Raw genomic sequence first — 115,343 nt, 5'->3', positions numbered from 1 at the left:
CTTACTGTCTTGAGATTACGGATTTGGATCCGATCAAATATAATCTGCTGTTCGAGCGTTTTTTGAATCCGAATCGTGTTACCATGCCGGATATAGATGTGGATTTCTGTTTTGAACGGCGGCAGGAAGTTATCGATTACGTTGCAAGAAAATATGGCAGTGAGCGGGTTGTGCAGATTGTGACCTTTGGTACAATGGCTGCCCGTGGCGTGATCCGGGATGTGGGCCGGGTGCTCAATCTCCCGTATGCCCAGGTGGATTCTGTGGCAAAAATGATTCCTATGGAGAAGGATATGACCATTGAACTGGCGATGAAAAGGAATCCAGAGCTGAAAAAACTGTATGATTCGGATGAGGTTATTCATGAGTTGATTGACATGTCAAAGCGTTTGGAGGGGCTTCCGAGGCATACATCCACTCATGCGGCCGGCGTTGTGATCAGTCCGAAGGCGGTGGACGAATTTGTACCTCTCTGCAGAGGAGTGGATGATTGTGTAACCACTCAGTTTACGGCGACAACGCTGGAGGAACTCGGTCTTTTAAAAATGGACTTTTTGGGACTGAGGACATTGACAGTGATTCAAAATTCGGTAAATCTGATCAATCATCACCGGGAAGAACCGCTGAATATGCATACGATTGATTATGATGATCCCGGAGTTTATGAAATGCTTTCCGCCGGCAAGACGGAGGGCGTGTTCCAGCTGGAAAGTGCCGGAATGAAAAATTTCATGAAGGAACTGAAACCGTCCAGCCTGGAGGATATTATCGCGGGAATTTCCCTTTATCGGCCGGGGCCGATGGATTTTATCCCAAAATATATTAAAGGAAAGCAGAACAGAGAATCCATAGTGTACGACTGCCCGGAATTGGAAGAAATTCTGATGCCGACCTACGGCTGTATTGTTTATCAGGAGCAGGTTATGCAGATCGTTATGAAGCTGGCCGGTTATGATCTGGGGCGGAGTGATCTGGTGCGCCGTGCCATATCAAAGAAGAAAGCGGATGTTATGGCAAAGGAACGGGAATACTTTGTCTATGGCAATAAAGAGATGAATGTGCCGGGATGCATTGCCCGGGGGATTGACGAGCGGGTGGCAAATAAAATTTTTGATGATATGACGGATTTTGCCAATTATGCTTTTAATAAATCCCATGCTGCCGCCTATACGATGGTATCTTATCAGACGGCCTGGTTAAAATATTATTATCCGGTGGAATTTATGGCGGCGCTGTTGACTTCCGTTATTGATTTCCCGATAAAGGTTGCCGAATATATTATGGAATGCCGGAAGATGGGGATTCAGATCCTTCCGCCGGATATCAATGAAGGAGAGAGAGATTTCTCTGTTTCCGGAGGAAATATCCGTTATGCCCTGTCGGCCATTAAAAGTGTGGGCCGTTCAGTGATCGACAATATTGTTGCGGAAAGGGAAGCCCATGGACCGTTTGTCAGCCTGAAGGATTTTATTGAGCGGTTGTCGGGCAAAGAAGTCAATAAGCGGACGGTGGAAAACTTTATCAAATCCGGCGCGATGGACGGACTGCATGCGACGCGGCGCCAGCTTATGATGGTTTATGTTCAGATTATGGACCAGGTGAATCAGGAGCGCAAAAAGTCCATGACGGGCCAGATGAGTCTGTTTGATTTTGTATCCGAGGAGGATAAAGCGGAATTTGATGTGCGTTATCCGAATGTGGGTGAATATGATAAAGAATTGAAGCTGGCTTTTGAGAAGGAAGTGCTCGGCATTTATATCAGCGGACATCCGCTGGAGGAGTATGCCCAGTCCCTGACAAAAAATGTGACGGCGGTTTCTTCGGATTTTTATGTTGAGGAAAGAACGGAGGAAGCACGGGTAAAGGATAATGAAAGGGTGACTATCGGCGGAATGATCACCTCAAAGTCAGTAAAGTCAACGAAAAACAATCAGTTGATGGCTTATATCACCATGGAAGATTTGGTGGGCGCCGTGGAGGTCATCATTTTCCCGAGGGATTATGAGCGCTATCAGAAATATCTTTCCGTGGATCAAAAGGTTTATATTCGGGGAAGAGTTTCTGCCCTGGAGGAACAGCAGGCAAAGCTGATCTGTGAAAATATGATCCCTTTTGATGAGGTGACAAAGGAAATATGGATTAAGTTTGACAGTAAAGAAGCTTACATGCAGCGGGAACAGGAATTGTACGGGATGCTTGACGGAGAAGACGGAAATGACCGGATTGTTATTTTCTGTACCAGAGAGAGGGCTGTCAAAAGATTGGGAAATCGTTATGCGGTGCAGGGAGATTCGCGGGTTATCGGAATGCTCGGCAATGCCTTTGGCGAGGAAAATGTAAAACTTCAGCAATCTGTCTTGAAATGGTAAGCAATCTGTATTAAAATATCAAGATAAAATCATTCTCAGTTCGCAAGGATGGAGGTTATGACATGAGTGAAAAGATAAAGACGATCGGCGTACTTACAAGCGGCGGTGATGCGCCGGGAATGAATGCGGCTGTGCGCGCGGTTGTCCGTACTGCGGTGACAGAAGGATGTAAGGTAAAAGGTATCCAGAAGGGCTATGCCGGGCTCCTGGAGGAAGAGATTATAGATTTAAATGCCGGAAGTGTTTCGGATATTTTGAATAAGGGCGGAACATTTTTGTATACGGCCCGTTGTATGGAATTTATGACGAAGGAAGGGCAGATGCGGGGCGCGGAAATCTGTCGGAAACATGGCATTGACGGCATTGTGGTGATTGGCGGCGACGGTTCCTTCCGGGGGGCGCAGAAGCTGGCCAGCCTGGGGATCAATACGATCGGCGTTCCGGGAACGATCGATTTGGATATTTCCTGCACAGATTATACGATTGGTTTCGACACGGCGGTCAATACGGCCATGGAGGCTATAGATAAAGTGCGTGATACGTCTACTTCCCATGAGCGGTGCAGTATCATCGAGGTCATGGGCAGAAATGCCGGATACATTGCTTTGTGGTGCGGTATAGCGAACGGCGCGGAAGACATTCTGCTCCCGGAAAATTATAATTATGACGAGCAGATTCTGGTGGATCATATTATTAAGAGTCGTAAAATCGGCAAGACCCATCATATTATTATTAATGCAGAGGGAATCGGCCATTCCACAAGTATGGCCCGCCGTATAGAGGCGGCGACGGGAATTGAGACCCGGGCGACGATTCTCGGTCATTTGCAGCGGGGCGGCAGCCCGACGGCCAAGGACAGGGTGTACGCTTCGATCATGGGAGCCTATGCGGTAAAGGCCCTTATTTCCGGCAAATCCAATCGGGTTGTGGCCTATAAACATGGCGAATTTGTTGATTATGATATTGACGAGGCTTTGGCTATGAAGAAAGAATTGGATCCTTTCCAGCTGGAAGTATCCCGCGTCATGGCAAGATAAGTGAATAGATATCGTGGATATAGCGCAGTTCCCGATTCGGAATTGCGCTATCCTTTGATTTTCGGGAGGTTTGATTTTGAGAGAAAAGAAGAAGAGCTTTGAATTGAGAACGACTCAGGTGATCGCGCTGGGATTTGTGATTCTTATTTTAACGGGCTCTGTTTTGCTGTCACTTCCGTTTGCTTCGGCTGACGGAAGGGCGACGCCTTATATTGATGCTTTATTTACGGCAACAACATCCTCCTGCGTGACCGGGCTTGTTACGGTGGTAACCGGGCAGCATTGGAGTCTTTTCGGGCAGGCGGTTATTTTAGTTATGATTCAGTTAGGCGGCCTGGGGGTGGTTTCCTTCACCACGCTGCTGTTGATGATCGCGGGGAAGCGCATCCAGTTAAAACAGCGAATGTTGATTCAGGAGGCTTACGGTTTTGACACATTGACAGGCATGGTGCGCATGGTGCGGAAAATGATCTGGGGAACGCTGATCGTGGAAGCTGTCGGGGCGGTTTTGTATATGTTTGTTTACATACCGCGCTATGGTTTGGCGAAGGGCATCTGGGTTGCCGTATTTACTGCGGTATCCGCCTTTTGTAATGCAGGGATGGATCTGATGGGGGCAGACAGTATGATGGCCTATGTCAGCCATCCGCTGATGAATCTGGTGACTATGGCATTGATCGTTATCGGAGGTCTGGGATTTTTTGTATGGTGGGATCTGTTGGCGGCGGCCCGCAGAGTTTTCCGGCAGAAAATGAGCCTGCGTCAGTCGGTGCGGCGGATGAGTCTGCACAGCAAGCTGGTGCTTTGCGTAACGGCCGCGCTGATTTTTGGAGGCGGAGTGGTATTTTTTATCCTCGAACACAACAATCCGGCCACAATGGGGGATTTGACCTTAGGCGGAAAGATTTGGGCCAGTATTTTCCAGTCGGTGACACTCCGTACAGCGGGATTTGCGAGCATCGATCAGGGCGGGCTGCGGACAGGAAGTCTTCTGCTCGGCTGCGTTCTTATGTTTATCGGCGGTTCGCCCGGCGGTACGGCCGGCGGCGTCAAAACGGTGACAGTGACATTGTTGGCCTGCGCGGTGCTTGCCATTGTGAATGGGCATGAGGATGTGGAACTGGGACACCGCCGGGTAAAAATGGAGAATGTCATGAAAGGCATATGTGTCATTTTACTTCAGGTCTTCTTCCTGGTTATCAGTACCTTTGCCCTGTGCTGTATTGAATCGGATATTCCGTTTATTCAGATTATGTATGAGACATTTTCCGCTTTGGGCACAGTGGGGCTGACGATGGGCATTACAGAAGGACTGTCGGTGGCCGGCCGCTTGGTTCTTATTGCAAGCATGTATTTCGGACGTCTTGGACCGATCACGATGGCGATGATCATGAATGTCAATGGCAATAAGAAAAAAATTCATCGTCGTCTGCCGGACGGCAAAGTTTTTATATAGATGTTCTTGTGGGTATTTCATGAAATTGCAAATCATGGTATACTATTAATATAATGAAAGGTTAAAAATATGAAAAAGAAAGAATATGGCGTATTGGGCCTTGGAAAATTTGGCATGGCGGTGGCTATGACGCTGGCTGAAAGCGGAAATTCGGTCATTGCTGTGGATATGGATGAGGACCGGGTGGATGAAGCAGCCCAATTTGCCACCTGCGCGATGGTGGCGGATGTGACAGATCCGGATGTATTGGATAATCTTGGAATCAGTAATCTGGACTGTGTGATCGTCGGCGTTTCCACGAATATGCAGGCAAGTATTATGGCGACGATCCTGACAAAGGAAAAGGGCGTCGGTTTTATTGTCGCCAAGGCGGAAAATCAGATCCATAAACATATTCTGGAAAAAATCGGTGCGGATAAGATCGTATTTCCGGAAGCAGAGATGGGAACACGACTGGCCCGGAATCTGATGGGCGGCGAATTTGTCGATTTGGTGGAATTATCCAAAGAGTTCAGCATGGTTGAAATGCCCGTGCCGGAGATGTGGATTGGAAAGAGCCTTCGGGAGTTGGATGTCCGCGGCTCCTATGGTTTAAATATTATCGGTGTGAAACGGGAAGGCAACCTGAAAGTCAATCTGGATCCGGAGAAGCCGATGGAAAAAGAAGCTACACTGGTTATTGTTGGAAAAAACAGCGATTTCGCGAAAATTGGAGTTGAAGCCTAGATGATTACAAGCACCGCAAATCCGCGGGTTAAAAATTTAATACAGCTTCAAAAAAAAAGTAAGGTTCGAAGAGAACAGCAGTGTTTTGTCGTGGAAGGTGTAAAGATGGTGCTGGAAGCGCCTGTGGAGCGGCTGAAGGCTGTGTACATGTCGGAAAGTTTCGCAAAAGATGAAAAGCAGCGGAGGGCTGTGGAGACAAAGGCAAGATCGGCCGGATGTTTCCCCGAAATTTTCAGTGACAGAGTATTTAAGGAGGCCTCGGATACGATGACACCCCAGGGAGTCATGGCTGTTATTTCAATGAAAACCTGGGACTGGAAGAGCTTGTTCCGGGGCGAAAGGCGGCTTATCCTCATTTTAGAGTCCCTTCAGGATCCGGGGAATCTGGGGACGATACTTCGAACCGGGGAGGGCGCCGGAATCGACGGCGTGATATTAAATCATACTTCGGTAGATCCCTATATGCCGAAGGTCATCCGCTCTACCATGGGCTCGATTTACCGGGTGCCCATAGCGGTGGCGGAGAATTTGAAACCGGTGGTTTCAAGTTTGAAAGATTCAGGTGTCCGGGTATTTGCGGCCCACCTGAAAGGCAGGAAAAGTTATTATGAGCAGGATTATCTGAAAGATACCTGTTTTATGATAGGCAATGAAGCCAACGGCCTGAGTGAGCCGCTGGCGCAAATGGCAACAGATTATATTCGGATTCCGATGTCTGGACAGGTGGAATCCCTGAATGCAGGTGTTGCGGCTGCTCTTCTCATGTATGAGGCAAAACGGCAGCGAATGGCAGAAAATTAAGAGAGGAGGAGACAAAGATGTATGCAATATTTTGGCTTGGAGCTTTCGGGGTATTGCTCCTGATTGAGATATTGACCTTGGGGCTGACGACCATATGGTTTGCCGTCGGGGCATTGGCCGCATTTTTATTAACGTTGGTGCATGCCTCCCTGGCGATACAGATGATTGTATTTTTTATCGTTTCTCTGGTAATGCTGATATTTACCCGCCCGATAATGACAAAGTATCTGAATAAAAAGACAACGAAAACCAATGCGGAAAGCCTTGTCGGGCGCAGAGCCCGGGTTCTGATACCTGTAAACAACCCTGTAAACAACCTGAAATCCGAAGGACAGGTGATGGTCAACGGAATGGAATGGACGGCCCGTTCCACGAAGGATGAAGTGACCTTCCAGAAGGATGAGATGGTTCACATTGTCGGGATATCCGGCGTCAAATTAATTGTAGAGAAAGAAAACAAGGAGGATAATAACTTATGATGTGGATACTTTTGATTGTTTTGATTGCGATTGTATTACTTATTGTCGTATCCAGTATTAAAATTGTACCTCAGGCTCATGCCTATGTTATTGAGCGTCTGGGAGCTTATCAGGGAACATGGTCGGTTGGTTTTCATGTGAAGGTGCCGGTGATCGATAAAGTGGCGAAGAAGGTCATTTTAAAAGAGCAGGTTGTTGACTTTGCGCCGCAGCCGGTAATCACAAAGGATAACGTTACAATGCGTATTGATACGGTTGTATTTTATCAGATAACGGATCCGAAGTTATATTGCTATGGCGTTCAGAATCCGATCATGGCGATTGAGAATCTGACAGCAACAACACTGCGTAATATTATCGGTGAACTGGAATTGGATGAATCTCTGACATCCAGAGAAATTATCAATGCGAAAATGCGTTCCACCCTGGATGTGGCAACGGATCCATGGGGTATTAAAGTTAACCGTGTTGAGTTAAAGAATATTATTCCGCCGGCAGCGATTCAGGATGCCATGGAGAAACAGATGAAGGCAGAGCGTGAACGAAGAGAATCCATTCTTATCGCCGAAGGTGAGAAACGTTCCGCAATCCTCCGGGCAGAGGGACATAAAGAATCCGCTATTCTGGATGCGGAAGCCGATAAAGAGGCTATGATTCTCCGTGCCGAGGCAGCCAGAGAAGCAAAAATCCGTGAGGCCGAAGGTGAGGCTCAGGCGATTCTTAAAATTCAGCAGGCGAATGCCGACGGTATCCGTTTCCTGAAAGATGCCGGAGCTGACGAAGCAGTTCTTCGGATCAAGAGTCTGGAAGCTTTCGAAAGAGCGGCTGACGGCCAGGCAACGAAGATTATCATTCCTTCCGAAATTCAGGGAATGGCTGGTCTTGCAAAATCTGTTGTGGAGACCATAAAAGATAAATAAATGACTTTGGAGATGGCAAAAATGAATTTAAAGGGAAGAAATTTCTTGACATTAAAAGACTTTACGGAAGAAGAGATTATTTATCTGCTGGATCTGGCAGCGGATTTAAAGGACCGGAAGAAAAAAGGAATTCCGGTGGATGTTCTCAGAGGAAAGAATGTTGCCCTGATTTTTGAAAAAACGAGCACCCGTACCCGCTGTTCCTTTGAGGTTGCGGCCCATGATCTGGGGATGGGAACGACTTATCTGGATCCTTCGGGTTCCCAGATCGGCAAAAAAGAAAGTATTGAAGATACGGCCCGGGTTCTCGGCCGGATGTTTGAGGGTATTGAGTATCGCGGATTTGGGCAGGAGGTCGTGGAGAAACTGGCCGAATATGCCGGAGTTCCGGTTTGGAACGGTCTGACAAATGAATATCATCCGACGCAGATGCTGGCGGACTTCCTGACAGTTCGGGAACATTTGGGAGAACTGAAGGGCAAAAAGCTTGTATATATGGGCGATGCCCGTTATAATATGGCGAATTCTTACATGGTTGCCTGCGCCAAACTGGGACTTCATTTTGTGGCCTGCGCGCCGGAAAAATATTTCCCGAATATGGAACTTCGGGCAGAGTGTGAAGAATTTGCGAAGGTTTCCGGCGGAAGCATTGCCTTTATGGAAGATCCGATGGAAGCGACAAAAAATGCCGATGTCATTTGCACTGATGTGTGGGTGTCCATGGGCGAACCGGATGAAGTCTGGGAAGAGCGGATTCGAGATCTGACGCCTTACCGGGTAACAAAGGCGATTATGGAAAATGCAGGCCCACAGGCTATTTTCCTTCATTGTCTGCCGGCTTTCCACGATTTGAAGACAAAGATTGGCAAAGAGATGGGCGAACGTTTCGGCATAACCGAAATGGAAGTGACGGATGAAGTCTTTGAGTCCTCCCAGTCAAAAGTTTTTGATGAGGCAGAAAACCGTATGCACACGATCAAAGCTGTGATGGCGGCAACACTCTGTGATGAGATTTAGGAGTGGGCTTGAGTGAAAGAAGAAATTTTGCAGATGTTGAAATCACGACAGGATTTTGTGTCCGGACAGGAGTTATGTGAACAATTTCGGGTTTCCCGGACGGCTGTCTGGAAGGTCATCGGACAGCTTAAAAATGAGGGATATGAGATTGAGGCGATAAACCGAAAAGGTTATCGCCTTATCGCCAGTCCGGATATACTTACTGAGAGTGAGATATTAAGCGGTATGACTACCGGGGTGATGGGACGCCATGTATATTATTATGACTGTCTCGGTTCCACCAATGATCAGGCCCGGATGTTGGCTGAGAAGGGAGCGCCGGACGGTTCACTGGTGGTCGCGGAGACCCAGAATACAGGGAAGGGCCGGATGGGACGGACCTTCTTTTCGCCGGAGGGCTGTGGTGTCTGGATGTCTCTGATTTTAAAACCGGATATTCCGCCGGTGGATGCGTCGATGATTACGCTGATTGCCGCCATGGCTGTCCAGGAGATGATGGAAAGCTTTGGTTTGAAATCCGGCATCAAATGGCCGAATGATCTGGTGATCGACCGCCGGAAAACAACAGGTATTCTGACAGAGATGAGCGCCGGCCCGGATGTGATCAATTATATTGTTGTCGGCATCGGTATTAATGTCAATATGAAAGCGTTTCCGGAAGATTTGAAGGATACCGCCATATCGATGGCGATGGCTTCGGGGCAAACCTATCATCGGGCGGAGGTGATTCGCAGGGTGATGCAGTATTTTGAAGCCGATTACCGTCAGTTTCTGGAAGCGGGCGACCTTTCCTTTTTGAAGGATAAATACGATGCCGCTCTGATTCATTTGAATAAGGAAATCAGTGTTCATGAAATACGACGGGTATGGCGGGGTATTTCCCGTGGAATTAATGATATCGGGGAGCTGATCGTCTCCACGGATGAGGGCGATACGACGGTGCGTTCCGGGGAGGTTTCGATTCGGGGCATTTATGGGTATGCAGAATAGAGGAAGTGCTATGTGTCAGGAAAATGTGGTCTTATGCGCAGCCAGCGCCTATGAGCAGAAATTTTATTTGAACGAAGATTTTGCCGATCTGCCGGAAGGCATCAAAGAAGATTTAAAGATCATCTGTGTGCTGTTCACGGCGGAAGTGGGCGGCGTCCTCATTATGGAGTTTGGGCCGGAAGGTGATCTGCAGCTCCGGGTGGATGTGGCTGAAGAAGATATTTTATATGATGAGATTGGAAGTGGATTGAAAATCAAACAACTGCAGCAGGAGCGGGCGGAGCTGTTTGAATCATTAGAAATGTATTACCGGGTATTTTTTCTGGGAGATACAACGGGATTAGAATGAGGAGGTAAAGATATGTTATTGGCGATTGATATTGGAAATACGAATATTACGATGGGGCTTTTCCGCGGCGAGATTCTTATGGGGAACTTTCGAATGACAACTCAGATGCCGAGAACTTCGGATGAATATGGCGTTTTGATCCGCGAACTGATTCGAAATGCGGGGTTTGAACCGAAGGACATTGAGCAGGTCATCATTGCATCGGTTGTACCGGATATTATGTACTCCTTTACGAGCGGTATAAAAAAATATTTCTGTGCCGAGCCGATTATTGTCGGGCCGGGTGTGAAAACCGGTGTGCGGATCAATGCGGAAAACCCAAAGGAAGCCGGAGCCGATCTGATCGTCGATGCGGCGGCTGTCAAAGAAATTTATGGCGGACCGGCAATTGTCATCGATTACGGTTCAGCGACAACTTTTGAATTGATTCTTGAAGACGGAAGCCTGGATGCGGTTGTCATTGCTCCGGGAATTCAGATGAGCGCCGACGCACTGAGCAATCGGACGGCAAAGCTTCCGGATGTAGAGATCAAAAAGCCAAAAACGATTTTAGCAAAAGAAATTATTTCCAATATCCAGGCCGGACTTTTCTATGGAAGTATCGGTGAAGCCGAATATATTGTAAAGAAAATGAAAGAAGAATCCGGATTGCCGAATATCAAAGTAATTGCCACCGGCGGTCTCGGAGGAATTATCGCGGAGGAATGTGAAGCAATTGATGTTTACGACAGCCTTTTAACATTGAAGGGACTTCGTATTATTCATAAACGTTGTACAGGAAAATGAAAATAGGAAATGTAACACTTGAAAATAATGTAATAGCGGCACCAATGGCAGGCGTGACAGACCTGCCATTTCGCTTGCTTTTAAAGGAGCAGGGCGTAGGACTTGTGTGCAGTGAAATGGTCAGCGCCAAAGCAATTTATTATAACAATAAAAATACGGAAGCATTGATGGTGACCGATGCCCGGGAGCATCCGTTTTCTTTGCAGCTTTTCGGTTCAGAGCCGGAGCTTATGGCGGATATGGTAAAGAAAATAGAAGACCGCCCTTTTGATATCATTGATATTAACATGGGCTGTCCGGTGCCGAAGGTGGTCAATAACGGCGAGGGTTCGGCGCTGATGAAACAGCCGCTGCTGGCCGGGCGCATTATTGAAGCCATGGCTAAGGCGACGGATAAGCCGGTGACGGTGAAAATCCGCAAGGGTTTTGACGATTCCTGTGTCAATGCGGTGGAGATGGCCCATATTGCCCAGGAGAGCGGAGCGGCCATGATCACTGTCCATGGGCGGACAAGAGAACAATATTATCATGGAAAAGCGGATTGGGATATCATCCGCCGGGTCAAAGAGGCCGTTTCAATTCCGGTGATCGGAAATGGAGATATTGATTCGCCGGAGGCAGCCCGTGCTATTTTCAGTCAGACCGGCTGCGACGGTATTATGATCGGCCGGGGACTCCAGGGAAATCCGTGGCTGGTCGGCCAAATTCTTTATGGGAAACCAAAACCCACAATCGAAGAGGTTGTCGCTATGATTCTCCGTCATGCTCGGATGCAGATCGAGTTTTCGGGAGAGTATCTTGGAATCCGGCAGATGCGCAAGCATGTGGCGTGGTATACGGTTGGTTATCCCGGTTCGTCCAAACTGCGAGGCATGGTGAATCAGGTGGAAAGTATGGCGGCGTTGGAGGAGCTGCTCGGCAGATATATGGAGCGGGGACGGCAGTGAACCGTCTGAGATTGTTTGGAAAAACAGCGGGAAATGGGGAAGTGCGGATATTGACACACCCGGTTTCTTACGCTATAATACTAGGAATGTAAATATCTATATAAATATAAGGAAGGGCGTAATTAAAGTGGAAGCTAAGAAGAATATCTTAACATTTGCCGGACTTAAAGCATTAGAAGATGAATTATTTGAATTAAAGGTCGTTAAAAGACAGGAAGTTGCTCAGAAGATTAAAGAAGCCAGAGAACAGGGAGACTTATCTGAAAATGCTGAATATGATGCAGCAAAGGATGAACAGCGGGATATCGAAGCAAGAATTGAAGAGATTGAAAAAATTCTTAAAAATGTAGAAGTTGTCGATGAAGATGAAGTGGATTTGGAGAGTATCAGCATTGGCTGTCGTGTACGTCTTTATGATGTGGACATGGATGAAGAAGTGGAATACCGTATTGTTGGTTCCACAGAAGCGGACAGCCTGAATTTTAAGATTTCCAATGAATCACCGGTGGGAAGCGCTCTTCTCGGACGGAAAGTCGGCGAGACAATTGAAGTGGAAACCCAGAGCGGTCTGCTGATGTTCCGTATTCTGGAAATTCAGAGAGCAAACATTTAAGGGGGAAACAAACAGTGGCAGGAGAAAAGAATGTTCAGGCACAGGATATTAATCAGCTTCTGAAAGTGCGCAGAGATAAATTAAAAGACCTTCAGGATAATGGTAAGGACCCTTTTGTTATTACAAAATATGATGTAACCCATCACAGCCAGGAGGTCAAAGACAATTTTGAAACATTGGAAGGGCAGAAAGTGTCTCTGGCCGGCCGTGTGATGTCCAAACGAGTTATGGGAAAAGCCTCTTTCTGTCATATCCAGGATCTGCAGGGAATGATTCAGTCCTATGTAGCCCGTGACAGTATTGGCGAAGAAGAATATAAAGCATTCAAGAAGATGGATATCGGTGATATTGTCGGTTTAAAGGGAGAAGTTTTTAAAACGAAAACCGGAGAAATCTCGATTCACGCATCTGAAATAACACTGCTTTCCAAGAGTCTGCAGATTCTTCCGGAGAAATTTCACGGCCTGACAAACACAGATATCCGTTATCGTCAGCGCTATGTGGATCTGATCATGAATCCGGAAGTGAAAGATACATTTATTAAGCGTTCTCAGATCATCAAGGAAATCCGTAATTTCCTTGATGGCCGCGGCTTCATGGAGGTTGAGACTCCGATGCTTGTGTCCAATGCCGGAGGCGCTGCAGCCAGACCGTTTGAGACCCATTACAATGCGCTGGATGAAGATGTAAAACTCCGTATTTCCCTGGAGCTTTACCTTAAACGTCTGATCGTCGGCGGCTTGGAACGGGTTTATGAAATCGGCCGTGTATTCCGCAATGAGGGCGTTGATACCCGTCATAATCCGGAGTTTACCCTGATGGAATTATATCAGGCCTATACCGATTATGAAGGTATGATGGAGCTGACAGAAAGCATGTTCCGCTACCTTGCAGAAAAAGTCTGCGGCAGCGCTGTGATCAAATATAATGAAACCGTTATCGATATGTCCAAGCCTTTTGAGCGGATCACGATGATTGATGCCGTTAAAAAATATTCCGGCGTTGATTTCTCTCAGGTTGCAACCGATGAAGAAGCAAAAGCGCTGGCAGATGAACACCATATCGAATATGAAGCGCGCCATAAGAAGGGCGATATCATCAACCTTTTCTTCGAGGAATTCTGCGAGGATAAGATGATTCAGCCAACCTTCGTTATGGACCACCCGGTGGAGATTTCCCCGCTGACAAAGAAAAAACCGGAGAATCCGGAACTGGTAGAACGTTTCGAACTGTTTATTTATGGACGTGAAATGTGCAACGCCTACTCCGAGTTAAATGATCCGATTGACCAGCGGGAACGTTTTGCTGCCCAGGAAGAAGCCTTCGCGGCCGGCGATGAAGAAGCAAATCATACCGATGAAGACTTCCTCAATGCACTGGAAATCGGTATGCCGCCGACAGGTGGTATCGGCTACGGCATTGACCGTCTCGTTATGCTTCTCACCGATTCCCAGGCGATCCGTGATGTTTTGCTCTTCCCGACGATGAAGAGTTTGGATAAATAAATCCAGTGTTTATGCGGGTTTCAGGAGTTACAGTTGACACTTTGACACCAATCTGACACCAAATGGTGTAAATATTGGTGAGGGATGGAAGAATTTTATAATTTTAAGATTAAAACCTTGAGAGGGTAATGCTTCTCAGGGTTTTTTTATGCGATGTAGTCTAGTTGAATACTGGCTGGTAATTTATAATATTGAAATTGCACAACATAATTGGTGTTGCAGTGAAGATTGTCCTTGCAGCCAATATTATGATGGAATTATTGATAGAACTACACTTGACAGCTATGCCAAGGAAGACAGATTTGTTTTCGGAGTATTTTTTGTTGACGAAGCCTATGAAGGGGACAATCGTGATGAGAGCTATGTAACGACATCTTCTAAATACAAGTTGAGTTTATCCCTTGAAGAAGCAAAGAAAATATTGTTTTGGAATTATTATCACAATGAAAATGCTCCAGAAAAGGTTGCTTGTGGACCAGGTTTACATAGATATATTACCGATGTTTAGGCAGCTTGTATGCTTAGAGACATGGCAAAGCTTAAAGAAAACACTTCAGAGCAGGAGCTGGCGAGGGAGTTTCTTGAGTATTTTTGTAATATAAACAGACTTGATAGAGATGGGCTTCCTGAGTTAGATGGGGCATTAAAAAGATAGAAGGGCATAGGCTTATAGCTGTTCAAGCAAGAGGACGATATTGTGAAGAACATGCAACGAAGAAAAACGGCAAGTATACTGTAGGAAAATTACGGATATGATTGATTTTTTTTGCGGATAATCATATAATAGATAAAAGAAGTGGGAGGTGGTTATCATGTTAAAGAAATTTAGTGTTGAAAACTTCAAAGGCTTTAAGGATAAGATTACATTCGATATAGGCTTACCAAGCAATTATAGCTTTAATTCAGAAATTATTGAGAATAGTTGTGTTGCCAAAGGGATTATCTATGGCATTAACAGCTGTGGTAAATCAAATCTTGGATTGGCCATATTTGATATTATTACTCATTTGACAGAAAAGCAGAAACTTCTCCAGAGCTATGACTTCTATCTTAATATGAGTGGAAGAAAATCATTTGCAGAGTTTGAATATACTTTTGTGTTTGATGAGCACGAAGTTATTTATAAGTACAGCAAAACAGATGTGAATACTTTGAGGAGCGAGAGTTTGTCAATTGATGGCAAAGAGGTTATATTTTTTGATTTTCTAACAAGGGATGGCTTTACGCTGCTTGAAGGTTCAGATACTTTAAATGCTTCAATTAAGAATGAAAGCCCGATTTCGCGAGTGAAATATGTGAATAGCAATTCAATTCTTGAGGATAATGAGCAGAATCAGGTGTTCAAGAAATTTATTGATTTTGTTGAGCGTATGCTGTTATTCTATTCGCTGGACAGCCGAGGCTATGAAGGATTTATGAATGGCTCCGAGAGCATTGCTGAGGGAATTGTTAATAGCGGAAAAGTGCAGGATTTCCAGGAATTTTTAAAAGAAAATGATATTGAGTACGAATTGTATGGATGCGAAGTTGATGGAAGAAAAGCTATTTATTGTCACTTTGATAATATGGATGCAGACTTTTTTAAGATTGCTTCTACGGGAACAAGATCCCTTGCGCTGTTCTATTACTGGTATATCCGTATGGAAAAAGCATCATTTGTTTTTATAGATGAGTTTGATGCATTTTATCATTATGAATTATCGGAGTCAGTACAGAAGAGACTCAAAAGAATACTTGGGGTTCAGATATTTACAACCACGCATAATACGAATCTTATGAGCAATGATCTTCTCAGACCGGATTGTTACTTCCTGCTTGAGAATAATAGTATCAAAGCTATTTCGGAACTCACTGAAAAGGAACTACGACAGGCACATAATCTTCAGAAAATGTATAAAGCGGGTGCATTCAATGGCAGATGAGTGCTTTTCTAGAATTCCTTGTAGATTATTTTGGAATGAAGCTTTGGAAAACTTGCGTGAAGCATACAAAAAATCGCTTGGAAAACCAGCTGTGCAAATGAATACACAATAAGAACGGAGCGTTTGCAGAGAAGGAGGCGCACTATGGATGTTACGGTGATCAGATCAAATAGAAAAACTGTGGCTATCCAGGTAAATTCTGACCTGTCAGTAACAGTAAGAGCACCAAGGCGCGCATCTCAGAAGGATATTGAGCGAATCCTTAAGGAAAAAGAGGCTTGGATCCTAAAACATGTTGAGCAGATCAGGGAAAAGAAGGCTGCATATGATGCTATGGAAGTGGATTATCTGACGAATGAGGAGATTCATGAACTTGCGGATAGGGCGTTAAAATACATTCCTGAGAGAACTGCATATTTTGCGAAAATTATTGGTGTTGATTATGGTCGTATAACAATTCGAAATCAGAAAAGCAGATGGGGAAGCTGCAGCAGCAAAGGTAATCTGAATTTCAATTGCCTTCTGATGCTGATGCCGGTTGAAGTTATTGATTATGTTGTGGTTCACGAATTGTGCCATAGGAAAGAGATGAACCATTCTAAGGCGTTTTGGAGTGAAGTGGAGAAGGCGCTTCCGGATTATAAGAATTCAGTTAAGTGGCTGAAGGAAGAAGGAAGCAATATTATGCGGAGACAGAGATAAGAAGAGATGGATTAGTGTGAATATACAGATTTTTGGAACGAAGAAATGTAATGATACGAAAAAAAGCAGAACGCTATTTTAAAGAGCGTGGCATCAAGTATATTGCTGATGAGGATAAGCTGGAGAAGATTCTTGAGAATCCGCAGGTGATTAAGACTCCGGTTGTCCGAAATGGAAAGAAATCAACATTTGGCTATCAGCCGGATGTATGGGAGGAATGGGGGGAATTGAGTGATAAATCTAAAAAATGAACAAATAAAACATAAAAGTTGGGGGCTCGGAGATGTTGTTGAACAGACGGATACTTATATCAAAATAGAGTTTTCTGTCGGCATAAAACAATTCCAATATCCCGAAGCTTTTGAAAATTTCCTGAAGTGTTCGGACACTCAGCTCCAAGAGAAAATTCTCAGTGATCTTGCGGATAAGAAACAGCAGGAATCTGAGAAGAAAATTAAACTTCAGGAGGAACGCAGAAAGACAGTAAAAACATACGAACATGCAGCGAAGACCGTTTCCGGAAAAAAGAAAACCTATCCAAAAGAAAACATTGCCTTTAAGTGTAATTTCTGTAATGGAGGCAGCAATGAAAATGGTATACCCTTTCGGGCATCCCGCATATCAAATGCTTCGCATGGGCGCGCTTCGTCAAGCTCCGCGCGATAAGGTATAGGATATAAGTGCGCCTGCTCAGATGAACTTATAGCCTATAATATTGAAGTTGCACAACATAATTGGTGTCGCAGTGAAGATTGTCCTTGCAGTCAATACTATGATGGTATTATTGATAGAACTACACTTGACAGCTATGCTGAAGAAGACGGCTTTGTATGTTATGAAAGTCAAATGCTTAGAAATTGGACAGCGTTTGCAGGCTTTGCATTGACAAAAGAAAATAACCAAAGACCGATGAGACTCAATAAAGTTCAGATTAATAGCTTAGCCATACTTACAACAAGAGTTCCGCACGCACCGGAAAAAGACAGATTTGTTTTTGGAGTATTTCTTGTTGACGAAGCCTATGAAGGGGACAATCGTGATGAGGGTTATGTAACGACATCTTCTAAATACAAGTTGAGTTTATCCCTTGAAGAAGCAAAGAAAATATTGTTTTGGAATTATTATCACAATGAAAATGCTCCGGAAAAGGTTGTTTGGGGACAAGGCTTACATAGATACATTACCGATGTTCAGGCAGCTTGTATTCTTAGAGATATGGCAAAGCTTAAAGAAAACACTTCAGAGCAGGAGCTGGCGAGGGAGTTTCTTGAGTATTTTTGTAATATAAACAGACTTGATAGAGATGGGCTTCCTGAGTTAGATGGGGCATTCCGGCAGATGTGACACTAATAGAAAAACTGTGGCTATCCAGGTAAATTCTGACCTGTCAGTAACAGTAAGAGCGTTAAGGCGTTTTGGAGTGAAGTGGAGAAGGTGCTTTCGGATTATAAGAATTCGGTTAAGTGGCTGAAGGAAGAGCGAAGCATCCGCATTTGAAAGTCAAGGAGGAAAAAAGAAAATGAATAATCAGGAAAGACGCGACAAGGGAATGGTGTACGATTCTGGATGTGGCGAGAGTAAAAATCGGAGACAACTGTCAGATGGCGCCGAATGTAGCAATCTATGCAGCCGGACATCCGGTTCACCCGGACACGAGAAATTCAGCATATGAATACGGCATTGAGGTAACGATTGGTGATAATGTATGGATTGGCGGTAATACGGACAGCCATTCGTGAAGATTAAGAAAAGATACAGAACTGATGAACTTGTGAGTGATCACAGTTTGTCAGTTCTGTTTTTCTTTTTAGGTGGTATTTTTATCGGACAGCTAATGTTATAAAGTATATGCAACAGAGAAGAGTAAAGCAAAGGAGCGAGAGGTATGAAAGGGTACAACACAGAAAATGGTTATATGGGATATGTAGATGGCGGATATAGGCTTTTCGCCAGCGAAGCGGATTATATGGAGTGGCTGGAAGATTAATTTGAAAGATTTGGAAAGTCCGGCAATGTGACGAAAAATTTGCAAAAGAGCTGTATGATGTACGATAATTTTCCCAGCTATGTTATAATGTTTATAATTATAAAACATTATTTTGAGCGGAGGAAAAGGGATATGTCAAGGGGAACGAAGCAGAAATTTAAATTGTATCGTCTTGCACAGATTATGTTGAAAAATACGGATGAGGATCATTATATAACTATGCCGGAGATTATGTCTGCGCTGGGAGAATGTGAAATCACGGCAGATCGCAAGAGCATTTATAATGATCTGAGAGATCTTGAAACGCTGGGAATTGAGGTGGAAGGTGAGCCGGTGGGAAATCGGTATCATTATCATGTGGTAGGACGGCCGTTTGAACTGCCCGAATTGAAACTTTTGGTAGATGCCATTCAGTCATCGAAATTTATTACGGAGCGGAAAACCAATGCCCTGATCAAAAAATTAGAACAGCTTGTCAGTAAATATGAGGCATTGAAGCTTCAGCGGCAGGTATACGTTTCCGGAAGAATCAAGACAATGAATGAGAGCATTTATTATACGGTGGATGCCATTCATAATGCTATTTCTGAAAATAAGAAGATTCGATTTCAGTATTTTCAGTGGAATGTGAAAAAAGAAATGGAGCTTCGTCATAATGGAGCCTGGTATCATATCAGTCCCTGGGGGCTTTCATGGGATAACGAGAATTACTATCTTGTAGGATATGATTCTGCTGCCGGACAGATTAAACATTACCGGGTTGATAAGATGCTGCATATCCGGATGTCCGAGGAAGAAAGAGAAGGTAAAGAATACTTTAAAAAATTGGACATGGCGGATTATGCGAAAAAAAGTTTTGGGATGTTTGGCGGGGAAGAACAAAGAGTGAAACTTCTGGTGGCAAATTATCTTGCCGGAGTGATTATTGACCGGTTTGGAAAAGATGTGATGATGCTTCCGGAGGATGAGGATCATTTTACAGTAAATGTGGATGTTCATGTCAGCAATCAGTTCCTTGGATGGATATTTTCTCTGGGAGAAGGTGTGAAAATAGTGTCCCCGGATGAGGTGCTGGAACAGATGAATCGAGAGATCACCCGGTTGATCGGACAGTATATGAGACGCTGTAATTAAAATACTTTCCCCTTATTTTGTTAATGCCATATAGTATTCAACCACTTTTTCGGGAGGAATTTCCATACCGCTGCCGGCCCACCATTTAACTGCTTCTGCAAAACTGCTTACATAATGATTTAGTACAAAGTCTTTTGGAATTTCTGAAAAAGAGGGTGATTCATAATCTTCAAACAGTTGTCTTAAATAGGTTTTGAAATATTGCAGAAAGAGATCACTGCTTTCGCCTGACAGTACAATAATAATATCTTTTTTTTGTTCTTTCAGATGATAGAGCAGATGTGTCAGTTTATCAGTCAGGGTGTTGTTTTCTTTTGAAAAATCGTGGTGTTCTTCCGCGTTCAGCACATTCGAAAAGATGTGACCGAAAATCTGCCTGCATATCGCATTCAGCAGATCATCTTTTGTTTCAAAATGAGCATAGAAGGTACTGCGCCCGATATTCGCTTCGTTAATAATTTCCTGCACTGTAATGTGGTTATAACTCTTTTTTTCGAGTAATCTGCTGAATGCTTTGAAAATGGCCTCTCTTGTTTTTTGCTGCCGTCTATCCATAATTTTTCTCCGTACAGATTTGTTAAAATGTTCCATAACGTACACTTGGCCCGATTTGGTTATTGTTACATGAGATAACCGAGTGATATAATCGAACAGGATGTTTGATAACATACGAATTATATCGTATTTTGATAGTTGCGTCAAGGAGGATATTAATGGAAGAAAACATTAGGAAAGGAATAACGTTTGCCATAATTGCAGCGGCATTGTATGCTGTAAATGCCCCTTTTTCGAAGATATTGCTTGATTTTATGCCGCCTACTTTAATGGCAGGCTTTTTATATATCGGGGCGGGAGTCGGTATGGTTTTTATTGCCTGTATTCGAAAGTTACGGAAAACGGAAACGAAAGAGTTGAAATTGACAAAGTCAGAGCTGCCATATACAGTTGCTATGATACTGCTGGATATTGCAGCGCCAATCTGTTTGATGATAGGGCTGAATACTACTACAGCAGCAAATGCCGCGCTGCTTAATAATTTTGAAATCACAGCAACGGCGATCATTGCTCTTATAGTATTTAAAGAGAAAATCAGTTTAAGGCTATGGCTTGGAATATTATTTGTAACGTTATCATGTACAATTCTGTCTTTTGAAGATATATCAAGTCTTCGTTTTTCTTACGGTTCTCTGTTTGTAATTCTTGCCGCCATATGTTGGGGATTTGAAAACAATTGTACTCGGAAAATATCTTCCAAAGATCCTTTACAGATTGTCCTGCTGAAGGGTATCTTTTCCGGTATAGGCTCTATTATCATCGGCCTGTGCATCGGAGAACGCATATCAGCATTTTGGAGTATAGCCGCCGTCCTTGGCCTGGGATTCGTGGCCTATGGATTGAGTATCTATTTTTATGTGAATGCACAGCGTTTGATTGGCGCGGCACGAACAAGCGCCTATTATGCAGTTGCGCCATTTATAGCGGTGCTGTTTTCTTTGGTTATATTCAGAGAGACGCCCTCAGTTACTTATTTCATCGCTTTTATATTAATGATGGTGGGCGCCTGGCTTTCATCACAGGATAAACCGCTCACATCCTTTTGATGTAATTTATTTTCGTGAAATTTAAAATCTCATTTTAGATTTTCGTTAAAAATGTAGATTTTGATTGAGATTTTGATTGAAAGGATCTGGGAAAGAGGGTATAATAAAGTACAACACGGTAAGCAGAAAATTGGGGTTATAGAGCATGGGGACTTTGGCTTTAGGGACAGCGGGGTTTATACTATACTTTTTGTACGATATAGATAGTGTGAAAAAGATACATCCGCTGATGCGGAAATTTTTTGGAGCGGGCAGCTTGTGCGTGACTCTTGCTACCATATGGGAATTGGTACATGCACTGGAGGAAAAACAATGCCTTCCTGTGTATTGGATTGTATGGAGTCTGGGCTGTGCGCTTTTTTTAGTTCTGCTTATATATACTTTGTTTTTTGCTTTGCCTTTTGAAGAAACCTATTTGAGAGAAAGTGGTGCCCGGAAAGCATACACGGGTGGTATATACGGCTTATGCCGTCATCCGGGTGTGTTGTGGTTTGCAGGACTTTTTTTGTGCCTGTGGGGGCTTTCGGGGAATTTAGGATCCGGAAAATATTTTCTCTCTATGATTTTGTGTAATTACCTTTATATTATTTTGCAGGATTTATGGACCTTTCCAAATACATTTGTGAATTATGGAATATATAAAAAGAGCACACCGTTTTTGATTCCCAATGGAAAAAGTATCAAACAATGTTTAAAGGACATGGCAGGGAAGGAAAAGAACCCGTAATGGAGGGTGACGAAAATGAATCTGAAAGAAAAACTGAAAAAACAACAGTATAATGAAATTTGGGAGAAATACTGTGGCTTTCTGGATCTTACCATGGATGGATATATGCAGATTCAGCGTCGTTTGATGGAGGAACAGATTCGGCTGTGGAGCAACAGCGGTCTTGGACAGTCTATTTTGAAGGGAAAACATCCGGAAAATCTGGATGAGTTCCGGCAGATGGTGCCGCTGACCACCTATGATGATTATGCGGATATGCTTCTGTCTAAACGGGCGGATGTCCTGCCGGGCAATCCGATCATCTGGATTCAGACTACCTGGGAGGGAGGAAAGCATCCTATCAAGGTGGCGCCTTATACCCGGAGTATGTTGGATACTTATCGGAATAATGTGACTGCCTGTCTGATTTTATCAACCAGTACAGAAAAGGGAAAATTTGATGTGGAAAACACGGATAAGATTCTCTATGGTTTGGCGCCGCTGCCTTATGCCACGGGGCTGTTTCCTTTGGCATTGGGGGAAGAGGCGGATATTGAGTTCCTTCCGGCTGTGAAGGATGCGGTAAATATGAGTTTCAGCGAGCGGAATAAAGCGGGATTTAAGATGGCGATGAAACGGGATGTGGAGTTTTTCTTCGGCCTGGGCAGCGTGGCTTATGCGGTGAGCCAAAGTCTGTCCGCCATGGGCAGTTCCGGAAAATCTCTCGGCGCCCTTGATCTGCTGAAATTTCGTCCCCATATGATTTACCGGCTGTTGCAGGCAAAACAGCGCTGCCGTCAGGAAGAGCGGGATATGCTGCCCAGAGATTTGTTTAAATTAAAGGGCTTTATGGTGGCGGGAACGGATAATCAGTGTTATAAAGATGATTTGGAGCGGCTTTGGGGAATTCGTCCTATGGAACTGTTTGCGGGAACGGAGCCTTCTATCATCGGCACGGAAACCTGGACCAGGAATGGAATGTACTTTTTCCCGGATACGGCATTTTATGAGTTTATAACGGAAGAAGATATGCTGAAAAATTATGAGGATCCTACCTATATTCCGAGAACTTGCCTGATGGATGAGGTGGTTTTGGGAGAGAAGTATGAACTGGTATTCACAGTTCTGAAGGGCGGAGCCTTTGCCCGGTATCGGTGCGGGGATATGTATCGGTGTGTTGGGCTGGAGAATCGGGAAGATCAGACGGTGATTCCAAGATTTGAGTATATGGACCGTGTGCCTTGGATCATTGATATCGCAGGTTTTACACGGATTTCGGAAAATGGGATCCGAAGTGTGATAAAATTATCCGGCCTGCCTATCCGTGATTGGGTAGCGATAAAGGAATATAATGAAATGCACCGCCCTTATCTTCACATGTATGTGGAGGTGGAGCAGGGGGCATTAGTGAATCGGGCTATGAGCTCGGAGATTTTAAAGGAGCTTTTGAGCACCTATTTCAAATATATTGATTCGGATTACCGTGATTTAAAGAAAATTTTGGGTATGGACCCGCTGGTTGTTACCGTTTTGCGGTGCGGGAGTTTCCATGCCTACAGGCAGCAGGAGGGAAAGAAAATCCGGCATATGAGCCCAAGCCGTCATGAGATTTCCCGTTTGCTGAAAATACAGGAGATATCGTAGACCTGGGATAGAGGGAGATAGACATGGAGACTTACTGCTATATTTCAATGATTGCCTTGTTTTGTTATGCTTTTATGTTGCTGACGTTTCTTGCAGCGAAAAAGGACAAGCTGGTGAATAGTTTCTTGATTGTGCTGGTAGCCCTGATTTTTTGGACTGGCGGTTCTGTTTTCATGCGTTTAGAGCTGTGGCCCGATTATAAATTCTGGTTTCAGGTATCTCTTTGCGGAATTTTGCTGCTGCCTTATGCTTATTACCGGTTTATTAATGTTTTTTCGGGAATCCGGGAACAGTGGGTTGGAAAAATCTATATTGTGGTTATGATGGCCTGTTTTCTGGTCAATTGGAAGTATGGCTGGTTGTTGGCGCCTCCTGCCCTGGTGAAGCATGGTGGTGACATAACATTTGTATATGATATGGATTTAAAGGCGGCGGGATTCTTTTTGGTGGCAGCGGCGCTGCTGGCTCATATGTTCCGAAATCTGGTGAAGGTTTGCCGGAGCAATAAGAATATGCGCCGTCAGTATGAACCTTTGATCGTGGGGATCGTGCTTTTGTTTGCCGGAAATCTGGCTATCGCCATTCCTTTTTTTGAAGGTTTTCCTATCGATCTGCTGTGTGGTCTTCTGAATGCTCTTGCCCTGCTTTTTGCATTGATACGCAGACGGTTGTTTCGATTGCAGATGCTTGCGTCCGAGGGATTGTGCTACGGCGTGGGCCTGATGTTTTGTTTGATATTTTTTGCCAATCTTTCGCCTTATCTGCAAAGATTTGTGCAGCGCCATATTCCGCCGGCAGAGGGGCACTTTGTTATGATATTTGCGGTGCTGTTTTTGTTGGCATACCTGTTATTTACATTTGTTTGGCGGCTTTTGATGAGCAATGTTTTTATCAAGGAAGAATTGCTTCAGGCGGAGCAGCTGAAACGGTTTGGAAGGACTGTTTCCAAGACACTGCGGCTGCAGGATATTATGGAGGCGACGATTCAGGTCATTAAAGATACGATTCAGACAGAAAGTATCTATATTTGTATTCAGAACGGACCGGGTATGGCTTATCAGGGGAGGTATAGCGACCGCCCTCTGAGTGATTTATCTTTTGCTTTGGAGGAGGAAAATCCGATCGTTCAGTGGCTGAAAAAAATGACGATCCGCTGTTGTACAGGGAGTTCCGTTACAGTGTAGAATATAAATCCATGTGGGAGAGCGAGAAGCACGAGTTGGAGAAGATGGGTCTTCATTGCTGCGTGGCATTAAAAGATGACAATCAGCTTGTGGGGATTCTTCTGCTGTGTGATCATACCGGGAAGAGACAGCTGGGATACAGTGATCTCCAGATTCTTTCTTCGATTACATCGGTAGCTTCCATTGCCGTTAAAAACGCCAGAATGTATGAGCAGGCCTGCCTGGAGGCCAGAACCGATGAACTGACGGGGCTGCTGAACCGTAAGTATTTTTATGAGATTCTGAATCAGGAGTTTGAGAAGAATATAGACGGCTCTCTGGTGCTGGCTATTTTCAATGTAGATGATTTTAAACTGTACAATCAGCTGTATGGGATGAAGGAAGGAGATTATTGCCTGAAACGCATTGCGGGAATTATTCGCGGCAGTGTGGGAGAGCAGGGATATGTGGCCAGATACAGTGGAAAAGAGTTTGCTGTCCTTCTGCCGGGGTATGATGTGCTTTCGGCCCGTACCCTGATGGAGTCCATTCAGAAACAGATTTATGAGATGAACAGCCATGAGCAGAACTTTAAACTGAAGGCCATTACAGTCAGCGTGGGCATCAGTGCTGCTCCTTATGCGGCAAAGAGTGTAAAAGAACTTCTTAATAATGTGGATATGGCGGTGTACCATGTGAAGCAGAGCGGGAAGAATGGCCTTCGGGTATTTGATACGGCATTTCAGCAGAACCTGGAATTGGAAGATACAAGAAAACATGTACACATTTATAAAGAATACGAATCCACCATCTATGCTTTAACGGCAGCTATCGATGCCAAGGATCACTATACTTTCAGCCATTCCAACAACGTAGCCTATTATGCTGTGGAGTTGGCGCGGTATCTGGGGATGAATGAAGATGTGGTGGAAATTATCCGACAATCCGGTCTTTTGCATGATGTGGGAAAAATCGGTATTCGGGAAACGATTCTTAACAAAGAAGGCGCTTTGACCAGCGAGGAATATGAGATCATTAAAGGCCATGTAGAGGCCTCGATCGATATCATCCGGCATTTGCCTTCTCTGGATTATGTCATACCGGCTGTAATCGGTCATCATGAGAGATATGACGGCAAAGGATATCCGAGAAGGATTGCGGGAGAGGATATCCCGGCTACGGCCCGAATTCTGTGCATTGCGGATTCTTTTGACGCCATGACGTCCAAACGTTGTTATAAACGGGCTTTTTCAGTGGAAAAGGCAAAGAGAATTTTGCAGGAAGAGGCCGGAAAACAATTTGATCCTGCAATGGTTGAGGCTTTCGTGAAATGCCTGGAGGAAGGCCGGATTAAGCTGGTAAATGGTGAGTTCAGCGGTGAGAGCGGAAATGTATAAAAAAAGATGAAGTGATTTTTCACAGATGCCTCCGGATATGCATAGGATAATATCCGGAGGTGTTTTATTATGCGGAAAAGCAGTGCTCACCGGCGTTGACACCCGAATCTTTGTGTAGTAGAATACAATCAATGTTGAATTGGGTTTCAGATATTGATGAGAGCTGGAACAGGGGGAGGATCTGCGGGCCCTCCTTTTTTTGCATCATTACTTGATGGAGGATTGACAGAAAATGCAGAGAGAAAAGCAGGATTTGACCAGAGGGCCGCTTGGAAAACAAATATTATTTTTTAGTATTCCATTGATATTTTCAAATCTTTTACAGGTTTTATTTAATATGGCGGATGTGGCGGTTTTGGGGAAATTTGCCGGAACAGCGGCTCTTGGAGCAGTAGGCTCAACAACAACTTTGGTGACGATGTTTACAGATTTCCTTATCGGCTTATCCGGCGGGATCAATGTATTGACAGCGCGGCATTTTGGGGCAAAGGATAAGAAAAATATGGTTGAGACCGTGCATACGTCGCTGCTCCTCAGTATTATTGTTGGCTTTTTACTTTTATTTGGCGGATGGATATTTTCAAAGGGGATTCTTTTGCTGTTGCAGACAAAGCATGAGCTGCTTTCAGGCGCGGTTTTATATATTCGCATTTATTTGCTGGGAATGCCGGCTCTGGCTGTTTATAATTTTGGCAATGCGGTGTTCAGCGCAGTGGGTGAGACAAAGCGGCCTTTATATTATCTTTCTCTGGCCGGGGCGTCCAATATTGTGCTGAATCTCTTTTTTGTGATCGTGTGTCATATGGATGTGGCGGGAGTGGCCGCCGCCAGTGTGATCTCCCAGTATATTTCGGCATTTCTTATCGTAAGAGCGTTGGTAAGAAGCCGGGAAATATATGCCCTGCGTTTGAGTAATCTGCATATAAGCAGGAACAATGCATGGGCTGTTATACATATCGGTGTTCCGGCCGGACTGCAGAATGCGATTTTCCAGATGGCTAATCTTTTTATTCAGACGGGGGTCAATTCCTTCAGCGCAACTCTGGTTGCGGGCAATGCGGCGGCGATGAATGAGGATGCGATCGTATTCAGCGTAATGATGGCCTTTTATACAGCCTGCGGAAGCTTTATGGGACAGAATTATGGGGCCGGAAAAAAGGAGCGTATTCGGAAAAGTTATCTGTTCAGTTTGGCCTATGCCTTTGGCAGCGGCATGATTTTGGGCGCTTTAATGGTATTTTTCGGCCCTTCATTTCTGCGGTTATTTACCAGCGATGCGGCGGTTATCGAGGCGGGAATGTATCGTATAACGTTTATGGGCCTGTTTTTGGGGTTTTCCGCCTTTATGGATTGTACTATTGCCGCGTCGAGAGCTCTTGGGAAAAGCTTTATACCGACAGTGATTGTCCTCCTTGGCGCCTGTGTATTCCGGATCATATGGGTGTATACGATTTTTGCGTATTTTCAGACAGTGCCTTCGCTGTATTTACTGTATATTTTTTCCTGGAGCATTACGGCCTTTGCGGAAATTTTATACTTTATTCATGTGTATAAAAAACATATTTCGCCCATCGGTTCGAATGGGTGTGGTATGATATAGAGAGCGAAGATTAAGGAGAGGTAGTTTATGATCAGAAAAGCATTGCCGGCGGATATTCCGGCGGTTGCGCGGATTTATAATGAGATTCATACGGAGGAAGAAGCCGGCCGCGCATCGATTGGCTGGATAAGGAGTATTTATCCGACGCGAAAGACGGCGGAGACTGCCCTGGAAAATGGAGATTTATATGTCATGGAAGAGGAAGGGCGTATTGTGGCGGCCGGCAGATTGAACCAGAGGCAGGAGGATTCCTATGCGGAAGCGAAATGGGAATATGATGCGGCAGAGGCGGAAGTGATGGTTTTGCACACTCTGGTTGTATCTCCCCGGGAAGAGAATCGAGGGCGGGGGAAGGCCTTTGTACGATTTTATGAGGACTTTGCCCGGAAACACGGCTGTAAGTATCTGAGAATGGATACAAATGAGAAAAACAGCCGGGCTCGCCGTTTTTATAAAAATATGGGTTATAAAGAGGTTGGAATTGTTCCATGCGTGTTTAACGGTATTAAAGGTGTTCCGTTGGTGTGCCTGGAAAAGAAGCTTTAAAAGTGGAGGATAAGGATGAATCAGGAAAAAGAGCATAAACGGCGTGTGCGGTATTCAGGCACACATCCAAAGAAATACAGTGAAAAATATAAAGAGCTGCAGCCGGAAAAATACGGCGATACGATCTCGAAAGTGATTCAGAAGGGAAGCACACCGGCGGGGATGCACATTTCAATTTGTGTGAAAGAAATTTTGGATTTTCTGCAGATTCAGCCGGGACAAAAAGGACTGGATGCCACATTGGGATATGGGGGACATACGCTGGAAATGTTAAAATGCCTGAAATCTCAAGGTCATATTTATGCGCTGGATGTGGATCCGATCGAGTCGGCAAAGACAAAAGAGAGATTGGAGCGGTTAGGCTACGGCGAAGATATTTTAACGGTTCAGCTTCAGAATTTTGCCAATATCGACAAGGTGGCCGAAGAAGCCGGACTTTTTGATTTTGTGTTGGCGGATCTGGGAGTATCCTCCATGCAGATAGATAATCCTGAACGGGGATTTTCCTATAAGCATGAAGGACCTCTGGATTTGCGGATGAATCCTCAGAAGGGGACGAGCGCTGCCGAGCGTCTCAGAGAGGTTTCCCGGGAAGAACTGGAGGGAATGTTGATTGAAAATTCGGATGAACCCTATGCGGAAGAAATTTCCAAAGCAGTGATGGCGCGGATGAAACGAGGAGCGAAAATTGAGACGACAACTCAGTTAAAAAATGTGATTGAAGAAGCCCTTTCCTTCATTCCGGCGAGTGAGCGGAAGGAAGCTGTCAAAAAATCCTGCCAGAGAACTTTTCAGGCGCTGCGGATTGATGTCAACAGCGAGTTTGAGGTGCTGTATGAGTTTTTGGAAAAGCTTCCCCATGTACTTGCTCCGGGCGGCCGGACAGCCATTCTGACTTTTCATTCCGGGGAAGACCGGTTTGTGAAAAAGTCCTTCAGGCAATTAAAAAAGCAGGGTATCTACCGGGAAATTTCCGAAGAAGTGATTCGCCCATCGGCGGAAGAATGTGCGCGGAACAGCCGGGCCCGCTCCACAAAAATGCGGTGGGCGATTAAAGCATAAGTGCAGTTGTATGAAGGGAGATAAATTAATGAGTAATACAAAGGGATTATCCGATGATTTTACCCAGGGAAGTATTGCCGGAAAATTGCTGAAGTTTATGGTGCCGATTTTGGGTGCGCTCGTGCTTCAGGCTATGTACGGCGCTGTGGACCTGTTGGTGGTCGGCCGGTTTGGAACGGATGCGGGGATATCGGCGGTGGCTACGGGCACTAATATTATTAACCTTGTAACTTTTGTAATTACCAGTTTAACAATGGGCGTGACGGTGGTTATCAGCCGTTTTCTGGGCGAACGCAAGCCGGAAAGGATCGGAAAGGTCATCGGCGGTGCTGTTTGCTTTTTTGCGCTGCTGTCAGTTGTTCTGATGGCTCTTTTACTGGCTTTTGCCCCGGTATTTTCTTCATGGCTGAATGCGCCGGAGGCTGCCTTTGATCTGACGGTAACTTATGTGCGGATCTGCGGAGCAGGAATTGTATTTGTGGTGGCCTATAATGTGATCAGCGGTATTTTCCGCGGACTTGGCAATTCCAGACTGCCGTTAATCTTCGTGGCCATTGCCTGTGTGACGAATATTATCGGGGATTTGTTGTTTGTGGCTGTTTTTCATATGAATGTGGCCGGAGCGGCTTTGGCAACGATCCTGGCTCAGGCGGTGAGCGTGGTCCTTTCATGGATCATTATCCGGCGGCAGAATCTGCCCTTTATCATGTCCCGAAAGGATATTGGCTTTCACCGGGAAATATTGTTCTTTTTGCAGACCGGCGTGCCGATCGCTTTTCAGGAATTGCTGACGAATATTTCCTTTTTGATACTCTGCGCCATTATTAATGGAATCGGGCTGGAGGCGTCCTCGGGCTATGGTATTGCCCAGAAGGTTGTCGCCTTCGTGATGCTCGTACCTTCATCTCTGATGCAGTCCATGTCCGCCTTTGTCGGGCAGAATGTGGGGGCAGGCCGGGAGGACAGGGCCAGGAAAGCCATGTATACGGGAATGGCTATCGGAGCCTTTATCGGAATATTTATTTTTGCTGTTTCATTTTTCAGGGGAGACGTACCGTCCGCCCTGTTTACATCGAATCCGGAATATATAGCCAAATCGGCAGAATATCTGAGAGGATTCAGCCCGGAAGCCATATTAACCTGTGTTGTCTTTAGTTTTATTGGATTTTTCAACGGGCACGGCAGGACAATGCCGGTAATGTTTCAGGGGATTACGGCATCGTTTTTAGTCCGGGTGCCGTTATCTTATTTGTTCAGCCTGAAACCGGATGCAACGCTGGTGGATATCGGACTGGCAGTTCCGGTGGCCTCGGTCTATGGTATTTTGTTTTTTTCGGTGTGTTATCTGTTTTATCTGCGTTCTTATCGGACAAGACTGGATAAACAGGCAAAAATGTGATATCGTATAAAAAGACTAATTTAATCAAGGGTAGGAGAAGAAGAGATGGCCTGGATTAGGATTAAAGATGTTATGGCGGGGATGCACGAGGCAATCCGTGATGATAAGATGAGAAAAGAGCTGATGTTTGAATGGCTGAACATCCTTTTGGCGTTGGTATCATTTTTTATGACGGTGGTAAATGTCTTTACTAAAGAATATATACTGATGGTGAGTACATTTATTTTTTCTGTGGCATGTATTATTAATGCCGTCTTAATAAGGCGGGGAACAAGGGTAAAAAGGATCACTTATACGATTTTTGTTGTTGAAACACTTGCACTGCTGGCTTTTTTTCTGATTTCAGGTATTCCTAATGGATTCAGCGCTCTGTGGATGTGTCTGATTCCTTCTTTTTCGCTTTTAATCTTTGGAAGGAAATCCGGGACACGTTACAGTATTGTTACTTTTTTTATGCTTCTTTTTTTCTTTTGGCTTCCTTTTGGAAGAAAAATGCTGTGGTACCATTATACGGATGAGTTTATGCTCCGCTTTCCATTTCTTTTTGTCGCCTGCTATTTACTGGCCTTGTTTATTGAGGTGATTCGGGCCCAGACTCAGAAACAGCTTCTGGAGTCGGAACGGAAATACTATTATCTATACCGCCATGATGCGCTTACCGGGTTGTATAACCGTTATGGATTTAATGCCGTTGTGGATGCGGACTATAAGAATCCCGGGCCGGGAAAAGTGGGCATGATGATTCTTGATATTGATGATTTCAAACATATAAACGACCGGTATGGCCATAATAACGGCGATATTGTTCTGCGGGGAATCGCGCAGATCATACGGCGGTCCTTTTGCGAGAAAACTTATTACTGCCGTTGGGGCGGGGAGGAGTTTACCGTATATTTGCACTGCGAACATGATTATAAAGAGGCCGCGGAAAGGCTTCGCCGTTATGTGGAAGAAGCAGAGTTCAGATCCGGGGAACTGGTTATGAAAGTGACTGTCAGCGTGGGCCTTTGCATTTCAAATTCTATGGAAAATGTCAATGTGGCAATGCTGGTGAATAAAGCGGATCAGTGCCTGTATATGGCAAAGGCGAGAGGAAAAAATTGTGTGATGAGTACGGAAATTCCGTGATGGAAGGACCAAATCGGATATTTATTATAGGAACAGGTGGTTTAATTGTTGGAAAAACTGATCGTTTGTTTTATCGCCGGAATCGGAGCCGGCCTGGGGACAGGTTTTGCGGGAATGAGCGCCGCGGCGGTGATCAGTCCGATGCTGATCACTTTTTTGAAAATGGAACCTTATATGGCTGTGGGAATTGCATTGGCCAGCGACGTATTGGCCAGCGCGGTTTCTGCATATACTTATGGGAAAAACAAAAATCTGGATATAAAAAACGGGCTGGTGATGATGATCTCGGTGCTTTGTTTCACGCTGGTCGGCAGCTATGTGTCAAGCCTTGTCCCGAGTACGACCATGGGCGGGTTTTCAACGGTAATGACGTTGATCCTGGGCATTAAATTTATTGTCCGCCCGGTAATGACGACGAAGGAAGCCCGTAAAAATGTAAGCCGCAAAAAGCAAGTGATTCAGTCAATTGTGAGCGGCATTATCGTCGGATTTATCTGCGGTTTTGTCGGTGCGGGCGGCGGTATGATGATGCTGCTGATCTTAACCAGTGTTCTCGGATACGAATTAAAGACAGCTGTTGGAACCAGTGTGTTTATTATGGCCTTTACGGCCTTCACCGGCTCGGCTAGCCATTTTGCCATCGGAGGTACGCCGGATATGTTCTGCCTCATCTGCTGCATATTGAGTACACTGCTCTGGGCACGGATTGCGGCGAAATTTGCCAATAAATCATCGCCGATCGTTTTGAACCGGGTGACGGGCGTTGTGCTGGCGGTTCTGGGTGCGGCTATTCTGGTTGTAAAACATTGATAAAAATACAATTTAGTACTTGACAATTTTAAAGTATAGGTATAAAATTCTCAGAAAAGCGATGACGGAGAGAAGTACTGTAGATTATCGTTTCCAGAGAGCGGGTGATGGTGAGATACCCGTAAAGTGAATTTACAGGAATAACACTCTATCAGCTGCAAACTGAAAACCGTCAGGGGAAGGAACTTTCTCCTTTCGGATGAGTAGGGGCGCCGTGAGCTGGACGTTAAAACAGCAGGTCATGAAGGTGACTGTTATTATGACAGTAAGTCAGGTGGTACCGCGGATATATACACTGTTCGTCCTGAATAAAATTTCAGGATGGGCAGTTTTTTTATTGTTAAAATAAAAAACGCTCCACACAGTCCTTTTTTGAACACATTCCAATAATGAGCAGAACAGAAAGGAAGAGGGAAATATGTCAAACGTATATCGCAGTAAAACAATGGATCAGGTGAGTGAAAGTGATATCGGTACGGAAGTGAAACTGGCCGGATGGGTCGAAAATATCCGTGATCATGGCGGCGTATCCTTTGTGGATTTAAGGGATATGTATGGGGTTGTTCAGGTGGTATTCAGGAATACGGATTTGTTTAAAGGGATTCGTAAAGAACAGTGTCTTTCAGTGGAGGGCGTTATCGAGGAAAGGGATGAGGAAACCTATAATCCAAAGATTGCGACGGGGACAATTGAACTGGAAGTTCACAGAGTAGAAATTCTCGGAAAGGTTTACCGGGATCTGCCTTTTGAAATAGCGACATCCAAGGAGATCCGGGAAGACGTTCGACTGAGATACCGTTATCTGGATTTGAGAAATCAGAAAGTGAAAGATAATATTTTATTCCGCTCCAAAGTGATTCGTTTTTTGCGGAATAAGATGGAGGATATGGGCTTTACGGAAATTCAGACGCCGATCCTCTGCGCGTCCTCGCCGGAGGGAGCCAGGGATTATATCGTGCCGTCCCGTGTCCACAAAGGAAAATTTTATGCGCTGCCTCAGGCGCCGCAGCAGTATAAGCAGCTTTTGATGGCGGCGGGCTTTGATAAATACTATCAGATCGCACCGTGTTTTCGTGATGAGGATGCCCGGGCGGACCGTTCTCCGGGGGAATTTTACCAGTTGGATTTTGAGATGAGCTTTGCCACCCAGGAGGATGTATTTAAAGTTGGGGAAGAAGTTCTGGCGGAAACCTTTAAGACCTTTGCGCCGAAGGGTTATACGGTAACGGAAGCGCCTTTCCCGGTGTTCAGCTATAAGCAGGCGATGCTGGAATTCGGCACGGATAAGCCGGATCTCCGCAACCCGCTGCGTATCATCGATGTGACCGAGTTTTTCCAGCGGTGTACCTTTAAGCCGTTCCATAAAAGGACGGTGCGGGCCATCCGGGTACACGGTGATTTGTCCAAAGGTTTCCATGAAAAGCTTTTGAAGTTTGCTCAGGAGATCGGCATGAGCGGCCTCGGTTATCTGGAAGTCCTTGAGGATATGAGCTATAAAGGGCCGATCGATAAATTTATTCCGGAGGATATGAAGAAGGAGCTGGCTGAAATTGCCGACTTGTCTGTAGGCGATACGATTTTCTTTATCGCAGCGTCGGAAAAACTGGCCTGCAAATATGCCGGGCAGATCCGCGATGAGTTGGGGAAACGGATGAATCTGTTGGAAGAAAAGGCTTATCGCTTCTGCTATATCAATGATTTTCCGATGTATGAGGTAGATGAGGAGACGAAGGAACTTGGCTTTACCCATAATCCGTTCTCCATGCCTCAGGGCGGACTGGAAGCTCTGCAGACAAAGGATCCGCTGGACATTCTGGCATATCAGTATGATATTGTCTGCAACGGTGTGGAATTGTCTTCCGGCGCTGTGCGGAATCATGATATTGAAATCATGGTAAAGGCTTTTGAAATTGCGGGCTATGATGAAGAAGTTCTGAAAGAAAAATTCGGCGCTTTGTATAATGCTTTCCAGTTTGGGGCTCCGCCTCACGCCGGTATGGCGCCGGGAGTTGACCGTATGATCATGCTTCTCAGAAATGAAGAGAATATCCGAGAGGTCATCGCCTTCCCGATGAACAGCAGCGCCCAGGATCTGATGTGCGGCGCACCGGGAATAGTGACGGAAAAACAGCTCAGAGAGGCGCATATTAAGGTCAGGGATTAAAAAATAAAAGGAAATTTTGATGAGAACCGGAAAGGCAGAAACCGGTTCTCATTTTTTTTGAAATAAGCGGATGACACGGTGAAATAAAAGTGTTATTATGAGTCTTGAGGCCTTTGATCAGGGGCTAAATAAATGTAGGAAGATGATTTGTCGTGGAAGAAAAACAGGAAAAAAGATTTGAGATGGATATGTGCAGCGGTCCCATTATGAAAAAGATGCTGATGTTTGCCATACCGCTGGTCTGTTCCAGTGTTCTTCAGCTGTTGTTTAATGCTGCGGATATTGTGGTCGTCGGACGTTTTGCGGGGGACAATTCGCTGGCAGCGGTGGGCTCGAATACAGCGCTGATCAATTTGCTGACGAATTTGTTTATCGGCTTATCTGTCGGTGTGAATGTTCTGACCGGGTTATGCTATGGAGCAAAACAGGAGAAGGAATTAACGGAGACAGTGCATACGGCAATGCTTTTGAGTATATTCAGCGGTTTGTTTTTACTGGTGGGCGGAATTTTGAGCGCCCGGGTGCTTCTCGAATGGATGCAGGCGCCGGAGGAAGTCATCGGGCTGGCGACGCTCTATCTTCGAATTTATTTTGTTGGTATGCCGGCGGTGATGATCTATAATTTCGGCAGTGCGATTTTGAGAGCGGTGGGCGATACGCGTCGGCCATTGTTTTATCTGACGGCGGCCGGAATCATTAATGTGATCTTAAATCTCTTTTTTGTTATTATATGCCGGTTGGATGTGGCAGGGGTTGCTTTGGCTACAGTGATTTCGGAAACAGTGTCCGGCGGCCTTGTATTCTGGTGCCTTATGAAGGAAAAGGGCGGTATTCAGTTAATTCCTTCCAGGCTTCGTATTTATAAAGATAAGTTGATGAAGATTTTGCGGATCGGTCTGCCTGCCGGTTTTCAGGGAATTGTATTTTCATTGTCGAATGTGCTGATTCAGTCTTCGGTGAATCTTTTCGGGGCGACGATCGTTGCCGGAAATTCAGCGGCGGCGAATATTGAGGGCTTTGTTTATGTTTCCATGAATGCGTTCCATCAGGCAACGGTTTCTTTTACAAGCCAGAATATGGGGGCGGGGAAGCATGAGCGGATCAATCGGATCCTTCTTTGCGGCGAGATTTGTGCGTTGATCGTAGGCGTTGTTATGGGCAATGCCTGTGTTATTTTTGGAAATTCATTACTGGGAGTTTATTCTTCCAGTCCGGAGGTTATACAGGCGGGACTTGTCCGCCTGAAGGTTGTTGCTGCAACCTATGCACTCTGCGGGATGATGGATGTCATGGTTGGAAGTCTGCGGGGAATCGGTTATTCCATTATGCCGATGGTTGTTTCGACGATTGGGGCCTGCGGCCTTCGGATTTTGTGGCTGGCGACGATTTTCCAGATACCCGAATTTCACAGGGTGCAGGTGGTGTATTATTCGTACCCGGTTACATGGATTGTTACTTTGATTGCTCATGTCATTTGTTTTATATGGGCCAGAAGGCGAATCTCAAAGCGGGCTTTGCAGGCAGCAGTATAATTCTAGGAGGGATTACAGATGAAAACAGCGGTTGTGACGGACACGAACAGTGGTATCACGGCGGAAATGGGCAGAAAATTGGGTGTATTTGTCGTACCTATGCCGGTGATCATTGATGGAAAGACTTATTATGAAGGAGAAAATCTTACTCAGGAAGCTTTTTTTCAAAGTCAGATGAGCGGCGGAGATATTACAACTTCTCAGCCGTCGCCGGGAGATGTGATGGATTTATGGGAGCGTATTTTAAATGACGGGTATGATGACCTCGTGTACATTCCCATGTCCAGCGGTTTGAGTAATTCATGTGCCAGTTCCATGATATTGGCAAGAGATTACGACGGTAAGGTGCAGGTGGCCGATAATCACAGAATTTCGGTGACTCAGTACGCTTCTGTGCTGGATGCCGTCAAATTGGCAGACGAGGGAAAAAATGCCTTTGAGATAAAGAAAGCATTGGAGGCTGCCGCCTATGATGCAAGCATTTATATTGCAGTGGATACGCTTGAATTTTTGAAAAAGGGCGGACGGATCACCCCGGCTGCGGCAGCGATCGGCAGTGTGCTGAATATTAAACCGATTCTTTCAATTCAGGGGGACCGGTTGGATGCCTACGCGAAAGCCCGGGGGATGAAACGGTGTCAGGCAAAGCTGATCGAGGCGCTGAAAAATGATTTTAAAGAGCGTTTGAAAGACGCGGATATGTCAAAGGTGCGGGTCGGAACCGCCGGCTCTTTTCGGAGCGCGGCGGATGCGGAGGCATGGAGGCAGGAAGTGGCAAATGCTTTTCCGGGCTTTGATGTGATCTATGGAAATCTCGGATGCAGTATTGCGACTCACACCGGCCCGGAGGCCAGAGGCATCGGCTTCTATAAAGTACTGTAGCCCTTTCGGCAGGCGGATCATAAAAATAGCTTATTTGGCGAATGGCAGTAAAATGAGGGATAAACCATGAAGAGATATGTGGATATGGCGGATATTTCCGATGGAAAATATTACAGCTCCGGCGATATGGTCAAAGCCGGATGCAATGGCTGCGGAAGCTGCTGCCGGGGAATGGGAAAAAGCATTGTTCTTGATCCTTTGGATGTATTTCGGCTGACAAAAGGACTGGAGTGTTCCTTTGAAGCGCTTATGAATGATAAAATTGAATTAAATGTTGTGGACGGTATTATTTTGCCGAATCTGAAAATGAGAGGTCCATCGGACAGCTGTGCTTTTCTGGATGATGAAAATCGATGCCGGGTGCATGCTTACCGCCCGGGAATCTGCCGGTTGTTTCCTATGGGACGCTATTATGAAGAAAATAGCTTTAAATATTTTCTTCAGATCCATGAATGTAAAAATCTTCATCCCTCCAAGGTAAAAATCAAAAAATGGCTGGATGAGCCGGAACTGAAACGACAGGAGGCTTATATCATACGGTGGCATTATTTTCTTAAAGAGATTCAGGAGAGACTGGATGCGGAAAATGATGACAGCCTGCGTCGGCAGGTGAGCCTTTATATACTGCAGAAATTTTATATGGAAGCTTTTCCGGTTGACGGAGATTTCTATGCCCTGTTTGAGTCCAGAGTGGAAGAAGCCTTGCTTTGTTTAATGAAAATGTGAAAGGACATGATTAAATGATGAAAATTGGTATTTGCGGAACAGGGCTTATGGGAGCCACGATGGCTCAGATATTTGCGGAGAAAGGATATGAAACCTGTATTTGGGGGCGGACGGAAGCCTCTCTGGAAAGAGGAAGAAAAATTATTACTTTGGAGGCGGACGCACCTTTGCGTTTTACGACTCAGTTGGAAGACCTGAAACAGTGCGATATTATTATTGAATCTATAGTGGAAAATCTGGCGGTAAAGCAGGATTTTTTCGAGCGTTTGTCAGAGATTGTGGATTCGGAAACCATTCTTGCAACGAACACTTCCGGCCTGTCCATGAATCGGATTTGTGAACGGGTCAAGGGGAAGGAACGTTTTCTGGGGATGCACTGGTTTAATCCTTCGAATCTGATTCCTTTAATAGAAATAATCTGTAATGAAAAAACGGAACAGAGATATGTGGATGCAGTTTATGAGCTGGCGAAGGCAATTGGAAAGAAGCCGGTGATCTGCCGCCGGGATGTTCCCGGATTTATTGCCAATCGGATTCAGTTTGCTGTTTTGAGAGAGTGTATGGATATTGTGGAAAAGGGAACGGCAACGATTGAGGATGTAGATGCGGTGATGAAATATGGACTCGGATTTCGGTATGCGGCTTATGGTCCTTTCGAAGTGGCGGATTTTGGCGGCCTGGATACTTTTTATCATATTTCCGAATATCTGAATCAGGATTTATGTGATGCAAAGGAGCCGCAGAAAACGATGAGAGAATTGTATGAGCAGGGAGATTATGGTGTAAAAAGCGGTCGGGGCTTTTATGATTACAGCGCCGGAAAGGGAGAGGAAGCTGTAAAAATTCGAAACAGGAAGTTCAAAGATATGAAAGAATGTCTGGATAAATGGGAAACCTATGGGAAGGAATAGAGGAGGAACAGCTATGTTATGGATTAAAAACGGGCGATTGGTGGACCCTAAAAGTCAGACAGATAAAGTATGCGATATTTGCATTGAGCGTGACCGTATTGCGGGAATCACACCGCCGGGAGGTGCGGAACAAAAGCACCGGGAATCGGATGAAATTATTGATGCTGCCGGTATGGTAGTGGCTCCGGGGTTGATTGACGTCCATGTCCATTTCAGAGAACCGGGATTTACTTATAAAGAGGATGTGTCTACCGGGGCAGCGGCAGCGGCAGCCGGAGGTTATACGACAGTCATTTGTATGGCGAACACAAAACCCGTGGTGGACAATGAAGAGACATTAACTTATCTGCGGCAGCGGGCAGCCAAAATGCCGATTCATGTGCTGAATACAGCGGCTGTAACGAAGGGCTTCGGCGGTGCGGAACTGACGGATATGATAGGTTTAAAGGCTTTGGGCGCTGTCGGTTTTACCGATGATGGTGTTCCGATTAAAGATACGGCGGTTGTCATGGAGGCCATGAAAATGGCGAAGGCGCTGGATGTGCCGCTGAGTTTTCATGAAGAGGACCCGACTCTGATCGGCAGCTTCGGGGTGAATCAGGGGCCGGTATCTACCGCTGTCGGCGTGGAGGGCGCTCCGGCGGTCGCAGAGGATGTGCTGGTAGCCAGAGACTGTGCGCTGGCGTTAAGTACGGGGGCTTCCATCGATATTCAGCATATCAGCAGCGGAACATCGGTGGCGATCGTGCGTGCCATGAAAGCTCTCGGAAAAAATATTCATGCTGAGGCGACACCGCAGCATTTCTCCCTGACAGAGGAAGCGGTTTTGGCTAAGGGAACTCTTGTAAAAGTAAATCCGCCGATCCGTACGGAGGCGGACCGCCAGGCGATTATTCAGGGATTGATGGATGACACCATTGATTATATCGCAACAGATCATGCGCCCCACAGTGCTGAGGAAAAGGCGAAGGATATGAAATCGGCTCCGAGCGGCATGATCGGGCTGGAAACCGCATTGGCCCTGGGCATTACCAATCTGGTGAAGCCGGAGTATTTGAGCCTTTCCCATTTCCTTGAGAAGCTGACGATAAATCCGGCAGAATTATACCATCTGGATGCGGGGTATGTGGCTGTCGGCGGAAAGGCGGATATGGTTATTTTTGACGAAAATGAACAGTGGACGGTGGGGGAGCATTTTAAATCAAAGGCCTCCAACTCACCGTTTATCGGCGAAACCCTGCAGGGCAAAGTAAAATATACGATCTGCGGCGGAAAGATTGTATACAGGGATTGACAGAAAGGGACTTTATGAATTTTAACGTTGAAACGGGGATACCATTTATTACAGTGTTTATTCAGGGCTTGCTCAGCTTTTTTTCACCGTGTATTCTGCCGCTGGTGCCGTTGTACATCAGCTATCTGGCCGGCGGCATGTATCGGATGGATGAAAACGGGAGAATTTCTTATCCGAGAAAAAAAGTATTGCTCCACACCCTTTTCTTTATTTTAGGCATCGGTTTTGCCTTTATTTTGATGGGACTCGGATTTACGGCAATCGGGCGTTTTTTCAGCGGCAATAAGGTATGGTTTACCCGGATCGGCGGTCTTATTATGATCGGATTCGGTCTTTATCAGTTGGGCGTTTTTGGAAAATCTCAGTCCATGGAGCAGACTCATCGTTTGCCGTTTTCCATGGAGGGGAAAACTTTCGGGCCTTTTATGGCGCTCCTTCTCGGCTTTACCTTCAGCTTTGCGTGGACGCCTTGTGTCGGCCCCGTCCTTGCCGGTGTTTTACTTATGGCGTCGTCCGCGGCGACAGCTGTTTCCGGTTTCGCGTTAATAGGCGTTTATATGGCAGGCTTTGTCCTGCCTTTTCTTGCTGTGGGAATTTTTGCCGGGGCTGCCCTGGATTTCTTTAATCGGAGACGGCAGGTCATTCAATATACGGTGAAGATTGGCGGCGTTTTATTGATTCTCATGGGCGTGATGACGATGACAGGATGGATGAACGGAATCACCGGATATCTTTCCGGTCTGGGAGCAGACAGCCGGAATGAAGCGGCTCTCGGGGAAACGAGTCAGACGGCTTCTGAGGCGGTGAATACGTCTGAGGCGAAGAATAAAGGAGAAATCTCTGAAACGGAAGCAGAGACGGCTGCGGAAACCTCCGGTGAAACCGAAGAGAACGGGAAGCAGACGGTTGCCGCCCCGGATTTTACGCTGGTTGATCAGTTTGGAAACAGCCATACGCTGTCAGAGTATAAGGGAAAGACCGTTTTTCTGAATTTCTGGGCCACCTGGTGCGGACCGTGCCGCATGGAGATGCCTTATATTCAGAAGGTTTATGAAGAATATGGCAGCAACGGCGGCGATGTGATCATTTTGGGTGTGGCGAATCCGAAAACGGAGGAGTATCCGAATAACAGCGATGTGTCACAGGAAGAGGTTGAGCTCTTTTTATCCGAAAATGGCTATACCTATCCGGTGGTCATGGATTTGGACGGAAGCATTTTTGCCGCCTATGGCATACAGGCATTTCCAACAACCTTTATGATCGATAAAAATGGAAATGTTTATGGCTATGCGCCGGGAAGCCTCAGCGAAGATATGGTTCGGAGCATCATCCGCCAGACTGTTGATAGTGTGGAAAATAATTGATATTATAGTAAAAATATGGTATGATAGCTAACGGATAGTATTCCTCAGGAAACTATACCGTGACACTTGTTTGCAAATCCTGGATTTAAATCTTTTGAATCCGTAATGGAACTTATATCGTGAGTGAATGGGATTCCGTGGGAGCATCACCTTGGAAGGAAGGTGATAGGGATGAGAATAGGATTTGTTGGTGCAGGGAAAGTTGGCTTTACTCTGGGAAAATACATGTCGGAACGCAACGTGTGTGTATCCGGATACTATAGCAGAAGTGAAGAGTCGGCCAGACAGGCATCTCTTTTTACACATACAAAGTATTACGAGACACTTGAAGAATTGATAGAGTCTAGTGATGCTCTCTTTTTGACGGTTCCGGACGGGGCCATCGAAGGTGTATGGAATTCGACAAAACGATATTCTTTGACAGGCAAGTTTATTTGTCACTGTAGCGGTGTGATGACAAGTGCCGTATTTTCTGAGATTGACCAAATGGGAGCATTTGGTTATTCTATCCATCCTTTGTTTGCGATTCACAGTAAATCGCAATCGTATCAGGAAATTTCTCAAGCATATTTTACAATTGAAGGACCGGAGAAATATTTGGATTTCTGGAAAGATTTTTTTGAAAAACTCGGAAATCCGGTGCGGGTGATCCGGGCAGAGCAGAAGGCGCTCTATCATGGTGCCGCCGTTTTTGCCAGCAATCTGGTCACGGGCCTGTTTGAAGCGGGGGTCAATTTATTAATGGACTGCGGCTTTGACAGGGAAAGCGGGGAAGCAGCGCTTAGCCCTTTGTTTCTCCATAATTGTCAATCGGTAGCCGGTGTGGGAACGGTAGCCGCTTTGACGGGGCCGGTAGAGCGGGCGGATGAAAAGACGATTCAGAAGCACTTAAATGTGCTGCCGCCGGAAGAAAGAGAAATTTATATACGATTGTCTGAGATATTGGTGAATATTGCAAAACGGAAACATCCGGAGAGGGATTATCACAGTTTATCCCAAATATTTGAAAGGAATGGAGAAGTAAAATGAAAAACACAGTTGCAACCTTTAAAAAGGCAAAGGAAGACGGAAAGAAGCTGTCCATGCTGACAGCCTATGATTATTCGACGGCAAGTCTTTTGGATGCCGCCGGAATTAACGGAATTCTTGTGGGGGATTCCCTTGGAAATGTTATTCTCGGTTATGAAGATACCATTTCTGTCACAATGGAAGATATGATTCATCACGGGGCCGCCGTGTCCAGAGGGGCGAAAAATGCCCTTGTTGTTGTGGATATGCCGTTTATGTCTTATCAGGGTTCCGTTTATGATGCGCTGAAAAATGCGGGACGTCTGATGAAGGAAGGCCGGGCCAATGCGGTGAAACTGGAAGGCGGCAGCGAGGTGGTTCCTCAGATTCAGGCGATCGTTCAGGCCGGAATCCCGGTCATGGGACATTTGGGACTGACACCCCAGTCGATCAATGCTTTTGGCGGTTACAAGGTGCAGGGGAAGGACGAAGCGGCGGCTCAGAAGCTTTTGGATGATGCAAAAGCGATTGCGGCGGCCGGTGTCTTTGCCATTGTATTGGAGTGTGTGCCGTCTGCTCTGGCAAAAAAAGTAACTGAGGCAGTGGATGTGCCGACGATCGGCATCGGCGCGGGCGCTGATTGTGACGGACAGATTCTTGTATATCAGGATATGCTCGGAATGTTCTCTGATTTTACGCCGAAGTTTGTAAAACGTTATGCAAATATCGGGGAAGCGATGAAAGCCGCATTTAAGGGCTATATCGATGAAGTGTGCGAAGGCGCCTTCCCGGCCCCGGAGCATGGATACGGCATTTCAAATGAAGTCATTGAGAAATTATATTAGGAGGCGATCGGGATGCAGATAGAAAAGACAGTCGCCGGTGTGAAAGCGCAGGTTAAGGCGTGGAAGAAAGAGGGATTGAGCATCGGTTTGGTCCCAACCATGGGTTATCTTCATGAAGGACATAAAAGCCTGATCGATCGTGCCGTGGCGGAAAATGACCGGGTGGTCGTCAGCATTTTTGTCAATCCGATCCAGTTTGGGCCAACGGAAGATCTGGAGAGCTATCCGAGAGACTTGAATGCGGACAGCCTTCTCTGCGAAAAAGCCGGAGCGGCATTGATTTTTGCGCCGGAACCTTCCGAAATGTATGGGGAAGATTTTACAACCTTTGTCGATATGAGCGGTGTGACCGGGGAACTTTGCGGAAAAAGTCGTCCGATTCATTTTCGCGGTGTATGCACAGTCGTCAATAAACTTTTTAATATTGCCATGCCGGACAGGGCATACTTCGGACAGAAGGATGCGCAGCAGTTGGCGGTGATCCGCCGGATGGTCAGGAATCTGAATATGAATTTGGAAATTGTCGGCTGCCCGATCATCCGTGAGGCGGACGGGTTGGCGAAGAGTTCCAGAAATACTTATCTGTCGGCAGAAGAACGGCAGGCCGCCCTCGTTTTGAGCCGGGCCATTAAGACAGGACAGGCTATGGTTCAGGCCGGAGAAAAAGACGGAGAAAAGGTGCTTGCCGCAATGCGTCAGCTGATTTCCGAAGAGCCGCTGGCCCGCATTGATTATGTGGAGATGGTCAAATGGGATACCATAGAAATTCATCACAGAGTGGACTGTCCGGTGTTGGTGGCTATTGCCGTATTTATCGGAAAGACGCGATTGATTGACAACTTTATACAGGAGCAGACGATATGATAATGACAATGTTAAAAGGAAAAATTCACCGGGCAACGGTCCTTCAGGCAGAACTGGATTATGTGGGAAGCATTACGATTGATGAGGCGTTGATGGAAGCTTCGGGCATTTGTGAGTATGAACAGGTGCAGATCGTGGATATTAATAACGGACAGCGTTTTGAAACCTATGTGATCGCCGGAGAGCGCGGCAGCGGCATGATATGTCTGAACGGTGCGGCGGCCCGGATGGTGCAGGTCGGCGATAAGATTATTATCATGTGCTACGCGGGAATGACATCGGAAGAGATGGCCGGATATGCGCCAAAGGTTGTTTTTGTTGATGATGAAAACAAGGTAAAACGAATCACACATTATGAAAAGCACGGACTTTTGGCCGAAATGGATGAGGTGGAATAAATGCTGAAGGGAAAGACGGTTGTACTCGGTGTGACGGGAAGCATTGCGGCTTATAAGATTGCGGGGCTGGCCAGCCGCCTCGTCAAACAGCATGCGGATGTCCATGTCATTATGAGCAAAAATGCAACAAATTTTATCCATCCGACAACCTTTGAGTCTTTAACAGGCAACAAATGTATGGTGGATACCTTTGACAGAAATTTTCAGTTTCATATTGCCCATGTATCCCTGGCCGGCCGGGCGGATGTGATGCTTGTAGCTCCGGCGTCGGCCAATATCATTGCCAAGATGGCTTACGGTATTGGGGATGATATGCTGAGTACGACAGTACTGGCGATGACCTGTCCGGTGATTGTTTCACCGGCGATGAATGTGAATATGTTTCATAATCCGGTGGTTCAGGACAACCTGCGCCGTTTGGCTGATTACGGGAAAATCATTATTCCGCCGGAAAATGGCTATCTGGCCTGCGGTACGACGGGGGATGGCAAAATGCCTTCGGAGGATGTGCTGTTTGACTACATTGTCCGGGAGATTGGCCATGAAAAGGATTTGACAGGCAGGAAGATTCTTGTCACCGCAGGGCCGACCCGGGAACCCCTGGACCCGGTGCGTTTTCTCACCAATCATTCAACGGGAAAGATGGGGTACGCCATTGCCCGTCAGGCGATGCTTCGCGGCGCCGAGGTGACTTTGATCAGCGGACCGGCGGCGCTGACGCCCCCGCCTTTTGTGGAGGTTGTGCCGGTCATCCGGGCAGCGGATATGTTTGAGGCGGTAAAGGCACGATGGGAAAGCCAGGATATCATCATTAAAGCGGCTGCAGTGGCGGATTATACGCCGCTGCGGACGGAAGAAGATAAGATCAAGAAAAGGGGTGCGGATATGACGCTGTCCCTCGGCAGGACTCAGGATATTCTTGCATGGCTTGGAGAGCATAAAAAGGAGAACCAGGTGCTCTGCGGCTTTTCTATGGAAACCCGGGATGTGCTGGAAAATTCCAGGGCAAAGCTGGAACGGAAAAACGCGGATATGATTGCGGCGAACTGTCTGAAAGAGGATGGCGCCGGATTCGGGACAGATACAAATCATCTTACTCTGATTAGCAAAAAAAACGTTGCTGATCTGCCGATGCAGTCGAAAGAGGCGGCGGCGGATGAACTTCTCGATGCACTGAAAATTTTGTGGGACGAGAAAAATGACTGAATAAAGGAGGAAATGACACATGATCGCGGCAGTGGATATCGGAAATTCGAATATCGTCATTGGCCTGATGGATGAACAGAGAAAAGTCTGTTTTTCCGGAAGGATACGAAGTGACCGGCAAAAGACAAAAGAAGAGTTTATGATTGAATTAAAAACCCTTCTGGATATCTATCATGTGACGCTGGAGGGCGTCCAGGGAATTATCATTTCTTCGGTTGTTCCGGGGCTTACAGATGTGGTGCGCGAGGGCATGGGCCTGATGACAGGGCTGACACCTCTGGTGGTCGGCCGCGGAATCCGTACCGGCATCCGCATCGCAACGGATCAACCGGCCAGTCTCGGATCGGATTTGGTGGTGGATGCGGTGGCTGCCGTGGAGGAGTATTCAGGGAAGATCGTCATATTTGATATGGGAACGGCCACAACCTGTTCCGTGGTCGATGAGCGCCGGTCTTATCTGGGCACGCTGATCATGCCCGGGGTGAAGATTTCCCAGGATGCGCTGACAGAGAGAACCTCTCAATTACCCTACATCCGTTTTGAAAAACCGAAGCATATGATAGGAAAAAACACCATTGAAAGTATGCAGAGCGGTTTGATCTACGGCAATGCAGCGATGGTGGACGGCCTTATTGAGCGGCTGGAGGAGGAGCTTGGCGCCGGGATAACAGTGCTGGCGACAGGCGGTATCGCCGGAGTTATCGTGCCGTTTTGCCGGAAGAAAATCATTTATGACCCGGATTTACTTTTAAAAGGGCTGTGGTATATTTATCATAAAAATGCTAAAGAGAATTAAAAAAGGATGGTGCCGTAAAATCATTGAGTGAAATGGTTTTGCGGCGCCTTTTCTTTTGGAAAAAGTTATTTACACCTGTTTTTTGATGTGTTACCATGAGAATACAATATATAATGTTATAAGACGTATTAAAACGAAAGGGGAATACATATGAAAATTCAGGAAGAAGTAAAAAATGTGATCGAAAGAATTTTAAAGGAAAAAGAATCTGTCGGCGGTATTCAAAATGTGGTGTGGATTGCAGCGGGAGGTTCAAACGGCGGATTTTATCCGGCCCAGTATTTTATGGACAGGGAAAGCCGGACGCTGCGCTCTCAATCGTTTACAAGTAATGAATTTGTCTTTGCAACGCCGAAATTTGTGGGAGAGAATACGCTGGCTGTGATTTGTTCCATGCGGGGGACACCGGAAACCTGTAAAGCTGCCGGAATTGCAAAGGAACGGGGCGCGGCGACCATTGGCTTATACGTGCTTGAATCGGAGCTGACCCGGATATGTGATAATAATATCAAATATGAGAGCATTGCCCTGGATGAAAGCCGGACGGAGCGGGTCAATTCCAGTATCGGCCTCTTGATCGCGATGACGCTGACTGAGCTGTCGGAGGGCTATAAAGGTTATGCCGATGCAGTGGCCGCCTTTGATATTGCGGATGATATTTATCGGAAGGCCGTCGAGTATGCGACACCGCTGGCAAAAAAATGGGCGGAGCAGAATAAGGATGAAAAGACGATTTATGTTATGGGCAGCGGCCCGGCCTGGGGTTCGGCTTACATATTTTCAATCTGCAATATTGAGGAGATGCTTCAGATTGATTCGCCGACGGTCAATTGCTGCGAATTTTTCCATGGCCCGTTTGAAGTGCTGGACAAAAACACCTCCGTATTCCTTCTTGTGGCCGATGGACGGACTCGTCCGGCCGATGAGCGGGCGGTGACCTTTTTGAAACGGTACGGCGGAGAAAAGGTATATATACTTGATGCTAAAGAATTGGGGATCAATCGGATCCCGGATACGGTATGTGAATATTTTAATCATATACTGTTTTCACCGATTTTGAATAATGTATATATGAGACAGTTATCTTATGCCATAAAAAAGGATTATAATACACGCCGTTATATGTGGAAGGTCGAATATTAAAATGTCAAATTGACACTCCATGTATTAAATGATACAATCTAAAATATACCCATGCGAAGCATTTGATATACGGGATACCCGAAAGGGTATACCTTATCGCGCGAAGCTTGACGAAGCGCGCCCATGCGAAGCATCTGATATACGGGATGCCCGAATGGGCATACTTTATCGCGCGGAGCCTGACGAAGCGGGCCCATGCGAAGCATTTGATATACGGGATACCCGAAAGGGTATACCAAGGAGGGGGACGTGAAAAATGTCGGATTTTTTAACAAATCTCAACCAGCATTTTGATTCTTTTACCCATTCTCAAAAGCTGACGGCCAATTATTTAACGGATCATATGACGGAGTTTGCCTTTAGCACACTGGAGAATCTGGCAGAAAAAATTGATGTCAGCACGACAACAGTGATTCGTTTTTCAAGGGCGTTGGGTTATAAAGGCTTTTCTGAAATGCAGAGAGATATTCAGGCGGAATTAAAGCAGAAGGAATCCCTGCCGGGACGGCTGGCAGATATGCCGCCGATTTCAGACAATCATCTGTTGAGGGAATCTTTTGAGAATGATATAAAAAATATTCGAAAGACGCTGGAAGTACAGCGGGATGAGGATCTGAAAAAGGCTGTTGAGATTATTTCCGGTGCGAAAAATATTTATGTCCTCGGTATGCGAAGCTCTTTTGCAGTGGCCCATTATATGGCGTCTCAACTGGGAGAGATCAAGAAGCATGTGAATCTGATCCAGTCTATAGGCATGATTTATCCGGAGGAGATTGTCGGGGCCGGAGAGGGCGATGTGTGCATTGCGTACTTATTTCCAAGATATTCCAAAGTGGCGGCAACGATGATCACATGGCTGCGGGAGCACGGCGCAAAAGTCGTATTGATTACCAGTATGAATTATGGCGCGGTGAGCGGTTATGGCGATGTTATTCTGCCCTGCGCTATTTCCAGCGTCACCTATAAGAATTCTTTCGCGGCGCCGTTGTGTCTGACGAATTATATGATTGCAGCGCTGGCTAAGCAGAATTATGAGGAAGCAAAAGAGGTGCTTTCCCGCACAGAGTCTATATTGGCTCAGGGATATTATCTGGGGATATAGCAGGAAGCAGGAACGCAGCACGGGGTATGTATTGCGGGATGCCCGAAGAGGTATGTGAAGATAAGGAGCCGTGGTTAAACAATCATGGCTCCTATGATTGTAAAGAGGAGGCGATTGTTGTGAAACATTTTGTGATTACGATTAGCAGAGAGTATGGTTCCGGGGGCCGTCTGATCGGGCAGGCGCTGGCGGAACGTTTGGGAATTGATTTTTACGATAAGGAAATCATCAATATGTTGATGGAAGAGAGTGGTTTTACGCGGGAGACGGTGGAGGAATGGCAGGAGAAGAAGACTTCCAGTTTTCTTTATAATCTGTACATGTCCACTCAGGAAAGGCCTTTGTCCGATCAGATCTATCTGGCAAAGACAAGGGTTGTCAGCCAGCTGGCGGATAAGAGTTCCTGTGTGATCGTCGGCAACTGCGGCGACTATATTCTGAGAGAAAGAGATGACGTGCTCAGCTTTTTCTGCTATGCGCCTCTGGAGGAACGTATGGAGCGGGTTCGCACGGTTTACGGGGAAAACCCGGAGAATATGCCGAATTATGTGAAGAAGGTAGATAAAAAGCGGAGCGATTATTATAACCATTTCACGATGAATCGTTTCGGGGATTACCATAATTTTGATGCGTGTATGAACACAAGTATTGGTTTGGAATTAACAACAGATATTTTAGAGAACATGATTCGAGGAGTTTTTGGAGGAACGGAAGATGAATCAGGAAAATGTACAGCAGGAAAATAAAATGGGAACCATGCCGGTCAACCGGCTTTTGGTGACCATGTCGATACCGATGATCATATCCATGCTTGTGCAGGCATTGTATAATGTCGTGGATAGCGTATTTGTATCTCGGATTAATGAAAATGCTTTGACGGCCGTTTCGATGGCCTTTCCTATTCAAAATTTGATGATTGCCGTGGCTGTCGGGACCGGTGTCGGTACAAATGCCCTGTTGTCCCGAAGTCTTGGCGAGAAAAATCAGGAGATGGCGGATAAGGCGGCGAATAACAGTGTATTTTTAGCCTGTGCAAGCTACATTGTTTTTCTTATTTTCGGATTGACCTGTTCAGAGTTATTTTATAAACTTCAGACAGATATACCGGAGATCATTGCTTATGGAAAGGATTATATATCCGTTGTTTCTGTTTTGTCCTTTGGTTTGTTTTTACAGGTGGCTTTTGACCGTATGCTGCAGGCAACGGGGCGGACCTTTCATACGATGTTTACTCAGGGCGCCGGGGCCGTGATCAATATTATTCTGGATCCGATCCTTATTTTTGGATGGTTTGGCCTTCCTAAGATGGAGGTGGCCGGCGCAGCTCTGGCCACAGTTATTGGACAGATCATTGCGGCAATTATCAGCGCTGTGTTGAATATTACAAAAAATACGGATATTCATCTTGAGTTTCGGGATATGAAGCCGGACAAAGAGGTGATCGGGCACATTTATGCTGTGGGTCTGCCATCGATTATTATGAGCAGTATCGGATCGGTGATGACTTTCTGCATGAATAAGATTCTTATGTCTTTTACATCCACGGCCACGGCCGTGTTCGGCGTATACTTCAAGCTGCAAAGCTTTGTATTTATGCCGGTGTTCGGACTGAATAACGGCATGGTGCCGATCATCGCCTTTAATTACGGTGCGAAACAAAAACAGAGAATTATGAAAACGATGAAACTGGCCATGGTATACGCCTTTGGAATGATGGCTGTCGGATTACTTATTTTCCAACTCTGTCCGGCAGTTCTTTTGGAATTGTTTAATGCTTCGGATTCCATGCTTGCTATTGGAGTTCCGGCCCTTCGGACGATCAGTATCAGCTTTCTGTTCGCGGGCTTCAGTATTGTCAGCATATCCATGCTTCAGGCGTTGGGACACGGTATTTACAGTATGTTTATTTCTGTTGGACGTCAGTTGGTCGTACTGATCCCGGTGGCCTATCTGCTTGCCCAGACAGGAAATCTGCATCTTGTATGGCTGGCATTTCCGTTGGCGGAAATTATGGCGATCGTTTTGAGCATTATTTTCATGCGAAAAGTTTTAAAATCTCTGGATTTTTAAAAATATAAAGAATAACTGTAATGTTTCAGGTTAAGAGGACGGCGGAATGTAAATGAATTGGAAAAAATGGTATCGGGAATGTGGCTTATGTCCGAGAGAGTGCGGTGTCAATCGGCTGGATGGCCGCCGGGGGTTCTGCGGCCAGACGGCCGGGCTGAAAGTTGCCAGAGCCGCTCTGCATATGTGGGAGGAACCCTGCATTTCCGGGACAAGGGGCTCAGGCACCGTCTTTTTTACCGGGTGCCATCTGGGCTGCGTATTTTGTCAGAACGGACAGATTTCCAGGGGCGGCGCAGGAAAGGAAATATCCATCATCCGTCTGGCGCAGATTTTTATGGAGCTGCAGGAAAAGGGAGCCCATAATATTAATCTGGTGACTCCGACTCATTTTGTACCTCAGATTATTGAGGCTCTTCGCATCAGCCGGAAGATGGGGCTGCATCTGCCGATCGTCTATAATACGGGCGGCTTTGAAAAGGTGGATACGCTGGAGCTGCTGGATGGATGGGTGGACGTCTATCTGACGGATTTTAAGTTTATGGATGTCCATCTGTCGGGAAGGTATGCCCATGAGGAGGGGTATTCCTTTTATGCGGCCAAGGCGCTGGAAGAAATGTACCGGCAGACCGGTGCGCCGGTTTTTGATGAAAATGGCCTGATGACAAAAGGAATTATCGTTCGGCATATGGTATTGCCGGGACAGTCGATGGACTCCCGGCAGATCATTGATTTCCTTCATGAAAATTACGGAGATAATATTTATCTCAGTCTGATGAATCAGTACACGCCGTCGGGGGCTCTGGATAAATATCCGGAATTGCAGAAACGGGTAAAGCGGCAGGTTTACGAACGGCTTATTCAATATGCTATCCGAAAGGGCGTCGGAAACGCCTATATACAGGAGGGCGGCACGGCAAAAGAAAGTTTTATCCCGAATTTTGACGGTGAAGGCGTATAAAAAGAAGGAGGATGTATGGCGGAATATATCACCCATTTGGATTATTTGATTTTAATGTTTATTCAGGAGCATCTGAGGGTGGAATGGCTGACGAAACCGCTGGTATTTATCAGCCATCTTGGAAATTCCGGACTTTTCTGGATTTTCCTGTGCCTGCTTCTTCTTGTTTTTAAGCGGACCCGGAAAATGGGGCTCTGCGGATTGGCCGCCCTGCTTATCGGGGCGTTGATCACCAATGTGGCTTTGAAAAATATGGTTGCCCGGGTGCGGCCTTATGAACAGTTTTCCGATATTTTGCTGCTTTTGGAGCGGCAGAAGGATTTTTCTTTTCCGTCGGGCCATGCCTGCAGTTCCTTTGCGGCCGCCTGTGCCCTCTATTGGACATCTGAAGATAGAAGCCGGCTGATCGGTGTTTTGTCTATCCTATTGGCGGTATTGATTGCCTGGTCGAGACTCTATGTGGGCGTTCATTTCCCGACAGATGTTTTATGCGGTATATTGATCGGAATATTCAGCGCCTGGGCCGCAGGACGATTGATCTGGGCGCTTCAGAGAAGGCGCAGGGCAGTTATTGAGAACAGCAGTGTGAAAGAAGATGATGAAAATGGCTGAAAAAGGTACAGAAGAGAAAAAGGATGGCATGGAGAAATTATCTTTTCGGGGAATGGTCCGGCAGGCAACAGTCTATCTGTTTGTCATAGCCGTGAGTATTATTTTTATATTTATCCTTTTTAAATGGTCTGAGCTTCATAAGGCCTTTAACGGCTTGCTTAAAATTTTGGCGCCGGTGATCGCGGGACTGGTTATTGCTTATGTTTTGCTGCCCGTTGTCGAATTTGTGGAACGGCGGCTGCTGAAGTTGGATTGGGTGATGAAGAGCAAAAATCCGTCCCGGACAAAACGGGTTGTCCGGGGAGTTTCCGTGGGATGCGCCATGGCTTTTGCTTTGGGAATCATATTTATCCTCGGATATATGGTTCTGCCTCAGTTGGTGTCCAGTATTGCCCAGATCATTATGCGTTTTCCGACTTATACGCGGCGGGTGACGGAATGGTTTGAGGGCCTTCAGTATGAAAGTCAGTTTTCTCAGGATCTTCAGGAATTGATCAATCAGGCGATGGAATATTTACAGAAGTGGATGCAAAATGATTTTTATCCGCAGCTTCGGGCAGGAATTAATACGTTCACTTTGAGTATTATGAATGTTCTGCAGTTTTTATATAATATTATCGTTGGCGCTATTATATCGATCTATGTTATGATGAGCACCAATACTTTTACCGGGCAGGCAAAGAAGATTGCCTATGCGGTGCTGAAGCCGGATATAGCCAATTCCATGGTTGAAGTTGTACGGCATTGCAATCAGATTTTTGGCGGTTTTATTACCGGAAAACTTATCGATTCGGCAATTATCGGAGTGGTTTGTTTTATTGTGCTGAATCTGATCCAGATGCCGTATGCGATGCTGGTCAGCGTGATCGTTGGCGTGACGAATGTCATTCCTTTTTTTGGGCCTTATATCGGCGCTGTTCCGAGTCTTATTCTGATCAGTCTGACGGATTTAAAACAGGGGGCCATTTTCCTTATATTCATTATTGTTCTGCAGCAGATTGACGGAAATATTCTCGGCCCTAAGATTTTAGGAAATTCTACGGGGCTTTCGCCATTTTGGGTCGTATTCTCGATTTTGGTCGGCGGCGGCGTTTTTGGCTTTCCGGGAATGTTGCTCGGCGTGCCTGTATTTGCTGTCATTTATTATCTGATCAAAACCTTTGTTGAATATGCCCTTTATAAAAAGCGGATGCCGCTGGAAACTCAAAGCTATATTCGGGCGGACGGCTATGACATGGAGTCCGGGCAGCTGATCTACAGTGACAACGCGGCTGAGACACGAAAGGAACGCCGGGAGAAGTACGGCAGTTATAAAAATGTCAGCATTGAGCGGGATAAAAAACGGGAAGAACGGACACTGCGGGAGGATAAGAACCAGCAGAAGACGCGGGCCGAAGGCTCGGAGGGTGAAAAGGATGAGTAACTTGGCGGATGAACAAAAAACAGCTTTGAAAGCTGCTTTTCCGGGGACAATTCCGGTGATGACCGGTTACGTTTTTCTGGGAATGGCTTTCGGAATTTTATTAAATGCCAAAGGTTATGGCATCGGATGGGCTTTACTGATGAGCATTTTTATTTATGCCGGTTCCATGCAGTATGTGGCGATATCCTTACTGGCGGCGGCTTTTAATCCGATCGCGGCCTTTATTATGACACTGATGGTGAATGCCCGGCATTTATTTTATGGGTTATCCATGCTGGATAAATTTAAGAATACGGGAAAGTTAAAGCCCTATCTGATTTTTGGACTGACGGATGAGACCTTTTCCGTTCTCTGCGGAAAAGAGCCGTCGGAGGATATATCCAAACCCTGGTATATGTTCTGGGTGACTTTGCTGGATCAGATATATTGGGTGGCCGGGAGTGCTGTCGGGTCGCTTCTCGGCACTGTTATTTCTTTTAACACAAAGGGACTGGATTTCGTGCTGACGGCCCTCTTTGTCGTTATTTTTGTCGGCCAATGGCAGGAAACGGACAACCATTTGCCGGCGGTTGTTGGTGTCGCTGTGACGCTGCTCTGCCGTATAATTTTTGGAAGCAGTTCTTTTCTGATCCCGGCAATGCTTGGTATTTTGGTCTGCCTTTCGCTGGCACAGAAACAGATGCGGGGGAGGGATAGTTTATGACAGTTTTTCAGGCACTCATTACGATCGGGCTTTGCGTTGCCGGGACAATGCTGACCCGGTTTCTGCCCTTTATCCTGTTCCCGGAGAATAAGGAAACGCCCCGGTATATTCGATATCTCGGGACAGTGCTTCCCTATGCGGTGATCGGACTTTTGGTTATTTACTGTCTGAAGGATGTGAATATCTTCAGCGGCAGTCATGGGATTCCCGAGTTGATCGCGGTTGTTTTTATTGTTATTATACATAAATGGAAAAAGAATGTACTTTTGAGTATTGCGGGAGGTACATTGCTTTATATGATTCTTGTACAATACATTTTTATCGGATAATTATTCAATTTTACTTTGACAGAGTAAAAAAGTGTGCTAATATAAAAAAGGTCAGGAGTTGTGAACAATGAGAGAGATTATTATTGATGACCGGGATAGCGGGGACGCACCGGAGAGTCTTTATACACGTCGGGCCAACTATTATGAAACGGATAAGATGGGCATTATTCATCATTCCAATTATATTCGCTGGTTTGAGGAGGCAAGGCTTCACTATATGGAGGAAATGGGCTGGCCATTTACGAAGGTTGAGGCGATGGGAATCATGATTCCGGTGCTTTCTGTGGACTGTCAGTATAAATCCATGGTTCGCTATGATGACATTGTGGATATTTACACAAAAATTATTAAATTCACCGGTGTTAAGATGACGATCGCCTACCGGGTGCTTGATTCGGAAACCGGAGAACTCCGGTGTACCGGAAAGACGACCCACTGCTTTTTAAACGGGGATTATAAACCGGTGCGGCTGAAACGGGAGTACCCGGAGTTATATGAGACATTTATGAGCCATGTGGCTGTAGAATAGGAGGACAAAGCGTATGAGATTATACGAAAACGGCGCATATCTTTTGAACGGCTTGGACATCGTGGAAGATGCCGGCGACGTGCAGCAGATTCTTGCGGCAAAGACAGGAAAAGAAGTTTCAAAAGAAGAAGCGGCAAAGAATACGATTGCCTATGGGATTCTGGAAGCCCATAATACTTCCGGGAATATGGAAAAGCTGAAGATTAAATTTGACAAACTCACTTCCCATGATATTACTTTTGTGGGCATTATTCAGACAGCCAGAGCATCGGGGCTGGAAAGATTTCCGGTGCCTTATGTGCTGACAAACTGCCATAACAGCCTCTGTGCCGTTGGCGGTACGATCAATGAGGATGACCATATGTTTGGTTTATCCTGCGCGAAAAAATACGGCGGCGTCTATGTACCGCCTCATCAGGCGGTCATTCATCAGTTTGCCAGAGAGATGCTGGCTGGCGGCGGCCGCATGATCCTCGGTTCCGACAGCCATACCCGTTACGGCGCTTTGGGCACGATGGCTATGGGTGAAGGCGGGCCGGAGCTGGTAAAACAGCTTTTGAATCAAACTTATGATATTAATATGCCGGGTGTGATCGGCGTCTACTTAAAGGGTAAACCGATTCCGGGCGTTGGCCCGCAGGATGTGGCCCTGGCGATCATCGGCGCCGTATTCGACAACGGTTATGTAAAAAATAAAGTCATGGAATTTGTAGGACCGGGCGTTTCGAATCTGAGCGCGGATTTCCGTATTGGCGTGGATGTTATGACAACGGAGACAACCTGTCTGTCCTCCATCTGGCGTACAGATGATGAAATTAAAGATTTCTATGAGATTCATAAACGGCCGGAAGATTATAAAGAATTGAATCCGGGGGCAGTTGCTTATTATGACGGTATGATTGAGATCGATCTGAGTAAGATCCGTCCGATGATCGCCATGCCGTTCCATCCGAGCAACACATATACAATTGATGAATTGAATGCCAATCTGATGGACATTCTGGATGATTGTGAAAAGCGTGCCCTTGTCAGCCTTGACGGGCAGGTAAACTTTACTTTGAAGGATAAGGTACGCAATGGCCGTCTTTATGTGGAACAGGGAATTATCGCAGGCTGTGCCGGCGGCGGATTTGAAAATATCTGTGATGCGGCGGATATTCTGAAGGGCGCCAGCATTGGACCGGATGAATTTACACTGAGTGTTTATCCGGCCAGCACGCCGATTTATATGGAGCTTGTGAAAAATGGCGCAGTAGCCACATTGATGTCCACCGGCGCGATTGTTAAAACAGCCTTTTGCGGCCCTTGCTTCGGCGCGGGTGATACGCCGGCAAATAATGCGCTGAGTATCCGTCATTCCACCCGTAACTTCCCGAACCGCGAAGGCTCCAAGATTCAGAATGGACAGATCTCTTCGGTTGCTTTGATGGATGCCCGTTCAATTGCAGCGACAGCGGCAAATAAGGGCTATCTGACAGCGGCAACGGATATCGATGTGAATTATACGAAACCGAAATATTTCTTTGATGAAACCATTTATAAAAACCGTGTATTTGACAGTCATGGGGTGGCAGACCCGGATGTGGAGATCAAGCTCGGGCCAAACATTAAGGATTGGCCGGCCATGTCCGCACTTCCTCAGAATATGCTGTTGAAAGTTGTATCAGAGATCCATGATCCGGTAACGACAACGGATGAGTTGATTCCGTCCGGCGAAACCTCGTCCTTCCGTTCAAATCCGCTTGGACTGGCCGAGTTCACCCTGTCCAGAAAGGATCCGGCCTATGTCGGCCGTGCAAAAGAAGTACAGAAGGCACAGAAGGCGATCGAGGCAAACACATGTCCGCTGGAAGTTCTGCCGGAGATGAAACCGGTGATGGAAATCGTTCATACAAAGTTCCCGGAGGCCGGCGAAGGAAATCTGGGAGTCGGAAGTACGATTTTTGCGGTGAAACCGGGTGACGGTTCCGCCCGTGAACAGGCGGCTTCCTGCCAGAAAGTTCTCGGCGGATGGGCAAACATTGCCAACGAGTATGCGACAAAGCGCTATCGTTCCAATCTGATCAATTGGGGCATGCTGCCATTTATTATCCCGGAGGGCGAGCTGCCGTTTGCCAACGGCGATTATCTTTTCGTGCCGGATATCCGCAAAGCGGTGGAGGAAAAAGCCGATGTGATCACAGCTTACAAGGTTGGCGAAGAACTGGTGCCATTCACTATGACATTGGGCGAGCTGACCGATGAAGAACGGGAAATTATTCTTAAAGGGTGCCTGATCAATTACAACAGGGTTTCCTGATTTTTCCAAAAAAGTATTGACGCTTAATCAAATATTATTTATAATTATCCTAATACAATGGAGTATTCTCAAAGAATTGGGAGTACTCCGTTTTTTTGTATACCCATGCCGAGGCATTTGATATACGGGATGCCCGAACGGGTATATGAGCCTGAGTGCCGGGACGGGCACTTGGATGAGTGAAACCAAAAAACCCAGGAGGAAAATGTTATGATTGAACAAATTACGAAAATCAATGCTGCGATCAACGGTGTAGTGTGGGGCGTGCCGATGCTTGTTCTCATCATTGCAACAGGTATTATTATGACAGTGGGAATGAAATTTTTTCAGTTGGTTCATTTTAAAGAGTGGATGAATGAAACTTTTCTTGCCATTTTTAAAAAGAAGCATGTGCGGGCCCATACGGCGAAGCACGAAAAATCCATTTCCCAGTTCCAGGCCTTATCGACGGCCCTGGCGGCGACTATTGGTGTCGGCAACATTGCCGGTGTCAGCAGCGCGATCGTGGTCGGCGGCGCCGGTGCGGTATTCTGGATGTGGATATCCGCCTTTTTTGGAATGATGACAAATTACTCTGAAAATGTTCTCGGCATTTATTATCGGAGAAAGAACAGCAAGGGCGAATGGTCCGGCGGCGCTATGTATTATCTGCTGGACGGCCTTGGAGCAAAAAGGGGCTGCAGGGGCATTGGAAAGTTTTTGGCCATTCTTTTTTCTCTGTTCTGTATGTTTGCCAGCTTCGGTATCGGAAATATGACCCAGGTACACGAAATCACAAGTTCTATTGTTGATGCGTTTCATTTGCCGGAAACAGTTTTCGGAAAGGTGACGCCGCAGGTGATCATCGGCGTTTTACTGGCGGTACTGGCGGCTCTTGTTATTTTGGGCGGTATTAAATCCATCGGTAATGTGACAGAAAAAATTGTGCCGTTTATGGCTTTGATCTATATTATCGGTACTCTGGCAACTCTTATTATGAATATCGGTTCTGTTCCGGCAGTTTTTGGCGCTATTTTCAAAGGCGCTTTTGGTCTACAGGCTGTGGCCGGAGCGGCTGTTGGAACGCTGATCAAAAATGCGGTGACGATGGGCTTTAAGCGCGGCGTGTTCTCCAATGAAGCGGGACTGGGCTCTTCGGTTATGGTTCATTCCGCTTCAAATGTCAAGGAACCGGTTATTCAGGGAATGTGGGGAATTTTTGAGGTATTTTTTGATACCATTATTGTTTGTACCCTGACAGCCTTTACCGTTTTAAATTCGGGGCTGATCAATCTTGAGACCGGAGAAGTTCTGAGTGAGGCGACCGGGGCGTCTCTCGTCAGCGAGGCAATGGCTTTAAGATTCGGTTCGGCGGCCGGCATTTTTGTTGCGGTTGCTGTGGCGCTTTTTGCTTTTTCTACTGTGCTTGGCTGGTCATTCTACGGCACAAAGGCCTGCGAATTTCTTTTTGGAACAAAGGCTACCGTAGTATATAAAGTAATATTTGTTGTATGTATTGTTTTTGGAGCGACCATGAGTTTTGATCTGGCATGGGATATTGCCGATACATTAAACGGATTAATGGCGATTCCGAACCTTATTGGTGTGCTGGCCCTTTCGGGTACGGTGTTTGCGATCACCAGAAATTATATTGCCCGAAAGATATCAAAGACAGCGCCGGATCTGACGCCGATGCTTTCCGGTCTGCCGGAAATTCAGGAGGAGCAGGCACAGAAGCTGGCAGAGGATGGAGAATAAAAGACGCTCTGAAAACTTAGGAAAATATTAAAGATTTCTGAAACAGTTTCCTGTATAATGGTCTTGAGACGAGGGGGATAGACCATGAGTGAAAAGATATTGATTGTGGATGATGAACAGGAAATTGCTGATTTGGTGGCCCTGTATCTGGAAAATGAAAATTTTCAGGTATTTAAATTTTATTCTGCCATAGATGCGCTGCGCTGCATTGAAAATGAAAATCTGGATTTGGCGATTCTGGACGTGATGCTTCCGGATGTGAACGGATTTCAGATTTGCAGGAAGATCCGGGAGAAGTACAATTATCCGGTCATTATGCTGACGGCCAAGGGGGAAGAGATGGACAAGGTGAACGGTCTTGCTCTCGGCGCGGATGATTATATCACAAAGCCCTTTCTCCCATTGGAATTGGTAGCACGGGTGAAGGCGCAGCTTCGGCGGTATAAACGATATAATAAAGGCCAGGAGGAACCGTCCGATATTTTAATTCATTCCGGCCTTGTGATTCATGTGAAAAATCATGAGTGTACGCTGAATGAAAGGCCCTTGTCGCTGACGCCGACAGAATTTTCGATTTTGCGTATTTTGGTGGAGAGAAAAGGCAGTGTGGTAAGTTCGGAGGAACTGTTTCATGAAATATGGGGAGATGAATATTTCAGTAAAAATAATAACACCATCACCGTTCATGTCCGTCATCTGCGGGAAAAGATGGGAGATTCTTTTGAAAATCCCAAATACATAAAAACGGTTTGGGGGTGCGGTTATAAAATTGAGAAATAGGATTCTTTTAGTGATAAGACTTCTTCTTGTTTTGCTGGCCGGTTATATCAGCTGCCGGTTGTTATACATTTTTTTTGATACGGTTGTGAACGGATTTTTCATGGATTGGTTTGATGGGATGTTTTTGATCACGAAATCGGTGATCGATCCCTATACGATGGAAGAAGTCTATGTCCGGGATTTGAATATCTACGCATTTAAGCATTTTCTTTTTTGGGCGCTTCTTCTCTTTGTGTGCCTGTGGCTTGTGATCGTTTTTTTCGTATCCCGATATAAAGCGGACAGGCAGGTGAAGGCGGCTGTGACAGATATCGGGGACAGGATTCAGCGGTATATGTCCGGGGAGATGGATGTATCCGATGTTTTTCCGGCGGAGTATTCGGAAGTCTCGGTTCGGATCGGGGAAATTAAAAGTCGGATGCAGAGGAATGAACAGGCGTTAAAAGATGAGGCTCAGAGGAAAAATGATCTGATCACCTATCTGGCCCATGATCTGAAAACGCCCCTCACATCGGTGATCGGTTATTTAAGTCTTTTGGATGAAGCGCCGGATATGCCGGCGGAGCAGAAAGCCAAATATGTGCATATTACGTTGGAAAAAGCGCTGCGGCTGGAAAAATTGATCAATGAATTTTTCGAGATTACCCGCTATAATCTGCAGCAGATGGTTTTGGAGGAGGAAAGGATCGATCTGTCCTATATGCTTGTTCAGATGACGGATGAATTTTATCCGTTGCTGGCGGCCAATGATAATCGCATCGAGCTTCATGCAGATGAGGGGATATCTATTCAGGGGGATTCGGAAAAATTGGCAAGGGTATTCAATAATGTCCTTAAAAATGCCATTGCCTACAGTTATCCGGGTACAGAAATCAATGTGACCGCTCAAAAGACAGAGACACAGGTTATTATTGCCATCAGAAATCATGGAAAAACAATTCCGGCCCATAAGCTGGAAACCATTTTTGAAAAATTTTTCCGCCTTGATGAAGCGCGGCGGAGCAATACGGGCGGGGCCGGCCTCGGTCTCGCCATTGCGAAAGAGATCGTGGAGCTTCACGGCGGAAGTATTACGGCGGAAAGCGATCGGGAAGTAACTACATTCCGGGTTAGCCTTCCGTGCGGAAATATATTATAAAAAATGACGGGTATTTCTAAAACAGAGATACCCCTTATTTTATTTCTTTTTTTGTTCTATAAAATATGTTTTTTGGGAAAAATGGAAGACAGGAACATTGGGAGGAATGAAATATGCCAGTAAAAAGAAAGATATATTTTGCCTGGATGATGATTATGATGACCGGGTTGATCGCCGGATTTTCTATGTATATGGTTTCAAAGCAGTGGATTCAGACGGCGCCGCCGAGGATGCCGGATTACAGTGTGCAGGTGGCCAACGGTCGTTCAGGGCAGCTTTACAGCCCATGTGCCGTGCTGATCAATAGAGATACCGGGGAAATACTGATGGATATGGACGGCGGGGAACGGATATATCCGGCGTCTCTGACAAAAATTATGACGGCCATTGTGGCGATTGAGCATACAGATGATTTTACGCAAAAGGTGACAGTTGAGAAAAATGTGTTTGAGGATTTATGTGAAAAAGATGCTTCCATGGCCGGATTTGAGCCGGGAGAGGAAGTAAGTCTCAGAGATTTGTTGTACGGTATCTTGCTGCCGTCGGGGGCCGAATGTTGTCAGACTTATGCCCGGCATGTTGCGGGAACTGAGGCGGCTTTTGTGGATTTGATGAATCAAAAAGCAGAGGAGCTCGGAATGTGCCGCACCCATTTTTCCAACACAACGGGCCTGCATGAAGAGAACCATTATACGACAGCGGAAGACATGGCGGCTTTGCTGCAGTATGCCCTGTCCAATGAAACATTCCGGGAGGCTTTTACAAGCAAAACCTATGATGTGGAGCCGACCAATATCCACCCGAAGGGCATTTGCCTGCAGAGCACTCTGTCAAAGGGCATTGAAGAAATCAAGATGGAAGGAAAGGCGATGGAGGCTGAAATGATACTTGGAGGCAAAACAGGATATACGGATGAAGCCGGCCTCTGTCTGGCGAGTCTTGCTGAAATCAGCGGTCAGGAATACATTCTTGTCACTGCCGGGGCCGCCGGTTCCCATCAAACGGAACCCTATAATATTCTTGATGCGTTGGAAGTATACCAGAGACTGCTTTTCTGATAATCAGAGAAAGGAGACGATTGATTTTACAGAAGTAAATTGTTATAATGTGCATAGGGAAATGTCGGGCGGCTATTTCCATGGGGGTAAGCAGCAGGAAAAAAATGCAGAAAAGATAAACAGTGGGGAGGATGAACAGGAGGAGATTCAAATGGGAATGCACGTTGAGAAGGTTACAGCGCTCTATTGGAGTGCAACGGGAAACACAAAAAAAGTGGCGGAGATGATTGGAGATCGATTGGCGGAGATGCTTCATGTGTCCTGCTGCCCGGTGGATTTCACATCGCCGGCCAGCCGTCAGAAAGAATACGTATTTGGCGAGGGAGATCTGGTTGTGGTTGGTTCTCCGACATATGCCGGAAAAATTCCGAATAAGATCATGCCGGATTTCAAAGCGCGTCTTATCGGAAACGGCGCAATTGCAGTTCCGATGATAACTTATGGTAATAGAAGTTATGATAATTCGCTGGCAGAGCTGTGCGATATCCTTGAAAAGAATGGATTTCATACAATCGCCGGCGGGGCTTTTATCGCAAGACATTCCATGTCGGATATAATGGGTGCAGGACGGCCGGATGCGGCGGATATCGCTGAAATTCAGGCGTTTTCGGATCGGATTGGACATATGATCGGCGAGGCCGAAGAGATACCGGCGGCTGTGAAAGTATCCGGGGACGCCGGGGCTCCATATTATGTGCCGTTGAAGGAAGATGGCCAGCGGGCTAATTTTTTGAAGGCGAAGCCGGTGACCGATGAATCGAAGTGCGATCATTGCGGCGCCTGTGTAAAGGCCTGTCCGATGGCCTCGATCGATGCAGAGGATGTCACAAAGGTTCCGGGGCTTTGTATTAAATGTCACGCCTGTGTTCGTATTTGCCCGTCGGGAGCAAAATACTTCGATGATGCAGAACTTATATCCCATGTGTCCTTGTTGGAGGGACTTTGTAAAGAGCCGAAGAAAAATGAAGTTTTCTTCAGTTGGTAAATTTTATATAAGAAGGAGATGGTAATTATGCTTCCTGAAAAAACCGGGTTTCGTTATCCCAATGAAAGACTCGAGTATTCTTTGAGAAGAATGTTGGATGATATTACCGTCTGTTGCGATGGGGAGGAAATTGCGGTTTCCTCCCTTATTCAGGATGCGGACGGAGATTATTCTGAGAAAAATATGCAGTTATTTCTGGAGGATGTTGTTGCATCCTATCCGTTAAGCCAGGGTATTCTCTCAGAAGCAGAGACGGATTACATAAAAACGCTGCTCTATGTCTGCATTCGGGCGGTACAGGCGGATTTACAATATGTCCTTCTTCCTGAAAATTGTTCCGGCGAAGGATATTATGTGAACTGTGTGACTTCGGATACCTTTTCCTCCCTTGCAAGTCATATGCAGAGTGAGGTCTGGGATACGGTTAATTCCCGATTTGCTTTTTATCTGAAGGATTTGGCTAATAAATATCCTGTCTCAGAGAGTCTCGGCTATACGGTGACTACCCTTTATTATCTGCTGACCGGGAAAAGGACGGATTTTCCGACACCTTATCTGCAGGATGAGGCCCTGGAGATTGAGTGTTACGGTTCCTGCGAAAATGCGGAGGCGGCCTGCAAGGCAGCGGAGGAGGAGTTTCAGCGCATGTTGGATGAGGGATTTGAGAAAATTCATCCCGAGCAGCTCGATGCTTGGAACCGTGAATGGGAAGAACTTGAGAAGGAAGAGGAATATATTCAGGAAAGGTCGGAGGACTGGGAACAGGAGGAGCGGGAATGTCGTTTTCGCATTTCGGATTTGCAGGATCCGGCAAACAGGGAACATCTCCGACAGGAAGCTGAGCGATTGGAGTTTTATTTTGCCGATCCGGACATATTTGTCCGGGCATTTGAACATTTAAAGGAGATCACATCCCCTGATTTCTGTTATATGATCGGTGTTATTCCGGTTGCTTTTAAGGCTTATCTGCAAAATCATGGTCTTACTCTGTACTCGAATCCGGAGGCATTTGCCGATATGTTTCATGAGTTATATAAAGCGCTGGATATCGCCAGAAAAAATCAGGAGGCAAAAAAGTGAGAACGTCATCATCTCAAAATGATAAAAAAACTTTCCGCGATGATTTATTTGAAAAGCTGGCAAATGACTATATACTCAAAGGCAGATCTTCAGTCCTGGCTCGTTTTTTAAGGGATGACACTCAGGAATCGGTGGAGAAATTAAAACGGGAGGCGGAATCCGAAGGGCAGGAGCCGTTGGCGGACAGCGTGAGTGTGATTCCGGGATTTTGCTTTTATTATCAATTGTTTCAGGAGAGTTCTGCGGATCCGCAGAAGGTTTTTGCATGTTTTTCAGCAATTATGCGAACGATCGCCAGGCGTTCTGCGCCTTTTTTTTATGACGAAAAATTCGATGAATTATATCGGAAAATGACGTTTATTTTGCGGGGATTTAAATCCGCTCCCCGGGATTCGGAAAGACGGTACACTTCCCGGAAGCAGGATATTTCCGGAAGCCGGCGTCACAGCAAAGCAGCGCTGCAAAAACAATTAAAAGATTTCTGCCGGAATCTTCCGGCAGTGCAAAAAGAGTATGAGGCCTATTTCCGAAGGCCGGAGTATATTCAGATGCTGGACAACTTGTTTTCCCTGTTGGAATGTAATCTGATACACTTTCGGGTACATGCTTTTTTGTATGATAATGGTTATCAGTTAAAGCATAATGTTCTGCAGCCGCTGGAACAGGTTAAAGAAACGGGCCGGGCCCGAAAGGCGGATAAGACGATGAAGCTTCTTGAACAGTGCCGGGATATGATCGGATTGCCGGAAGCGGCAGCGCCGGAAGTTTTCAGGGAAAAATGCTGTCATTTTTATGAAACCTTGATTGAGCAGGGGAGAAGTGAAGAGGAATATCGCAATCTGTTTATTCCGTTGATTCACGACAGGCTTACCGGCGTTGCTTTATGTATTGTCGGCCGGGATTATATTGCGGATTATATGGAAACTTTTCGGGGAAGTAAAAGATATGCGGCTTTCATGAGAAATAAAATTCCCTGTGAACTTCTGGTGCTCAGTCTGAAGTACGATTCGGATAACGCGATGACGCCGTGTTCGGTTTTTTATGAATATGCGGATTATACGGGGGATTATGCTTTGTACGGAAAAATGCCGGAGGACTTTAAACCGGAGGATTATTTTTATTCTGTGTATCAGATATATCTTGAGCAGAGAAACAAGGCCCGTGATTTAATGCAGGAGCTGGAGATGAATCATCTGACAAAGTTTCCGGAAGAGGTGGATTCTCTGTTTTCCCAATATTTTAACCGGGCGCCGGAGAGAAATGAGGAGGAAAAACAGTTGTCGGAGGTCTGCCTTGAAAGCTATGGGAGGGAATATGACCGGCGGAATATCAGCTGAAGATCATCCGATAGCACAGTGAAAATTTTTAAATGTTTTTTATCGTAAATTTTACGATGGATTCCAATGGAGGATTTATAATAAATGCACAAAACATTCAAAAAAGTCTGAGAAAGGGGAAAAGAACATTTATGAAAAGAAAAGCAGCAAAAGATTTTTGGAAAACCTATATCAGTCTTATTGTCAAGGGCGGTATCCGTACAAAAATGGGAAACCCTGCGGTGACATTTACAAAGCAGGCCAAGAACGGCGATTTCGATGAAATTTCTGATGAAAAGTATTGTTCGATGGTCGATGATGTTGAGCAGCTTTCCTCCTTTTGGGATAAACTGCCGACAGATACGGCGGGAAATGTATTCCTGAAGGCATTGGCGAGAACGCCGCTGTCGGAGGATGAAATCAGTCAGCTTACCGGGATTCTTGCTTCAGCTTCCACAAATGTCAGTTATATGCTGGATGATGAGAAGGATATGGCTTCCGCCCCGGATGATGATTTTGAACCGGCCTTTGGAGGAACTCCTTTTGATGAGAATAAATTCGAATGGACGCCCAAGAGTATCTATGATTATCTGGATTATAATGTTTATGGGCAGACGGCCGCTAAACGCGCTGCGACAATGCTTATCTATAATCACTTGCATAATAACAGCCGGAATATTCTTATGGCCGGAGCTACCGGCTGCGGAAAAACCGAAATTTGGCGAGTGCTCTCTCAAAAATTTGATTTCATAAAAATCATCAACGGGCCTCAGCTTTGCTGCGATGGATGGAAAGGATCTTATCATATTAAAGATATTTTTATCTCCGAGCCGAAGGAAAAGGCCGAATCCATGGTGATCGTGATCGACGAGGCAGATAAGCTTTTTGAGCCGGCCGTCGGCGGCGGCGGGACAGATTTTTCCTATAAAATTCAAAATGAGCTGCTAAAAATCATGGACGGCGACACCATCACCTTTGTTGATGAACAGAAAAACACATCCTGTACAGTGGACTGCACAAATGTTTCCGTTGTTTTCTGCGGAAGCTTTGAGACGATGCTCAGGGCAAAAACGATGGATTCCGGCACGATCGGTTTTGGCGGTGAACTTCAGAAGGAAAGCAGGATTGCCGAATGCACCGAAGAAGATTTGATCACCTATGCCAATGTCCGGCGTGAGATCGCGGGTCGTATCCAGCAGATCATCACACTGGATAAGTTAACCGCCGATGATTTGGAAAAAATTCTGGAAAGTCAGATATCTCCTGTAAAGAAGATCGAAAAGCAGCAGGGAATTTCCATAACCGTAGATGAGCGGACAAGGCGCGACTGGGCGGATGCCGCTGCCGAGAGCGGTCTGGGCTGCCGGTATATCCGGTCCAGACTCCAAAGCCGGCTGGACGATCTGGTTTTTGAATCCCCACACGCCAAAGAATTCGTTATCTCTGCTCCGGAATCCTGACCCGGAGCAGAGAAGCGCGAACGGAAGGGCGGCAATTATAAGCGGTAGAACTCCGTTAATTGCTGCCTGAAAATGCCGCCGAACAAAACTCTGAAGTTAAGGATATCTCCCGGCACAAAGCGGACGGAAGCAATCCTGTTTTCATAGGATGATCTTGAGGAAAGGATGGCATTGTACAGCTTTTCAGTGTACTCCGCAGCATCCAATCGTTCATTTCCGTTATAGTCTATATTTACCCGGCCTTTTTCCAGAAGTGCCAGGTATTTTTTATAATCTTCTTCAATTTTGCTGACAACATAGAAACTTACATCTGTTGAGTCAGTCAGGGCCGGAGTGAGAATACAGCAGCCCCTTTTTTCCAGTCTTTTGACCCGGTGAGGGTCCGACTCCAGCAGTTCTTTTTCGTGAATAAAACGCATTTGCCGCTCATCCATGAGATACTGATATTTATAGGCGGCACATTCAAATAAATCAACATACCATTCGTTTATTCCCATAAAAGTTTCCTGATAATTTTTATATTTGGCATCGCAAGTGAATATATATTGATGGTTTACGATTATAAGAATGTCGGGCCGCACCGTTTTTGATCCGGCTGCGCTCAGACTGCAGTTATATCCGAGGTAAATATTGTATTCGGGATGGTCCTTTTGTTCAAGATAAATGATGAAATTATAAAAAGCTTCGGCGCTGATTTCCGGTTTTTCCAGTTCACTGAAAAATTGCTCGATATAATCGGAGATCTTTTTTGATGGATTTACCGTCCGAAACTGATAGGGATTTCTTTTGTCTTTTTTTTCAGTGACCTTAAGTATTCTATAATCATATTCCGCCATAAGAAGTTCAAGAATTTTAAAAAAGCACCACAGTTCATATATTTCCGAGGATTTGCCGCAGGCATAATATGGAATCCGGGTTTCCAATAGTCTGCCGATCTTCTCATAGTTTCGCATTAGTTGAAAGGCCTTTGCATAGCTTTGATGATTAACAAACAGATTGGTGGTATGGAGCGGATATAAGTTCGCAGTTTCGGGCCTGAATCCCTTAAAGATATCGGACTTCAGGAATCGGTTCAGCTTGGCCCGCATTTGGTGAATTTGAGTTTTTAACTGTTGATTTTGCAGAACGCAGCCCCTTTCTTCCGTTTGATATTCCATATTTCCCCGTTCAATCTTTTTTTCCAGGATATCCAGCTGCTTCAGCAGGAGGCCGATATAGGCTCCGATTTTCTGATTTTCATAGATATTATAATTCTTTTTATGAATCCGGGTGCGGACCTTTGGCCGCTGCAGGATATAATGATCCATGATGACATTGGCATCCAAATGCTTTACGCAGCGGAAAGGCAGCCGGGCTTTTTCTTTTCCGATATCGGACATAGGTTCCCGGCTGAGAGATTTTAGTATTTTTGACAGTGTATAAACCTGCCCGTTGAGATATTCCAGTTCCCTTTGGCAATCAGACAGATACTCCCGTTTCTTTTCCTCATTTTTCCGATAAACCAGTTGAAAATGAATGGAAAGCAGATCATTGATCATGGCCTGATAAACTGTCCTGCCGATTGTCGGAATAACGATGAGTTCCACATCAAACAGGGAATCGCCCTGACGGAATCGCAGTTTTGCGGTATCGGGATTTGTGCCATAGTTAAATCCGTTTTTTCCGTATTTGACCATCGGCAGATAAATGTACTGACGGGTCTCTCCCTGACTGTTTCCGGCGGTTTCAATGTGAAATGTATAGCCGTCGTTTTCCTGTATTTCTATGAGGGGATTACGGCTCGAAATGAAGGCAATGCAGAGTGTCATCCCGGCAGCCTTCGGGGGATTAAAATACTGCCGGATCTGAATTACATTTTTCCCCGGATGTAATTCTCCTAAACCGCTGCAGTGGTCTTTTTCAAAATCCGGATTTTCAGAAATCGGAAGCTCCTCAATTCGATTTTTTTCCCTGTCGCTGTTCATAAGAACATTAAGAAATGCTGCGTACATTTAGCTTATTCTCCAATAATTTATGATCCCATTTTCCACATCGCACATGCTCTTCAGATAATTCACTGATAAAGGAAAGTCTTTTTCCGGTGCGGCATCCCTGCCAGTTACCGGAAGGTCTCCGATTCTCAGTGATTCGCCGTCATCCATGGACATTTCAATATCTTCGGTATTGAACATCGGTAATATTTTGCATGCGATGATGTAGTCCATATAGTCATACATGCCGATCTCATGGCTCAGACCGCTGACGTCCATCCTTTGTTTCATGGTTAAAAGCTGGTGCTCCATCCGTTTGGACACTTTTTTGTGAACGGCTTCGCACAGATTTCGGACAAAAGGCAGTGAAAGCACGTCCGCTTCGCCATCGGAGAGGCGGGCTGTATTTTCAGACGGCGCCTCCGTATCCCGAGTCACTTTTATGATAAAACTGCGGTCGATGATCTTCGGACTCAGATCGCAGGTCGTTTCATCCATGTTCAAAGTGCCGATGAACTGCACGTTTTCCGGGATAATAAAATCCGGCGTATATTTTTCGGACAGATTTTCCCGGTCAATGCGGGCGTCAAAGGCTTCAATTGTGTCAGTACCACAGGTTGAAAGAATATGTTCAATCCGGGCCAGAGCATTTTGCTGTTCGGATTTTGGGTACAGCGGTACGGGTTCCTTTGATTCCATAACACTCAGAATGTCGGATAAGTAATATTCCGCATGGGCCAGATTCATTTCATCCAGACAGATAAAGTATCGTTCTTCAGGGTGTTTCTTTGCCTCGCACAGTGCTTCAAGGAATGGCGTGGAATAATATCTGTGTTCCACCGGGTTGAAAAATCCCATCAGATCCTGGCTGTCCACCCAGTTTGGACGAACGGGAATAATCCGGCATTTTGCGCCGAGGGCGTCCGCCATCCGTTTGACCAGGCTGGTCTTACCCATGCCCGGCGCGCCGTGAAGAATGAGGATCTGATTGGTGTCCAGGGCGCACAGAAACTGTTCCATCACCTTCGGATTGCATTGATAAGGCGAGCCCTCCGACCCTTCCGATTCGACCCGGATTTTCACAAATGAGAGAAAATCCCGGTACATATTTTTCCTGCTCAGGAAAAGCCGCTGTTTCTCCGGTTCATAATATAAGATGCCGGAGACATATTCCCCTGAATGAAATTCATTGTCCCTGTTGCCGACTTCCATAATGACAGGCTTGTGATCATCCGTAATTTCCCGCCATCGATTGTCCAATAATTCCACCTGCATACGCCATATATTTGCATCGGCGCCGTCATCCAAACGATGGTTGATGATACGGCCATGAATATGGAATATATATTGGGCGTTTTCTTTTTCGGATTTGCCGAACCATTCAGTTAATTTTTCTTCAATAGAACCCTTATAGGTGTCGTTTATATAATTTTTTCGAAATATTTCTGCATCCAATTTTACTTCTCCTGTATTTTCCGCAGCAGCGATTCAAGCTGTCTGTCCCAGTTACTGTTTTCCGAATACCACAGACATTCATAGGCTTCGGGAATTCTCAAGCGAGCTGAAGAGCAGATGATCACCGGCGTGTCGATGCCTTTGTCTTTCAGAATACTTAAAAGCATTGTTCCCGCTTCCGTTTCTCTGCCGCCGTCTTTCAGCGGATAATACATATCGGAAATGATCAGATCATAGGGTTCCGACTTATTCTGCGCCTCCTCGATACAGATGATGCCGTCTTCAAGATTTTTAACCCATACGCTGTGATCTGCTCCCGCCGAACATAAAATCCGTTCAATCTTTTTTCTCTTAAAAACATCGTCTTCTAAATGCAATATTTTCATAAGACAAATTATAACTTATATTGGAAATAATATCAATTGATGTAGGAAAGACAAACAAGAAAAAGGTTTAAATGAGGAAATTTTTCAATAAGGATGTTAGTCTTGCCTTCGGATAATACGAAGTGCTATCATACCACTTAAAGATTCAGTTATTATTTTTTGAAGGGGCTGATTAAAATGAAACAACATAAATTTTGGGCCTGGGCAGCAGTTTTTTGCTTTCTCATGGTTTTTTACACAGGTTATAATCATAAGTAGGAGGTATGCGGCATGAGAGATTTAATTGATGCAAAGAAGTTGGGGATTTTTGCCGGAGGTTTATTGTTTGGTACGGCCGGATTGAAAATTCTTTCCAGCAAGGATGCTAAAAAATTATATACGAATTGTGCGGCAGCCGTTCTTCGGGCAAAGGATTGTGTGATGAAGACGGCGACAACGGTACAGGAAAATGCGGAAGATATTCTTTCCGAAGCAAAGCAGATCAACGAGGACAGAGCGGCGGAGGAAGCAGAGGCGGTTGTCGGTGATGAGTCAGCGGCTGAAAGTGATTTTCAGGAAGTACCGGCTGCGGAATAATAAAAAATGATCATGAAGTGGGGCTGTGATGAGACAGCCCCTCTATCTATATTATGGAGGGATAAGATTGAAATTTATCATCAAACATGAGATTCGGGGACGCCTCCGTGTTCATATAGATCAGCAGCGGATGTCCTGCCGGGAAGCGGACACACTGCTGTACTATCTTCACCGGCTGCCGAATGTGACCGATGCTAAAGTGTATGAACGTACCGGGGATGCAGCCATATGCTATACCGGGGACCGGCAGAAAATTTTGGCCGCGCTGTCCAGCTTCCAGTATGCCGGGACAGAAGTGCCGGAGGGCGTGCTGGAAACTTCCGGAAGAGAGTTAAATGCGGAGTATCAGGAAAAGCTTGTAATGCGGATTTTAATGCGGATGGGAAGTAAACTGTTCATACCTTATACGATTCGGGCCGCTTTTGCCTGTGTCAGATCGATAAAATATATCCGCATGGGCCTGGACAGTTTGAGACGGAGAAAGCTGGAAGTATCTGTGTTGGATGCGACAGCCATCAGTGTCTCGCTTCTCCGGAGAGATATGAATACGGCATCTTCTGTGATGTTTCTGCTTGGGATCGGCGAACTTTTAGAGGAATGGACCCATAAGAAATCGGTTGGGGATCTGGCCCGGAGTATGTCTTTAAATGTCAGCCGGGTATGGCTCTGCAGGGATGGGCAGGAGATTCTTGTTTCTGCTTCTGAGATCCGGCCGGGGGATTGTGTTATCGTCCGCATGGGCAATGTGATTCCTTTTGACGGTATTGTTGTGTCCGGCGATGGAATGATCAATCAGGCCTCTCTGACCGGGGAATCTCTTCCGGTGCATAAAGAGAAGGATGGTTATGTTTATGCGGGCACCGTGGTGGAGGAAGGAGAAATCATTCTTCGGGTACAGAAGGTGACCGGGGCGACCCGCTATGAAAAGATTGTGACAATGATTGAAGAATCTGAAAAATTAAAATCCGGTGCGGAAAGCCGGGCGGAGCATCTGGCGGACAAGCTTGTGCCCTATACTCTTTTTGGAACCGGGGGTGTGTGGCTGGCGACACGGAATACAACCAAGGCTTTAGCCGTGCTTATGGTGGATTTTTCCTGCGCCTTAAAACTGGCCATGCCGATCGCGGTCCTTTCTGCCATACGGGAAGCCGGTTTCTATCATATGACGGTGAAGGGCGGAAAATATCTTGAAGCGGTGGCGGAAGCGGAGACGATCGTTTTTGATAAGACGGGTACGCTGACAAAGGCTCAGCCGACGGTGAAAGAGGTTGTGACCTTTGGTGAGCTGAATTCGGATGAGGCCCTTCGGATCGCTGCCTGCCTCGAGGAGCATTTTCCTCATTCCATGGCGAAGGCGGTGGTGGAAGCGGCAAAACGCCGGGGGCTTGAACATGAGGAAATGCATTCGAAGGTAGATTATATTGTGGCTCACGGCATCTCTTCCGGCATCGAAGGAAAGAAAGTCGTTATCGGAAGTTATCATTTTGTGTTTGAAGATGAAAAATGCAGGCTTCGGGAAGGAACTGAAGGAAAATTTGATCAGCTCTCGCCGGAATATTCCCATCTTTATCTGGCGGTGGAAGGTATGCTGGAGGCTGTCATCTGTATTGAAGATCCGCTCAGGGAGGAGGCCGGTGAGGTTATCCGCTCATTAAAGAGCGCCGGATTTAAGAAGGTCGTTATGATGACGGGGGACAGCGAGAGGACAGCGGCGGCTGTGGCCGCGAAGGTTGGCGTGGATGAATACTATTCCGAAGTGCTTCCGGAGGATAAAGCAAGATTTGTTGAGAGCGAAAAACAGCTTGGCAAGCGGGTCATTATGATCGGGGACGGCATTAATGACTCCCCGGCCCTCTCCGCAGCGGATGTGGGAATCGCCATCAGCGACGGTGCGGAAATTGCCAGGGAGATTGCGGATATTACGATTTCTGCGGATAACCTTTATGAAATCGTTACATTAAAGGTGCTCAGTGACCGGTTGATGCGGAGAATTCACAGCAATTACCGGAAAATCGTCGGAATCAATTCCGGGCTGATCGTTCTTGGCGTGGCAGGCATTATCCAGCCGACGACTTCCGCTTTCTTACATAATGCCTCGACTCTGGGAATCAGTCTGGCCAGCATGAGGAATCTTCTGGTTTAAAATTATCTCCTTTCAGCCTGCCCGAAACAGAGGCAGGAAACAGTTAAACAAACAATGGTTAAAAGGATGGCTGCGGGAATCCAGGGGATGGCCTGAACCGGCGTATAGGTGAGGTTCGAGGCCATCCTGCTCTCTTCCGCGGCAATGATATAAAAAGGATAACACATCGGATAGGCGAACCAGGCTTTTGTGTTGATCATCAAAACGGAGGGCACAATGGATGCCAGTCCGAGGCCGACAGAAAAAATCGGCGAGGGAACAGCGATGGACAGCAGCCAGAAAAACCCTGTCATCGGGATGGAAGACAGATACATCAGCCCGATTTCCTTAAAGATGACTGTCGGTGGCAGGATGAAAGCGTAATTCTGTGTCTGGGAAGCGATGGCGGTGCTGACATAGTACATGGCCGCAGTCATAAGGAGCTGGAGGGCAGTCAGACAGAGAAGCACTGCAAATTTTGCCAGGCAGAGTTTAAAGGGCTGGACAGGCAGGGACAGCATTTTAAAAAGTCCCCGGTTTGACCGTTCTGTTTGATTTAAAAGGACGGTCATCAGCACGATGCTTGCAGGGAACATAAACCACGCCATAGCCATAAGCCCCTGTATGAGGAAGTTGTCTCTGGGGGAAATGCCGATGTCCTGCATTTGAAAATTCATTGATGCATTTAGAATCGAGGGAATCCAGAGTATGATGACGGCCGCGAGCAATATCCACAAAATTTTAGAGCGGCGTATTTTTTTAAATTCAATACCAATCATTCGAAACACCTCCGTATATTTCGGTAAATCATTTCAGCAATTCCGATCAGAAGAATTTCAACCCCAGCGCAGATCATAAAACCGATGACCCGCCGTCCATCCGTTCCGGCCAGTGTCTGAAAAGGCAGGGCGAAAGGAAAAAGGGACAAGGCAAAATTGTTTGTCGGCAGCATGGTTGCGATAAAAACGCAGACAATATTCACTCCAAGAGAAATCCACATGTTTCTGAATGTCGATGCGATCAGAAGAGCGATGAGGATCAGCGGCAGCATTAACAGTAAAAGGCAGCCGTAACCGGCGAAAATTTCCCGGTAAAATGCCATATTCAGAATTTCAGCCCCGGAAAACCAGTAGTATATACAGAAAACCAGACTGAGAATTTCCGGTAAGAGCATCAGGGTGGCCAGCACCGTCAAAACAAGGCACTTTCCGAGAAAGATTCTGTTTCCCGGAAGAGGCAGAGCAGCCATTTTCTGAATAGCATTGTCTCCATATTCAATATGGTAGAGGGCGCAGGCGCCGGATACGATCAGCAAAATATTCAGCATGGCCATTATTTGCCAGTTGGCGTCAAAAAGTATTTGAAGCGGCGGCTCATTTTGAGTAATATACATTTCTGAGCGGAAAGCCATATTGAGGACAGGAATGAGGGCGGCCAGCAGACCGCCGCCGAAGAAAGTCAAAATCAGGCCTGTTCGCTGGAGCTTTTTACATTCGATGATATAACTCATGGGCGGCCACCCCGCTTCTTATTGTCTTCTTCAATCAGAGAGAGGAACATATCCTCCAGATTTTCTGTGGGATAACCCTGGAGTGCGGCAATCTTTTTTAAATCCTCCATAGGCCCCTCAAAGAGCAGACGTCCCCGGTTTAAAATACCGATGTTGTCCGCCATCAGTTCGATTTCAGAGAGCAGATGGGAAGAGACAAGCACCGTACAGTCAAATTGTTTCGGCAGGGAACGGATCAGAGAGCGTATTTCATGAATACCTACCGGGTCCAGGCCGTTGGTGGGCTCATCCAATATGAGAATCTGATCAATGATTTAAATCTGGCTTCGAAGCTGGAATATAATATGCAGCCGGTGAAGCTTCAGACGGAAAATGCCGTTGCCCTTGTGCGGCAGGTTGCGGTGGACTTTATAAATATGGATATTGAAGCAAAGTACCCGATAATCTGGGATACACCGGAGAATTTATCCCTCTGCCCGATTCCGGCAGACAGGGATTTGCTAAAAAGGGCTGTTTCAAATCTTATACAAAACAGTATAAATCATAATGAAGAGGGCTGTCACATTTATGTTTCTGTCAAAGATATGGGGGAAGCCTGTGAGATTACTGTGGCGGATGACGGCGTCGGAGCTTCGGATGAGATGATAGAGAGATTAAACCATGCACCCCATTATATGGTTTGCGATGAAAACACGGTGGAACAGCAGCACGGGCTTGGCCTGCTTATTGTAAAACAGATTGCTGCGTCCCACCATGGAGATGTTCAGATTGGGCATAGTCCGCAGGGGGGATTTGCCGTAAGGATTCGATTAAAGAAAGCTATTTCTATAAAACCCCTTTGACTTTTGCGTTCCGATTTTGAATGGATTTGATGATCGGAACAAGAAAGGCGGCGACGACACCTCCGGCAAAACCGTTATTATACAGGTTCATTCCGGAGTAGACAATGCCGATGTTTAAAACAACTGCCGCATGGAGGAAACCGGCAAGGATGCCGACAAAAAAGCCGTACTGTCCGGCGATCGGCGCAATGGTCGTGCCGAACATGAGGGCAAGGACAACTGCGGGATCAGTGACCGTGTAGTTGCCTGAAAGAGCGGCTAAAAGGGTGATGCCGAGCATGATCGGCGTGATATTCCGCAATGTTTTTCCGGTAGCGGAAAAACCGACAACAGTGAAAATGCCGCCGATACTCGCACCGTTCAGTTCAGCGCCAATCGCGAGAAGATAGAGGGTACAGAAGATACCGTCAATCCCCATATTGATCAATGTGGCGCTGAAGCCTTCGCTGAAGGTAAAATCTGTACCGCCGATTCCCGGATATTTTAAAATATTCCAGTATTTTCGAAAAGCATTCTTATCGGTCAGCGCCCCGATAAAAATTAAAATGACGAAAAAGGATATAAGAATTTCCGAAAAGGGCAGGTTATAACCGGTGGCCCAGAGTTTCCGGCTTTCGAGAGACAGGCCGAAAGACTTATATATGGAAACGATGACTGTGGCGATAATACCGGCGGTAAAACCACCGTTGTAAAGGGAGTAACCCTTGTGGGTATTATAAAAATGAGCGCACAGCGGCGGCATAACAAAACCGATGATAATGCCGACGAGGAGACTCATGGCCAGGCGGATCGGCAGAGAAAAGTGTCCAAATTGAACTGTCTGGGTAATGATCGGAGACAAACTTGTCCCATAAAAACCGATATAGAGGTAATTGGATAAATGGGTTTTATGATATTTCGCATAAATAAAAACGCCAAGGATAATACTCCATATATTGACAAGGTTTTTGCCGAATAAAGAGAAGCCGAGCATAAGGGAAAGGGCGGCAATAGAGCTGCCGTCAATATTCATGTTCAGAAAATACATGAGAAGGATGCACATGAAGGTGATCAGGCTGGCATTGACGAGGGCAGCCCCCGCACCGCCGACGGCCACATAATCCGTGATCAAAAAATCCGGTTCTCTAAAAATTCTCAGCAGACCCTGGATCATTTCCGGAAACGGCTGCAGCAGCAGTCCCCAGAGCAGAAAATATCCGGGAGCCAGCGACAGCAAGATATACTGGAGGTTCCGGGATAACGGTTTGGGTTCCTTATGTACTCTTTTTGTAAAACCAATGTGTGTTGTAAAACGCATAAAAAATCCTCCGATTTTGAAATGTAAAAAACGCTCTTCCCTTTACTATAAGGCAGAGCGTTTTTTATTGTCAAGTTTATCTCAGAAGATTATTTATTTTTTTCGTTTTCGGCCAGCATCATTGCACGAACTTTTAATGGAAGGCCGAATAATGTAATGAAACCGGATGCATCGTGATGGTCATACAGTTCGCCGGTTGTGAAGGAAGCCAGAGATTCACTGTACAGAGAATATGGGGAAGTTGTTCCGGCTTTAATAATGTTGCCCTTGTAGAGTTTGAATTTCACTTCACCGGTCACATATTTCTGGGTGGATTCCACGAAGGCCTGAACAGCCTCGCGAAGCGGAGTGAACCATTTGCCTTCGTAAACGATCTGGGCCATCTTGTTGCCCATGTCTTTTTTAACTTCCATCGTAGCCCGGTCAAGCACCAGTTCTTCCAGCTGGGCATGGGCTTCCATGAGAATTGTTCCGCCCGGTGTTTCATAGACACCTCTGGATTTCATGCCAACGACACGGTTTTCAACGATATCAACAATGCCGATACCATGTTTCCCGCCGAGTTTATTCAACTCCGTAATAATTTCAGAAACTTTCATAGCCTGACCGTTTAATGTTTTAGGAACGCCGGCTTCAAAAGTCATGGTTACATATTCGCCTTCATCCGGAGCCTTTTCCGGTGTCACACCGAGAACAAGAAGGTCGTCATAATTCGGTTCATTTGCCGGATCTTCCAGTTCCAGACCTTCATGGCTGATATGCCATAAGTTACGGTCACGGCTGTAGCTGTGGCTGGCATCAAACGGAAGGTCAATACCGTGCTGCTTGCAGTATTCGATTTCATCCTCACGGGACTGCATCGTCCACACATCCGTCATACGCCATGGAGCGATGATCTTGATATCCGGGGCAAGGGCTTTGATGCCTAATTCAAAACGAATCTGGTCATTGCCTTTTCCGGTAGCGCCGTGGCAGATGGCGGAAGCATTTTCCTTGCGGGCAATTTCAACAAGCCGTTTTGCAATAACCGGGCGGGCCATCGATGTGCCGAGAAGATATTTATTTTCATAAACTGCGCCGGCCTGTACGCATGGAACAATATATTCATCGCAGAATTCGTCAATAATGTTTTCAATATATAATTTGGAAGCGCCGGATAATTTGGCACGTTCTTCAAGTCCATCCAATTCTTCGCCCTGACCGCAGTCGATGCAGCAGCAGATAACTTCATAATCAAAATTCTCTTTCAGCCACGGAATGATCGCTGTGGTGTCCAGGCCGCCGGAATAGGCTAAAATGACTTTTTCTTTCATAATAATAACCTCCTGAAATTCTATTTTATCTTCATATTTTTTGTAGTCCTCACATAATATACAACACTTCTTTATAAAAATCAATATCTTTTTTCATATTTATGTATTTTTATGAGTAAAAAGATAAAAATATGCATTAATAATGTATATTTTTAACGAAACATAAATATTTATTAAAATTATGTCTTTACAGCTTTCATAAATTGTATTATTATAGGAAAAGACATTTCAGAAAGAAGGGAAAATACCTATGATTAAAGCAGGGATTATTGGCTCGACAGGATATGCCGGGCAGGAACTTGTTCGATTGCTTCTTGGCCATAAAGATGTGGAAATTGTCTGGTATGGTTCCAGGAGTTATATAGATAAGAAATATTATGATGTATTCCGAAACATGTTTCAGATTGTGGAGGATGTATGCAGGGATGATAATCTGGAAGAACTGGCGGAGGCCGTCGATGTGATTTTTACGGCGACACCTCAGGGGCTTTGCGCCTCCCTCGTCAGCGAAGAGATTTTAAATAAAGTAAAGATTATTGATCTGAGTGCGGATTTTCGTATAAAGGATGTATCAGTGTATGAAAAATGGTACGGCATCAAGCACGCTTCGCCGGAATTTATTCCTGAAGCGGTTTACGGTCTCTGCGAAATTAACAGGGAAGATATTAAGGGAGCGCGGTTGATCGCCAATCCGGGCTGCTATACGACCTGCTCGATTTTGACGGCCTATCCGTTAGTAAAAGAAGGGCTGATCGACCCGCAGTCTATTATCATCGATGCCAAGTCGGGGACCTCCGGGGCGGGCCGGGGAGCAAAAGTAGATAATCTTTTTTGTGAAGTGAATGAAAGTATTAAAGCTTACGGCGTCACAACTCACCGCCATACGCCGGAGATTGAGGAGCAGCTCGGTTATGCGGCGGGCGAACCGGTTTTATTGAATTTTACACCGCATCTGGTGCCGATGAACCGGGGAATACTTGTGACGGCTTATGCGAATTTGAAAGAAGGGGTGACGGAGGCGGATATCCGTGCCGCTTATGATAAATATTATAAAGATGAAAAATTTGTCCGCGTGCTGGATGCGGGCGTCTGCCCGGAAACCCGATGGGTGGAGGGAAGCAATTATACGGATATTAACTTTAAGGTGGACGAGCGTACTCACCGGGTCGTTATGATGGGTGCTTTGGATAACCTGGTAAAGGGCGCTGCCGGACAGGCGGTTCAGAATATGAATCTGATCTTTGGGCTGGATGAGGCTGAGGGGCTGAATCTGGTGCCGATGTTTCCATAAGGAGGATGAAGATGAAGATAATCGAAGGCGGCGTTACCGCTGCGAAGGGATTTGAAGCGGCTGCGACAGCAGCAGAGATTAAATATAAAGGCCGGACAGATATGGCCATGATTTATAGTTCGAAGCCGTGTGCGGCGGCAGGAACTTTTACGACCAATGTAGTTAAGGCGGCGCCGGTGAAATGGGATCAGGAAATCGTTAAAAATGCGCCGTATGCTCAGGCAGTTGTCATTAACTCAGGAATCGCCAATGCCTGTACAGGGGCAGAGGGTTATGGTTACTGCAAAGAAACAGCCTCCGGCGCTGCGGAAATCTTAAATATTCCGGAGACAAGCGTGCTGGTAGCCTCCACCGGTGTCATCGGCATGCAGCTTCCGATCGATCGGATAAAAGCAGGTTCCGCCAAACTGGCAGAAATCAAGACAGACACCATTGAGGCCGGTCATGAGGCGGCAAAGGCGATCATGACAACGGATACAGTGCCAAAGGAAATTGCTGTCGAATTTGTCATCGGCGGGAAGACGGTGACAATGGGCGGCATGTGCAAGGGCTCCGGCATGATCCATCCAAATATGTGCACAATGCTTGGGTTTATCACAACGGATGCGGCGATTTCCAAAGAACTGCTGCAGGAAGCGTTGAGTGAGGATATTAAAGATACATACAATATGGTTTCAGTGGATGGGGATACATCCACCAATGATACGGTGCTCCTGCTGGCAAACGGGATGGCCGGAAACCCGGAGATCACTGAAAAGGGTGAAGATTTTGAAACCTTTAAAAAGGCTTTAAATACGGTAAATACCTATCTGTGCAGGAAGATTGCCGGAGACGGTGAAGGAGCGACAGCCCTTTTTGAAGTGAAGATCATCGGCGCAAAGACAAAGCAGGATGCGGTGATTCTGAGCAAATCTGTTGTGACTTCCAGCCTGACAAAAGCGGCCATTTACGGCCATGATGCCAACTGGGGACGTATTTTATGCGCGATGGGCTATTCGGGGGTTCAGTTCGACCCGGAAGTGGTGGATTTGTACTTTGAAAGCGCCGCCGGAAAGATTAAGATCATGGAAAACGGCGTGTCCACCGGATACAGTGAGGCAGAGGCGACAAAGATTCTCTCCGAGCCGGAAGTAACGGCCATCGCCGATGTGAAAATAGGTGACGCCGAGGCTACGGCCTGGGGTTGTGATCTGACCTATGATTATGTAAAGATTAATGCGGATTACCGCAGTTAAGCAGATATCTTCGATTTAGTTAGGAGTGAAAAAAATGGGTACAGATATGGAGAAATATCTTGAGAAAGCGGAAGTACTTATTGAGGCACTTCCATATATACAGCGGTTTAACCGGCGGATCATTGTCGTCAAATACGGCGGCAGCGCCATGGTGGATGAAACGCTGAAAAAACAGGTGATTCAGGATGTGACATTGCTGAAGCTGGTTGGATTCAAACCAATCATTGTTCACGGCGGCGGTAAGGAGATCAGCCGATGGGTCGGCAAGGTGGGGATGGAGCCGCAGTTTGTCAACGGCCTGCGTGTAACCGATGAAGATACGATGGAAATTGCCGAGATGGTATTAAATAAAGTGAATAAGAGCCTTGTCCAGATGGTGCAGGAGCTTGGCGTCAAGGCGGTTGGCATCAGCGGCAAGGACGGCGGCCTTTTAACGGTTGAGAAAAAATATTCGGATGGTAAGGATATCGGCTTTGTCGGCGAGATTACGGAGGTTAATCCAAAGATTCTCTATGATCTGCTGGAAAAAGATTTCCTTCCGATCGTATGTCCGATCGGTTTGGATAAAGAATTTAATACATACAATATTAATGCGGATGATGCGGCCTGCGCGATCGCCAAGGCGGTCAATGCGGAAAAACTGGCTTTTCTGACAGATATTGAAGGGGTTTATAAAGACCCGGAGGACAAGTCCACACTTATTTCCGAGTTGACCATTGAAGATGCTCATGCGCTGATCGACGACGGTTTTATCGGCGGCGGTATGCTTCCGAAGTTAAATAATTGTATTGATGCCATTGATAATGGTGTTTCCCGTGTCCACATTATGGACGGGCGGATCCCGCATTGTCTTCTTTTGGAAATCTTTACAAATCGCGGTATCGGTACGGCAATTTTAAGTCAGGGGGAGGGACGGTATTATAATGGTGACGAATGAATTTAAGGAATATGCGGAATCCGCAATTATTCATACCTATAATCGTTTTCCGGTAGTTTTTGACCATGGCGACGGCGTTTATCTCTATGATACCGATGGAAAAAAATATCTGGATTTTGCGGCGGGTATTGCCGTCAATGCCTTTGGCTACAATGTGGAAGAATATAAAGAGGCATTAAAAAATCAAATCGATAAATTAATGCACATCTCCAATCTTTATTATACAAAGCCGATGGCAGATGCGGCGCATAAGCTGGCAAAGGCCAGCGGTCTCAAGCGTGTTTTTTTTACCAACAGCGGTACGGAGGCTATTGAGGGCGCGATCAAAGTGGCTCGAAAATATGCCTTTAAAAAAGACGGAACAACGGATCATGAGATCATTGCCATGGAACACTCCTTCCATGGACGGAGTATGGGCGCTCTATCGGTGACAGGAAATGCCCATTATCGTGAAGCCTTTCAGCCGGGCATCGGCAATGTGGTTTTTGCGGAATTTAATAATCTGGAGGATGTAAAGTCTAAAATCACAGAAAAAACCTGTGCCATTATCTTTGAGGCTGTGCAGGGTGAGGGCGGAATTTACCCGGCGGATAAAGAATTTATTCAGGGCATCCGAAAAATCTGCGATGAAAAGGATATTCTGCTTATTCTGGATGAAGTTCAGTGCGGTATGGGGCGGACCGGAAAAATGTTTGCTTATCAGCATTATGATGTGCTTCCGGATGTAATGACTTCTGCCAAGGCATTGGGATGCGGTGTCCCGGTGGGGGCTTTTGTTGTCGGAGAGAAGGCGGAAACGGCGCTGGAGCCGGGAGACCACGGTTCCACCTATGGCGGCAATCCATTTGTGACGACGGCTGTGAGCAAAGTATTTGATATGTTTGAAAGCCGCGACATTTTGGCGAATGTCAATGAAGTTTCGGCCTATCTCGATGTAAAACTTCGTGGATTGGTTGAAAGATATGATATATTAAAAGAAACCCGGGGGCTTGGATTGATGCGCGGCCTGGAATTTAATGTCCCGGTTGGCCCATATATTAATAAGGCGCTGGAAAAGGGACTGCTTATCATTTCAGCCGGAACACACATTATCCGTTTTGTGCCGCCGCTGGTGATCACAAAAGAAAATGTCGATGAAATGATACATATTCTTGAGGAATGTCTCGGGGAAAATTAAAAAGAAAAACAGTTCTGGGAACAAAGGTATTCTTTGAGTCCAGAGCTGTTTTTATTTACTTTAGGCAGGGCATGGAATATAATATAAATATATTCGTTTGGATAAACAAAAGATAAATTGAATAATTCACCAAAGAGATACTCCCGATACACAAAAGATGGAAAATAGAGAAGAGAGAAAAAAGGAGATGAGTACTATTCGAAATTAAATCGAAGTTATGTTATTTTTATATGTTATTTTGATTTGTTTGGGAAAAACCGGTGTATATACACTTTTGAAAATCGCTGTATTGAGGATACGGAAATTGCTTTGGGGGACGAAACCCAGAAGGTTTTTTTGAATTCTAAAGGTGATACTTCAAATCTGAATTCCAATTTAAAAGCTTTTTTGGCATACATAAATCAAAAGCGGAAAACAGAAAATGATTTTATTGAGTTGTTGGACAGGGAAGTAAAAAAGGCCAAAGCCAATTTGGAATGGAGGCGGGAGTATATGACTCTGTATATTAAATATCAGGAAAAAATGGAAGAAGGACGCCAAGAGGGACTTCAAGAGGGCCGTGCCGAAGGGGACATGCAGAGACTGATTTCTCAGGTGAGAAAAAAAGTAGATAAAGGGATATCTGCTGTAAAAGTAGCGGATATGCTTGAAGAAGCCCCGGAACTTGTAGAGCAGATTATGGAATTGATTTATAAGTGTCCGAAAATGAGTGATGGACAAATTTATGAGGAATTGAAAAAGTAATGATTAAAACAGCTTTGCTTCGAAATGTCAGAGGACATTCAGGGCGGAGCTGTTTTTTTACGGTATTATCGGCGAATAAAAATTTCTCTCCGGCGTATACTATACCCATGTGAATGCCCGAATGGGTATACCTTATCGCGCGAAGCTTGACGAAGCGCGCCCATGCGAAGCATTTGACATACGGGATGCCCGAATGGGTATATGAATAAGAACAGGAGAGATGATTATGTGGGGATGGCTGATCGCTTTAATTTCAGGTGCATTAATGAGTATACAGGGAGTATTTAATACAGGGCTGACAAAGCAGACAAGTCTCTGGGTAGCCAATAGTTGGGTGCAGGGAACAGCGCTTGTTGTCTGCCTCGGAGCGTGGGCTATTAAAGAGCGGCGGTCCTTTGGAACTTTATTTCAGGTGGATTCAAAGTATATGCTTCTCGGCGGCGTCATCGGCGCTTTTATTACCCTAACGGTGATTTTGAGTATGGACCAGCTCGGACCGGCTAAATCTGCGTTGATCATTGTTGTTTCCCAGTTGGCCATCGCCTATTTGATTGAGCTTTTTGGGCTTTTTGGCATGGAGAAGGTGGATTTTCAGTGGTCAAAACTGATTGGAATGATCGTTGCGGTTGTGGGAATTTTTATTTTTAAATGGCAGTCCTGAGGGTGGATGGATGCGTTTCTCTGTGCCATAATATAATTTTGGACATATAAGGTTCCTTCTTTGGTGGAGGAACTTTATAATTCACACAGATTAGCACAAACTAACTAAAGCGATAGAAGAGGGAATCTATATGTCTAAAGTTATAAGATACCATTGAAAGCGCCAAAACACAGGCTATGGCATCCGATACGGGGCCTGCATATAGGATTCCGTTTATTCCGTTGAATATGATTGGGAAAATTACAAGCATGGGAAGCAGCAGAAATCCTTATCTCGAAAGGGAAATCAAAACACCCTGCTTCATGTTTCCGATAGCTGTGAAATAATTTACCGACAGCGGTTGAACTGTCTGGACAAATACAAACATCAGGTATATGCGCATATACTTCGTGGCAAATTCATAGTATAAATCTTCACTTCAGATATTTCCTCAAAGGACATTCGCAGGCTTCACATCATCAAAGGCCGTGATGATTTCCCTACCCTCTTGACAAAACAGAAAAAAGGAGTATAATAAAATAAATGTTTTAAAATATTCAATGCAAAACGAATATTTTAAGAAAGAGAGGTACGATATGCCGCCAAAACCGAAATTTACAAGAGAAGAGATTATAGCCGCCGCTTTGCGGGTTATCAGCAGGAATGGGATTACCGCTTTGACTGCTCAGACGCTGGGTCAGGAGCTTGGCAGCTCCGCTCGGCCCATATTTACTGTATTTAAGACCATGGAAGAGGTGCGGCAGGAAGCTAAGACGGCAGCTATGCATCAGTTTGAAGGCTTTGCAGAAAAGGCAGTTCACTACATGCCGGCGTTCAAGCAATTCGGGATGCAGATGATTCTCTTTGCTTTGGAGGAGCCGCATCTATATCAGCTTTTGTTTATGCAGGGTGATGGCAGACCCCACAGCTTTGAGGAGGTGTTTGCCGGCCTTGGAGAGCCAGCCGGAGTATGTTTGGACATCCTGCAAAGGGAATACGATTTGGTGGAAACGGAGGCAATGGCTTTGTTCCGCCATGTATGGATCTACACCTATGGCATCGCCACCCTCTGTGCCACCGGAATGTGCCGCTTTTCTGAGGAGGAGATTAATGACCTGTTGGGGCAGGACTTCATGGCCATGCTGGTACGGGTCAAAAGCGGCGGTTTGAATCAGCAAACGCCTTACCCAATGCCGAAGTCCTGACAAGGATTCCATAGAGGTAACAGCATTGGCGGGGCTTTTACTGTAGCTGCAGAAAGAAGAGGATAGCAAATGAATATAACGGAAAAGTGGCTCCTCTGCCCTTCCTGCGGGTGTAAGACCCGGGTCAGGCTGCGGCAGGATACAGAGTTGAAAAACTTCCTGCTGTTTTGCCCAAAGTGCAAACAGGAGATGCTGGTCAGTGTGACCAAGTTTATCACAACAAGATTAAGAGAGCCAGACGCCAAGACGCAGAGCCGATGATTCCGAAAGGGATGGCTCTGCGTTTTACTGTTGTGCAATGAGCAAGGCAGAAAAAAGAATTGTGAGGAGGAATCGTCAAATGTTACGGTACTTATCCGGGATTTGAGAGTAAAGGGTATATGACAGAGGCGGTCATGGCATTAGTTCAATGGGCCTCCCGACAGCCCGGTGTTCTTTGTATCGAAGCGGAAACCGATAGAGACAACAAAGCGTCCCAGAGAGTGCTGGAAAAATCCGGATTTGTGCCAAGCGGAGAAATTGGTGAAGAAGGGCCCCGGTTTGTATGGGTTGGGAAGAGAAGATGAGAATGGCAGGTTTCAAATTGAACTTGAGAATTTTAACAATGATAAGCGGAACCGCTGGACTATCATCGCTAAGGATACTAAAGAGACCATCGGAATATCCGGTCAGAATCTGATTTATCGTGGAAATGATGTCAGAAATTTTAGTCGATGACAGACGGTATATAGTAAAAAGTGTAATGATGGCTCAAAAGAGGAGGTGCGTTTATTATGAAACTTTCCAGACTGGGACTATTCGGAGTAATCAGTTTGATTTCCTATGCCGCAATGGTTGTTTTTTCGCTTACTTCCCTGGTACTGATCGCGGTGAGCGCGAGAAAAGGAAAACATAAAGAGTTATCGGTGTGGGCTGTGCTCTGCCTGACGATGATGCTGTTGGGGGCCGTCGGGACCGGCGTCATGCCGAAAGCAGTGTTCGGATTGTTTGAACGGTTCAGCACATTTTCAGCAGTGATATTCAATGCGATATTAGATATTTATCTTTTAAGGGGAAATTTTGAATAGTGAGTAATTTCACATCGGTAAATATTCTGGATATAATAAACACAATCGGAGAGGAGGAATTGCCGCTCATTCTCTCCAATTTTTCTTGCCCAAAGAATCATGAAATTGAGGAATTTGTAAGAAAAGCGCAATAGAGTTTGCCAAACGCAAGATGTCTATTACATATTTGGTGGTTGACGGGGGAAACAGAATCGCGGGAATCTTCACATTGGCCCATAAGGCAGTTCAGCTGCTGGATACAGAACTGACAGGAACTGAATTGATGGATATGACGATAGTCATTCTAAAAGAAATTCAGCGGCAGATCAGCGGCAGGTTATCGATATATTTTTGGCGTAGTTTCACTGTATCTGTTTTCATGTAAATGGTCTCCTTTGAAAGGAGTATAACACACGGAAACAATACGGGGCCCATGGTTGGCTTGTGAATGCAAGACGTTGATCTATAGAAAAAAACGGAAGACATCTTGACAGCAGGTGATGTGTTTGATACAATATGACCGAAATAGGAAAATGGTCAAACGGTGGTGACGGCTATGGCTAAAGCATTTTCGCAGAAGGAAACGGATATGATTCTGAAGGACCTGAAGGCGTCTGCCCGGAAGTATGCTGCCTCATGCGGGATGCGAAAAATCACGGTGGAGGCGCTTGCAAAGGAAGCAGATATTTCCAAGGGTGCTTTTTACAAATTCTATCCCACCAAGGAGATGCTGTTTTTTGAACTTCTTGAGGATCTTCATAGTGAAATCTATGAGGCATGTGCGGATGTCCTAATGCGAAATCAAGGAAAACCTGCCTATCAGAGAACGGCGGAAGCGGTGCTGGAGGCCTGCAAACTTATGGGGCAGTCCGGGATGATGGACTTTATGGAGCAGGATGTTCCGTTTTTGCTTCGCAGAATTCCGGCAGAGGTGTTGGAAGAGCATTATCATGGGGATGAGACCCACATCAAGGAGCTTCTGGAAAGTGCAGGGCTGGAGCCGGAGGGCGGTACGGAGTTGGCAGCTGCCGTGGTACGCGGGCTTTTTCTGACGGTATCTCACAGAGATAATATTGGTTTCCTGTATCCACAGGTTTTGGAAACTCTGGTGTATGGGGCTTGCCAGCGTTTGTTCCCGGAATAAATTGAAATTGAAATAGAAAAAGCCGCTCATGCGGAGCGGCCTTTTTAAGGAACAAAGGTTAGCAAGAACTAACTAAAAGGGAGATAATTATCAAGTTTTATACTTTTGCAAAACGAGAGAATCCAACGATTTTGCTGTTCCGTGGGGATCGGTTTTTATCAGCAGCAGAAATGACTATGTATAATTTGGCGGCCATTGGATGATCATATAGACGATAATATATTGCCATTGAGCCGACTGTCTATTGCGTGATGGTAGTCAGCAAAGAGAATTACGAGAAGAAAGGAATGTTCGGCTTTCAAAAATAACCGGCCGGGCAGGTGCAAAAGCGATGTCATTTGCGGTTTTACAGGGTGCGATGCTGCCGTTTCTGGGGACGACTCTGGGTGCGGCTTGCGTCCTATTTATGAAAAAGAATCTCAATCCTCTGGTACAGCGGGGACTGACTGGTTTCGCCGCCGGGGTGATGGTGTCCGCTTCCGTCTGGAGCCTGTTGATCCCGGCAATGGAACAGTCCGAAGGAATGGGCGCGTGGTCATTTGTTCCCGCGGTCGTGGGTTTTTGGCTGGGAATCCTGTTTTTGTTGTTGTTAGATAAAGCCGTTCCGCATCTCCATCAGGGCAGCACTGAACCGGAGGGCCCGAGCGCGGCCCTGAAAAAGACCACCATGCTGGTGCTGGCAGTAACGCTGCACAACATCCCGGAGGGAATGGCTGTGGGCGTCGTCTATGCCGGGTGGCTCTCCGGAAATGAAACGATCACTCTGACAGGGGCGATCGCCTTGGCGCTGGGCATTGCGCTTCAGAATTTTCCGGAGGGAGCCATCATCTCCATGCCTTTGAGGGCGGAAGGCATGAGAAAGGGAGAGGCTTTTCTCTGGGGGACGCTGTCCGGGGGTGTGGAACCGCTGGCAGCATTGCTCACTATTTGGGCAGCCCATTGGATTGTTCCGGCGCTGCCGTATCTGCTGAGCTTTGCTGCGGGAGCTATGATCTATGTGGTGGTGGAGGAGCTGATACCGGAGATGTCTCAGGGAAAGCATTCCAATCTGGGTACGGTTTGCTTCAGCTTTGGATTTACACTGATGCTGGCGCTGGATGTGGCGCTGGGGTAAAGGAGTTTAATTGAAATGATGATTAACAAGCGGTTGATCGGCACGGTCAGCGAGAGTAAAAAATACATCGCCGGGAATGTGGCACTGCAATGGTGCTCCCTGGCGGCCAATATGGTTTTGATGACGGGCATTGCTTCTCTGTTGGCGGCCCTGGTTTCCGGGAAAGTGGATTCCAGACAGTTGATGGTTACGGGGATTGCAGCGGCAGTTTGCCTTGCGGTTCGTTTTGTCTGCACGTTGGGGGCGTCCCGAATGGGGTATCTTTCTTCCAAAGCAGTGAAAAAGACGCTGCGGGCGGAGATCTTTTTTAAACTCATTGAGTTAGGCAACACTTACCAGGAAAATGTAAAAACTTCCGAGGTAATTCAGGTAGCCGTGGAAGGGGTGGACCAGTTGGAGACCTACTTTGGGACGTACCTTCCCCAGTTTTTCTATGCCATGCTGGCACCGCTGACTCTGTTTCTCTATCTGAGTTTTGTGAATCTGCCCTCTGCCATCGTACTTCTTGTCTGTGTGCCGCTGATTCCTGTTGCCATTGCGGCGGTGCAGACATGGGCGAAGAAACTGCTCAGTAAATATTGGGGACAGTATACCGCTCTTGGGGATACTTTTCTGGAAAATTTACAGGGTCTGACCACTTTAAAAATCTATCAGGCGGACGAATTTAAGCACAGAGAAATGAACGCAGAAGCAGAAAAATTCCGGAAGATTACCATGAAGGTGCTGACCATGCAGCTCAATTCTATTACCATTATGGATTTTATCGCCTACGGCGGTGCGGCGCTGGGAGTTATTCTCGCAGCAACCCAATATCGGGCGGGACATGTGACGCTGACGGGTTGTCTGCTGATCATTTTTCTGGCAGCGGATTTTTTCCTTCCTATGCGGCAGCTTGGTTCTTTCTTTCATGTTGCTATGAACGGCATGGCGGCCAGTGATAAGATCTTCCGGCTGCTGGATATGCCGGTGCCGGAGAGGAAAAGCCTTGCCTGTCCTCATGGAGATATTGTATGTGAAAAGCTTTCATATTCCTATGAGTCGGAGCGGGAGATCCTCCACGGAATTTACCTGCGTTTTCCTATGGGAAGCTTTACCGCCATTGTGGGAGAGTCCGGCTGTGGAAAATCCACGGTGGCCTCCATCCTGATGGGCCGGAACAAAGGCTATAACGGTTCTGTGACCATTGGCGGTGTGGAGCTGCGAAAAGTTGCGGAAAGCAGTCTTATGAAAGAAATTACATATATCGGGTATCAGAGCTATTTGTTCAAGGGTACTGTGCGGGACAATCTGCAAATAGGCAGGCCGGATGTGGATGATACAGCCATGTGGGCGGCGCTGGAACAGGTTCGTCTGGCCGACTTTCTGAGCAGCGAGCAGGGGCTGGACACCTTGCTGACGGAAAAAGGCGGCAATCTCTCCGGAGGTCAATGCCAGCGGCTTGCCTTAGCCCGGGCGCTGCTCCATGACAGCCCGGTTTACATCTTTGACGAGGCCACCTCCAACATCGATGTGGAGAGCGAAAACGATATTATGGAGCAGATTTACACTTTGGCAAAGGGGAAAACGGTGATCCTTATTTCCCATCGCTTAGCAAATGTGACCGCAGCGGATCAGATTTATGTGATGGAGCAGGGGAGGATTGCGGAAAGCGGCAGCCATGAAGCGCTGCTTCAAAATCACGGCGTGTACGAAAAGCTGTGGAACGCCCAGCAGATGCTGGAAACTTTTGGAAAGGACGGTGATGCACAATGAAGAAAAGAAGCGGTTTTACCGTGATGGCCCGGCTGATTGGACTGGTACGTCCATTGGCAGGCTTCATGGTGCTGGCAATCGGGATGGGACTTGTTGGACATCTCTGCGCCTCCTTTATTACAATTTTCGGCGGCTTTGCGATTTTGAACCTCATCGGGATCAATGCGCCGCTTTCTCTGGACGCAGTATTCATTTGCGTGCTGGTGTTTGCCCTGCTGCGGGCAGGACTGCGATATGGGGAACAGGCCTGCAACCATTTTATTGCTTTTAAGCTGCTGGCGCTGATTCGTGACAAGGTGTTTCTTGCCCTGCGTCGGCTGTGTCCTGCCAAGCTGGAAGGCCGTGACAAGGGCGACCTGATTAACATCATCACCTCGGATATCGAGCTGCTGGAGGTGTTCTATGCCCATACTATCTCCCCGGCTGCCATTGCATTTGTGTTTACGATTTTGATGTGTCTGTTTATTAGCAGCTACCACTGGGCGCTGGGACTTCTGGCGCTGACGGCGTATCTGGTGGTAGGAATTGTCGTTCCGTTGACGGTTTCCAAGGCCAGTGGGGACGATGGCCTGCGGTTTCGCACTAAGTCCGGGGAACTGTCTGCCTTCCTGTTGGATTCCCTGCGGGGATTGCCGGAGCTGCTGCAATATGGGTATGGTGAAAAACGTCTGGCAGAGTTAAACGCTCAGACCGACGCCCTTTCCGGGAATGAGGAGCGGATGAAGCGAGTTTCCGGAAGAAATTCTGCTGTTACCGGCATGATCATCCTTTTGTTTGATCTTGCTATGATGTTTACATCAGCGGGGTTGTACGGGAAAGGAGCTGTCGGCTTTGACGGTGTGCTTATTCCTACGCTGGCCTTGTTTTCCTCCTTCGGACCGGTGTCTGCCCTGGCGGCCTTGGGCAGTACTCTGCAAAATACCTTTGCTGCAGGGAACCGGGTGCTGGATATTTTGGAGGAAAGTCCGGCGGTGGAGGAGGTGACCGGCCAGATGCCGATTGCCTTCACTGGAGCAGAAGCAGAGAGAGTGACCTTCTCTTATGGCCCGGAAATTATTTTGAATAACCTGTCTATGACCGTTCCCAAGCAGAAAATCGTTGGCATTGTTGGCAGGAGCGGCAGCGGAAAGTCCACCCTTTTGAAACTGTTCATGCGCTTTTGGGAGGTACAGAAAGGCCGCGTCGCCATTTCCGGACGGGAAATTTCCTCCGTCAACACGGTCAATCTGCGGAATATGGAGAGCTTTGTGACCCAGGAAACCCACCTGTTTCACGACAGTATTCGGAACAACCTTCGAATTGCCAAGCTGGATGCCACCGATACGGAGATCATTGACGCCTGCAAAAAGGCATCCATTCATGAGTTTATCATGACCCTTCCCCAAGGGTATGACACGCCGGTAGGCGAATTGGGCGATACTCTGTCCGGCGGCGAGCGGCAGAGAATTGGCCTTGCCCGGACGTTTCTTCATAATGCGCCTTTCCTGCTTTTGGACGAGCCAACCAGCAATCTGGACAGCTTGAACGAGGCAGTGATATTGAAATCACTCAAAGAAGAAAAGGAAGATAAGACGGTGTTGCTGGTATCTCATCGGCAGTCCACCATGCGCATCGCGGATACGGTGTACTCCGTAGAAAATGGGAGGATGAGCTGATGAAATCTGTGGAAACCAAGCGGGAGAAGATTAGAGCATTCATGCGCTTTTCCGGCCCGCACATGATTGAAACGAAAAAAGAAAAAAGAAGATTGGAGAAAAACACATGAAACTGAAACGACTGTTCTTTTTGATTTTAGGCTGTATCTCTCTGGGCGTCGGCTGTATCGGTATCGTTCTGCCCGTTTTGCCTACGGTGCCCTTTTTCCTGCTGACAGTATTTTGCTTCGCCAATTCCTCCCAGAAGCTCCATGACTGGTTTGTGGGGACGAAGCTTTATAAAAAGAATCTGGAATCCTTTGTACAGAAGAGGGGAATGACAGTTCGGACAAAGGTTGGCATTATCCTCCCGGTGACTCTTGTCATGGGCATTGGTTTCTTCATGATGTGGAGCAAGGCATTGACTATCCCATGCGTGATTCTAGCGATTGTATGGATATGCCACATTGTGTATTTCCTGTTTGGTGTCAAGACACTCTCCGGAACGGAGCAGACGGAAAGAAGAAGCGCAGCAACGGGGAGTGGGAGATCGAAATACGGAGGTACAGTAGATGTACGAAACGAAAATCAGAGATGCTAGCTAGTGGAAATCGGGGCGCTGACCTTCGGTGGCCTGCATTTCAAGGAATATAAACAAGTTTGAGGAAATTACGCTATGGAAAAGGTATATATTGAAAAGAATACGGTTCAAGAAACGCTTGTGATACCCCTCTACGCCCGCAAGCTATGCAGCGAACGTTTTCCGGAGCTGTTTCGGGATGAGAAGGCCATGGAACTGATGGAGCGGTTGGATTATGATTTCAGCCGGATTGAAAAGGACTCCCAAAGTCTGATGCAGCGCTTCGGCGCACTGGAGGTTGCCATGCGGCAGAATGATCTGGCAATCGAGGTTCGGGATTACCTGAAAGCGCATCCTAAGGCGGCGGTGGTCAATCTGGGCTGCGGACTGGATCAGACCGGGGAAAACTGCGATAACGGGCAGTGCCAAATCTATAACGTGGATCTTGCAGACGTGATCACCTTGCGTGGGCAGCTTCTTCCGGAGAAACCCCGGGTGCATAATATCGCCGGAAATTTGAAGAATACCGCATGGTTCAGTGAAATCGACGGGTCTCAGGGCGCGGTTTTCTTTGCGGCGGGAGTATTTTACTATTTTCGCAAGCATGAAGTGAAAGCCCTTGTCCATAAAATGTCCCGGCATTTTCCGGGGAGCAGGCTGGTGTTTGATATCGCAGGGAAAAGGGCGGTTGCTATGATGATCAAAACCTGGGTCAAGCAGGCGGGAATTGAGGATGTAGGCGCTTTTTTTCATGTAAACAGCGTCGAAAAAGACGTGATTCCATGGATGAAAGGAGCTAAGATGACTAGCCGGGGCTATATGCTGGGCTATAACGATTTGAAAGATCCATCTGTCAGCCGCTTTTTCCGCTTGCTGGCGAGGCTTGGCGACCGGGTGATGCGGATGCAGATCGTGCGGATCGACTTTTGAAGGCATAAAAAGGACAGTTGCTGTCAGGTCATCTAAATGGAAGGAGTGAGGATGTGAACATTCATGAATTTGGACAGGAAAACCGGGAGTGTGTGTTGTTTCTCCACGCCTCTTGTACCGGCTGGGATTTTTATGAGGAAAGTGTTCAACGACTTTCGGAGCGGTATCACGTCATTTTGCCTGCCATGCCGGGCCACGACCTGACCACGAACGAGGATTATACCAGCGTGGAGCAAATCGCGGCGGAGCTGGAACGGTGGCTGCTGGAACGGGGACAGGCCCATGTTCATGGACTGTACGGCCTGTCCATGGGCGGCAGCGTGGTGCTGCGCCTGCTGGCAGACAACAAAATCCGATTTGGCAAGGCGGTCATCGACGCGGGCATCACCCCTTATCAACTTCCCTGGATTGTCACCCGGTTCATCGCCCTGCGGGATTTCCTCATGGTAGAGCTGGGGAAGCACAGCCGGAAACTGTTGGAGCTGGCCTATCCGCCGGAGAAATACGGCGCGAAGAGCTTAGACTTTATGCAGCAGGTCATGAAGCATATGTCCGCCAGAACCATTTGGCGGGTGTTTGATTCCTGCAACAACTATGCTATGCCAGGGCCGGTTCCCGCCGTACGAACGGAGATTCAGTATTGGTACGGCAGTCTGGAGAAAAAGGCCCGCGCGTGGGACATCGACTATGTCAAAAGGAATTTCCCGGAGACAGCATTTGTGGAAATCCCCGGTTTGGATCATGCCGAGTATGCGCTGCTTTTCAATACACTCAGAAATGTCGGCAACTACTCGATTGTCAATGGCATCGGTACCTCCAATAAGAGTTTGAGTGCCATTATGATGTTTATCACCCTGTATATTGGTTTTGGAAAGTATGTTAGGCAAAAGGATATATTGGAATGACAATTTACCGCTGATTTCATTAAAGAGAGGGGAACAACATGAACAAGCAGTATTTTAATCCTGAGAAGGACGGCTTTTACGGGGTCTATTATCCAAGCCCAACTCCCAGCCGCAAGGCGTTTATCGCTATGCTGGGGGATTCGTCGGATGACCGGATGGTGGTATCCGGCGTGAAGTGGCTCCAGCCTGTCCTGGCAGGGAAAGCCCTTGCCCTATCTGCCCTACGCTTACCGCCATCCAGAGTATTGGAGAAGAATCATGGCGGATGCCGAAGCCGACGGCGACCGGATTGCCAGTCGCCCCATGTTTGACGAGTCGGAGCGTCGGCACCCAATTCAGGAAGCGGAAAAGATCAAGGTGGAGAACATCCGTGGGAAGATCATTTTCGTTGGCGCGGAGGACGATGTGCTGTGGGACACCTGCAAATACATCCGCCGGATGACAAAGCGGCTGGAGGCGCTGCCTCACGTATGCAAAGCAGAGACACTGATTTATGAGCACGGCACCCACTTCGTCTTTCCGGAGTCTATGCTGAAAACCATGATCCCGGTTGGCTCCGGGCTTCTGGTTCGCCTGATGTTCAAGGCCGGACGGGAGTACCCGAAAGCGTGCAGGCAGACAAGGATCGACATTGACGAAAAGCTGAGCCGCAGTATTTTGGATTGGTAAGGAGTAAAGTATGCTGATTTATGTTGTGATAGCGGGACTTGCAGGCGCACTGCTCATGTTTGCGGGAGATATGCTTTTATACTACACACCGGAAGATTTTGCCTATGATTCCAGAAGTTCTTCGGCAGAGAAAATACAGGCAATCGTAGACGTTATGAAGGAACTTCCAGCAAGGCGCGTCATGGCCGGTGGAATGATCGGCCCTGTATCTGCGTTCCTGTATTGTGTGGGCTTTTCCCACATGGTATGGATGACCGATGAGCGAATGAAGACGCTTGCTGTGGCTGCATTTCTTTTTTCGTGCTTTGGAATCATCACCGGTGGGGCATATCACAGCCATTGCGCATACCTGGGTCTGTTGGGAGAAGAACGATTCGCAGACGCTTTGAAAGCGGTCGAAACATACTTTCAAAAAATGCCGCTTATCTTTTATGCGGGAGAGGGGATCGGCTTTTTGCTGCTGGTGGTCCTGATTGTATCGGGACACACGATCCTTCCGAGATGGATGTTTTTTTTGAGTCCTGGAATCCTGTTTTTGCTTAGGCTAGCAGTAGGATGCTTACCAAAGGGAATTCGCATTATTGTTTCAGGCGGATGGACAAATTTGATTTCCGTTATTTATTATTTGGCTGTGTTGATCTTGATCCTATCATATTAACGAAAAGAAAGGATTGAGAGAAATGAAAGTGACCATTCTCTGTGCGTTGGTTTTGATGGCGGCACTGTTTCTGATGATCTGGGTTGCGCTGCTTTTGGCTTGGATATGCACTCTGCTGTAACGGAAGAAAGAAGGAGGAAGAAAAATGGTAATTCATGAGTATGGCGACAATAGTCTGCCGAAAATCGTGCTGCTGCATCCCATGCTGGCAGATGCCCGCTGTATGCGTAGGCTGACGGAAAGCATGGAAGGAACCTATTGCGCGATTATCCCCGATTTGTCCGGGCAGGGAGAAGATACTGGCGAGTACGGTAATGCCAGACAGGAAGCTGAAACGCTGCTTCTTTATTTGAAAGAGAAGGGATACACGGAGCTGGCACTGCTGATGGGGGCTTCTCTCGGAGGACTGGTGGGGATGTATCTGCTGGCACGGGGCGAGATTGCCTGTCAGACCGTGGTTTTTGAAGGCGTTCCTTTGTATGAAAACGCATGGATGATTCGCAGACTTATGACCTTCGGCTTCTTGAAAAAGCATCGTAAGGCTGTCCGAATGTCCCTTGACGCGGTGAAAAAGTCTATGACAGCGCGCTATGGCGTCTTTGGGGACGCAATGGCAGAGAATTTCGTAAAGATGAGCGAAACAAGCCTTGTGAATGTGGTAAAGGATTGTTCCGATTTCCCGTTTTCCCCTTTGCCGGAAGCTGTCCAGCGGCGGATTTTTATAGAGGTTGGCAGCAAGGATATAAACTGCAAACAAAACACGACGATTTTGAAGCATTATCCCGGCATTCATATTCGGGTGCGGAAGGGGTATGGACATTGTATGTATCTGTCGGAGCACTATGCGGAGTATGGAAAACTGGTGGAGAACTATATGGGCAGGGCAACATCATGAAAGAAAACGCAGGAACGAGGTTCTACGGCTGGTTTTACAGCCATGCCTGTAAGAGACAGTTGAAAAAGCAATATGGGCGCCGAACGCTGAACGCCGCGAAAAAAGAATACCGGGCGATTATCCGTCGGGCGAAGGACATTGGCCCTTCCCGGCTCTTAAGCGCCTACTGCATGGGTGCGTGGTTTATTGCTCTGAACCGGAGCGCGGGAGACAGTGCGGAGGAAAACTATGTCTTGTTTCGCGATGGCCTCCGAAAGAGCCGGCTGTTTGCCATGGCGATGGGAGACGCGGACGCCTATTTGGACGAAAAGAAGCTGCCGGGTCGCTTAAAATGGGCGAAGGAATCAAAAAAGAGAACATATGAAAACGACTGGGTCGTGGAGGTTCTGCCCGGTGGGGCAGTCTTTGACTTGGGCTATGATTATCTGGCGTGCGGCATTTGTAAGCTCTGCCAGGATGAGGGATGCCCGGAAATGGCCCGGTATCTATGTCGAATGGACTTTGTTTTGGCGGAGCTGATGGGCATGGAGCTTATGCGTACGACCACCATTGCGGAGGGCGGCGAGCGCTGCGATTTCCGCTATCGCCGTAAGCAGCAAAGCGTGTAAGGAGTGAGAAGAATGGATAGGAAAACGAAACGAAAAACGGAGCTTGCTTTGCTCTGCGGAATTCTGGGCAGTCTTTGCTTTGGTGTGGGAGACTGGCTCCTGGGCTATGTGGATCCCACACCCATTGGTGAGAATATCTTTTACTTTATCAGTGCGGGACACGGTGCAGGCTATGACGCATGGAAAATTGTCGTTACGCTGGTTATGGCCATGGTCGGAATGTGCTTTTTGGTTCCGGGCATGACAGGATCCGCAGAAGTTGCCCGGAAGTCCGGGACAAGGAAACTTCTCCGGTATCTCTTTGCGCTTTGTGCTGTGGGCTGGATTGTGATTCATTTTGGCGTGGCGGTCAATGTATTGGTGTTCTCCATAGCGGAAAGGGCTGGTGGCCGGGAACTGGCAATCTCGCTTTCCTACGACATGAACAACGTCTGTCTGCTGTTCCTCTACTGCGCCTATGTGTTTGTGGCGGCGGCTCTGATTACGCTGATCGTCCTGATCCTTTGCGGGAAGACCCGCCTGAAATGGACAGCGACGCTGTTTACTCCTGCCGTTCCGATGGGGATTATATCTGTCGTTTCAGGGCTTCTGCCTGCGTCGCCCTTTGCCTACGGGCTGTCAACCTTTTGCATGAATGGTGGGCTGATTGTCTGGTTTGTATATCTTCTGCTTCATCAAGATACGGTTACGGAGGATTGCACAGATGAATTCTGAAACAGTTTCGATTTGCGGTGTTTCCTATCTACCGGGTGATCGGGAAAGTCCCTGCCTTGCGGAACCTGTCGAATAAACTTGCAGTATTGGAGATTTGCAGAAATGGAGAATGATAACAAAAGTTTCTGGCAGCGGTTTGCTAAGCTCTACAGCCCAATCATGGAAAAAAGCAGCTCTCGTCTTTACCGAGATATTTGCGACAGGATTCGTCCCAATCTGAATCGGGAGATGAACGTACTGGAACTTGCCTGCGGCACGGGGCAGCTTTCCTACCCGCTATCCGGTAGAGTTCATCTATGGGAGGCTACCGACTTTTCCGAGGCGATGATCGCGGAGGCAAAAAAGAACAACACATCCCGGCGGCTGCATTTCTCAGTGCAGGACGCAACGGCACTGCCTTATGCGCCGGAGAGCTTTGATGCCGTGGTGATCTCCAACGCGCTGCATATTATGCCGCATCCGGAAAAGGCACTTTCGGAGATTCGGCGGGTTTTGAAGCCGGGCGGGGCGCTGTTTGCCCCGACCTTTATCCATGGGGAAAGTACGGGATTTCGCCTGCGGGTGAAGCTCATGGAGCCGGCAGGCTTTCATACATACCACAAGTGGAACGCGGAAGAATTTATGGCGTTTATTGCGAGGCATGGCTTTGAAGTGATCCATCAGGAAACGCTGGGCGGCAGTCTTGCGCCGCTCAGTTATTTGGCTGCCAGGAAATGAGAAATGGCGCAGATGCTACAATTTGGATAGAATTCAGATAGGAGGTGGCAGCCGATGGATAATCCATATAAGATTGTCGGAGATATACTTTCATCTCCACTATTCCCTGAATGCGGCTTTAGCAGTGTTGACCTGTATGGAGCTTCTGTTCAGAAGAAAACGGAAGTTTCTGCATGTTCGAGCTTTCATCTTGAGAATGAAAGTGGTACTGGAGATATTACAGTATATCTGGCGTTTCCCGGCATGGAGCTTGTCTATAATGATATGCACATGGAATATTGCAACAAGATACAAGATCCCCGTCCCGGTATAATTGAAATCAATTACTGTCGGGAAGGGCGATGCGAATGCGCTTTTGGAGAACGGAGCTATTGCTATATGTCCGCCGGGGACTTGTCTATCTGTTCTTTGCAACGCAGGTCACATACATCGTCTTTTCCTACTTCCCATTATCACGGTATTACGGTCACAATTGATTTTGCCGGGATTACGAAGGAAATGACAATGATTCTTGAGCTGCTTTCCGTTGACCTTTCCCGGATTTTTGAGTTATCCAGAAAGCAGGATTTTTATATAGTTCGTGCAAGCAAAACAGTTCAGCACATATTTTCAGAGTTATATACGGTTCAGGAGCGCATTAAGACAGGTTATATCAAGGTGAAGCTCATGGAGCTTTTACTTATGCTGACGGAACTGGATTTTGATACGGGCAAGGTAGACTATGTTTATTATTCCCAGGCGCAAAGGAACTGCATCCGACAAATTCACGATTTCATGGTAGATCATATCGCAGAACATTATACAATCGGAGAACTGGCAGAGCGTTTTAAAATATCTCCTACTGCAATGAAGAACTGCTTTAAAGGGATGTATGGTGTTCCTATTTATACTTATATTCGTACTTATCGCTTGCAAATTGCAGAACATTTATTGCGGGAGGGGCAACTATCTGTAGCGGAGATTGCTGCGAAAATCGGATATACCAATCCAAACAAGTTTACATCTGCATTTTGCTCTGAATACGGGATACCGCCTACCCAGTATCAAAAAAATGTCTGAATGGATAGAATTTAGTCTGCTTGGTCATTGTGTTTCAGATGAGAGTCGGATAAAATATATATTGGTTAGCAAACGCTAACTAATATATATTTTTTTATGGGAGGATTTGTAATGAAACACAGAAAATTTGCAATCCTGTTTCTTGCTCTTGTATTGGTGCTTTCTTTACTGGCTGGCTGTGGAAATACAAGCAATAGCACACCCGAAACGCAGCAGCCCACAAGCATTGTTGCAGATGGATCGTCTACCAGTGAGAACGCAGAACAGGAAAGTAAAGTTGACGAAAATCAGGCAGCAGCGGAACAACTCTTACTTGAGCTGGAAGGAACTTATCAGGAGCTTTGGCCGGTTGTTTTGGCAGACGAATATAACCAGCTATGGTTGGATACCAGCGCGGAGCTTGTAGGTGAGGAAAATGCAGAAGGTGCTGTTGAAAAGATGACCTCTATGGTAACAGGAACCGTTACTGGCGAGGAGGCAGTAGAGGCTTACAAAGACGGTAACATGGCATATTGTTGCGAATTCCTGCAGGATGTGGAGCAATTCATATTTAACGGTACGACCATCTCCGGCGTGGACAAGGAAGGCAATGAGCTGTTTAGCCATTCTTATCACTATGTAGGCATGGAAGAGATTCGCGGCCTTTACGTGTATGAAAGCGATGATAAAGATTCCGGCGAATTTACATATTTTTGCATAGCGCCGGACACGATGGAAACCACCCAGCACATTGAGTTCCGCTATGGAAGTAATTTGGATGCACTGGGACAGTACGATGCAGGCAATTATGCTTACTGGTTGGCTTCTGGCATTTCAGTTGATCACACAGAGGAAGATGTTGAAAACTGCATTATCCTTTTCTGCACAGAAAATCTGTCTGAATAAGCAAAGCAAGCTTTATTGAAAGAAGCCTACAAAGGGGGCGAGGCCGGCTCAGAACATTTGTAGAAGATTCTCCTTACAAAAAGCATAGTCCAAGAGAATTGAATACATAAAATGGATGTTCGTTTCGCCCTCTTGACATTTCTGAAAACGTTGGTATAATAAAAACAGTGTTATGAAACGACGTTTCAAATAGGAGGTGAAGAAATGGCAAAGCAGATTGAGGGCGTATATGAGCGGATATTGGAATGCGCAAAGAAGGAGTTCTTAGAGAAGGGGTATTCCGATGCATCGCTTCGGACGATTGCTGCAGAAGCTGATACCAGTACCAATTCCATTTATGTACGTTTTCAGGATAAGGAAGGGTTATTTGCTGCCATTGTGGAGCCGGCTGCTACAGCATTTAAGGAGCAGTTTTGTAAGGTGCAGGAGACCTTCCACGCATTTGACCCGGAGACGCAGCGCCAGGAAGTGGGGAAGTATTCCGCAGATGAAATGCTGAAGCTGGTGGATTATATGTATGATCACTTTGACGCTTTCCGGCTTTTGCTGGATGCTTCCTATGGGACGAAGTTTCAGCATTTTGTGGATGAGCTGGTATCCATAGAAGAGGCGTATACATGGAAGTGGATGGAGGTCACAGGCGTTGGGTCGGAGTTTTCGGATACGATGACAAGGGAATTGTACCATATGATGGTTACCGCTTATTATGAGGGCGTTTTTGAAACGGTGCGTCATGGAATGAGCCGGGAAAACGCCAAAAAATATATCTCGCTGATGGGAAAATACCATCATGCCGGATTTATGGCTATTGCGGAAATGTAGAAATCGTTTATAGGGCTGCCGAACTGGTGACAGTCAAGCAGCCTTAAAATAAATCAATCAGTTAGCGAGAGCTAACCTAAAAGGAGGAAACCATATGAAGAAACAAAGTCCCCTGCTCCGCATCTGGGAGCTGGGCGAAACGGAACACGGTGGATTGATCTTTGCCATGGGCAGCGCCTTCCTGGGCGTGGCGCTGGGGATGCTTCCCTACATCAGCGCGGCGCAGATCATCATTGGTCTGCTGTCCGGAAACCGGGAGCTTTCTGCCTATATGCCATGGCTTGCGGCGGGGTTAGCCGGTTATACAGCCCGTACCCTGCTCTATAACCTGGCTCTGTCCAGATCTCACAAGGCAACCTTTTCCATTTTGAAAACTATCCGGCAGAAGATTCTTGCGAAGCTGCCAAAGCTCCCCCTTGGAACGGTTCTCGATACACCCAGCGGCAAAATTAAGCAGATCGTCGTGGATCAGGTGGACGGGATGGAGACCACACTGGCTCACCTTCTCCCGGAGATGACCGCCAACATTGCGGGGCCGGTTCTGATCCTGATTTACTTATTTGCTCTGGACTGGCGCATGGCGCTTTTGTCTCTGGTGTCGATCCCAGTGGGCATGATTTTCATGATGTCGGTCATGGGTTCCTATGGGAAAGATTATGAAGGTGCGGTCAAAACGACGCAGGCCATGAACGGAACCATCGTAGAGTACATCGGCGGAATCGAGGTGATCAAAGCCTTTAATCAGGGAAAAGCGTCTTACGCCAAGTTTGCCGACCGGGTAACAGCCAATGCGTCTTATTATTATAACTGGATGAAAAAGTGCCTGTTTGGTACATCCATGGGATATGCAGTTTCTCCGGCTACCCTGATTACGATCCTGCCGGTGGGGTGGCTTTTGTACCGGGGCGGAAGCCTGTCCATGGAAGTTTTTATTACGACGATTCTTTTGTCTATGGGGATTGCAGGCCCCTTGCTTGCGGCGATGAACTTTGTGGATACCCTTGCCCAGGTGGGGACCACGGTGGCAACCGTGGATGAGCTGCTTGCGGCGAAAGAGCAGGATCATGGGGAAAAGCAAGTGGTGTTTTCCGGCTATGATATTGCGCTTTCCCACGTGTCCTTCGGTTATCATGAGGGCCAGAATATTTTGAAGGACGTGAGCCTTTCCATTCTGGCGGGCAGTATGACAGCGCTGGTTGGCCCTTCCGGATCCGGCAAATCCACCATTGCAAAGCTGATCGCAGGCTTCTGGGATGTGGAAGAAGGAAGCGTATCTATGGGCGGCGTGGATGAGCGAGACATTCCGCTTTCTCAGCTATACGACCAGGTAGCGTTTGTGTCCCAGGACAATTACCTGTTTGATGAAAGCGTCCGGGAAAATATCCGCATGGGCCGGCTTTTCGCCACAGACAGAGAAGTGGAAGAAGCGGCAAAGGCCGCAGGCTGCGACGCTTTTATCCGCAGTCTGGAAAAGGGCTATGATACAAAAGTCGGCGGCGGAGGCGCCCATCTGTCCGGCGGAGAGCGGCAGCGGATCGCTATTGCCCGTGCCATGCTGAAGGACGCGCCTATTGTTATTCTCGATGACTGTGAGATAATAGGACTAACAAGGAGAAACCCAATAAAATCAAGGGTTCTGCCGTGTTAGTTCTATTTTTTTGACCGAAAAAGAACACGATTTTAAGTAATTGGAAAGGAGATCCCGTCAGTGATGGACTGACTTTAAAATTTGGAAATGGTGCAATATAATGAGTAGTGTCGTATTGATAAAAAGAAAAGTTGGGGGATTGAATGATGGGCAAAGAGCTTATGGAGAAAACAATATTACCGATGCTGCTTCTGGCGGTATGGGCGTGGATCGCATATCATTTCTGTGTATCTTTGGAACAGACTGAGTTGTGGAAGATATGGATGGTGGTTGGTATGCCTTTTGGTATTCATAGAATGTACATCTGGTTATTACCTAAGAATTTCGATATAGGCGGAACTGTCGGTGTCTGGGTAATGAATATAATAGTAGGCTGCCTGATCGGTGAGGTAGTAGTCGTATGGTACATACTTCGTGCTGTGTATGTTTTAGTAAAGTATTTTGTGAGCTTGTTAAAGTAAGTAGAGAGTTAAATGAAATATTCATTGGCGCACCCTCTCACTGACTTGCGTACCATAAATTGATACAATGCACCCTCTGATGCCTTGAGGGTGCAAATTTAACGATTTCCCTACTCAAAAAACGGAAGGAAGCATTTGCTGAATAAAGGCAGATACTCCGGAATTCAGTGTTTTGATGCTGATCCGGTTTTTTGTTTTAGAGAATAGAATATGGAGATAGGAGTGGGAAAATTCAGGGTTATATGGTAGAATGAAATCCAGTGACAGATAAGAATTTGGCGGAGATAATTATCATGGATATAATTGAAAAATTACAAGATAAGAATAACACAGCTGCATATAGAGTTCTTTTGAATCTCGAAGCTGCGTCTGCGGAATCAAATGAGTTGTATGACTATTTTGAGAAGTTTCTAAAACTGATTTCTCATCAAATCTCATTTATCCTGTGGGTATGCCCTTGCAGATAGGGACTGTCTTGGAGCACCTCTTTCATCGCTGCAAATAAATTCTCATTATTTTCAAGTGCTTTCCCATTTATGCTTAGAAGGTGGGTTTCAGGCGTCATGTTTAATCTCATTTGCTCATAAAAACTATCGCTCACAATCAGTGTTCCTACACTATTTGCAAAGACAATAGGATTTGTGCCACCCAGTTTCCTTATGTTTACGCCATTGATCCAAATGTCCCAGCTTGTTGGGGTGTCAATAGTTGAGAGAACATTGAGCAACGTGGTCTTTCCTGAACCAGATGCTCCCATGATGCCGATAAATTCCCCCTCGGCTACATCAAAAGACGCCTTATTCAAACTTGGATGTTGTGCCTTTGCACAAACCTTAGTGACTTCCTTTGCTTTCAATAATATAGCCATACTAAAACCTCCTTTTTGTGTAGTGACATCATTGTAGCATCCTGGGTGAAAATGCGAATGAGTAAATCAAGCAAAAAAATTTGCGTGATTTACTATCCTTGGCCTGTATTAAGCGTTTCATAGAAACGCACAGCTGTCACCGCAGGTGGCAATCTCATGGGTTTGGGGACATGTCACCAACAAGCGTTTTTGCAGGTTTGCCGGTTACGGCAAATCTGCAAAAATAAGCAAGTTTATATAAGTTTGCATTGCCAGTAGTATCGTGAACTATAAACCTTACAAAATCGTAAGTTGCTATTATTCGTCATGCCGTATATAATAATGCTGATTCTGAAGAAAGGACGGGCGGATTATGGATTATATGTCTTGTGCCGAAGCAGCAGGCAAGTGGGGCATTTCTGAACGGCGAGTACAAAAACTATGCGAGGGAAATCGCATACCGGGTGTCGAAAAATTGGGGAGTATGTGGCTGATTCCAAAGAAATCGGAAAAGCCTATTGATGGCAGAACAAAACAGGGAAAGGAACAGAAGCATGAATAAGATTTTTTTGTTAGAGGATGACGTAAGTCTTATTGATGGACTACGCTACTCTTTGAAAAAGAACGATTTTGATGTTGAGATTGCCCGTACTGTGAGCGAAGCATTACAACTACTGACCGAAATGGAGAGATTTGATTTGCTCATTCTGGATGTCACATTGCCAGATGGTACAGGGTTTGATGTTTGTGAAAAGGTGCGGAAACAAAATGCCCGAATCCCGATCATCTTTTTAACTGCGTCTGATGAAGAAGTTAATGTGATCCGGGGACTGGACAGCGGTGGTGATGATTATATAACAAAGCCATTTAAACTTGGGGAATTGTGTTCTCGTATCCGGGCATTATTGCGTCGAGCTGGCATTTCTGACAGAGAAAAAAGTACAACTATCGAATGTGGAGACATAACGATTGACCTCTTAGGCAGTCGGGTACTTCTGAATGGTAGAGTATTAGATTTAACAAGTGCAGAATATCGCTTATTGTGTCTTTTGGTTCGCAATGCAAACCGTGTTGTTTCGAGAGATATTATCCTAAATGATTTGTGGGATGGTACAGGAAATTTTGTTGACGATAATACCTTATCTGTTTATATTCGTCGGCTTCGTGAAAAAGTAGAAACCGATGCTTCCCACCCTCAGCACTTAATCACTGTTCGCGGATTTGGTTATCAATGGAAGGAAGTGGACGCATGAGCATATTCCGTGATAGACAAGTTAAGTTTTTTGCTTTTTTCGTTGCCTTATACATTGTTCTGGTTTTTGGGGTGAGCGCATGGTTTTGTCAAACGCAAATAGCTGCTGCAAAATCTATGTATCTGGAACGTGATAGGGCTGTTGTATCTGCTCTATTGGAACAGGGAGTTTCAAAAGAAGTGATTGCAAATGCTATTTCTTCCACAGATACAAGTGCCGCCGGGATGGAATTTTTAAATAGTTTAGGAATTAAACAAAATACGCTTAATAGTTTATTGCCGCATTTCTCCCAATTTCAACAGCATTTTTTGCTTATGGCATTGGGCGGGGGTATTTTCCTAACGCTAATTCTTGGCATTGGAATTATTTTTTTCCTGCGGATTAGGAATAGGCTTTATCAGCAGGCAGAAAAAATCATAGATAATTATATTAACAATGACTATTCCTGCCATTTGCCGCAAGATAGCGAGGGGGAAATCTTTCATTTATTTGCTTCTGTTGAACAGCTTGCTACTATGCTTCAAGCCAAAAACGAAACAGAACATAAAACAAAGGAATTTCTGAAAAGTACAATTTCGGATATTTCACATCAGCTAAAAACTCCATTAGCAGCTTTAATGATGTATCAGGAAATCATAGAAGCTGAGCCGGATAATGCTGAAACGGTAAAGGAATTTTCACAAAAAAACGGAACTGCCTTAAAACGAATAGAACAGCTTATTTTGTCTATGCTGAAAATCACACGTTTAGACACTGGAAATATTCTTTTTGAAAAGCAATCATGTTTCATACAGGAATTGATTAAAAACGCAATCAGCGAGCTTACGACAAGGGCTACACAGGAAAGAAAACAGATTATTTTAAATGGAACACCTAATCAAACAGTCATCTGCGATATGGACTGGACAAGTGAAGCGATTGGAAACCTTGTGAAAAATGCTATAGACCATACAAAAGCGGGAGGAATAATTAGAATTACTTGGGAAAGTACACCAACTATGATACGGATTTTAGTTTCCGATAATGGAAACGGGGTTGCCCCGGAAGATATACACCATATTTTCAAACGCTTTTACCGCAGCAAATATTCTCTCAATACTCCGGGAATTGGATTAGGACTGCCTCTTGCAAAATCGATCATAGAGGGACAAGGCGGGCATATTTCCGTTCAAAGTATTTTACATGAGGGAACCACCTTTTCAGTTTCTTTCCTTACGAAATCGTAAGGTTAAATTCACCGGATTGTAAGCTGCCCCTGCTATCCTTTGAGAAAAGGAGGTTATTAATTATGGAAATTTTAAGAGTTGAAAACTTGTGCAAAACTTATGGTAAAGGCGAAGCAAAAGTAAACGCCTTGAAAAATGTGTCTTTCTCCCTTGAAAAAGGGGAATTTGCCGCCGTTGTAGGTGAGTCCGGTTCTGGAAAAAGCACTCTGCTTAATTGTATTGGTGCTTTAGATGCGCCGACTTCCGGTTCCATTTTTATTGACGGGCAAAACCTGTTTTCTATGAAAGAGGACAAACGGACGATTTTCAGACGACGCAATATTGGATTTATCTTTCAGTCTTTTCAGCTTGTATCGGAACTGGACGTAGAACAAAATATTATGTTTCCTCTGCTGTTGGACTACCGTAAACCAGACCCAAACAGAGTAAATGAAATCCTTAGTCTACTTGGGCTTACTGAACGCCGTCACCATTTACCGAGCCAGTTATCCGGGGGACAGCAGCAACGAGTAGCGATTGGCAGGGCACTAATTACACAGCCGAAACTTATTTTGGCGGATGAACCCACAGGAAATCTTGATAGTAAAAACAGCAAAGACGTTATTGATATGCTTACCAGTGCTTCAAGACGTTTTCAGCAAACTATTTTGATGATTACGCACAATAATAATTTAACTGCTTCGGTTGACAGGGTATTTCGTGTAAGTGACGGTATTATTACAGATTTGGGAGGGACATCTAATGAAACATTATCTTAAACTTGTTCCTATATCTGCAAAAATCCACCGCAAGCAAAGCAAAATGACCCGTATTTGTATTACCCTTGCGGTACTTTTGGTTGCCGTCATGTTTGGGCTTGCCGATATGTATTTACAGGGGGTCACACAACATCAGATGGAGGAAAGCGGGAATTGGCATTATGAGTTTCATTCTATTGATACACAAACGGCATCCTTTATTTCAGCACGCCCAGAGGTAGAGGTCGCCGGGTGGCACAATATGGTTTCTTCCGAAGCGGGATATTCTATAAAAGACCAGTCTGTTGCAATCAGCGCACAGGATAAGACCGTTTTTGGAGGTATATTCTTGAACGAAATTACAGAGGGGGAATATCCAGACGAGCCAAACGAAATTGCAGTATCTTCTTCACTCAAAAATAATTCTTTTGTTTCGCTGAATGAAACGGTTGGATTATGCAAGCCAGACGGAAACGCAGCGGATTATCTGGTAGTTGGATTTTTGGATGATACAAAGACTTCACGCTTAATTACTGGAAATGCACCGATTGTAATAATGACACCAGAAGAATTAGGGAACCTTGCTGCTCCAAATGCGAATGAAAGCTATGTCGTTCAATTTTCACGTTTATGCAATATACCGAACACAATCAATGACATAAAGGCAAACAATAAGTTATCCGATGAACAGATAACCGGGAATATTCCTCTTTTGAGTATACAAGGACAAATAGAGGGAAAAACAGGCGTAAATCAGATTTATCAAGTAGCTTTTATTCTCTCTGTTATCGTTATGCTGACCTGTATTCTGATGATTTCAAGCAGTTTGAATAGTAATGTCGCAGAACGGACGGAATTTTTTGGTATGCTCAGGTGTTTAGGCGCAACAAAACGGCAGATCATGCGATTTGTACGTTTAGAGGGATTGTATTGGTGCAAAACAGCTATTCCTATTGGAATTATATTCTCCATAGTGATTGTCTGGATTTTGTCGGCTGCTATGCGGGTAATAAATTCTCAATGGTTTTCATCTATGCCAATTTTGGGGATCAGTTGGATAAGTATAATAGCAAGTATTCTGTTAGGACTTCTGACTGTTTTATTGGCTGCACGTTCTCCGGCAAAGAGAGCAGCAAAAGTTTCCCCGCTTACTGCTGTATCGGGAAATGCCGAGCAAACAGCTTCATTCCGTAAAGCTGCTAATACAAAGACCTTTAAAATTGAAACTGCATTGGGTATTCATCACGCGAAAGCAAAGAAAAGGAATTATATTTTAATGACAGGGGCATTTGCTGTCTGCATTACTTTGTTTCTTTCATTCAGTACCCTTGTTGATTTTATGAAAAACGCTTTTGTTCCCCCAGTATATACGCCAGAATTATCCATAGTAAGTGAAACTAATACTTGTTCGATTGACAATGAACTGTTAGAGCAAATTAAGCAAAATGATGTTGTCAAACGGGCATACGGACGTATGTTTGCTTATAATGTTCCGGCAGAATATAGCGGGAAAAGCCATAATGCAAATCTTATTTCCTATGAGGAAAATCAATTTGGGTGGGCGGAAGACTTTTTAGTAGCCGGTTCCATAGAAACAGTCATGCAACAAGATAATCAAGTATTATTTGTACAGACGGAAAATGCCGATGTGCAAGTTGGCGACAATATAACCTTGTCTATCAATGATAGTACACAGACTGTTACAGTTGCAGGGATTTTATCTGATAGTCCTTTAGCCCGTGTGGAGAGAACGGAAACCTTTTTCTGTTCAGAAAAAACCTTTACCGCACTGACAAGAGAAACAGGCTATACGATTATAGATATTCAGTTTGAGAACAACGCTTCCGGTGAAGATGTAAAAGCAATCGAAGATTTATTTACTGATGGCGGTGTAATATTTTCAGACAGTCTTTTACAGGTTCAGCAGCAAAGAAATCTGTACCATACTTTTGCCGTCCTTGTTTATGGTTTCCTTTCTATTATCGTTGCGATTACCATTTTCCATATTATGAATACAATCAATATGGGGGTTGCGGCAAAAATGAAAGCATACGGAGGCATGCGGGCGATCGGAATGAGTGACCGTCAACTTGTAAAAATGATAATCGCAGAAGCAGGAACCTATGCGATAAACGGGGTTGTTTGGGGCTGCATCATTGGGATTCCTATGCACTGGGTTATTTATGTAAGTTTAATAACAAATATCTGGGGAACTGCGTGGAGTGTACCTTTTATTCCTCTTATACTCATAATCGCTATTGCTTTATTTACTTCCCTTTTGGCGGTTCGGGGGCCTGCGAAAATATTACAAAGAATGTCTATCATTGAAAATATCAGCGCACAATAATTTTTCATAATTTCTTGAGAGGGCAGTTTCAAAAGCTACCCTCTCTTTTTCTACCTTACAAATCCGTAAGCTAAAATTCATCTTAAAGTAAGCTGATATTGATAAAATAAAGAAAAACAAATCATTTGTTCATTATCTGCCACACGCCGACAAAAAAGAAAAAAAGTCATCGTAGCGCAGATATATTTTCACGCACCTATCATAATTCCGGCGGCTTTGATTTTCAGAGCCGCCGTTTCTTTTTACTTGTACGATGACCCTTAACTATGTAGACATGGCGGCTAAAGGAGGTAGTCGCCATGATGTATAAAGCGTATCGACAAAGTACGACCATTTGTCAGCACACAATAATAATATCTGAATCTTAGGCGGTCAGTTCAATGAACTGTTCGCTCTTTTCAACCTTACGATTTCGTAAGCAGAAATTCACCTAATTGTAAGCTGGAGTCTATACAATATAAAATAAGTTGATATTGTTGTTGTGAGAAAAATCTATTTTTGCATGTTGGGAGATGGAATACAATGAAAAAAATTGCTTGTAGATGATGATGCAACATCTCTGAGAGTTTTATCGGATTTGCTGAGTAAACAGTTTCAGATATATGAAGCCTGTGGCGTAAATGAGGCACTGCGTTGTTTGGACGAGGATACAGTTGATTTAATATGCTCTGATTACAATATGCCGGATCGAACAGGATTGGAACTTCTGGAGCGGCTTTATAAGAGTAACCAGAAGTTTCCTTTCATTTTGATGTCTGGAATGGAGGAGCCTTTTGTGGTCAATAGTGTAAAATTCTATGGCGGCACGTTCTGTGACAAGACTAATCCGGATTTGCTTACAATAATCAGAAATATGGCGGTGCGTAGCACTATTTTTCGATATATTTTGTCGAAAACTTTTTTAAAATTATAGACGGTTCGGTCATTCATAACCCGGTATTTTATAATGGCAGAAAAGAAAGAAACCAACAGTAACAAATAATAGCTGCTTGAAATGTATTGATAGAAGATAAAGAAAGTGACCATAAGTTCGCTATTCATTAAAGAGCAACAGAAAGGAAATTTATAAGTGGATGTACTATTTATTATGATGGAAAAAGTCCAGGAGGGATTTTGCGAGGAACTTATGAAGCTTGCAAACCAGTACGGGTATAAACTGAATAAGGCAGCTTACCGGACAAAGGACATTGTGTGTGGACGCCTCCAGATTATTCCATCGAAGCGTCAGGTGTTTTGTGATGGAGACGAAATCACCATGACGAGTAAGGAGTTTGATATTCTGGAATTTCTTGCCAGAAACCAGGGGCAGGTGTTTAGTAAAGAGCAGATTTATGATAGGATATGGGGAGAATATTATGTGGCAGATGACCGGAATATAACTGCTTATATCAACAAAATCCGTAAGAAGATCGAACCGGACCAGTCCAATCCCATTTACATTCAGACAGTCTGGGGCGTAGGTTACAAATTTAATGAGAAGATAGGATAAGCAGGGATGTATGAAATATGCAGTCTCTGCTTATTTTATAAAACAGAACTATAGTTTAACCAAAGGAGGATTTTGAAATGGGAAATGAAGTAACGGAAAAACTGGTGCTTTTTCTGCAGAACCTGAGATGTGAGGACGCAGGCAGGGAGACGCTGGTACATCTTGCCGGCAGCAAGAAAGAAAAAGAAAATTTGGGAAATCTTCGTACCGGATACGAAAAATTGAAGGAACGGATGCCTGCCTCTGACAAAGATTATCTGGAGAAGTATATGGAGCAGATGGAAAGAGCAGCTTTTGAGGAACAGCAGGAAGCGTATCTGCAGGGGATGCTTGATGCTTTCCAAATTCTGCAGGGGATAGGAGTGATTCGGGCAAGTGAAACGGTGGAAAATCTGATCCGGCAAATACTTTTAGCATATCTTATTGGGACTGTCATTGGCAGCGGTTATCGGTTTGTGGGGTGAGAATAGAGGCAGAAGATGGTGCTCCGTTATGGAATCTGTCATATCTGCTTTTTTAGGTTATCAGAAAGTTTAGGATAATTTAAGACTGTATGACTTGCTTATTTCGTTTTTACGAAATATAATAGTACTTATTGGGAGGGAGCAGAGATGGATTTTATGACTACGAAAGAAGCTGCCTGCAAATGGAAAGTGACGGAACGGATGGTGCAGTATCACTGTAAAGCAGGTCGGATTGGAGGAGCAGTAAAGATGGCAGGTGTCTGGCTGATACCAAAGGAAGCGGAAAAGCCGGTTGACGGACGGTATAAGAAATGAGGTGAAAGCAATGCTGCACATAGCTATTTGTGATGACGACTTAATATTAAGCAAGACGCTTTATCAATTCATATTTGAAACTTATCGGGATATTGATTTGTTCATAGACCAATACGATTCCGGGGAGGAATTTCTAAATAAGATTATTTCATCAAAAAAAACCTATGACTTGCTTCTGTTGGATATAGAAATGAATAAAATCAGTGGAATTGCGGTAGCTAAAGAACTGAAAAAACTATCGCCTAAGACATATATTGTGTTCATAACCTCACATGATGAATTTGCAACAGTTGGATATGAGGTTTCTGCTTTTCGATACCTTGTCAAACCTATCAAAAAAGCAAAATTGATTGAAGCAATAGAGGCAGTTAAAACGGAACTTCTATCTCAAAAAAGTATTACTGTTCAAAATAGAGAGGGCGAGTATGTTATTCCAGTAAACGATATGATATGTCTTGAGGCCCAAAATCAAGATGTTTTAATATATACCCTTGATCAGAAGATATTACATCGTGGAAATCTGAATGAATATGAGCAGCAGCTTTCTAAAGATGGGTTTTACAGAATTCATAGAAGTTATCTGATAAATATGCGCTTTGTAAAGTCATACAGCAAAACAGATGTAACATTAAACGGTGGCTTAGTATTGCCACTTAGCCGATTACGTTTCAAGAACTTTACAACTCATTTTCGGGAGTATATAAAGAGGACTGCGAGGTAACTATATGGAGGTATTGAATTTACTATCTGTTATATTGGATTTATTGGCATGGACTGCTTTGATCCGTTTACTATATTGTCCCGGCTTAAAATTTGATATAAAGTTTTGGAGCTATATTACACTGATTGCCGTAATTGAGCATATTTTTGCTTATCAAGGTAAAATCTTGGAGGCTGTCGCCATTATGACAGTCTTATATCCTCTGGTTTTAATTATGTTTACGCCGGTTGAAAAAAAGATTTCAAAGTTCTTTTATTCACTTATTATCATTCAATTTCTGTTCATTCCGGCGAATATGATTTCATTGATTGCTGGAATGGCTGGATTTAATGTAGATATAACCGTTATGGTTTTATATGCGGCTATTGATATTGTTATTTTACCTTTTTGTCATAAGCATTACGAAAAATCCATCCATAATATTCGCATAATAGGAAAATCCGATATTGCTTTTTGTCTGGCCCTCAATATTTTTTCGTTGTATGTGAGTATTATTATAGATCCCGCCTTTGGTCTTTTTAAGCAAGGCGAACAATACGGAATGATAGGTTTGCTCATTATCGTAACGGTTTTGCTTAATTTCCTGTTTTGTCTTTTGATTTTTAGAAGCAAATTGTCGAGATACTATAAGACCATGTATCAACTTAACAATCAGTACATGGAAATGGAGTTACGTTATTTCTCAATCTACAAAGACAGTCAAACAGAGTTACGCAAATATCGTCACGATATGAAAAATCATCTGCTTTGCTTGCATACTTTGTGTGAGGAAGAAAACTATTCCGAAATCAAAAAATTTGTTCGGAGCCTTACGGATGGGTGGCAGGACATAAATCAATTTTATCATGTTGGAAACGATATTGCTGATGCAATCATCAATGGTAAACATTACATGGCAAAGGAACATAGTATAGCGCTTGATGTTTCTGGTCGTTTTCAAAGTGATCTAAAATTATCCGCCTTAGAAATATGCACAATCTTTTCAAATGCGATTGACAATGCGATTGAAGAAAATCTAAAGATTGAAGATGAAAGCAAGCGGCATATCAACATTGAAATAAAGCAGACGGAAAATTTCTTTGTAGTATCTTTTGAAAATCCTTTGTCTGCCCCTGTTAAGGTGAGCAACAATTCTCTGATACCGAGTACAAAAAAAACTGCCGATCATGGTTTTGGATTGTTGAACATCAAGAGCACCGCAGAAAAAAATGGAGGTTATATCGAACTTGATACGAAAAAGCACTTTATCCTTACGGTTGTAATTCCTCGTTGAACATCTTACTCCATATAGTAAACATCTGGGGCTGTAAAAAAAGTCCCATAAATGAAAAATCGCTGAGGTCGTGAGACTTCAGCGATTTTTTGGTATAATTAATTTATGCTACTAAATAATAATACCAATGGTAATTATACTACTCGTCAGTTGAAATTACCATTGGAAATAGAAAAATTAATTGATATTTCTGATCCGGTATATACTTTCTGTGAGGTTATG

At 45.7% G+C, this 115,343-nt stretch carries 112 protein-coding genes, 6 pseudogenes and 1 other annotated feature (1 of these 119 running past the window's edge); of the genes and pseudogenes, 108 read left to right on the top strand and 10 right to left on the bottom strand.

Features of this window, described 5'->3' with window-relative positions; genetic code table 11:
* From ACMN7X_RS13920 to ACMN7X_RS13815, 22 genes and pseudogenes are all read left to right on the top strand, one after another.
* Positions 1 to 2,369, top strand: the 3' portion of a protein-coding gene (locus tag ACMN7X_RS13920; protein ID WP_418748056.1) for a DNA polymerase III subunit alpha. The gene continues 1,096 nt to the left of window position 1, outside the view; only the last 2,369 of its 3,465 coding nucleotides appear in the window; its start codon lies off the left edge, out of view; the stop codon is at positions 2,367 to 2,369.
* 62 nt (positions 2,370 to 2,431) lie between these two features.
* Entirely contained in the window at positions 2,432 to 3,406 is a 975-nt protein-coding gene (gene pfkA / locus ACMN7X_RS13915) for a 6-phosphofructokinase (RefSeq protein WP_418748055.1), read from the top strand.
* Positions 3,407 to 3,482: 76 nt separating this feature from the next.
* Entirely contained in the window at positions 3,483 to 4,862 is a 1,380-nt protein-coding gene (locus ACMN7X_RS13910) for a TrkH family potassium uptake protein (protein WP_418748054.1), read from the top strand.
* Positions 4,863 to 4,931: 69 nt separating this feature from the next.
* The gene (locus ACMN7X_RS13905) at positions 4,932 to 5,588 is read left to right on the top strand and encodes a potassium channel family protein (protein ID WP_418748053.1); all 657 of its coding nucleotides are present in this window, start codon (positions 4,932 to 4,934) and stop codon (positions 5,586 to 5,588) included.
* Positions 5,589 to 6,389, top strand: a complete 801-nt coding sequence (locus ACMN7X_RS13900; protein ID WP_418748052.1) for a TrmH family RNA methyltransferase — start codon at positions 5,589 to 5,591, stop codon at positions 6,387 to 6,389. It begins immediately after the preceding gene.
* 17 nt (positions 6,390 to 6,406) lie between these two features.
* Positions 6,407 to 6,868, top strand: a complete 462-nt coding sequence (locus ACMN7X_RS13895; RefSeq protein WP_418748051.1) for an NfeD family protein — start codon at positions 6,407 to 6,409, stop codon at positions 6,866 to 6,868.
* Positions 6,865 to 7,788 (top strand): SPFH domain-containing protein, encoded by a 924-nt coding sequence (locus ACMN7X_RS13890; protein ID WP_418748050.1) that lies wholly within the window; start codon positions 6,865 to 6,867, stop codon positions 7,786 to 7,788. The genes ACMN7X_RS13895 and ACMN7X_RS13890 overlap by 4 nt, the downstream gene beginning before the upstream one ends.
* 21 nt (positions 7,789 to 7,809) lie before the next feature.
* Complete coding sequence (argF, locus tag ACMN7X_RS13885) at positions 7,810 to 8,805, top strand: ornithine carbamoyltransferase (protein ID WP_418748049.1); 996 nt, start codon at positions 7,810 to 7,812, stop codon at positions 8,803 to 8,805.
* A gap of 12 nt (positions 8,806 to 8,817) precedes the next feature.
* The gene (locus ACMN7X_RS13880) at positions 8,818 to 9,795 is read left to right on the top strand and encodes a biotin--[acetyl-CoA-carboxylase] ligase (protein WP_418748048.1); all 978 of its coding nucleotides are present in this window, start codon (positions 8,818 to 8,820) and stop codon (positions 9,793 to 9,795) included.
* A 10-nt stretch (positions 9,796 to 9,805) separates the two neighbouring features.
* A complete protein-coding gene (locus ACMN7X_RS13875) occupies positions 9,806 to 10,144 on the top strand; it encodes a DUF6145 family protein (protein ID WP_418748047.1) in 339 nt (112 codons plus the stop codon).
* Positions 10,145 to 10,156: 12 nt separating this feature from the next.
* Positions 10,157 to 10,930, top strand: coding sequence for a type III pantothenate kinase (locus tag ACMN7X_RS13870; protein ID WP_418748046.1), 774 nt, complete (start codon positions 10,157 to 10,159; stop codon positions 10,928 to 10,930).
* On the top strand, positions 10,927 to 11,877 hold the full coding sequence (gene dusB, locus ACMN7X_RS13865; protein ID WP_418748045.1) for a tRNA dihydrouridine synthase DusB: 951 nt from the start codon (positions 10,927 to 10,929) through the stop codon (positions 11,875 to 11,877). The genes ACMN7X_RS13870 and dusB overlap by 4 nt, the downstream gene beginning before the upstream one ends.
* Before the next feature lie 127 nt (positions 11,878 to 12,004).
* Entirely contained in the window at positions 12,005 to 12,490 is a 486-nt protein-coding gene (greA, locus tag ACMN7X_RS13860) for a transcription elongation factor GreA (protein ID WP_412281845.1), read from the top strand.
* A gap of 14 nt (positions 12,491 to 12,504) precedes the next feature.
* Positions 12,505 to 13,989, top strand: a pseudogene (gene lysS, locus ACMN7X_RS13855) (lysine--tRNA ligase); the annotation flags it as partial.
* 154 nt (positions 13,990 to 14,143) lie between these two features.
* Positions 14,144 to 14,503: a hypothetical protein gene (locus tag ACMN7X_RS13850; protein ID WP_418748044.1), complete on the top strand. Its 360-nt coding sequence runs from the start codon at positions 14,144 to 14,146 to the stop codon at positions 14,501 to 14,503.
* Positions 14,504 to 14,807: 304 nt separating this feature from the next.
* Entirely contained in the window at positions 14,808 to 15,917 is a 1,110-nt protein-coding gene (locus ACMN7X_RS13845; protein WP_418748043.1) for an AAA family ATPase, read from the top strand.
* Between the two features lie 144 nt (positions 15,918 to 16,061).
* Positions 16,062 to 16,619, top strand: coding sequence for a M48 family metallopeptidase (locus ACMN7X_RS13840; RefSeq protein WP_418748042.1), 558 nt, complete (start codon positions 16,062 to 16,064; stop codon positions 16,617 to 16,619).
* Positions 16,620 to 16,635: 16 nt separating this feature from the next.
* A pseudogene (locus ACMN7X_RS13835) lies at positions 16,636 to 16,870 on the top strand (arsenate reductase family protein).
* Positions 16,851 to 17,285, top strand: coding sequence for a hypothetical protein (locus tag ACMN7X_RS13830; RefSeq protein ID WP_418748041.1), 435 nt, complete (start codon positions 16,851 to 16,853; stop codon positions 17,283 to 17,285). The pseudogene ACMN7X_RS13835 and the gene ACMN7X_RS13830 overlap by 20 nt, the downstream one beginning before the upstream one ends.
* Before the next feature lie 216 nt (positions 17,286 to 17,501).
* Positions 17,502 to 17,963 (top strand): hypothetical protein, encoded by a 462-nt coding sequence (locus ACMN7X_RS13825; RefSeq protein ID WP_418748040.1) that lies wholly within the window; start codon positions 17,502 to 17,504, stop codon positions 17,961 to 17,963.
* A gap of 209 nt (positions 17,964 to 18,172) precedes the next feature.
* Positions 18,173 to 18,343: pseudogene (locus tag ACMN7X_RS13820) on the top strand (sugar O-acetyltransferase); the annotation flags it as partial.
* Positions 18,344 to 18,738: 395 nt separating this feature from the next.
* Entirely contained in the window at positions 18,739 to 19,740 is a 1,002-nt protein-coding gene (locus ACMN7X_RS13815) for a helix-turn-helix transcriptional regulator (protein WP_418748039.1), read from the top strand.
* A 12-nt stretch (positions 19,741 to 19,752) separates the two neighbouring features.
* On the opposite strand, the gene ACMN7X_RS13810 is transcribed toward ACMN7X_RS13815, so the two are convergent.
* Positions 19,753 to 20,295, bottom strand: coding sequence for a TetR/AcrR family transcriptional regulator (locus tag ACMN7X_RS13810; RefSeq protein ID WP_418748038.1), 543 nt, complete (start codon positions 20,293 to 20,295; stop codon positions 19,753 to 19,755).
* A 158-nt stretch (positions 20,296 to 20,453) separates the two neighbouring features.
* On the opposite strand from ACMN7X_RS13810, the gene ACMN7X_RS13805 reads away from it, so the two are divergent.
* The 42 genes from ACMN7X_RS13805 to ACMN7X_RS13600 all read left to right on the top strand — a co-directional run bounded on the left by ACMN7X_RS13805 (position 20,454) and on the right by ACMN7X_RS13600 (position 67,508).
* Positions 20,454 to 21,341 (top strand): DMT family transporter, encoded by an 888-nt coding sequence (locus tag ACMN7X_RS13805; protein ID WP_418748037.1) that lies wholly within the window; start codon positions 20,454 to 20,456, stop codon positions 21,339 to 21,341.
* A 742-nt stretch (positions 21,342 to 22,083) separates the two neighbouring features.
* Positions 22,084 to 23,691: an auxin-responsive protein gene (locus tag ACMN7X_RS13800; RefSeq protein WP_418748036.1), complete on the top strand. Its 1,608-nt coding sequence runs from the start codon at positions 22,084 to 22,086 to the stop codon at positions 23,689 to 23,691.
* Between the two features lie 23 nt (positions 23,692 to 23,714).
* Complete coding sequence (locus ACMN7X_RS13795; RefSeq protein WP_418748035.1) at positions 23,715 to 24,875, top strand: histidine kinase N-terminal 7TM domain-containing protein; 1,161 nt, start codon at positions 23,715 to 23,717, stop codon at positions 24,873 to 24,875.
* Complete coding sequence (locus ACMN7X_RS13790; protein ID WP_418748034.1) at positions 24,821 to 26,251, top strand: HD domain-containing phosphohydrolase; 1,431 nt, start codon at positions 24,821 to 24,823, stop codon at positions 26,249 to 26,251. Before ACMN7X_RS13795 ends, ACMN7X_RS13790 begins: the two co-directional genes overlap by 55 nt.
* Before the next feature lie 232 nt (positions 26,252 to 26,483).
* Positions 26,484 to 27,851: an MATE family efflux transporter gene (locus ACMN7X_RS13785; protein ID WP_418748033.1), complete on the top strand. Its 1,368-nt coding sequence runs from the start codon at positions 26,484 to 26,486 to the stop codon at positions 27,849 to 27,851.
* Between the two features lie 27 nt (positions 27,852 to 27,878).
* Positions 27,879 to 28,397 (top strand): N-acetyltransferase family protein, encoded by a 519-nt coding sequence (locus ACMN7X_RS13780; protein WP_418748032.1) that lies wholly within the window; start codon positions 27,879 to 27,881, stop codon positions 28,395 to 28,397.
* Between the two features lie 15 nt (positions 28,398 to 28,412).
* Positions 28,413 to 29,459 carry a 16S rRNA (cytosine(1402)-N(4))-methyltransferase RsmH gene (gene rsmH, locus ACMN7X_RS13775; RefSeq protein ID WP_418748031.1) on the top strand — a complete coding sequence of 349 codons (1,047 nt, stop codon included), beginning with the start codon at positions 28,413 to 28,415 and terminating at the stop codon, positions 29,457 to 29,459.
* Between the two features lie 28 nt (positions 29,460 to 29,487).
* Positions 29,488 to 30,858, top strand: coding sequence for an MATE family efflux transporter (locus ACMN7X_RS13770; RefSeq protein WP_418748030.1), 1,371 nt, complete (start codon positions 29,488 to 29,490; stop codon positions 30,856 to 30,858).
* 45 nt (positions 30,859 to 30,903) lie between these two features.
* Positions 30,904 to 31,986 carry a diguanylate cyclase domain-containing protein gene (locus ACMN7X_RS13765; RefSeq protein ID WP_418748029.1) on the top strand — a complete coding sequence of 361 codons (1,083 nt, stop codon included), beginning with the start codon at positions 30,904 to 30,906 and terminating at the stop codon, positions 31,984 to 31,986.
* A 45-nt stretch (positions 31,987 to 32,031) separates the two neighbouring features.
* Complete coding sequence (locus ACMN7X_RS13760) at positions 32,032 to 32,796, top strand: sulfite exporter TauE/SafE family protein (protein WP_418748028.1); 765 nt, start codon at positions 32,032 to 32,034, stop codon at positions 32,794 to 32,796.
* Between the two features lie 52 nt (positions 32,797 to 32,848).
* Positions 32,849 to 33,106 (top strand) — a binding site (T-box leader).
* Positions 33,107 to 33,214: 108 nt separating this feature from the next.
* Complete coding sequence (gene aspS / locus ACMN7X_RS13755) at positions 33,215 to 34,960, top strand: aspartate--tRNA ligase (RefSeq protein WP_418748027.1); 1,746 nt, start codon at positions 33,215 to 33,217, stop codon at positions 34,958 to 34,960.
* A 182-nt stretch (positions 34,961 to 35,142) separates the two neighbouring features.
* Positions 35,143 to 36,492 carry an MATE family efflux transporter gene (locus ACMN7X_RS13750; RefSeq protein WP_418748071.1) on the top strand — a complete coding sequence of 450 codons (1,350 nt, stop codon included), beginning with the start codon at positions 35,143 to 35,145 and terminating at the stop codon, positions 36,490 to 36,492.
* Positions 36,493 to 36,510: 18 nt separating this feature from the next.
* Positions 36,511 to 37,374, top strand: coding sequence for a DegV family protein (locus ACMN7X_RS13745; protein WP_418748026.1), 864 nt, complete (start codon positions 36,511 to 36,513; stop codon positions 37,372 to 37,374).
* 66 nt (positions 37,375 to 37,440) lie between these two features.
* Entirely contained in the window at positions 37,441 to 38,100 is a 660-nt protein-coding gene (locus ACMN7X_RS13740) for a YkgJ family cysteine cluster protein (protein ID WP_418748025.1), read from the top strand.
* A gap of 14 nt (positions 38,101 to 38,114) precedes the next feature.
* Positions 38,115 to 39,011 (top strand): 3-hydroxyacyl-CoA dehydrogenase family protein, encoded by an 897-nt coding sequence (locus ACMN7X_RS13735; RefSeq protein WP_418748024.1) that lies wholly within the window; start codon positions 38,115 to 38,117, stop codon positions 39,009 to 39,011.
* A 13-nt stretch (positions 39,012 to 39,024) separates the two neighbouring features.
* A complete protein-coding gene (locus tag ACMN7X_RS13730; RefSeq protein ID WP_418748023.1) occupies positions 39,025 to 40,305 on the top strand; it encodes a dihydroorotase in 1,281 nt (426 codons plus the stop codon).
* A 14-nt stretch (positions 40,306 to 40,319) separates the two neighbouring features.
* Complete coding sequence (locus ACMN7X_RS13725) at positions 40,320 to 41,669, top strand: cytochrome c biogenesis protein CcdA (RefSeq protein WP_418748022.1); 1,350 nt, start codon at positions 40,320 to 40,322, stop codon at positions 41,667 to 41,669.
* A 123-nt stretch (positions 41,670 to 41,792) separates the two neighbouring features.
* Positions 41,793 to 42,698, top strand: a complete 906-nt coding sequence (locus ACMN7X_RS13720; protein WP_418748021.1) for a Rossmann-like and DUF2520 domain-containing protein — start codon at positions 41,793 to 41,795, stop codon at positions 42,696 to 42,698.
* A complete protein-coding gene (gene panB, locus ACMN7X_RS13715) occupies positions 42,695 to 43,522 on the top strand; it encodes a 3-methyl-2-oxobutanoate hydroxymethyltransferase (RefSeq protein ID WP_418748020.1) in 828 nt (275 codons plus the stop codon). Before ACMN7X_RS13720 ends, panB begins: the two co-directional genes overlap by 4 nt.
* Positions 43,523 to 43,534: 12 nt before the next feature.
* Positions 43,535 to 44,386, top strand: a complete 852-nt coding sequence (panC, locus tag ACMN7X_RS13710) for a pantoate--beta-alanine ligase (RefSeq protein WP_418748019.1) — start codon at positions 43,535 to 43,537, stop codon at positions 44,384 to 44,386.
* Entirely contained in the window at positions 44,383 to 44,784 is a 402-nt protein-coding gene (gene panD, locus ACMN7X_RS13705) for an aspartate 1-decarboxylase (protein ID WP_418748018.1), read from the top strand. Before panC ends, panD begins: the two co-directional genes overlap by 4 nt.
* The gene (gene coaBC / locus ACMN7X_RS13700) at positions 44,785 to 45,990 is read left to right on the top strand and encodes a bifunctional phosphopantothenoylcysteine decarboxylase/phosphopantothenate--cysteine ligase CoaBC (protein ID WP_418748017.1); all 1,206 of its coding nucleotides are present in this window, start codon (positions 44,785 to 44,787) and stop codon (positions 45,988 to 45,990) included.
* 19 nt (positions 45,991 to 46,009) lie between these two features.
* Positions 46,010 to 46,786, top strand: coding sequence for a type III pantothenate kinase (locus tag ACMN7X_RS13695; RefSeq protein ID WP_418748016.1), 777 nt, complete (start codon positions 46,010 to 46,012; stop codon positions 46,784 to 46,786).
* 150 nt (positions 46,787 to 46,936) lie between these two features.
* The gene (locus tag ACMN7X_RS13690; protein ID WP_418748015.1) at positions 46,937 to 47,929 is read left to right on the top strand and encodes a sugar isomerase; all 993 of its coding nucleotides are present in this window, start codon (positions 46,937 to 46,939) and stop codon (positions 47,927 to 47,929) included.
* 256 nt (positions 47,930 to 48,185) lie between these two features.
* Complete coding sequence (locus ACMN7X_RS13685) at positions 48,186 to 49,031, top strand: MurR/RpiR family transcriptional regulator (protein WP_418748014.1); 846 nt, start codon at positions 48,186 to 48,188, stop codon at positions 49,029 to 49,031.
* Positions 49,032 to 49,150: 119 nt separating this feature from the next.
* Positions 49,151 to 49,777, top strand: a complete 627-nt coding sequence (locus ACMN7X_RS13680; protein ID WP_418748013.1) for an AAA family ATPase — start codon at positions 49,151 to 49,153, stop codon at positions 49,775 to 49,777.
* Entirely contained in the window at positions 49,746 to 51,101 is a 1,356-nt protein-coding gene (locus ACMN7X_RS13675; protein ID WP_418748012.1) for an MATE family efflux transporter, read from the top strand. Before ACMN7X_RS13680 ends, ACMN7X_RS13675 begins: the two co-directional genes overlap by 32 nt.
* 52 nt (positions 51,102 to 51,153) lie before the next feature.
* A complete protein-coding gene (locus ACMN7X_RS13670; RefSeq protein ID WP_418748011.1) occupies positions 51,154 to 52,059 on the top strand; it encodes a radical SAM protein in 906 nt (301 codons plus the stop codon).
* Between the two features lie 15 nt (positions 52,060 to 52,074).
* Positions 52,075 to 52,671 (top strand): phosphatase PAP2 family protein, encoded by a 597-nt coding sequence (locus ACMN7X_RS13665; RefSeq protein WP_418748010.1) that lies wholly within the window; start codon positions 52,075 to 52,077, stop codon positions 52,669 to 52,671.
* Entirely contained in the window at positions 52,664 to 54,094 is a 1,431-nt protein-coding gene (locus ACMN7X_RS13660) for an AI-2E family transporter (protein WP_418748009.1), read from the top strand. The genes ACMN7X_RS13665 and ACMN7X_RS13660 overlap by 8 nt, the downstream gene beginning before the upstream one ends.
* Positions 54,087 to 54,797 (top strand): AzlC family ABC transporter permease, encoded by a 711-nt coding sequence (locus tag ACMN7X_RS13655; RefSeq protein ID WP_418748008.1) that lies wholly within the window; start codon positions 54,087 to 54,089, stop codon positions 54,795 to 54,797. Before ACMN7X_RS13660 ends, ACMN7X_RS13655 begins: the two co-directional genes overlap by 8 nt.
* Positions 54,794 to 55,126, top strand: coding sequence for a branched-chain amino acid transporter permease (locus ACMN7X_RS13650; protein ID WP_418748007.1), 333 nt, complete (start codon positions 54,794 to 54,796; stop codon positions 55,124 to 55,126). Before ACMN7X_RS13655 ends, ACMN7X_RS13650 begins: the two co-directional genes overlap by 4 nt.
* A gap of 67 nt (positions 55,127 to 55,193) precedes the next feature.
* The gene (locus tag ACMN7X_RS13645; protein ID WP_418748006.1) at positions 55,194 to 55,655 is read left to right on the top strand and encodes an acyl-CoA thioesterase; all 462 of its coding nucleotides are present in this window, start codon (positions 55,194 to 55,196) and stop codon (positions 55,653 to 55,655) included.
* 13 nt (positions 55,656 to 55,668) lie between these two features.
* Positions 55,669 to 57,954 carry a hydratase gene (locus ACMN7X_RS13640; protein ID WP_418748005.1) on the top strand — a complete coding sequence of 762 codons (2,286 nt, stop codon included), beginning with the start codon at positions 55,669 to 55,671 and terminating at the stop codon, positions 57,952 to 57,954.
* A 210-nt stretch (positions 57,955 to 58,164) separates the two neighbouring features.
* Positions 58,165 to 59,691, top strand: a complete 1,527-nt coding sequence (locus ACMN7X_RS13635) for an alanine/glycine:cation symporter family protein (protein WP_418748004.1) — start codon at positions 58,165 to 58,167, stop codon at positions 59,689 to 59,691.
* Positions 59,692 to 59,775: 84 nt separating this feature from the next.
* Positions 59,776 to 60,471: a VanR-ABDEGLN family response regulator transcription factor gene (gene vanR / locus ACMN7X_RS13630; protein ID WP_418748003.1), complete on the top strand. Its 696-nt coding sequence runs from the start codon at positions 59,776 to 59,778 to the stop codon at positions 60,469 to 60,471.
* Between the two features lie 10 nt (positions 60,472 to 60,481).
* Positions 60,482 to 61,609, top strand: coding sequence for a sensor histidine kinase (locus tag ACMN7X_RS13625; protein WP_418748002.1), 1,128 nt, complete (start codon positions 60,482 to 60,484; stop codon positions 61,607 to 61,609).
* A 113-nt stretch (positions 61,610 to 61,722) separates the two neighbouring features.
* The gene (locus ACMN7X_RS13620; RefSeq protein WP_418748001.1) at positions 61,723 to 62,667 is read left to right on the top strand and encodes a D-alanyl-D-alanine carboxypeptidase family protein; all 945 of its coding nucleotides are present in this window, start codon (positions 61,723 to 61,725) and stop codon (positions 62,665 to 62,667) included.
* Positions 62,633 to 63,652 carry an EFR1 family ferrodoxin gene (locus ACMN7X_RS13615; protein ID WP_418748000.1) on the top strand — a complete coding sequence of 340 codons (1,020 nt, stop codon included), beginning with the start codon at positions 62,633 to 62,635 and terminating at the stop codon, positions 63,650 to 63,652. The genes ACMN7X_RS13620 and ACMN7X_RS13615 overlap by 35 nt, the downstream gene beginning before the upstream one ends.
* A gap of 27 nt (positions 63,653 to 63,679) precedes the next feature.
* The gene (locus ACMN7X_RS13610) at positions 63,680 to 64,732 is read left to right on the top strand and encodes a hypothetical protein (protein ID WP_418747999.1); all 1,053 of its coding nucleotides are present in this window, start codon (positions 63,680 to 63,682) and stop codon (positions 64,730 to 64,732) included.
* Positions 64,729 to 66,069, top strand: coding sequence for a hypothetical protein (locus ACMN7X_RS13605; RefSeq protein ID WP_418747998.1), 1,341 nt, complete (start codon positions 64,729 to 64,731; stop codon positions 66,067 to 66,069). Before ACMN7X_RS13610 ends, ACMN7X_RS13605 begins: the two co-directional genes overlap by 4 nt.
* Positions 66,070 to 66,200: 131 nt before the next feature.
* Entirely contained in the window at positions 66,201 to 67,508 is a 1,308-nt protein-coding gene (locus ACMN7X_RS13600) for an AAA family ATPase (protein ID WP_418747997.1), read from the top strand.
* A 35-nt stretch (positions 67,509 to 67,543) separates the two neighbouring features.
* Here ACMN7X_RS13600 and ACMN7X_RS13595 read toward each other — a convergent pair whose 3' ends face one another.
* Genes ACMN7X_RS13595 through ACMN7X_RS13585 form a run of 3 tightly spaced genes read right to left on the bottom strand, consistent with a single transcriptional unit; the run spans position 67,544 to position 71,319 of the window.
* Positions 67,544 to 69,499 carry a hypothetical protein gene (locus ACMN7X_RS13595; protein ID WP_418747996.1) on the bottom strand — a complete coding sequence of 652 codons (1,956 nt, stop codon included), beginning with the start codon at positions 69,497 to 69,499 and terminating at the stop codon, positions 67,544 to 67,546.
* Positions 69,500 to 70,933, bottom strand: coding sequence for an McrB family protein (locus ACMN7X_RS13590; RefSeq protein WP_418747995.1), 1,434 nt, complete (start codon positions 70,931 to 70,933; stop codon positions 69,500 to 69,502).
* A gap of 2 nt (positions 70,934 to 70,935) precedes the next feature.
* Positions 70,936 to 71,319 carry a response regulator gene (locus ACMN7X_RS13585; RefSeq protein ID WP_418747994.1) on the bottom strand — a complete coding sequence of 128 codons (384 nt, stop codon included), beginning with the start codon at positions 71,317 to 71,319 and terminating at the stop codon, positions 70,936 to 70,938.
* 270 nt (positions 71,320 to 71,589) lie between these two features.
* On the opposite strand from ACMN7X_RS13585, the gene ACMN7X_RS13580 reads away from it, so the two are divergent.
* Complete coding sequence (locus ACMN7X_RS13580; RefSeq protein WP_418747993.1) at positions 71,590 to 71,895, top strand: DUF6110 family protein; 306 nt, start codon at positions 71,590 to 71,592, stop codon at positions 71,893 to 71,895.
* A 67-nt stretch (positions 71,896 to 71,962) separates the two neighbouring features.
* Complete coding sequence (locus ACMN7X_RS13575; RefSeq protein ID WP_418747992.1) at positions 71,963 to 74,038, top strand: heavy metal translocating P-type ATPase; 2,076 nt, start codon at positions 71,963 to 71,965, stop codon at positions 74,036 to 74,038.
* A gap of 2 nt (positions 74,039 to 74,040) precedes the next feature.
* Here ACMN7X_RS13575 and ACMN7X_RS13570 read toward each other — a convergent pair whose 3' ends face one another.
* The 3 genes and pseudogenes from ACMN7X_RS13570 to ACMN7X_RS13560 all read right to left on the bottom strand — a co-directional run.
* Positions 74,041 to 74,796: an ABC transporter permease gene (locus ACMN7X_RS13570; protein WP_418747991.1), complete on the bottom strand. Its 756-nt coding sequence runs from the start codon at positions 74,794 to 74,796 to the stop codon at positions 74,041 to 74,043.
* Positions 74,793 to 75,527: an ABC transporter permease gene (locus tag ACMN7X_RS13565; RefSeq protein ID WP_418747990.1), complete on the bottom strand. Its 735-nt coding sequence runs from the start codon at positions 75,525 to 75,527 to the stop codon at positions 74,793 to 74,795. Before ACMN7X_RS13565 ends, ACMN7X_RS13570 begins: the two co-directional genes overlap by 4 nt.
* Positions 75,524 to 75,829 (bottom strand): annotated as a pseudogene (locus ACMN7X_RS13560) (ABC transporter ATP-binding protein); the annotation flags it as partial. The pseudogene ACMN7X_RS13560 and the gene ACMN7X_RS13565, both read right to left, overlap by 4 nt.
* On the opposite strand from ACMN7X_RS13560, the gene ACMN7X_RS13555 reads away from it, so the two are divergent.
* Positions 75,713 to 76,369 (top strand): sensor histidine kinase, encoded by a 657-nt coding sequence (locus tag ACMN7X_RS13555; RefSeq protein ID WP_418747989.1) that lies wholly within the window; start codon positions 75,713 to 75,715, stop codon positions 76,367 to 76,369. The pseudogene ACMN7X_RS13560 and the gene ACMN7X_RS13555 overlap by 117 nt on opposite strands.
* Here ACMN7X_RS13555 and ACMN7X_RS13550 read toward each other — a convergent pair.
* Both ACMN7X_RS13550 and ACMN7X_RS13545 read right to left on the bottom strand, forming a co-directional pair.
* Entirely contained in the window at positions 76,353 to 77,666 is a 1,314-nt protein-coding gene (locus ACMN7X_RS13550) for a DUF1576 domain-containing protein (protein ID WP_418747988.1), read from the bottom strand. The two genes, ACMN7X_RS13555 and ACMN7X_RS13550, sit on opposite strands and share 17 nt — an antisense overlap.
* An 89-nt stretch (positions 77,667 to 77,755) precedes the next feature.
* Positions 77,756 to 78,979: an argininosuccinate synthase gene (locus ACMN7X_RS13545; RefSeq protein WP_418747987.1), complete on the bottom strand. Its 1,224-nt coding sequence runs from the start codon at positions 78,977 to 78,979 to the stop codon at positions 77,756 to 77,758.
* A 250-nt stretch (positions 78,980 to 79,229) separates the two neighbouring features.
* Between ACMN7X_RS13545 and argC the strand changes: the two genes are divergently transcribed.
* The 30 genes and pseudogenes from argC to ACMN7X_RS13395 all read left to right on the top strand — a co-directional run bounded on the left by argC (position 79,230) and on the right by ACMN7X_RS13395 (position 104,449).
* Positions 79,230 to 80,270, top strand: coding sequence for an N-acetyl-gamma-glutamyl-phosphate reductase (argC, locus tag ACMN7X_RS13540; RefSeq protein WP_418747986.1), 1,041 nt, complete (start codon positions 79,230 to 79,232; stop codon positions 80,268 to 80,270).
* 11 nt (positions 80,271 to 80,281) lie between these two features.
* On the top strand, positions 80,282 to 81,505 hold the full coding sequence (gene argJ / locus ACMN7X_RS13535) for a bifunctional glutamate N-acetyltransferase/amino-acid acetyltransferase ArgJ (protein WP_418747985.1): 1,224 nt from the start codon (positions 80,282 to 80,284) through the stop codon (positions 81,503 to 81,505).
* A 34-nt stretch (positions 81,506 to 81,539) separates the two neighbouring features.
* A complete protein-coding gene (gene argB, locus ACMN7X_RS13530) occupies positions 81,540 to 82,442 on the top strand; it encodes an acetylglutamate kinase (RefSeq protein WP_418747984.1) in 903 nt (300 codons plus the stop codon).
* Positions 82,429 to 83,619 carry an aspartate aminotransferase family protein gene (locus tag ACMN7X_RS13525; RefSeq protein ID WP_418747983.1) on the top strand — a complete coding sequence of 397 codons (1,191 nt, stop codon included), beginning with the start codon at positions 82,429 to 82,431 and terminating at the stop codon, positions 83,617 to 83,619. Before argB ends, ACMN7X_RS13525 begins: the two co-directional genes overlap by 14 nt.
* 192 nt (positions 83,620 to 83,811) lie before the next feature.
* Positions 83,812 to 84,363 (top strand): annotated as a pseudogene (locus ACMN7X_RS13520) (Rpn family recombination-promoting nuclease/putative transposase); the annotation flags it as partial.
* Positions 84,364 to 84,589: 226 nt separating this feature from the next.
* The gene (locus ACMN7X_RS13515; RefSeq protein WP_418747982.1) at positions 84,590 to 85,024 is read left to right on the top strand and encodes a DMT family transporter; all 435 of its coding nucleotides are present in this window, start codon (positions 84,590 to 84,592) and stop codon (positions 85,022 to 85,024) included.
* Between the two features lie 575 nt (positions 85,025 to 85,599).
* A complete protein-coding gene (locus tag ACMN7X_RS13510) occupies positions 85,600 to 86,208 on the top strand; it encodes a TetR/AcrR family transcriptional regulator (protein ID WP_418747981.1) in 609 nt (202 codons plus the stop codon).
* A gap of 69 nt (positions 86,209 to 86,277) precedes the next feature.
* A complete protein-coding gene (locus ACMN7X_RS13505; protein ID WP_418747980.1) occupies positions 86,278 to 86,469 on the top strand; it encodes a cysteine-rich KTR domain-containing protein in 192 nt (63 codons plus the stop codon).
* A gap of 71 nt (positions 86,470 to 86,540) precedes the next feature.
* A complete protein-coding gene (locus tag ACMN7X_RS13500; RefSeq protein ID WP_418748070.1) occupies positions 86,541 to 86,774 on the top strand; it encodes a GNAT family N-acetyltransferase in 234 nt (77 codons plus the stop codon).
* A gap of 207 nt (positions 86,775 to 86,981) precedes the next feature.
* Positions 86,982 to 87,275: a hypothetical protein gene (locus ACMN7X_RS13495; protein WP_418747979.1), complete on the top strand. Its 294-nt coding sequence runs from the start codon at positions 86,982 to 86,984 to the stop codon at positions 87,273 to 87,275.
* Between the two features lie 151 nt (positions 87,276 to 87,426).
* A complete protein-coding gene (locus tag ACMN7X_RS13490) occupies positions 87,427 to 87,639 on the top strand; it encodes a hypothetical protein (RefSeq protein WP_418747978.1) in 213 nt (70 codons plus the stop codon).
* 171 nt (positions 87,640 to 87,810) lie between these two features.
* On the top strand, positions 87,811 to 88,398 hold the full coding sequence (locus ACMN7X_RS13485) for a TetR/AcrR family transcriptional regulator (RefSeq protein WP_418747977.1): 588 nt from the start codon (positions 87,811 to 87,813) through the stop codon (positions 88,396 to 88,398).
* Positions 88,399 to 88,729: 331 nt separating this feature from the next.
* A complete protein-coding gene (locus ACMN7X_RS13480; protein WP_418747976.1) occupies positions 88,730 to 89,512 on the top strand; it encodes a ZIP family metal transporter in 783 nt (260 codons plus the stop codon).
* A 15-nt stretch (positions 89,513 to 89,527) separates the two neighbouring features.
* Entirely contained in the window at positions 89,528 to 91,264 is a 1,737-nt protein-coding gene (locus ACMN7X_RS13475; protein WP_418747975.1) for an ABC transporter ATP-binding protein/permease, read from the top strand.
* Positions 91,261 to 92,919, top strand: coding sequence for an amino acid ABC transporter ATP-binding/permease protein (locus ACMN7X_RS13470; RefSeq protein WP_418747974.1), 1,659 nt, complete (start codon positions 91,261 to 91,263; stop codon positions 92,917 to 92,919). The genes ACMN7X_RS13475 and ACMN7X_RS13470 overlap by 4 nt, the downstream gene beginning before the upstream one ends.
* A gap of 106 nt (positions 92,920 to 93,025) precedes the next feature.
* Positions 93,026 to 93,499, top strand: coding sequence for a YbaN family protein (locus tag ACMN7X_RS13465; protein ID WP_418747973.1), 474 nt, complete (start codon positions 93,026 to 93,028; stop codon positions 93,497 to 93,499).
* Positions 93,500 to 93,574: 75 nt separating this feature from the next.
* Positions 93,575 to 94,408, top strand: a complete 834-nt coding sequence (locus tag ACMN7X_RS13460) for a class I SAM-dependent methyltransferase (protein WP_418747972.1) — start codon at positions 93,575 to 93,577, stop codon at positions 94,406 to 94,408.
* 53 nt (positions 94,409 to 94,461) lie between these two features.
* Complete coding sequence (locus tag ACMN7X_RS13455; RefSeq protein ID WP_418747971.1) at positions 94,462 to 95,313, top strand: alpha/beta fold hydrolase; 852 nt, start codon at positions 94,462 to 94,464, stop codon at positions 95,311 to 95,313.
* A 128-nt stretch (positions 95,314 to 95,441) separates the two neighbouring features.
* Positions 95,442 to 95,624, top strand: a complete 183-nt coding sequence (locus tag ACMN7X_RS13450; protein WP_418747970.1) for a hypothetical protein — start codon at positions 95,442 to 95,444, stop codon at positions 95,622 to 95,624.
* Positions 95,617 to 95,982 carry an acyl-CoA thioester hydrolase/BAAT C-terminal domain-containing protein gene (locus ACMN7X_RS13445; protein WP_418747969.1) on the top strand — a complete coding sequence of 122 codons (366 nt, stop codon included), beginning with the start codon at positions 95,617 to 95,619 and terminating at the stop codon, positions 95,980 to 95,982. The genes ACMN7X_RS13450 and ACMN7X_RS13445 overlap by 8 nt, the downstream gene beginning before the upstream one ends.
* Before the next feature lie 10 nt (positions 95,983 to 95,992).
* Positions 95,993 to 96,640 (top strand): DUF6796 family protein, encoded by a 648-nt coding sequence (locus ACMN7X_RS13440; protein WP_418747968.1) that lies wholly within the window; start codon positions 95,993 to 95,995, stop codon positions 96,638 to 96,640.
* A gap of 145 nt (positions 96,641 to 96,785) precedes the next feature.
* On the top strand, positions 96,786 to 97,535 hold the full coding sequence (locus tag ACMN7X_RS13435) for an alpha/beta fold hydrolase (RefSeq protein WP_418747967.1): 750 nt from the start codon (positions 96,786 to 96,788) through the stop codon (positions 97,533 to 97,535).
* A complete protein-coding gene (locus ACMN7X_RS13430; RefSeq protein ID WP_418747966.1) occupies positions 97,532 to 98,143 on the top strand; it encodes an L-2-amino-thiazoline-4-carboxylic acid hydrolase in 612 nt (203 codons plus the stop codon). Before ACMN7X_RS13435 ends, ACMN7X_RS13430 begins: the two co-directional genes overlap by 4 nt.
* A 12-nt stretch (positions 98,144 to 98,155) precedes the next feature.
* The gene (locus ACMN7X_RS13425) at positions 98,156 to 98,857 is read left to right on the top strand and encodes a DUF6796 family protein (RefSeq protein WP_418747965.1); all 702 of its coding nucleotides are present in this window, start codon (positions 98,156 to 98,158) and stop codon (positions 98,855 to 98,857) included.
* A 102-nt stretch (positions 98,858 to 98,959) separates the two neighbouring features.
* Positions 98,960 to 99,574 carry a class I SAM-dependent methyltransferase gene (locus ACMN7X_RS13420; protein WP_418747964.1) on the top strand — a complete coding sequence of 205 codons (615 nt, stop codon included), beginning with the start codon at positions 98,960 to 98,962 and terminating at the stop codon, positions 99,572 to 99,574.
* 54 nt (positions 99,575 to 99,628) lie between these two features.
* A complete protein-coding gene (locus ACMN7X_RS13415; RefSeq protein WP_418747963.1) occupies positions 99,629 to 100,633 on the top strand; it encodes a helix-turn-helix domain-containing protein in 1,005 nt (334 codons plus the stop codon).
* A 111-nt stretch (positions 100,634 to 100,744) separates the two neighbouring features.
* Positions 100,745 to 101,518: a hypothetical protein gene (locus tag ACMN7X_RS13410; protein ID WP_418747962.1), complete on the top strand. Its 774-nt coding sequence runs from the start codon at positions 100,745 to 100,747 to the stop codon at positions 101,516 to 101,518.
* A gap of 204 nt (positions 101,519 to 101,722) precedes the next feature.
* A complete protein-coding gene (locus ACMN7X_RS13405) occupies positions 101,723 to 102,340 on the top strand; it encodes a TetR/AcrR family transcriptional regulator (RefSeq protein ID WP_418747961.1) in 618 nt (205 codons plus the stop codon).
* Between the two features lie 94 nt (positions 102,341 to 102,434).
* Positions 102,435 to 103,988, top strand: a complete 1,554-nt coding sequence (locus ACMN7X_RS13400) for an ABC transporter ATP-binding protein (RefSeq protein WP_418747960.1) — start codon at positions 102,435 to 102,437, stop codon at positions 103,986 to 103,988.
* A 143-nt stretch (positions 103,989 to 104,131) separates the two neighbouring features.
* Positions 104,132 to 104,449, top strand: a complete 318-nt coding sequence (locus ACMN7X_RS13395; RefSeq protein WP_418747959.1) for a DUF6050 family protein — start codon at positions 104,132 to 104,134, stop codon at positions 104,447 to 104,449.
* 625 nt (positions 104,450 to 105,074) lie between these two features.
* On the opposite strand, the pseudogene ACMN7X_RS13390 reads toward ACMN7X_RS13395, so the two are convergent.
* Positions 105,075 to 105,317 (bottom strand): annotated as a pseudogene (locus ACMN7X_RS13390) (ATP-binding cassette domain-containing protein); the annotation flags it as partial.
* Positions 105,318 to 105,669: 352 nt separating this feature from the next.
* Between ACMN7X_RS13390 and ACMN7X_RS13385 the strand changes: the two are divergent.
* The 11 genes from ACMN7X_RS13385 to ACMN7X_RS13335 all read left to right on the top strand — a co-directional run bounded on the left by ACMN7X_RS13385 (position 105,670) and on the right by ACMN7X_RS13335 (position 115,121).
* A complete protein-coding gene (locus ACMN7X_RS13385; RefSeq protein ID WP_418747958.1) occupies positions 105,670 to 105,858 on the top strand; it encodes a helix-turn-helix domain-containing protein in 189 nt (62 codons plus the stop codon).
* The gene (locus ACMN7X_RS13380) at positions 105,851 to 106,549 is read left to right on the top strand and encodes a response regulator transcription factor (protein WP_418747957.1); all 699 of its coding nucleotides are present in this window, start codon (positions 105,851 to 105,853) and stop codon (positions 106,547 to 106,549) included. The genes ACMN7X_RS13385 and ACMN7X_RS13380 overlap by 8 nt, the downstream gene beginning before the upstream one ends.
* On the top strand, positions 106,546 to 107,775 hold the full coding sequence (locus ACMN7X_RS13375) for a sensor histidine kinase (RefSeq protein ID WP_418748069.1): 1,230 nt from the start codon (positions 106,546 to 106,548) through the stop codon (positions 107,773 to 107,775). Before ACMN7X_RS13380 ends, ACMN7X_RS13375 begins: the two co-directional genes overlap by 4 nt.
* A 62-nt stretch (positions 107,776 to 107,837) precedes the next feature.
* On the top strand, positions 107,838 to 108,533 hold the full coding sequence (locus ACMN7X_RS13370) for an ABC transporter ATP-binding protein (RefSeq protein WP_418747956.1): 696 nt from the start codon (positions 107,838 to 107,840) through the stop codon (positions 108,531 to 108,533).
* Positions 108,517 to 110,859 carry an ABC transporter permease gene (locus ACMN7X_RS13365; protein WP_418747955.1) on the top strand — a complete coding sequence of 781 codons (2,343 nt, stop codon included), beginning with the start codon at positions 108,517 to 108,519 and terminating at the stop codon, positions 110,857 to 110,859. The genes ACMN7X_RS13370 and ACMN7X_RS13365 overlap by 17 nt, the downstream gene beginning before the upstream one ends.
* Positions 110,860 to 111,391: 532 nt before the next feature.
* Entirely contained in the window at positions 111,392 to 111,772 is a 381-nt protein-coding gene (locus ACMN7X_RS13360; RefSeq protein ID WP_418747954.1) for a response regulator transcription factor, read from the top strand.
* Positions 111,773 to 111,946: 174 nt separating this feature from the next.
* Complete coding sequence (locus ACMN7X_RS13355; protein WP_418747953.1) at positions 111,947 to 112,348, top strand: winged helix-turn-helix domain-containing protein; 402 nt, start codon at positions 111,947 to 111,949, stop codon at positions 112,346 to 112,348.
* 77 nt (positions 112,349 to 112,425) lie between these two features.
* The gene (locus ACMN7X_RS13350) at positions 112,426 to 112,812 is read left to right on the top strand and encodes a hypothetical protein (RefSeq protein WP_418747952.1); all 387 of its coding nucleotides are present in this window, start codon (positions 112,426 to 112,428) and stop codon (positions 112,810 to 112,812) included.
* 147 nt (positions 112,813 to 112,959) lie between these two features.
* Positions 112,960 to 113,127 carry a helix-turn-helix domain-containing protein gene (locus tag ACMN7X_RS13345; protein WP_418747951.1) on the top strand — a complete coding sequence of 56 codons (168 nt, stop codon included), beginning with the start codon at positions 112,960 to 112,962 and terminating at the stop codon, positions 113,125 to 113,127.
* A 10-nt stretch (positions 113,128 to 113,137) separates the two neighbouring features.
* Complete coding sequence (locus ACMN7X_RS13340; RefSeq protein ID WP_418747950.1) at positions 113,138 to 113,848, top strand: LytR/AlgR family response regulator transcription factor; 711 nt, start codon at positions 113,138 to 113,140, stop codon at positions 113,846 to 113,848.
* A gap of 4 nt (positions 113,849 to 113,852) precedes the next feature.
* Positions 113,853 to 115,121, top strand: coding sequence for a sensor histidine kinase (locus ACMN7X_RS13335; RefSeq protein ID WP_418747949.1), 1,269 nt, complete (start codon positions 113,853 to 113,855; stop codon positions 115,119 to 115,121).
* The last annotated feature ends 222 nt before the right edge of the window (positions 115,122 to 115,343 follow it).

It is taken from the genome of Frisingicoccus sp. (assembly GCF_048388605.1).
In the GTDB taxonomy this organism is placed as follows: Bacteria; Bacillota; Clostridia; order Lachnospirales; family Lachnospiraceae; genus Frisingicoccus.
Note: the sequence above shows the minus strand (reverse complement) of the source record. Positions and strands in the feature narration are given on the sequence as shown.

What these genes read in the sequence shown, in the direction of transcription:
- pfkA (WP_418748055.1), top strand. Translation starts at nt 2,432, where the DNA reads ATGAGTGAAAAGATAAAGACGATCGGCGTACTTACAAGCGGCGGTGAT.
- ACMN7X_RS13905 (WP_418748053.1), top strand. Translation starts at nt 4,932, where the DNA reads ATGAAAAAGAAAGAATATGGCGTATTGGGCCTTGGAAAATTTGGCATG.
- ACMN7X_RS13900 (WP_418748052.1), top strand. Translation starts at nt 5,589, where the DNA reads ATGATTACAAGCACCGCAAATCCGCGGGTTAAAAATTTAATACAGCTT.
- ACMN7X_RS13895 (WP_418748051.1), top strand. Translation starts at nt 6,407, where the DNA reads ATGTATGCAATATTTTGGCTTGGAGCTTTCGGGGTATTGCTCCTGATT.
- ACMN7X_RS13890 (WP_418748050.1), top strand. Translation starts at nt 6,865, where the DNA reads ATGATGTGGATACTTTTGATTGTTTTGATTGCGATTGTATTACTTATT.
- argF (WP_418748049.1), top strand. Translation starts at nt 7,810, where the DNA reads ATGAATTTAAAGGGAAGAAATTTCTTGACATTAAAAGACTTTACGGAA.
- ACMN7X_RS13875 (WP_418748047.1), top strand. Translation starts at nt 9,806, where the DNA reads ATGTGTCAGGAAAATGTGGTCTTATGCGCAGCCAGCGCCTATGAGCAG.
- ACMN7X_RS13870 (WP_418748046.1), top strand. Translation starts at nt 10,157, where the DNA reads ATGTTATTGGCGATTGATATTGGAAATACGAATATTACGATGGGGCTT.
- dusB (WP_418748045.1), top strand. Translation starts at nt 10,927, where the DNA reads ATGAAAATAGGAAATGTAACACTTGAAAATAATGTAATAGCGGCACCA.
- ACMN7X_RS13850 (WP_418748044.1), top strand. Translation starts at nt 14,144, where the DNA reads ATGCGATGTAGTCTAGTTGAATACTGGCTGGTAATTTATAATATTGAA.
- ACMN7X_RS13845 (WP_418748043.1), top strand. Translation starts at nt 14,808, where the DNA reads ATGTTAAAGAAATTTAGTGTTGAAAACTTCAAAGGCTTTAAGGATAAG.
- ACMN7X_RS13840 (WP_418748042.1), top strand. Translation starts at nt 16,062, where the DNA reads ATGGATGTTACGGTGATCAGATCAAATAGAAAAACTGTGGCTATCCAG.
- ACMN7X_RS13815 (WP_418748039.1), top strand. Translation starts at nt 18,739, where the DNA reads ATGTCAAGGGGAACGAAGCAGAAATTTAAATTGTATCGTCTTGCACAG.
- ACMN7X_RS13810 (WP_418748038.1), bottom strand. Translation starts at nt 20,295, where the DNA reads ATGGATAGACGGCAGCAAAAAACAAGAGAGGCCATTTTCAAAGCATTC.
- ACMN7X_RS13805 (WP_418748037.1), top strand. Translation starts at nt 20,454, where the DNA reads ATGGAAGAAAACATTAGGAAAGGAATAACGTTTGCCATAATTGCAGCG.
- ACMN7X_RS13800 (WP_418748036.1), top strand. Translation starts at nt 22,084, where the DNA reads ATGAATCTGAAAGAAAAACTGAAAAAACAACAGTATAATGAAATTTGG.
- ACMN7X_RS13795 (WP_418748035.1), top strand. Translation starts at nt 23,715, where the DNA reads ATGGAGACTTACTGCTATATTTCAATGATTGCCTTGTTTTGTTATGCT.
- ACMN7X_RS13785 (WP_418748033.1), top strand. Translation starts at nt 26,484, where the DNA reads ATGCAGAGAGAAAAGCAGGATTTGACCAGAGGGCCGCTTGGAAAACAA.
- ACMN7X_RS13780 (WP_418748032.1), top strand. Translation starts at nt 27,879, where the DNA reads ATGATCAGAAAAGCATTGCCGGCGGATATTCCGGCGGTTGCGCGGATT.
- rsmH (WP_418748031.1), top strand. Translation starts at nt 28,413, where the DNA reads ATGAATCAGGAAAAAGAGCATAAACGGCGTGTGCGGTATTCAGGCACA.
- ACMN7X_RS13770 (WP_418748030.1), top strand. Translation starts at nt 29,488, where the DNA reads ATGAGTAATACAAAGGGATTATCCGATGATTTTACCCAGGGAAGTATT.
- ACMN7X_RS13765 (WP_418748029.1), top strand. Translation starts at nt 30,904, where the DNA reads ATGGCCTGGATTAGGATTAAAGATGTTATGGCGGGGATGCACGAGGCA.
- aspS (WP_418748027.1), top strand. Translation starts at nt 33,215, where the DNA reads ATGTCAAACGTATATCGCAGTAAAACAATGGATCAGGTGAGTGAAAGT.
- ACMN7X_RS13750 (WP_418748071.1), top strand. Translation starts at nt 35,143, where the DNA reads ATGGATATGTGCAGCGGTCCCATTATGAAAAAGATGCTGATGTTTGCC.
- ACMN7X_RS13745 (WP_418748026.1), top strand. Translation starts at nt 36,511, where the DNA reads ATGAAAACAGCGGTTGTGACGGACACGAACAGTGGTATCACGGCGGAA.
- ACMN7X_RS13740 (WP_418748025.1), top strand. Translation starts at nt 37,441, where the DNA reads ATGAAGAGATATGTGGATATGGCGGATATTTCCGATGGAAAATATTAC.
- ACMN7X_RS13735 (WP_418748024.1), top strand. Translation starts at nt 38,115, where the DNA reads ATGATGAAAATTGGTATTTGCGGAACAGGGCTTATGGGAGCCACGATG.
- ACMN7X_RS13730 (WP_418748023.1), top strand. Translation starts at nt 39,025, where the DNA reads ATGTTATGGATTAAAAACGGGCGATTGGTGGACCCTAAAAGTCAGACA.
- ACMN7X_RS13725 (WP_418748022.1), top strand. Translation starts at nt 40,320, where the DNA reads ATGAATTTTAACGTTGAAACGGGGATACCATTTATTACAGTGTTTATT.
- panB (WP_418748020.1), top strand. Translation starts at nt 42,695, where the DNA reads ATGAAAAACACAGTTGCAACCTTTAAAAAGGCAAAGGAAGACGGAAAG.
- panC (WP_418748019.1), top strand. Translation starts at nt 43,535, where the DNA reads ATGCAGATAGAAAAGACAGTCGCCGGTGTGAAAGCGCAGGTTAAGGCG.
- panD (WP_418748018.1), top strand. Translation starts at nt 44,383, where the DNA reads ATGATAATGACAATGTTAAAAGGAAAAATTCACCGGGCAACGGTCCTT.
- coaBC (WP_418748017.1), top strand. Translation starts at nt 44,785, where the DNA reads ATGCTGAAGGGAAAGACGGTTGTACTCGGTGTGACGGGAAGCATTGCG.
- ACMN7X_RS13695 (WP_418748016.1), top strand. Translation starts at nt 46,010, where the DNA reads ATGATCGCGGCAGTGGATATCGGAAATTCGAATATCGTCATTGGCCTG.
- ACMN7X_RS13690 (WP_418748015.1), top strand. Translation starts at nt 46,937, where the DNA reads ATGAAAATTCAGGAAGAAGTAAAAAATGTGATCGAAAGAATTTTAAAG.
- ACMN7X_RS13685 (WP_418748014.1), top strand. Translation starts at nt 48,186, where the DNA reads ATGTCGGATTTTTTAACAAATCTCAACCAGCATTTTGATTCTTTTACC.
- ACMN7X_RS13675 (WP_418748012.1), top strand. Translation starts at nt 49,746, where the DNA reads ATGAATCAGGAAAATGTACAGCAGGAAAATAAAATGGGAACCATGCCG.
- ACMN7X_RS13670 (WP_418748011.1), top strand. Translation starts at nt 51,154, where the DNA reads ATGAATTGGAAAAAATGGTATCGGGAATGTGGCTTATGTCCGAGAGAG.
- ACMN7X_RS13665 (WP_418748010.1), top strand. Translation starts at nt 52,075, where the DNA reads ATGGCGGAATATATCACCCATTTGGATTATTTGATTTTAATGTTTATT.
- ACMN7X_RS13660 (WP_418748009.1), top strand. Translation starts at nt 52,664, where the DNA reads ATGGCTGAAAAAGGTACAGAAGAGAAAAAGGATGGCATGGAGAAATTA.
- ACMN7X_RS13655 (WP_418748008.1), top strand. Translation starts at nt 54,087, where the DNA reads ATGAGTAACTTGGCGGATGAACAAAAAACAGCTTTGAAAGCTGCTTTT.
- ACMN7X_RS13650 (WP_418748007.1), top strand. Translation starts at nt 54,794, where the DNA reads ATGACAGTTTTTCAGGCACTCATTACGATCGGGCTTTGCGTTGCCGGG.
- ACMN7X_RS13645 (WP_418748006.1), top strand. Translation starts at nt 55,194, where the DNA reads ATGAGAGAGATTATTATTGATGACCGGGATAGCGGGGACGCACCGGAG.
- ACMN7X_RS13640 (WP_418748005.1), top strand. Translation starts at nt 55,669, where the DNA reads ATGAGATTATACGAAAACGGCGCATATCTTTTGAACGGCTTGGACATC.
- ACMN7X_RS13635 (WP_418748004.1), top strand. Translation starts at nt 58,165, where the DNA reads ATGATTGAACAAATTACGAAAATCAATGCTGCGATCAACGGTGTAGTG.
- vanR (WP_418748003.1), top strand. Translation starts at nt 59,776, where the DNA reads ATGAGTGAAAAGATATTGATTGTGGATGATGAACAGGAAATTGCTGAT.
- ACMN7X_RS13620 (WP_418748001.1), top strand. Translation starts at nt 61,723, where the DNA reads ATGCCAGTAAAAAGAAAGATATATTTTGCCTGGATGATGATTATGATG.
- ACMN7X_RS13615 (WP_418748000.1), top strand. Translation starts at nt 62,633, where the DNA reads ATGCGTTGGAAGTATACCAGAGACTGCTTTTCTGATAATCAGAGAAAG.
- ACMN7X_RS13610 (WP_418747999.1), top strand. Translation starts at nt 63,680, where the DNA reads ATGCTTCCTGAAAAAACCGGGTTTCGTTATCCCAATGAAAGACTCGAG.
- ACMN7X_RS13600 (WP_418747997.1), top strand. Translation starts at nt 66,201, where the DNA reads ATGAAAAGAAAAGCAGCAAAAGATTTTTGGAAAACCTATATCAGTCTT.
- ACMN7X_RS13595 (WP_418747996.1), bottom strand. Translation starts at nt 69,499, where the DNA reads ATGTACGCAGCATTTCTTAATGTTCTTATGAACAGCGACAGGGAAAAA.
- ACMN7X_RS13585 (WP_418747994.1), bottom strand. Translation starts at nt 71,319, where the DNA reads ATGAAAATATTGCATTTAGAAGACGATGTTTTTAAGAGAAAAAAGATT.
- ACMN7X_RS13580 (WP_418747993.1), top strand. Translation starts at nt 71,590, where the DNA reads ATGAGAGATTTAATTGATGCAAAGAAGTTGGGGATTTTTGCCGGAGGT.
- ACMN7X_RS13570 (WP_418747991.1), bottom strand. Translation starts at nt 74,796, where the DNA reads ATGATTGGTATTGAATTTAAAAAAATACGCCGCTCTAAAATTTTGTGG.
- ACMN7X_RS13565 (WP_418747990.1), bottom strand. Translation starts at nt 75,527, where the DNA reads ATGAGTTATATCATCGAATGTAAAAAGCTCCAGCGAACAGGCCTGATT.
- ACMN7X_RS13555 (WP_418747989.1), top strand. Translation starts at nt 75,713, where the DNA reads ATGGGAAGAGACAAGCACCGTACAGTCAAATTGTTTCGGCAGGGAACG.
- ACMN7X_RS13550 (WP_418747988.1), bottom strand. Translation starts at nt 77,666, where the DNA reads ATGCGTTTTACAACACACATTGGTTTTACAAAAAGAGTACATAAGGAA.
- ACMN7X_RS13545 (WP_418747987.1), bottom strand. Translation starts at nt 78,979, where the DNA reads ATGAAAGAAAAAGTCATTTTAGCCTATTCCGGCGGCCTGGACACCACA.
- argC (WP_418747986.1), top strand. Translation starts at nt 79,230, where the DNA reads ATGATTAAAGCAGGGATTATTGGCTCGACAGGATATGCCGGGCAGGAA.
- argJ (WP_418747985.1), top strand. Translation starts at nt 80,282, where the DNA reads ATGAAGATAATCGAAGGCGGCGTTACCGCTGCGAAGGGATTTGAAGCG.
- argB (WP_418747984.1), top strand. Translation starts at nt 81,540, where the DNA reads ATGGGTACAGATATGGAGAAATATCTTGAGAAAGCGGAAGTACTTATT.
- ACMN7X_RS13525 (WP_418747983.1), top strand. Translation starts at nt 82,429, where the DNA reads ATGGTGACGAATGAATTTAAGGAATATGCGGAATCCGCAATTATTCAT.
- ACMN7X_RS13515 (WP_418747982.1), top strand. Translation starts at nt 84,590, where the DNA reads ATGTGGGGATGGCTGATCGCTTTAATTTCAGGTGCATTAATGAGTATA.
- ACMN7X_RS13510 (WP_418747981.1), top strand. Translation starts at nt 85,600, where the DNA reads ATGCCGCCAAAACCGAAATTTACAAGAGAAGAGATTATAGCCGCCGCT.
- ACMN7X_RS13505 (WP_418747980.1), top strand. Translation starts at nt 86,278, where the DNA reads ATGAATATAACGGAAAAGTGGCTCCTCTGCCCTTCCTGCGGGTGTAAG.
- ACMN7X_RS13495 (WP_418747979.1), top strand. Translation starts at nt 86,982, where the DNA reads ATGAAACTTTCCAGACTGGGACTATTCGGAGTAATCAGTTTGATTTCC.
- ACMN7X_RS13490 (WP_418747978.1), top strand. Translation starts at nt 87,427, where the DNA reads ATGTCTATTACATATTTGGTGGTTGACGGGGGAAACAGAATCGCGGGA.
- ACMN7X_RS13485 (WP_418747977.1), top strand. Translation starts at nt 87,811, where the DNA reads ATGGCTAAAGCATTTTCGCAGAAGGAAACGGATATGATTCTGAAGGAC.
- ACMN7X_RS13480 (WP_418747976.1), top strand. Translation starts at nt 88,730, where the DNA reads ATGTCATTTGCGGTTTTACAGGGTGCGATGCTGCCGTTTCTGGGGACG.
- ACMN7X_RS13475 (WP_418747975.1), top strand. Translation starts at nt 89,528, where the DNA reads ATGATGATTAACAAGCGGTTGATCGGCACGGTCAGCGAGAGTAAAAAA.
- ACMN7X_RS13470 (WP_418747974.1), top strand. Translation starts at nt 91,261, where the DNA reads ATGAAGAAAAGAAGCGGTTTTACCGTGATGGCCCGGCTGATTGGACTG.
- ACMN7X_RS13465 (WP_418747973.1), top strand. Translation starts at nt 93,026, where the DNA reads ATGAAACTGAAACGACTGTTCTTTTTGATTTTAGGCTGTATCTCTCTG.
- ACMN7X_RS13460 (WP_418747972.1), top strand. Translation starts at nt 93,575, where the DNA reads ATGGAAAAGGTATATATTGAAAAGAATACGGTTCAAGAAACGCTTGTG.
- ACMN7X_RS13450 (WP_418747970.1), top strand. Translation starts at nt 95,442, where the DNA reads ATGCTGGGGGATTCGTCGGATGACCGGATGGTGGTATCCGGCGTGAAG.
- ACMN7X_RS13445 (WP_418747969.1), top strand. Translation starts at nt 95,617, where the DNA reads ATGTTTGACGAGTCGGAGCGTCGGCACCCAATTCAGGAAGCGGAAAAG.
- ACMN7X_RS13440 (WP_418747968.1), top strand. Translation starts at nt 95,993, where the DNA reads ATGCTGATTTATGTTGTGATAGCGGGACTTGCAGGCGCACTGCTCATG.
- ACMN7X_RS13435 (WP_418747967.1), top strand. Translation starts at nt 96,786, where the DNA reads ATGGTAATTCATGAGTATGGCGACAATAGTCTGCCGAAAATCGTGCTG.
- ACMN7X_RS13430 (WP_418747966.1), top strand. Translation starts at nt 97,532, where the DNA reads ATGAAAGAAAACGCAGGAACGAGGTTCTACGGCTGGTTTTACAGCCAT.
- ACMN7X_RS13425 (WP_418747965.1), top strand. Translation starts at nt 98,156, where the DNA reads ATGGATAGGAAAACGAAACGAAAAACGGAGCTTGCTTTGCTCTGCGGA.
- ACMN7X_RS13420 (WP_418747964.1), top strand. Translation starts at nt 98,960, where the DNA reads ATGGAGAATGATAACAAAAGTTTCTGGCAGCGGTTTGCTAAGCTCTAC.
- ACMN7X_RS13415 (WP_418747963.1), top strand. Translation starts at nt 99,629, where the DNA reads ATGGATAATCCATATAAGATTGTCGGAGATATACTTTCATCTCCACTA.
- ACMN7X_RS13410 (WP_418747962.1), top strand. Translation starts at nt 100,745, where the DNA reads ATGAAACACAGAAAATTTGCAATCCTGTTTCTTGCTCTTGTATTGGTG.
- ACMN7X_RS13405 (WP_418747961.1), top strand. Translation starts at nt 101,723, where the DNA reads ATGGCAAAGCAGATTGAGGGCGTATATGAGCGGATATTGGAATGCGCA.
- ACMN7X_RS13400 (WP_418747960.1), top strand. Translation starts at nt 102,435, where the DNA reads ATGAAGAAACAAAGTCCCCTGCTCCGCATCTGGGAGCTGGGCGAAACG.
- ACMN7X_RS13395 (WP_418747959.1), top strand. Translation starts at nt 104,132, where the DNA reads ATGATGGGCAAAGAGCTTATGGAGAAAACAATATTACCGATGCTGCTT.
- ACMN7X_RS13385 (WP_418747958.1), top strand. Translation starts at nt 105,670, where the DNA reads ATGGATTATATGTCTTGTGCCGAAGCAGCAGGCAAGTGGGGCATTTCT.
- ACMN7X_RS13380 (WP_418747957.1), top strand. Translation starts at nt 105,851, where the DNA reads ATGAATAAGATTTTTTTGTTAGAGGATGACGTAAGTCTTATTGATGGA.
- ACMN7X_RS13375 (WP_418748069.1), top strand. Translation starts at nt 106,546, where the DNA reads ATGAGCATATTCCGTGATAGACAAGTTAAGTTTTTTGCTTTTTTCGTT.
- ACMN7X_RS13370 (WP_418747956.1), top strand. Translation starts at nt 107,838, where the DNA reads ATGGAAATTTTAAGAGTTGAAAACTTGTGCAAAACTTATGGTAAAGGC.
- ACMN7X_RS13365 (WP_418747955.1), top strand. Translation starts at nt 108,517, where the DNA reads ATGAAACATTATCTTAAACTTGTTCCTATATCTGCAAAAATCCACCGC.
- ACMN7X_RS13355 (WP_418747953.1), top strand. Translation starts at nt 111,947, where the DNA reads ATGATGGAAAAAGTCCAGGAGGGATTTTGCGAGGAACTTATGAAGCTT.
- ACMN7X_RS13350 (WP_418747952.1), top strand. Translation starts at nt 112,426, where the DNA reads ATGGGAAATGAAGTAACGGAAAAACTGGTGCTTTTTCTGCAGAACCTG.
- ACMN7X_RS13345 (WP_418747951.1), top strand. Translation starts at nt 112,960, where the DNA reads ATGGATTTTATGACTACGAAAGAAGCTGCCTGCAAATGGAAAGTGACG.
- ACMN7X_RS13340 (WP_418747950.1), top strand. Translation starts at nt 113,138, where the DNA reads ATGCTGCACATAGCTATTTGTGATGACGACTTAATATTAAGCAAGACG.
- ACMN7X_RS13335 (WP_418747949.1), top strand. Translation starts at nt 113,853, where the DNA reads ATGGAGGTATTGAATTTACTATCTGTTATATTGGATTTATTGGCATGG.